Origin of the sequence: Nocardia beijingensis NBRC 16342, assembly GCF_001612785.1 — a bacterium.
GTDB lineage: Bacteria > Actinomycetota > Actinomycetes > Mycobacteriales > Mycobacteriaceae > Nocardia > Nocardia beijingensis.
In genome coordinates, this window is the sequence record NZ_BDBC01000003.1 from 114,249 (window position 1) to 229,591 (window position 115,343).

General features: G+C 69.9%; 78 protein-coding genes and 1 pseudogene (2 of these 79 cut by a window edge). 43 read left to right on the forward strand and 36 right to left on the reverse strand.

What is annotated here, in order from left to right; all coding sequences use genetic code 11:
• A protein-coding gene (locus NB3_RS01850) for a response regulator transcription factor (protein ID WP_067795419.1) crosses the window boundary here: on the reverse strand, positions 1-210 show its 5' portion. It extends 477 nt beyond the left edge of the window; the window shows 210 of its 687 coding nt (coding positions 1-210); the start codon lies at positions 208-210; its stop codon lies beyond the left edge, outside the window.
• A 356-nt stretch (positions 211-566) separates the two neighbouring features.
• Between NB3_RS01850 and NB3_RS01855 the strand changes: the two genes are divergently transcribed.
• The 6 genes from NB3_RS01855 (at position 567) to NB3_RS01880 (ending at position 6,777) form a co-directional block, all read left to right on the forward strand.
• Positions 567-3,332 carry an ATP-binding protein gene (locus NB3_RS01855; RefSeq protein ID WP_067795422.1) on the forward strand — a complete coding sequence of 922 codons (2,766 nt, stop codon included), beginning with the start codon at positions 567-569 and terminating at the stop codon, positions 3,330-3,332.
• Positions 3,329-3,739 carry a roadblock/LC7 domain-containing protein gene (locus tag NB3_RS01860; protein WP_039801134.1) on the forward strand — a complete coding sequence of 137 codons (411 nt, stop codon included), beginning with the start codon at positions 3,329-3,331 and terminating at the stop codon, positions 3,737-3,739. The genes NB3_RS01855 and NB3_RS01860 overlap by 4 nt, the downstream gene beginning before the upstream one ends.
• Before the next feature lie 7 nt (positions 3,740-3,746).
• Complete coding sequence (locus tag NB3_RS01865) at positions 3,747-4,118, forward strand: DUF742 domain-containing protein (RefSeq protein ID WP_040782732.1); 372 nt, start codon at positions 3,747-3,749, stop codon at positions 4,116-4,118.
• Between the two features lie 100 nt (positions 4,119-4,218).
• Positions 4,219-4,776: a GTP-binding protein gene (locus NB3_RS01870; RefSeq protein ID WP_039801302.1), complete on the forward strand. Its 558-nt coding sequence runs from the start codon at positions 4,219-4,221 to the stop codon at positions 4,774-4,776.
• Positions 4,769-5,572 (forward strand): MHYT domain-containing protein, encoded by an 804-nt coding sequence (locus NB3_RS01875; protein ID WP_067795424.1) that lies wholly within the window; start codon positions 4,769-4,771, stop codon positions 5,570-5,572. The genes NB3_RS01870 and NB3_RS01875 overlap by 8 nt, the downstream gene beginning before the upstream one ends.
• Positions 5,573-5,679: 107 nt before the next feature.
• Entirely contained in the window at positions 5,680-6,777 is a 1,098-nt protein-coding gene (locus tag NB3_RS01880) for a glycoside hydrolase domain-containing protein (RefSeq protein WP_169810633.1), read from the forward strand.
• A gap of 403 nt (positions 6,778-7,180) precedes the next feature.
• Here the strand turns inward: NB3_RS01880 and rpmF are convergent, their stop codons facing one another.
• Genes rpmF through mrf form a run of 3 tightly spaced genes read right to left on the reverse strand, consistent with a single transcriptional unit; the run spans position 7,181 to position 8,950 of the window.
• Positions 7,181-7,354, reverse strand: coding sequence for a 50S ribosomal protein L32 (gene rpmF, locus NB3_RS01885; protein ID WP_067795428.1), 174 nt, complete (start codon positions 7,352-7,354; stop codon positions 7,181-7,183).
• Position 7,355: 1 nt separating this feature from the next.
• Complete coding sequence (locus tag NB3_RS01890) at positions 7,356-7,616, reverse strand: type B 50S ribosomal protein L31 (protein ID WP_067795431.1); 261 nt, start codon at positions 7,614-7,616, stop codon at positions 7,356-7,358.
• Positions 7,613-8,950 carry a ribosome hibernation factor-recruiting GTPase MRF gene (gene mrf / locus NB3_RS01895; RefSeq protein ID WP_244891733.1) on the reverse strand — a complete coding sequence of 446 codons (1,338 nt, stop codon included), beginning with the start codon at positions 8,948-8,950 and terminating at the stop codon, positions 7,613-7,615. The genes NB3_RS01890 and mrf overlap by 4 nt, the downstream gene beginning before the upstream one ends.
• Before the next feature lie 102 nt (positions 8,951-9,052).
• On the opposite strand from mrf, the gene rpmB reads away from it, so the two are divergent.
• Genes rpmB through rpsR form a run of 4 tightly spaced genes read left to right on the forward strand, consistent with a single transcriptional unit; the run spans position 9,053 to position 10,066 of the window.
• Positions 9,053-9,289 carry a 50S ribosomal protein L28 gene (gene rpmB, locus NB3_RS01900; protein WP_063052922.1) on the forward strand — a complete coding sequence of 79 codons (237 nt, stop codon included), beginning with the start codon at positions 9,053-9,055 and terminating at the stop codon, positions 9,287-9,289.
• Positions 9,290-9,299: 10 nt separating this feature from the next.
• Positions 9,300-9,470 (forward strand): 50S ribosomal protein L33, encoded by a 171-nt coding sequence (gene rpmG, locus NB3_RS01905; protein WP_067795434.1) that lies wholly within the window; start codon positions 9,300-9,302, stop codon positions 9,468-9,470.
• Between the two features lies 1 nt (position 9,471).
• Positions 9,472-9,777 carry a 30S ribosomal protein S14 gene (rpsN, locus tag NB3_RS01910; protein WP_067795437.1) on the forward strand — a complete coding sequence of 102 codons (306 nt, stop codon included), beginning with the start codon at positions 9,472-9,474 and terminating at the stop codon, positions 9,775-9,777.
• Between the two features lie 34 nt (positions 9,778-9,811).
• Entirely contained in the window at positions 9,812-10,066 is a 255-nt protein-coding gene (rpsR, locus tag NB3_RS01915; RefSeq protein WP_011211513.1) for a 30S ribosomal protein S18, read from the forward strand.
• Between the two features lie 88 nt (positions 10,067-10,154).
• Here rpsR and NB3_RS01920 read toward each other — a convergent pair whose 3' ends face one another.
• Positions 10,155-10,742 carry a LysM peptidoglycan-binding domain-containing protein gene (locus NB3_RS01920; RefSeq protein ID WP_067795440.1) on the reverse strand — a complete coding sequence of 196 codons (588 nt, stop codon included), beginning with the start codon at positions 10,740-10,742 and terminating at the stop codon, positions 10,155-10,157.
• 213 nt (positions 10,743-10,955) lie between these two features.
• Between NB3_RS01920 and NB3_RS01925 the strand changes: the two genes are divergently transcribed.
• Positions 10,956-11,417: a hypothetical protein gene (locus NB3_RS01925; RefSeq protein WP_067795442.1), complete on the forward strand. Its 462-nt coding sequence runs from the start codon at positions 10,956-10,958 to the stop codon at positions 11,415-11,417.
• A 233-nt stretch (positions 11,418-11,650) separates the two neighbouring features.
• On the opposite strand, the gene purH is transcribed toward NB3_RS01925, so the two are convergent.
• The 6 genes from purH to sucC all read right to left on the reverse strand — a co-directional run bounded on the left by purH (position 11,651) and on the right by sucC (position 19,129).
• A complete protein-coding gene (gene purH, locus NB3_RS01930; protein ID WP_067795444.1) occupies positions 11,651-13,222 on the reverse strand; it encodes a bifunctional phosphoribosylaminoimidazolecarboxamide formyltransferase/IMP cyclohydrolase in 1,572 nt (523 codons plus the stop codon).
• On the reverse strand, positions 13,219-13,911 hold the full coding sequence (purN, locus tag NB3_RS01935; RefSeq protein WP_371855872.1) for a phosphoribosylglycinamide formyltransferase: 693 nt from the start codon (positions 13,909-13,911) through the stop codon (positions 13,219-13,221). Before purN ends, purH begins: the two co-directional genes overlap by 4 nt.
• A 21-nt stretch (positions 13,912-13,932) precedes the next feature.
• Positions 13,933-15,432, reverse strand: coding sequence for a cell division protein PerM (locus NB3_RS34730; protein WP_067795457.1), 1,500 nt, complete (start codon positions 15,430-15,432; stop codon positions 13,933-13,935).
• Between the two features lie 92 nt (positions 15,433-15,524).
• Complete coding sequence (locus NB3_RS36500) at positions 15,525-16,610, reverse strand: DUF5336 domain-containing protein (protein ID WP_067795460.1); 1,086 nt, start codon at positions 16,608-16,610, stop codon at positions 15,525-15,527.
• Between the two features lie 411 nt (positions 16,611-17,021).
• Complete coding sequence (sucD, locus tag NB3_RS01950; RefSeq protein WP_067795463.1) at positions 17,022-17,936, reverse strand: succinate--CoA ligase subunit alpha; 915 nt, start codon at positions 17,934-17,936, stop codon at positions 17,022-17,024.
• Between the two features lie 26 nt (positions 17,937-17,962).
• Positions 17,963-19,129 carry an ADP-forming succinate--CoA ligase subunit beta gene (gene sucC, locus NB3_RS01955; RefSeq protein WP_067795466.1) on the reverse strand — a complete coding sequence of 389 codons (1,167 nt, stop codon included), beginning with the start codon at positions 19,127-19,129 and terminating at the stop codon, positions 17,963-17,965.
• A 537-nt stretch (positions 19,130-19,666) separates the two neighbouring features.
• On the opposite strand from sucC, the gene NB3_RS01960 reads away from it, so the two are divergent.
• On the forward strand, positions 19,667-20,890 hold the full coding sequence (locus NB3_RS01960; RefSeq protein WP_067795468.1) for a M23 family metallopeptidase: 1,224 nt from the start codon (positions 19,667-19,669) through the stop codon (positions 20,888-20,890).
• Between the two features lie 55 nt (positions 20,891-20,945).
• On the opposite strand, the gene NB3_RS33875 is transcribed toward NB3_RS01960, so the two are convergent.
• Positions 20,946-22,190 carry a helix-turn-helix domain-containing protein gene (locus NB3_RS33875; protein ID WP_169810634.1) on the reverse strand — a complete coding sequence of 415 codons (1,245 nt, stop codon included), beginning with the start codon at positions 22,188-22,190 and terminating at the stop codon, positions 20,946-20,948.
• A gap of 214 nt (positions 22,191-22,404) precedes the next feature.
• On the opposite strand from NB3_RS33875, the gene NB3_RS34735 reads away from it, so the two are divergent.
• On the forward strand, positions 22,405-22,719 hold the full coding sequence (locus tag NB3_RS34735) for a hypothetical protein (protein ID WP_067795475.1): 315 nt from the start codon (positions 22,405-22,407) through the stop codon (positions 22,717-22,719).
• A gap of 34 nt (positions 22,720-22,753) precedes the next feature.
• On the opposite strand, the gene NB3_RS01975 is transcribed toward NB3_RS34735, so the two are convergent.
• Positions 22,754-23,179 (reverse strand): hypothetical protein, encoded by a 426-nt coding sequence (locus NB3_RS01975; protein WP_157111441.1) that lies wholly within the window; start codon positions 23,177-23,179, stop codon positions 22,754-22,756.
• Positions 23,180-23,236: 57 nt separating this feature from the next.
• Positions 23,237-25,819 carry a DNA helicase PcrA gene (gene pcrA / locus NB3_RS01980; protein WP_067795477.1) on the reverse strand — a complete coding sequence of 861 codons (2,583 nt, stop codon included), beginning with the start codon at positions 25,817-25,819 and terminating at the stop codon, positions 23,237-23,239.
• A 385-nt stretch (positions 25,820-26,204) separates the two neighbouring features.
• Between pcrA and NB3_RS01985 the strand changes: the two genes are divergently transcribed.
• Together NB3_RS01985 and NB3_RS01990 are read left to right on the forward strand one after the other, a co-directional pair.
• On the forward strand, positions 26,205-26,498 hold the full coding sequence (locus NB3_RS01985) for a chorismate mutase (protein WP_062977356.1): 294 nt from the start codon (positions 26,205-26,207) through the stop codon (positions 26,496-26,498).
• A gap of 175 nt (positions 26,499-26,673) precedes the next feature.
• On the forward strand, positions 26,674-26,868 hold the full coding sequence (locus tag NB3_RS01990; protein ID WP_067795480.1) for a hypothetical protein: 195 nt from the start codon (positions 26,674-26,676) through the stop codon (positions 26,866-26,868).
• Positions 26,869-26,910: 42 nt separating this feature from the next.
• Here the strand turns inward: NB3_RS01990 and NB3_RS01995 are convergent, their stop codons facing one another.
• Positions 26,911-28,368 carry an NAD-dependent succinate-semialdehyde dehydrogenase gene (locus tag NB3_RS01995; RefSeq protein WP_067795482.1) on the reverse strand — a complete coding sequence of 486 codons (1,458 nt, stop codon included), beginning with the start codon at positions 28,366-28,368 and terminating at the stop codon, positions 26,911-26,913.
• Positions 28,369-28,471: 103 nt separating this feature from the next.
• Here NB3_RS01995 and pgi point away from each other — a divergent pair, with 103 nt between their 5' ends.
• Positions 28,472-30,109, forward strand: a complete 1,638-nt coding sequence (gene pgi, locus NB3_RS02000) for a glucose-6-phosphate isomerase (RefSeq protein WP_067795483.1) — start codon at positions 28,472-28,474, stop codon at positions 30,107-30,109.
• 9 nt (positions 30,110-30,118) lie between these two features.
• Here the strand turns inward: pgi and NB3_RS02005 are convergent, their stop codons facing one another.
• From NB3_RS02005 to NB3_RS36745, 4 genes and pseudogenes are all read right to left on the reverse strand, one after another.
• Complete coding sequence (locus NB3_RS02005; protein WP_067795484.1) at positions 30,119-30,667, reverse strand: potassium channel family protein; 549 nt, start codon at positions 30,665-30,667, stop codon at positions 30,119-30,121.
• A 172-nt stretch (positions 30,668-30,839) separates the two neighbouring features.
• Positions 30,840-31,550 carry a nucleoside/nucleotide kinase family protein gene (locus NB3_RS02010; RefSeq protein WP_244891734.1) on the reverse strand — a complete coding sequence of 237 codons (711 nt, stop codon included), beginning with the start codon at positions 31,548-31,550 and terminating at the stop codon, positions 30,840-30,842.
• Positions 31,551-31,681: 131 nt separating this feature from the next.
• A complete protein-coding gene (locus NB3_RS36740; RefSeq protein WP_371855873.1) occupies positions 31,682-32,023 on the reverse strand; it encodes a LysR substrate-binding domain-containing protein in 342 nt (113 codons plus the stop codon).
• Positions 32,017-32,604 (reverse strand): annotated as a pseudogene (locus NB3_RS36745) (LysR family transcriptional regulator); the annotation flags it as partial. The gene NB3_RS36740 and the pseudogene NB3_RS36745, both read right to left, overlap by 7 nt.
• A gap of 71 nt (positions 32,605-32,675) precedes the next feature.
• Here NB3_RS36745 and NB3_RS02020 point away from each other — a divergent pair.
• On the forward strand, positions 32,676-33,080 hold the full coding sequence (locus NB3_RS02020) for a nuclear transport factor 2 family protein (RefSeq protein ID WP_067795487.1): 405 nt from the start codon (positions 32,676-32,678) through the stop codon (positions 33,078-33,080).
• 7 nt (positions 33,081-33,087) lie between these two features.
• On the opposite strand, the gene NB3_RS02025 is transcribed toward NB3_RS02020, so the two are convergent.
• The 3 genes from NB3_RS02025 to NB3_RS02035 form a co-directional block, all read right to left on the reverse strand.
• Positions 33,088-33,630 carry a TetR/AcrR family transcriptional regulator gene (locus tag NB3_RS02025; protein WP_244891735.1) on the reverse strand — a complete coding sequence of 181 codons (543 nt, stop codon included), beginning with the start codon at positions 33,628-33,630 and terminating at the stop codon, positions 33,088-33,090.
• Between the two features lie 320 nt (positions 33,631-33,950).
• The gene (locus NB3_RS02030) at positions 33,951-35,570 is read right to left on the reverse strand and encodes an acyl-CoA dehydrogenase family protein (protein ID WP_067795491.1); all 1,620 of its coding nucleotides are present in this window, start codon (positions 35,568-35,570) and stop codon (positions 33,951-33,953) included.
• Positions 35,557-36,207, reverse strand: coding sequence for a TetR/AcrR family transcriptional regulator (locus NB3_RS02035; RefSeq protein WP_067795877.1), 651 nt, complete (start codon positions 36,205-36,207; stop codon positions 35,557-35,559). Before NB3_RS02035 ends, NB3_RS02030 begins: the two co-directional genes overlap by 14 nt.
• 53 nt (positions 36,208-36,260) lie before the next feature.
• Here NB3_RS02035 and NB3_RS02040 point away from each other — a divergent pair, with 53 nt between their 5' ends.
• The 3 genes from NB3_RS02040 to NB3_RS02050 all read left to right on the forward strand — a co-directional run bounded on the left by NB3_RS02040 (position 36,261) and on the right by NB3_RS02050 (position 39,505).
• Positions 36,261-37,034, forward strand: coding sequence for a crotonase/enoyl-CoA hydratase family protein (locus tag NB3_RS02040; RefSeq protein ID WP_067795493.1), 774 nt, complete (start codon positions 36,261-36,263; stop codon positions 37,032-37,034).
• Positions 37,035-37,039: 5 nt separating this feature from the next.
• Complete coding sequence (locus tag NB3_RS02045) at positions 37,040-38,281, forward strand: hypothetical protein (protein ID WP_067795495.1); 1,242 nt, start codon at positions 37,040-37,042, stop codon at positions 38,279-38,281.
• 432 nt (positions 38,282-38,713) lie between these two features.
• Positions 38,714-39,505, forward strand: coding sequence for an MspA family porin (locus tag NB3_RS02050; RefSeq protein WP_169810635.1), 792 nt, complete (start codon positions 38,714-38,716; stop codon positions 39,503-39,505).
• Here NB3_RS02050 and NB3_RS02055 read toward each other — a convergent pair.
• On the reverse strand, positions 39,481-40,200 hold the full coding sequence (locus tag NB3_RS02055; RefSeq protein ID WP_067795500.1) for a TetR/AcrR family transcriptional regulator: 720 nt from the start codon (positions 40,198-40,200) through the stop codon (positions 39,481-39,483). The two genes, NB3_RS02050 and NB3_RS02055, sit on opposite strands and share 25 nt — an antisense overlap.
• A gap of 58 nt (positions 40,201-40,258) precedes the next feature.
• Here NB3_RS02055 and NB3_RS02060 point away from each other — a divergent pair, with 58 nt between their 5' ends.
• A complete protein-coding gene (locus tag NB3_RS02060; protein ID WP_067795505.1) occupies positions 40,259-40,978 on the forward strand; it encodes a DUF4386 family protein in 720 nt (239 codons plus the stop codon).
• A gap of 92 nt (positions 40,979-41,070) precedes the next feature.
• On the opposite strand, the gene NB3_RS02065 is transcribed toward NB3_RS02060, so the two are convergent.
• Positions 41,071-41,751: a pyridoxamine 5'-phosphate oxidase family protein gene (locus NB3_RS02065; RefSeq protein WP_067795507.1), complete on the reverse strand. Its 681-nt coding sequence runs from the start codon at positions 41,749-41,751 to the stop codon at positions 41,071-41,073.
• A gap of 80 nt (positions 41,752-41,831) precedes the next feature.
• Between NB3_RS02065 and pdxR the strand changes: the two genes are divergently transcribed.
• From pdxR to NB3_RS02085, 4 genes are all read left to right on the forward strand, one after another.
• On the forward strand, positions 41,832-43,202 hold the full coding sequence (gene pdxR / locus NB3_RS02070) for a MocR-like pyridoxine biosynthesis transcription factor PdxR (protein ID WP_067795512.1): 1,371 nt from the start codon (positions 41,832-41,834) through the stop codon (positions 43,200-43,202).
• A gap of 159 nt (positions 43,203-43,361) precedes the next feature.
• Positions 43,362-43,607, forward strand: a complete 246-nt coding sequence (locus NB3_RS02075) for a DUF2630 family protein (RefSeq protein ID WP_067795516.1) — start codon at positions 43,362-43,364, stop codon at positions 43,605-43,607.
• 8 nt (positions 43,608-43,615) lie between these two features.
• Positions 43,616-45,052: a dihydrolipoyl dehydrogenase family protein gene (locus NB3_RS02080; protein WP_067795518.1), complete on the forward strand. Its 1,437-nt coding sequence runs from the start codon at positions 43,616-43,618 to the stop codon at positions 45,050-45,052.
• Positions 45,053-45,065: 13 nt separating this feature from the next.
• Complete coding sequence (locus NB3_RS02085; protein WP_067795520.1) at positions 45,066-46,574, forward strand: carboxylesterase/lipase family protein; 1,509 nt, start codon at positions 45,066-45,068, stop codon at positions 46,572-46,574.
• Positions 46,575-46,583: 9 nt separating this feature from the next.
• Here NB3_RS02085 and NB3_RS02090 read toward each other — a convergent pair whose 3' ends face one another.
• Both NB3_RS02090 and cobF read right to left on the reverse strand, forming a co-directional pair.
• Positions 46,584-47,453: an Fpg/Nei family DNA glycosylase gene (locus tag NB3_RS02090; RefSeq protein ID WP_067795522.1), complete on the reverse strand. Its 870-nt coding sequence runs from the start codon at positions 47,451-47,453 to the stop codon at positions 46,584-46,586.
• A gap of 60 nt (positions 47,454-47,513) precedes the next feature.
• Positions 47,514-48,257, reverse strand: coding sequence for a precorrin-6A synthase (deacetylating) (gene cobF, locus NB3_RS02095; RefSeq protein WP_067795524.1), 744 nt, complete (start codon positions 48,255-48,257; stop codon positions 47,514-47,516).
• A gap of 97 nt (positions 48,258-48,354) precedes the next feature.
• On the opposite strand from cobF, the gene NB3_RS02100 reads away from it, so the two are divergent.
• The 6 genes from NB3_RS02100 (at position 48,355) to NB3_RS02125 (ending at position 52,723) form a co-directional block, all read left to right on the forward strand.
• Positions 48,355-49,182: a thymidylate synthase gene (locus tag NB3_RS02100; protein WP_067795527.1), complete on the forward strand. Its 828-nt coding sequence runs from the start codon at positions 48,355-48,357 to the stop codon at positions 49,180-49,182.
• On the forward strand, positions 49,179-49,679 hold the full coding sequence (locus NB3_RS02105; RefSeq protein WP_067795532.1) for a dihydrofolate reductase: 501 nt from the start codon (positions 49,179-49,181) through the stop codon (positions 49,677-49,679). The genes NB3_RS02100 and NB3_RS02105 overlap by 4 nt, the downstream gene beginning before the upstream one ends.
• Positions 49,680-49,864: 185 nt before the next feature.
• Positions 49,865-50,191, forward strand: coding sequence for a cupin domain-containing protein (locus NB3_RS02110; RefSeq protein ID WP_067795535.1), 327 nt, complete (start codon positions 49,865-49,867; stop codon positions 50,189-50,191).
• Between the two features lie 58 nt (positions 50,192-50,249).
• Positions 50,250-51,302, forward strand: a complete 1,053-nt coding sequence (locus tag NB3_RS02115; protein WP_067795538.1) for a Dyp-type peroxidase — start codon at positions 50,250-50,252, stop codon at positions 51,300-51,302.
• Positions 51,299-52,099: a family 1 encapsulin nanocompartment shell protein gene (locus NB3_RS02120; RefSeq protein ID WP_067795544.1), complete on the forward strand. Its 801-nt coding sequence runs from the start codon at positions 51,299-51,301 to the stop codon at positions 52,097-52,099. Before NB3_RS02115 ends, NB3_RS02120 begins: the two co-directional genes overlap by 4 nt.
• Before the next feature lie 69 nt (positions 52,100-52,168).
• Positions 52,169-52,723: a hypothetical protein gene (locus NB3_RS02125; RefSeq protein ID WP_228827665.1), complete on the forward strand. Its 555-nt coding sequence runs from the start codon at positions 52,169-52,171 to the stop codon at positions 52,721-52,723.
• A gap of 22 nt (positions 52,724-52,745) precedes the next feature.
• Here the strand turns inward: NB3_RS02125 and NB3_RS02130 are convergent, their stop codons facing one another.
• A complete protein-coding gene (locus NB3_RS02130) occupies positions 52,746-53,318 on the reverse strand; it encodes a GNAT family N-acetyltransferase (RefSeq protein WP_084485610.1) in 573 nt (190 codons plus the stop codon).
• Positions 53,315-54,697 (reverse strand): helix-turn-helix domain-containing protein, encoded by a 1,383-nt coding sequence (locus NB3_RS34740; RefSeq protein ID WP_503826323.1) that lies wholly within the window; start codon positions 54,695-54,697, stop codon positions 53,315-53,317. The genes NB3_RS02130 and NB3_RS34740 overlap by 4 nt, the downstream gene beginning before the upstream one ends.
• A gap of 648 nt (positions 54,698-55,345) precedes the next feature.
• On the opposite strand from NB3_RS34740, the gene NB3_RS02145 reads away from it, so the two are divergent.
• Complete coding sequence (locus tag NB3_RS02145) at positions 55,346-56,143, forward strand: hypothetical protein (protein ID WP_067795553.1); 798 nt, start codon at positions 55,346-55,348, stop codon at positions 56,141-56,143.
• 85 nt (positions 56,144-56,228) lie between these two features.
• Positions 56,229-57,290: a hypothetical protein gene (locus NB3_RS34745; RefSeq protein ID WP_157111445.1), complete on the forward strand. Its 1,062-nt coding sequence runs from the start codon at positions 56,229-56,231 to the stop codon at positions 57,288-57,290.
• A gap of 16 nt (positions 57,291-57,306) precedes the next feature.
• Here the strand turns inward: NB3_RS34745 and NB3_RS02155 are convergent, their stop codons facing one another.
• Positions 57,307-57,981 carry a TetR/AcrR family transcriptional regulator gene (locus tag NB3_RS02155; protein WP_067795559.1) on the reverse strand — a complete coding sequence of 225 codons (675 nt, stop codon included), beginning with the start codon at positions 57,979-57,981 and terminating at the stop codon, positions 57,307-57,309.
• 217 nt (positions 57,982-58,198) lie between these two features.
• Between NB3_RS02155 and NB3_RS02160 the strand changes: the two genes are divergently transcribed.
• The 4 genes from NB3_RS02160 to NB3_RS02175 are packed head-to-tail and all read left to right on the forward strand — an operon-like array spanning position 58,199 to position 63,211.
• Positions 58,199-59,731, forward strand: a complete 1,533-nt coding sequence (locus tag NB3_RS02160) for an amino acid permease (protein WP_067795562.1) — start codon at positions 58,199-58,201, stop codon at positions 59,729-59,731.
• Between the two features lie 47 nt (positions 59,732-59,778).
• Positions 59,779-60,555 carry a DUF1989 domain-containing protein gene (locus NB3_RS02165; RefSeq protein ID WP_067795566.1) on the forward strand — a complete coding sequence of 259 codons (777 nt, stop codon included), beginning with the start codon at positions 59,779-59,781 and terminating at the stop codon, positions 60,553-60,555.
• Complete coding sequence (locus NB3_RS02170; RefSeq protein WP_067795568.1) at positions 60,552-61,166, forward strand: urea amidolyase associated protein UAAP2; 615 nt, start codon at positions 60,552-60,554, stop codon at positions 61,164-61,166. The genes NB3_RS02165 and NB3_RS02170 overlap by 4 nt, the downstream gene beginning before the upstream one ends.
• The gene (locus tag NB3_RS02175; RefSeq protein WP_084485620.1) at positions 61,163-63,211 is read left to right on the forward strand and encodes a 5-oxoprolinase/urea amidolyase family protein; all 2,049 of its coding nucleotides are present in this window, start codon (positions 61,163-61,165) and stop codon (positions 63,209-63,211) included. The genes NB3_RS02170 and NB3_RS02175 overlap by 4 nt, the downstream gene beginning before the upstream one ends.
• 147 nt (positions 63,212-63,358) lie before the next feature.
• Here the strand turns inward: NB3_RS02175 and NB3_RS02180 are convergent, their stop codons facing one another.
• Positions 63,359-63,760, reverse strand: coding sequence for a RidA family protein (locus NB3_RS02180; protein WP_067795571.1), 402 nt, complete (start codon positions 63,758-63,760; stop codon positions 63,359-63,361).
• Positions 63,761-63,790: 30 nt separating this feature from the next.
• Between NB3_RS02180 and NB3_RS02185 the strand changes: the two genes are divergently transcribed.
• From NB3_RS02185 to NB3_RS02195, 3 genes are all read left to right on the forward strand, one after another.
• Positions 63,791-64,354, forward strand: a complete 564-nt coding sequence (locus tag NB3_RS02185; RefSeq protein WP_067795575.1) for a CGNR zinc finger domain-containing protein — start codon at positions 63,791-63,793, stop codon at positions 64,352-64,354.
• A gap of 89 nt (positions 64,355-64,443) precedes the next feature.
• A complete protein-coding gene (locus NB3_RS02190; protein ID WP_067795578.1) occupies positions 64,444-65,220 on the forward strand; it encodes an SDR family oxidoreductase in 777 nt (258 codons plus the stop codon).
• A 208-nt stretch (positions 65,221-65,428) separates the two neighbouring features.
• Positions 65,429-66,088: a GAP family protein gene (locus tag NB3_RS02195; protein ID WP_067795580.1), complete on the forward strand. Its 660-nt coding sequence runs from the start codon at positions 65,429-65,431 to the stop codon at positions 66,086-66,088.
• 15 nt (positions 66,089-66,103) lie between these two features.
• Here the strand turns inward: NB3_RS02195 and NB3_RS02200 are convergent, their stop codons facing one another.
• Complete coding sequence (locus NB3_RS02200; protein ID WP_067795584.1) at positions 66,104-66,577, reverse strand: MarR family winged helix-turn-helix transcriptional regulator; 474 nt, start codon at positions 66,575-66,577, stop codon at positions 66,104-66,106.
• Positions 66,578-66,684: 107 nt separating this feature from the next.
• Between NB3_RS02200 and NB3_RS02205 the strand changes: the two genes are divergently transcribed.
• Positions 66,685-67,833: a GDSL-type esterase/lipase family protein gene (locus tag NB3_RS02205; protein ID WP_067795587.1), complete on the forward strand. Its 1,149-nt coding sequence runs from the start codon at positions 66,685-66,687 to the stop codon at positions 67,831-67,833.
• Here the strand turns inward: NB3_RS02205 and NB3_RS02210 are convergent.
• A complete protein-coding gene (locus NB3_RS02210; protein ID WP_067795589.1) occupies positions 67,830-68,441 on the reverse strand; it encodes a TetR/AcrR family transcriptional regulator C-terminal domain-containing protein in 612 nt (203 codons plus the stop codon). The two genes, NB3_RS02205 and NB3_RS02210, sit on opposite strands and share 4 nt — an antisense overlap.
• 71 nt (positions 68,442-68,512) lie before the next feature.
• Here NB3_RS02210 and NB3_RS02215 point away from each other — a divergent pair, with 71 nt between their 5' ends.
• Together NB3_RS02215 and NB3_RS02220 are read left to right on the forward strand one after the other, a co-directional pair.
• Positions 68,513-69,070, forward strand: a complete 558-nt coding sequence (locus NB3_RS02215; protein ID WP_067795592.1) for a peroxiredoxin-like family protein — start codon at positions 68,513-68,515, stop codon at positions 69,068-69,070.
• Positions 69,067-69,540 (forward strand): anthrone oxygenase family protein, encoded by a 474-nt coding sequence (locus tag NB3_RS02220; protein WP_244891736.1) that lies wholly within the window; start codon positions 69,067-69,069, stop codon positions 69,538-69,540. The genes NB3_RS02215 and NB3_RS02220 overlap by 4 nt, the downstream gene beginning before the upstream one ends.
• Positions 69,541-69,616: 76 nt before the next feature.
• On the opposite strand, the gene NB3_RS02225 is transcribed toward NB3_RS02220, so the two are convergent.
• The 4 genes from NB3_RS02225 to cobM form a co-directional block, all read right to left on the reverse strand.
• The gene (locus NB3_RS02225; RefSeq protein ID WP_067795595.1) at positions 69,617-70,210 is read right to left on the reverse strand and encodes a Uma2 family endonuclease; all 594 of its coding nucleotides are present in this window, start codon (positions 70,208-70,210) and stop codon (positions 69,617-69,619) included.
• A gap of 112 nt (positions 70,211-70,322) precedes the next feature.
• Complete coding sequence (locus tag NB3_RS02230) at positions 70,323-70,892, reverse strand: Uma2 family endonuclease (RefSeq protein ID WP_067795889.1); 570 nt, start codon at positions 70,890-70,892, stop codon at positions 70,323-70,325.
• Positions 70,893-71,072: 180 nt separating this feature from the next.
• Complete coding sequence (locus tag NB3_RS02235; protein WP_067795598.1) at positions 71,073-114,743, reverse strand: non-ribosomal peptide synthetase; 43,671 nt, start codon at positions 114,741-114,743, stop codon at positions 71,073-71,075.
• 547 nt (positions 114,744-115,290) lie between these two features.
• A protein-coding gene (cobM, locus tag NB3_RS02240; RefSeq protein ID WP_067795892.1) for a precorrin-4 C(11)-methyltransferase crosses the window boundary here: on the reverse strand, positions 115,291-115,343 show its 3' portion. Its footprint extends 715 nt past the window's final position; 53 of the gene's 768 nt are visible here — the last part of the coding sequence; the start codon falls outside the window, past its right edge — the gene reads right to left on this strand; its stop codon occupies positions 115,291-115,293.

The following is a 115,343-nucleotide window of genomic DNA, read 5'->3' on the forward strand; positions in this document are numbered from 1 at the left end:
GCCCGTGCTCCGGAGACGGCGGCAGACCTCGAGCCCGTCGAGCCGGGGCATCATCACGTCGAGGACGAGGGCATCGGGTCGCTGGACGGTTGCCTTCTCCAGCGCGTCCACACCGTCCACCGCGAGATCGACGGAGTAGCCGTTGAAGGTGAGCGACCGGCGCAGCGATTCCCGGACCGCCCGATCGTCATCGACCACCAGAATGCGCATGCCACCAGTTTGACCGCAGCGACTGAGAGGTAACTGAGAGGGCGCTCCCGACACGCCGTGGTGAGCGGCCGCGATACTTCCCGGCGCGTCGCCCCTGTCAACGGGGGATGACCAGGGCCTTCCATGGCCCCGACGGGAAGTTGACGCGTCCCTTACGCATTCCACCGCGAATCATGTTCTCTATAGCCATATTCGGTAATTTGTGGGCGGACTCCCCCGGATTGCCGATGACCACTCTGCACGGTATGTTCCGTGCGGTAAAAAGAAGACCTCTAGTTGGTTCTTTGCGGGTTGAATCAATACCGAACAGCCACGCGCGCCCGAGGTCACTGGTGAAGCGGAGGCGACGGAAGCGGATGGAAGCTGCACCGCGGTCCTGGCAATTCAGCCTGTCGAACTGGTCGGTCACCCGCAAGGTTGGCGTCGTGCTGGTGCTTCCGGTGCTGTTGGCCACCGTCTTCGCCGTGCTCCGCATCAACAACGAACTGCGCACCATGGCGCAGTTGGACGCGGCGACCGAACAGGCCATCATCATCCGCCCGATCGTCAAGTTCGGCACGGCCACCGAGCAACTCGGCGTCACCGCGACCGCCACCTGGGGCAACACCGCTGACCCGCAGACCGACGCCGCGCTGACGAGGTTCGACCAGGCCCTGGCCGAACTGGAAGCGGCGTTGCAGACCACCAAGGTCAGCGGGCGGGTCACCTCCGAGCTCGCCTCGGCCATCGCCACCGGCACCACGATGCGCAACAGCCTGCGCAACGGCTCGCCCGCCATGGTCGGCGAGCAGTCCGACGAGATCATGGTCCGCATCGGCAACGCGCTCGCGCTGTCGCCCTCGGTGGACGACCTGGTCATCCAGCGGTACTTCCTGCAGCTGGCGTCGGTGCAGACCGCGCGGCGCGTGCTCACCCAGCAGCGCATGCTGATCGGCTCGCCGGACGCGGGCCGCAACCCGAGCGTGCGGCCCCGCGTGCTGGTCGCCGCGGGCGCCGAGATCACCATGATCTACCAGTACGCGCAGATCCTGCCGGACTACGCGGGCAACATGCGCCCGCTGCTGGACGCGGTGCAGACCCGCCTGGGCACCTTCAGCCAGAACGCCGCCGATCCGGCGACCAATCCCGCCGTCATCGACTCGCTGCTGATCAGCTCGGACACCTACGAGAAGACCACCGCGCAGTTGATCGACACCATCGACGGCGCGCTGGCCGCCCGCACCACCGAAGCCCAGGCCGGTGCGCTGCGCGAGACGACGATCGTCATCGGCATGCTGCTCGCGGGCCTTGCGCTGGCGCTCTCGGTCGCGCGCACCCTGGTCGTGCCGGTCCGCCGCCTGCGGCGGGACGCGCTGGAAGTGGCGCACATCAAACTGCCCGACGAGCTCGCCGTGGTGCGCGCGGGCGGCACCACCCCCGAGATCACCCCGGTCGCGGTGCACACCACCGACGAGATCGGCCAGCTGGCCCGCGCCGTGGACGAGATCCACGAGCAGGCGCTCAACCTCGCCGCCGACCAGGCCCGCCTGCGCCTGCAGATCGGGAACATGTTCGAGACCCTGTCGCGGCGCAGCCAATCGCTGGTCGAGCAGCAGCTGGCGCTGATCGAGGACCTCGAGCACGACGAGGACGACACCGACCGGTTGCAGAGCCTGTTCCGCCTCGACCACCTGGCCACCCGCATGCGCCGCAACGGCGACAACCTGCTGGTGCTGGCCGGCACCGCGCTGCGCCGTGGCCAGCTGCACCCGGTGCCGCTGTCGGACATGCTCTGGAGCGCGGTCTCCCAGGTGGAGGACTACCAGCGCGTCGAGATCGGCGCGGTGCCCGACGGCATCGTCGCGGGCGAGCCCGCCGTCGACATCGAACACCTGCTCGCCGAGTTGATCGACAACGCACTGCGTTACTCCCCGCCGACCACGCCGGTCACCGTGATGGTGTCGCGCGCGGTGGACGGCGGCTACCTGATCGAGATCACCGACCGCGGCCTCGGCATGTCCCTGGAAGACCTCCAGACCACCAACGACCGGCTCGCCTCCGGTGGTGAGGTCACGGTCGAGACCGCCCGCCGCATGGGCCTGTTCGTCGTCGGCCGCCTGGCCAAGCGCCACACCATCACGGTCAGCCTGCGCCGCACGTCCACGATGGCGCAGCAGCCGGGCATCACCGCCAGCGTCCACCTGCCCGGCGCGCTGGTGGCGCCGCCGATGGACGTCACCGACCCGGCGGGCAAGCCGCTCGACATCACCGCCGAGCATCAGCTGCCCTCGCTCGCGACGCCGCCCACCGGCGCGCAGCCGCGCAACCTGGTTCCGGTGCCGAGCCTGCCGCAGCGCGACACCGCGCGCTTCGGGGTGACCAGTTCGGGCCTGCCGCAGCGCCGTCCGGCCATCCGGGTCGCCGACACCCCCGAGCAGCCCACGGTCTCCACGCCGGTCGGCCGGGCGGTCAACCCGGCGGATCAGCCTGCCACCCAGCCCTGGCCGGTGCTCGCGCCGCGCGCCGACGAGCGCACTCCTTCCGGTCCGTTCGCCGCGGTGACGCCCGGCGTCGGCGAGCAGGCCGTCGAGCGGGAGCAGCAGCCCCCGCGCACCGATCTGTGGACCGAGGTCAAGGACGACGAGCCGACCACCGGTCCCACACCCGCCGTGCCGGCCCAGCCGCCCGCGCCGCAGACCACCGCTCGATCCGGCCTTCCGATCCGGAAGCCGGCCGCACCCGCCGAACCACCGCAGCAGACGGCACCGGAACCCGCGACGGTGACCTCCTCCCGGCTGCAGCCGGTCGCGGGCACTTCCCCGACCCCCATCTATCAACGCATGGTCTCGGAATGGCTGGTCGAGCCCTCGACCTCGCCGTCGCCGGACAGCTCGTGGTCCTCGCCTGGTGACGCGGGCTGGATGGCCGCCGAGGACGCCAGCCATCCGACCACCACCGCGCGCACCGTCGGCGGGCTGCCGATCCGCAGGCCGGGCGCCCAGCTGGTGCCAGGCGGCCTCGCCCCCGCGGAGGACGCGGGCACGCGCGATCCGGAAGAAATCCGCAACAATCTGACCAGGCATCTCAGTGGGGTCCGCAGCGGGCGGGCCAATGCGCAGTACAACGACGGAGGGCTTGCATGACCAACGCGAACAACAGCACCACGGACGAGAATCTGAACTGGCTGGTCGCCCGCTTCACCCGAGATGTGCCCGGCGTGTCCCATGCGGTGCTGGTCTCCGCGGACGGCCTGTTGCAGGCCACCAGTCCGCACCTGCCCAGCGATCGCGCCGAACAGCTCTCCGCCGTCACCGCGGGACTCGCGAGTCTCTCCATGGGCGCGGCGTCGCTGTTCGACGGCGGCAAGGTGATGCAGTCGATCGTGGAGATGCAGCGCGGCTACCTGCTGGTGATGAGCGTCGGCAACGGCTCGCATCTGGCCGTGCTGGCGAACAAGTCGCACGACATCGGCCGCATCGGCTACGAGATGGCCCTGCTGGTCGATCGGGTGGGCTCGGTGGTCACCGCGACCGCGCGTACCGCTGTCTGAGCGTGAGATGTCCAACCCATACGGCCCCGGACCACGACCGACCACGCGGGTCCGGCCTTACGCCCTGACCTCGGGGCGCACCGAACCCGCGATCGACCTGCCGTTGGAGGCGGTCATCGAAACCTTGTCGTACACTGCACATCTCGACTGGCCGACCGGCGACATCCGCACCGAGATACTGCGACTCGGCACGCATCGGCTGTCGGTCGCGGAGATCGCGGCGCATCTGGACCGGCCGCTCGGCATGGTCCGCGTGGTGATCGGCGACCTGGTCGTCGACGGCACCATGCGCGTGCATTCGACCCTGACCGAAGAGGCGAGCTATGACGAGCGCCGTTCCCTGATGGAGAGGACATTGCGTGGACTCCGCGCCCTATAGGAATTCGGGGCCCAGTGGACATCCCGGGCCAAGTGGAAATCTCGCACCGGGCAACGCTCCCGGCCAGGACGGCTTCGAGAACCGGGTCGCCTCGACGAAGATCGTCGTCGCGGGTGGCTTCGGCGCGGGCAAGACCACGTTCGTCGGCGCGGTCTCGGAGATCGTTCCGCTGCGCACCGAGGCGATGGTGACCCGCTACTCCGACGGCATCGACGATCTCGCCGAGACGCCGGAGAAGGAGACCACCACGGTCGCCATGGATTTCGGCCGGATCATCCTGCCCGGCAACCTGGTGCTCTATCTGTTCGGCACACCGGGCCAGCGGCGGTTCTGGTTCATGTGGGACGACCTGATCCGTGGCGCGATCGGCGCCGTGGTGCTGATCGACACCCGGCGACTGGAGGACAGTTTCGCCGCGGTCGACTTCTTCGAGGCGCGCAAGCTTCCGTTCCTGATCGCGGTCAACCGGTTCCCGGACGCGCCGCGCTTCCCGATCGCGGAACTGCGCGAGGCCCTCTCGGTGCGCGAGGGCGTGCCGATCGTCGACATCGACGCGCGCAACGCGATCGAGGTGCGCCAGGCGCTCGCCGCGGTCACCGAGTACGCGATCGCGCAGCTGAAGGCCAGCGAGCTGGAAGGAACCGCCCGCCATGCGTGAGGTGCTGGCCGCGGAGAGTGCCGCCGCGACGTCCGTCGACCAGTTCGCGCTCGGCTATTGGCTGATCGCGCTGTCGCTTGGCATCTCGGTCCTCGGCGCGGTGGTCGGCCTCGCGTGCATCGTGCACGGCGCGCGCTCGGTTCAGTTCCGGCTGGTGTGGCTGGTCTCGGCGGCGATATCGCTGGGCGGCGTCGGTGTGTGGCTGGCCACCTCGGTGGCCATGCTGGGATTGAAAGTTCCCGGCAGCGCGATGCGTTACGACCCGGGCAGGCTGGTCGCCGCGCTGGTGGTCGCCATCGTGGCGGTCTTCGCGGCCCTGCTGATCGTCGGACGCACGCCCCGGCTCGCGTTGCTGCTGCCCGGCGGGCTGGTGCTCGGTCTCGGTATCGGGCTCACGCACTACCTCGGCATCGGCTCGCTGGAGATCCAGGGTTCGGTCGGCGTCACGACCTGGCTGGCCTCCGTCTCCGCCGTGATCGGGGTGATCACCGCGACGGCGGTGCTGTGGCTGTTCCAGACTCTGCGCTTCCCGCTGGCTCGCACCGCGACGGTACTGCTGTTCGGCGTCGGCGTGGCCGCCACGTACTACACGGCGGTGGCCGCCCTGCACTTCGACGTCAACCGGGCGGCGAAGGTACCCGGCGGCGTCGAACTGTTCGACTTCGTGTTCCCCATGTTCGTCATCGGCTTGCTCGCGCTGACCGTGCCGATCTCCGCGGTGCTGATCGCGCCGGATCGCCGCGAACTGGCCGCGCCGCCGAAGCCGCGCAGGCCGAAGCTGGAGCCCGCCCGCTGACTCGCGCGCCGGACTGATCGACCGTTTACCACTGGCCGATCCCCCCGGGCGGGCGGGATTCGACGATGCCACGGCCGCGCCCGCCCGGCCCACTTACAGTGGAGGCCATGCGTTTCGGTCTCGATTACGCCGCAGGACGTCCGGGGGGCGCGGCGATTCGGGCGGCGGGGTACGACTTCGCTGTGCGGTACCTATCCGACGGAGGCCCGAGCCTGCCCGGCAAGCTGCTCACTCCGGCAGAAGCGAACGATCTGCGGGCGCACCGGGTCTCGATCGTCTCGAACTGGGAGACCACGGCCGCGCGGATGCTGGACGGTTACGGCGCGGGCATCGTCGACGCGCGTGCGGCCCTCGCCCAAGTGCTGCGCTGCGGCGGCCGGGTGGACCGGCCGATCTATTTCTCCGCTGATTTCGACGCGACCCAGCAAGACCAGTTGCGCGTCAACGCCTATCTGGACGGTGCGGCGACCGTGCTCGGCCGCGCGAACGTCGGTATCTACGGCGGGTACTGGACGGTCAGCCGCGCGCTGGACGCCGGGTACGCGACCTGGGCGTGGCAGACCGACGCCTGGTCCGGCACGAACGTGGAGACGAGGCGTGCCATTCATCAGACACGACGCCAGGTGACGGTCGGCGGCGTGCGCTGTGACGTGAACGAGGCCGAGACGATCGATTTCGGCCAGTGGGATTTCCTGGAACAGGAGGAGCCGGACGTGACGCCGGAACAAGAGGCAGTGCTGCGCGACATCCAGATTCAGCTGCGCGGGCCCGACTTGTCCGGCTGGCCGCAGCTGGGCGTCGACGCGGACGGCCGGAGTCGTACGCTGGTGGACGGATTGGCCGCGGCGCTGGGGCGCATCGCGGCACTGGAGCGCGAAGCCGCCGAATTGCGATCGCAAGTAGGCGAATTGCGTACCGAGATCAGCGAACTGGAAGCGACGACGGCCGAGCTGACCGAGCAGGTGGAGCGCTGGAACGGGCGGCACTGGCCGTGGCCGTTGTCGCTGATCGAGGGCCCCGCGGCGCTGGTCGGTGAACAGCTGGCTCGCCTGGAGGCGCGGCTGCCGGACTTCCCCGGCCTGCCGGGACACGACGGCACGCGGCACGCGGCGGCCGACGACACCGGACCGGCGGCCTTGACCTCGAAAAACCGAACCCACACCGGCGCGATCGACGAACACGCGCCCTTCGGTGCGCGAGAGTGACCGGCTGAGTGAAACCGGCTGAATGCCCCCAAAATTGGCGATGAGCGGGTTCTCTTGGGAACCAAGAGAACCCGCCCTCGACGACGAGGGTACCGGTATCTGGCTGCGAGCGCACCATTTTCGGCGAACTTTTCTGTGACCGAAAACCAACCGACGGTCCGGGATTCCGCCTGTGGCTATTCGGTCGCAATCGCCTCCGACGCAATAGTGCGACGTGATGCCGGACACATTGATAGCTAGAAAATAGCTGTCAATGTTCTAACGGCCCGGAAATTTTTTTCCACAAGGCGCCGAAGTGCCGGTTTCCGGACGGTCGACCAGCACATCGCGCGTTGCTGGCGCCAGTGGCATCGGCCGAGCAATCACCGGTCGCGGTAGCGGCACCGGCTCGCGGGCGTACCGCTCAGAGTTTCTCGACGTCGATCAAGCCGCGCCGGACGGCCGCGACCAACCTGCGCGGCACCCGGTGCACAACGCCGCCGATGGTGACCGGCACCAGGTCCACCGGTGCGGCCTTCCAATTCGACCGGCGGCTGCGCGTGTTCGACCGCGACATCTTCCGTTTCGGCACCGCCATGTCAGGCTTCCTTCCGTACGCGCTTGCCGTACTTGCGTTCGAACTTCTCCACCCGCCCCTGGGCGTCCAGCACGCGGTGCGCACCGGTCCAGAACGGGTGCGAGTCGGCGGTGACGTCCACCGTCAGCAGCGGATAGGTGTTGCCGTCGGCCCACTCCACGGTGCGCGCGCTGGTCGCCGTGGACCGGGTGAGAAACCGCTTGCCGGCGCCCGCGTCCTCGAAGACCACCGGGTGGTAGTCCGGATGGATACCCTTCTTCATTTCGCCTCTCCTCTCGGGGTTTTCAGGTCCTGAACGGGCTGCCCGGACTCCTCCTCGCTCGCGCACGGGTCGGCGTGCCACTCGCCGAACGGGTCCTCCCATCGGGCGACGCGCTCCGGCGCGCGCTCGACCAGGCGCAGTTCGTCGTCCTCCACCAGCGCCCAGTGCAGCGCTTCGCGGATCTGCGCCGGATCCGCGTCGTGCACCAGGATCGACAGCGAGACATCCCGGTCGCCGAATCGCTCGTCCCAGCGCAGAGCGGCCATCGCGCGGCGCTCCGGGTCCGCCTCGGCCAGTTCCGCTTCCGGCATCGCGGCCAGCCAGCGCCCCGCACCGCCGACGCGCAGGCCCCCGCCGGCGGATTCGAGCCACACCACCTCGTCGGGCTGGGTGGCCAGCCACAACCTTCCGCGCGCGGTCACCACGCCGTCGAACAGCACGTCGAGCGCCTCGTGCAGGCGCGCGGGATGGAACGGCCGCGCCGCGGCGAATTCGACGAGTTCCACGCCGTAGTCGCTGGTCAACGGTGGTCGGCCGCGCAGAAGCGGTGCGTGCGCGTCGAAGACCCGGCCGCGGCGGGAATCGGCGGGGACGCGCGCGAGCAGCGACTCGACCAGGGCGGGCGTGACGGAACCCGGTTCGTCCACCCAGGCGACCGGGGCGCCGGGAACCAGCCTGGCCAGGACCGCGGCGAGCTTGCCTCGCTCGACCGCGGCGTCGGCGGCCGGGGCCGCGTCCGCGCCGAGGGCGATGACGGCATCGGCGAAATCGACCTGCCCGACGGCGACCTGCGCCACCGTGCGGTCGTCCTCCGCCGCGGCGAGGCCACGCTCGGCGAGCGTCTCGTCCCCGGTCGCGTCGGCCAGCCAGACCGCCGCGTCCAGGCAGGTCAGAACGGCGTCCACGCGCACGTCACGCCCGGCGGGGCCGTCGACGCGACCGTGCACCCCGGTGACCACGACGTGCGCGATGGCCTGGCACACCGCCTCCGCCTCGAAGGCCGGGTCGAGGGCGAGCACGATGCGATCCACGGATTCGCGCCGCGCCAGAGTGCACAGCAGCGGAAGCAAGTCCATCCGCAAGGTGCAGGAGACACAGCCGTGCGCGAGTTCGAGCACCGCCGACGTCTCGCGCGTGGCGGTGCGCACGGTGCGGTGCACGATGCCCTCCCGCAGCTGGGTCAGGTCATGGCGGACCACGACGGTGCCCGCGGCCATGCCCAGCATCGCCGCCGCGCGGTCCACGCCCGCCGCGGCGAGTCCGGCGAAACCGGCGAGCACCACCACGGGCGTTCTGCGGTCGGGTGGGACCAGGGTGGAATCTCCCGCAGCCACCGAGAACCCCTTTCAGTAACGATTTTCATTTGCTGTACGGCAACGGTACATTGTCGAACAGTTGTTGTCGAAAATGATTGTCATCTACTGGAGGGAGTCCGGATGTCGGCCCACTGCCAGGTCACCGGGCGCAAGCCCGGATTCGGCAAGTCCGTGTCGCACTCGCACAAGCGGACCAGCCGCCGCTGGAACCCGAACGTCCAGCGCAAGACCTACTACCTGCCCAGCGAAGGCCGGCGCATCACGCTGACCGTGTCCGCGAAAGGCATCAAGACCATCGACCGGGACGGCATCGAGGCCGTGGTGGCGCGCCTGCGCGCCCGCGGCGACAAGATCTGAGGAGCGACCCATGGCGTCGAAATCCACCGTCATCCGCCCGATCGTCAAGCTGAAGTCCACGGCGGGCACCGGGTACACCTATGTGACCCGCAAGAACCGCCGCAACGACCCCGACCGCCTGGTGCTGCGCAAGTACGACCCGGTGGTCCGCAAGCACGTCGACTTCCGCGAGGAGCGCTGAGATGGCCAAGAAGTCGAAGATCGCCCGCGATCAGCAGCGCAGGGCGATCGTGGCGCGCTACGCGGGGCGCCGCGCCGAATTGAAGGAGATCATCCGCAAGCCGGGCACACCGGAGGACGAACGCGCGGCCGCCCAGGCCGAACTGCGGCGGCAGCCGCGCGACGCCAGTCCGGTACGATTGCGCAATCGGGACGCCGCCGACGGACGACCGCGCGGTCATCTCCGGAAGTTCGGACTTTCCCGTGTGCGTGTGCGCGAGATGGCCCACCGGGGCGAGTTGCCCGGTGTGCACAAATCGAGCTGGTAGACAACCACTGATCTCGTGAGAAGGAACTCGTCATATGGCAGTCAAGCGAGCACCGTCGAAGAAGGTTCGCGCAGAGCAGGCCCGCCGTCCGAAGAAGAACCCGCTCATCGCCGCCGGCATCGAGACGGTCGACTACAAAGACGTGAACCTGCTGCGTACGTTCATCTCCGATCGCGGCAAGATCCGCAGCCGCAGGGTCACCGGGCTCACCCCGCAGCAGCAGCGTCAGGTCGCCGTCGCGGTGAAGAACGCCCGTGAGATGGCGCTGCTGCCGTTCACCAGCCGCTAGGCGTACTCCGCGCACGAGCCGAACCGGAAAGACCCCCGATGCGTGAGCACCGGGGGTCTTCGTCGTCGTCGCTACCGAACCAGCCGGGTCACGGAATGGTCAGCACCTGGCCGGGGTTGATCGCGTCCGGGTTCGGGATTCCGCTGGCATCCGCGATCTCCTGGTAGCGGTTGCCGTCGCCGTAGAAACGCTCGGCGATGGCCCACAGGGTGTCGCCCGGCTCGACGGTGTAGGTGCGCGGCTCGGGCGCAGGCGGCGGAGGCGGGACCTCCTCGGCGGCCGGAGCCGCGACCTGCTCCTCCTGCACCGGCTCCGCTTCCGGCTCCGGGGCGGGCAGCGGGGTGTCGGTGTTGGTGCCGGAGGCCCACAGCGCGCTGCCGTCGCCGCCGTACAGCACGACATTGCGATCCGCCTGCACGACCAGCCGGTCGGCGGCCTGACCGTTGGTCTCGGTCGCCCAGGCCGCGCCGTCGCTCTTGTAGAGCACGAAGTTGCCGTCGTCCTGCAGCACAGCCCGCTCCACGCCTTGGTCGTGAGTCTGGGTGGCCCACACCACATTCCCGCCCGGCTCGGACAGCACCAGATTGCCGTCCTCCTGCAAGGTGAGGGTGTATGCCCCGCCCTGGAGGGACTGACCCCGCCCGAGTTCTTCGCCTACGCGCAGCGTGTCGACCACGTTGGTTCCTTTCCGGAAAAAGCTGGTAGAGCATCCGACATGACGCCCGCCGCAATGGTTTCGGCGCGCATCCCCGCAGAACTTACTGGGCTCGAACGGTTTTGGGAGCTATTACGCGCACGGTTCGCGGAACGTTCACTGTGGGGTTCGTCCCAGTGCACCCTCCACCCGCGGCGAACTCGGCGAACCGCCGTCGAGACTAGGGTGATCGGTATGGATCGGACTCAGGCCGGACGCGCCGCCACAGCTGTCGCCGTAGTGCTCGCCTGTCTCGCCGCCGCGGGCTGCGGCGGTTCGGACGACGGGGTGAAGACGCCGAGCACGAGCGCCGCCACGTCCGTGGCGCCGAGCACGCCGACCGAGGACCCGCGCGGGAACCAGGGCAACGAATTCACCGCCGACCCGACCATCGTCGGCGCGCATCCGATCCCCTTCCGATCGTGGACCCGGTTGGGAGACAACAAGATAGCCGTGAACTTCGAGACCGGGTCGCCGGAGTGCTACGGCGTGGACGCCACCGTCACCGAGACCGCGTCGACGGTCACGGTGGAACTGCGCTCCGGCAGCCGCGCCGAGGCGGTCGGCCGGATGTGCGCGATGATCGCGGTCTTCGGCACCCTGGAGGTGCCGTTGAAGGAACCGCTCGGGAACCGCACGGTGCTCAGCGCGGTCTAGAACGCCGCGCGCCCGGCGGGCCTGCCCGTACTCCGTCCATCCGCAACCGGATAGCTGTCGGCTTGCGACGGGGCGTCGGCGCGGTTGCGCGAAGAAGGCGGCCCCACCTCGGCCCGGTTGGCGGCGATGGCCGCCGGAAGCCTCGCCGGACCGCGCGACACCGGCGGGAAGCACAATGCGGAACGCCGCGCCGGATCCTCGATCCGGCGCGGCGTTCAGCGAGCTTGCCGACCTCAGTGGGCGAAGTGGCGGGCCCCGGTGAGATAGAGGGTCACGCCCGCCTCGCGCGCGACGTCGATGGTCTCGCGGTCGCGCACCGAGCCGCCGGGCTGCACGATGGCGCGGACACCGGCCTGGATCAAAGTCTGCGGACCGTCCGGGAACGGGAAGTAGGCGTCGGAGGCCGCCACCGACCCCTTGGCCCGGTCCCCCGCCCGCTGGACCGCGAGGCCGACCGCGTCCACGCGATTGACCTGCCCCATGCCGACGCCGACCGAAGCGCCGTCGTGCGCCAGCAGGATGGCGTTGGACTTCACGGCCCGGCAGGCGCGCCAGGCGAACGCGAGGTCGGCGAGCGTGTCGGCGTCGGCGGCCTCGCCGGCGGCCAGCGTCCAGTGGGCCGGGTCGTCGCCCGGCGCGTCCAGCACGTCGCGCTGTTGCAGCAGGACGCCGCCGCTGATCGGGCGCAGCTCCGCGCCCGCGCGCGTCGGCGGCTCGGCGACGAGGATGCGCACGTTCTTCTTGCGCTGCAACACCTCCACCGCGCCGTCGGCGTAGGACGGCGCGACGATCACCTCGGTGAAGATCTCGGCGACCTGCTCGGCCAGCTCCACGGTGACCTCGCGGTTCGCCGCGATCACGCCGCCGTACGCGCTCACCGGATCGCACGCGTGCGCCTTGCGGTGCGCCTCGGCGATATCGGCGCCCAGCGCGATGCCGCACGGGTTGGCGTGCTTGATGATCGCCACGGCCGGGGCCTCGTGATCGTAGGCGGCGCGCCAGGCCGCGTCGGCGTCGACGTAGTTGTTGTACGACATCTCCTTGCCGTGCAACTGCCGCGCCTGCGCCAGCCCGAGCTTGCCGTCGCCGTTGATGTACAGGGCGGCGGACTGATGCGGGTTCTCGCCGTAGCGCAACACCGCCGACCGCTCCCAGGTGCCGCCGAGCCACTCGGGGAACCGGGGCGCCGTGTCCTCGGCCGTGTCGCCCGCGCCCAGCACGTTGGTCATCCAGCTCGCGACCGCCACGTCATAACTCGCGGTGTGCTGGAAGGCCTTTGCCGCCAGCGCCGTGCGCTCGGCCAAGGTGAAGCCGCCGGACTTCACCGCGGCGAGCACGTCGTCGTAGTCGCCGCTGTCCACGACCACCGCCACCGACGGGTGGTTCTTCGCCGCGGCGCGCACCATGGAGGGCCCGCCGATATCGATCTGCTCCACACACTCGTCGGGGGTCGCCCCGCTCGCCACGGTCTGGGTGAACGGGTACAGGTTCACCACCACGAGCTGGAACGCTTCCACGCCGAGTTCGACCAGCTGATCGACGTGCTCCTGCTTGCGCGAGTCCGCCAGGATGCCCGCGTGCACCCGCGGATGCAGCGTCTTGACCCGGCCGTCGAGGGTCTCCGGGAACCCGGTCAGGTCCTCGACCTTGGTCACCGGGATGCCCGCGTCCGCGATCCTGCCCGCGGTGGACCCGGTCGAGACCAGCTCGACGCCCGCCGCGTGCAGACCGGTCGCGAGCTCCACGAGACCCGTCTTGTCGTAGACGCTCACCAGCGCCCTGCTGATCGGCTTGCGTTCACTCACCGGAGAACTCGCTCATCTGGGATAACTGCCTTTCGTCCGTCGGAGACAATGCCTCGCGTCGCGACGGCGGCGACGACCTCCGCCAGCAACCGTCGCTCGACAATCTTGATGCGCTCGTGCAGGGCGGCCTCGTCGTCGCCCGGCAGCACCGGCACCGCCTCCTGCGCCAGGATGGGCCCGGTGTCGATGCCCTCGTCGACCAGGTGCACGGTGCAGCCGGTGACCCGCGCTCCGTAGGCGAGCGCGTCGCGCACGCCGTGCGCGCCGGGGAAGGCGGGCAGCAGCGCGGGGTGGGTGTTGATGATCCGGCCGCCGAACCGGTCCAGGAAGGCGGGGCCGAGCAACTTCATGAAGCCCGCCGACACCACCAGATCCGGCTGGTGCGCGGCGACCGCGTCGGTGAGTTCGGCGTCCCATGCGGCACGGTCGGGGAAATCCTTCAGCGCCACCCGGAAATGCGGTACGCCCGCGGCGTCGGCATGGGTGGTCGCCGCGCAGAGCCGGTCGACGCCGACCGCGACGACCTTCGCCGGGTAGCCGGGCGCGGCCGTGGCCTCCAGCAGGGCCTGCAGCAGCGAACCGGTGCCCGACGCCAGGACGACTACGGTGGCCGGCGTCGTCACGGGCTTCCACGAGGCAGGCTGGGACGTCAGCGCTCTACTCCCTGATCGATCGGATGGCGGACGGATGCGGCACCGCCGGGTTAGAGCCTAACGACCGTCCACCCGGTCACTGTCCGGCAGGTCCGCCTCGACCACCTCGGCGTCGACGATGTCGCCCGCGCCGTGGTCGTGGCGGCGGACGCCGGTCTCGATCGCGGGCGGGGAGTCCACGAGTTCGGCGTCCAACGGGGGCTGCGGGGCCTCCAGCTCGGGCCGGTCGTAGTCCTCGTAGTAGTCGTCGTCCTCGTAATAGTCGCCGTCGTCCTCCGCGTAGTAGTCGTCGTAGTCGTCCTCGTCGCGGTAATCGTCGTAGGGATCGGTGTAGTCGGCCGGTGGAACGCCGACCGGCACCAGGAACCAGCGGGCGAACACCAGACCCGCGTAGCCGGGAAGCGCCAGCCAGGCGAACGTGACCAGCGCGAAGATCGGCAGCTGGAGGCCGACCCTGCCCACCTCGCCGAGTTCGCCGCCAGCGACCGCCCCTGCCACCGTCAGCGCGAGCGCGGCGAGCGCGGCGGAAACGAGCGTGGCCCACGGCGCGCCGATCCGGTCGGTGGAGGTGCGCGCGATGTCCAGTCCACCGAGCACACCGACCGCAGCGGGGATCAGCAGCAACACCGGCCACCATCCCGCCGCCGGACCGGTCGGCACCGCGGCGAGCAGCGGAAAGGCCGGGACAGGTCCGCCGACGATGGAGAACACCCCGAAGGAAGCGACGCCGATCTGCGCGCTGGAACCGACCAGCACACCGACGGTGTGAATCACCAGATTCGGCAGATAGGCCACCGAGAGCAGCGTCAAGCCGAGCACGCCCCCGGCGTTGCCCGCCGATTGATACATGTCACCGAGTCGCGACACGTGCGCGAGGAAGGAGATCACCACCACTGCGGTCGCGCAACCCAGCAGGCGCAGGACGGACCGGCCCGCGCCGTAGAGTCCCGAGACCGCCCAGTCGGGCAAGCGCAGCACCACGAACAACTCGCGGCGGAGACGGACGGCGATGCCGATGGCGGCGGCCAGCAGATACAACGCGGCGACCCACGCGAACGCGGCGAGGGTGTTCGGCGGTTGCAGCGCGAAGACGCCGGAAGCGTCCTCGGTGACCGCGAGGCAGACGGAAGTGACCAGCAGCGGGCCGCCTGCCGCGGCGCCGACGATCCACCCCAGATCCGCTCGGGTGCACTGCGGTTCCACGGCGCGCGCGCATTCCCGCGCGGCCAGCCACACCAGCAGTCCGGTGGGCAACAGCGGAAGCAACCCGAGCGAGGTCTTGCCGATCACCAGCGGAACCTGGTGCACGCCCAGCCAGGAGGCGGCGATCGCGCCGGACGCGCCGTCCAGATCGCTGCCCGCCGCCAGCAGCGTGGCGAGCACGAGGACGACCAGAGTGGTCAGCCCGAACGCGGACGGGCGGCCCGCGACGGCGATGAGGACTCTGGAGCGCTCCGGGGTGAGGGACAGAAACCCGGCTTCGTCCGCGTCGGGGTGCGGCGGCGACGAGCGCGGCCCGCCGATCCGGCGGGCCGAGGAGTTTCTGGAGGAGCTCATGACATTTCAGCGTGGCATCCTCCCCGGCGCGAACGGGTCAGGCGCGCCGTTGGCACGCGATCGCCGCACCGGGGAGGAGTCCGCCGAGTTCGCTATTTGTTCTTGTCGTCCGAGGGACGGAACGCCTGAGTGGCGTCCGAGGACGGGTCGCCGCTCTGCTCGCCGCCGAACGGACCGCTCTGCTGGCTCGGCTGGCTCTGCTGGCCCGGCTGTGACTGCTGCTGGCCGTAACTCGGCGAACCGTAGGGCGACTGCTGACCGGTCTGCTGCTGGCCCCCGAAGTGCTGGGTCACGCTCTCGTCGGGACGCGGCTGCGCGCCGTACGGCGAGCCCGGCTGCTGCGGCGCGCCGTAGGCCGTGGTCGGCTGGCTCTGCCCGTAGGGCGACTGCGGCTGTCCGTACGCCTGGCCCTGCTGGCTCTGTCCGTAGCCCGGCTGGCTCTGCCCGTAAGGCGATGGCTGCCCCTGCTGCGAGGGGAATTGCGGCGGCGCGGACTGGGTGCCGTACCCGCCCTGCCCGTAGGAACTCGCGCCGTAGCCGGGCTGCTGGCCCGGCTGCCCGTAGGACGGCTGCCCTTGTCCGAACGACGCCTGCTGCTGACCGTAGCCGCCCTGGCCGAACCCGCCCGCCGCGGCGGCCGGACGCGGTGCGGGCGCCTTGATGATGCCCACCTCGAACAGCGTCGCGGCGATCGCCACCGCCGCCTGCACGAACGACAGCACGAGCAGGACGAACGCACCCGCCTTCAGCTCGCTGCCCGGACCGAAGTTGAACGACTGGAACAGCAGCGCGACGAAGCCCGCGGTCGAAGCCGCGGCGGCCGCGCCGGTCCAGTTCTGCTTGGGCAGCAGCGACAGCGCGGCGAGCAGGCCGCCGAGCAGCAGCAGGCCGAGCAGCGGCGAGCCGGACGCCACCTCGAAGGCGTTGCGCGTCTCCGCACCGCTGACCCTGGTGCCGCCGAAATCGATCGGCTTACTGCCGAGGAACGGAAGGAAGCCGAGCAGGAAGTTGATCACGCCGAGCGCCGCTACGCCGACCACCAGGAAGAACGGCAGACCTTTGGCATCGGAACCGGTAGCGCTCGAACCTGAAGTCGCACCACCCGCGGCCGGGCTCTGGCTGGATGGTGCTGAGGGCGCGGGTGTGTTGTACCCGGAGCCCCCGGTCGGGTAGGACATGTCGTCGTCTCCTAAATCGAGTCGTACATGGTCTTCACGGCTGGATTACTTCTGACGCTACTGCACTCCCTCGCTCGGGTCATCCCGCCGCGACGGCCGGAACGAGCGGGTTCGCCCGCGTTCCGGCAGGTCGCGGCTGATGTCCTGTGCGGAGTTCCTAGCGTGACCACCTACCGCTCACTGACACTGTTGCCCGCGATGGCGCTTTTCACACCACGCGAATTCTCAACGGCGGGGAATTCCGGATGACGACTCGATGAACCATCCGCCCGGCTGCCTCGTGATGCATAGCGAGGAGAACCACGAGTGGCCGGTCAGGACGCTCGGCTTCTGCCCAAGCCTGAGCCCACTGCCACACATGACGAAGGCCGCCCCCCGAATTCGGAGGCGGCCTTCGTGCACGGTGGGAGATCAGGCGCTGATGCTGGCCTTCTCCAGGATCTCGCGCGCCAGCGCGGCGGTCTCGGACGGCGTCTTGCCGACCTTCACGCCCGCGGCCTCCAGCGCGTCCTTCTTCGCCTGGGCGGTGCCAGAGGAGCCGGACACGATGGCGCCCGCGTGGCCCATCGTCTTGCCCTCGGGGGCGGTGAAGCCTGCCACGTAGCCGACGACCGGCTTGGTGACGTTGGCCTTGATGTAGGCCGCGGCGCGCTCTTCCGCGTCGCCGCCGATCTCGCCGATCATCACGATCAGCTTGGTCTCCGGGTCCTTCTCGAACGCCTCGATGGCGTCGATGTGGGTGGTGCCGATGACCGGGTCGCCGCCGATGCCGATGGAGGTCGAGAAGCCGAAGTCGCGCAGCTCGTACATCATCTGGTAGGTCAGTGTGCCCGACTTGGAGACCAGTCCGATCGGGCCCTTGCCGGTGATGTTGGCGGGGGTGATGCCGACCAGCGACTCGCCAGGGGTGATGATGCCGGGGCAGTTCGGGCCGATGATCCGGGTCTTGTTGCCCTTCTCCACGTTGTAGGCCCACGCGTAGGCGGTGTCCTGCACCGGGATGCCCTCGGTGATGACCACCAGCAGCGGGATCTCCGCGTCGATGGCCTCGATGATGGCGTCCTTGGCGAACTTCGGCGGCACGAACGCGATGGACACGTCGGCGCCGGTCTCCTTGATGGCCTCGGCGACGGTGCCGAAGACCGGCAACTCGACCGCGTTGCCTTCCTTGTCGGTGTGCGCGACGGTGGTGCCCGCCTTGCGCGCGTTCACACCGCCCACGATCTGGGTGCCCGCCTTCAGCATCAGCGCGGTGTGCTTGGTGCCCTCGCCGCCGGTGATGCCCTGGACGATGACCTTGGAGTCCTTGTTCAGGAAGATAGACATTTCTTTTCGTCCTTACTCGGCCGTCGTTATCGGGCGGCTGCCAGTTCGGCGGCCTTGTCGGCGCCTTCGTCCATTGTCTGCGCCAGCGTCACCAGCGGGTGGTTGGCGTCGGCCAGGATCTTGCGACCCTCGTCGACGCGGTTGCCGTCCAGGCGGACGACCAGCGGCTTGTTGGCCTCGTCGCCCAGGATCTCCAGCGCCTTCACGATGCCGTTGGCGACCGCGTCACACGCGGTGATGCCGCCGAACACGTTGACGAACACGCTCTTGACCTGGCTGTCGTTCAGGATGACGTCCAGACCCGCTGCCATCACCTCGGCCGAGGCGCCGCCGCCGATGTCGAGGAAGTTGGCCGGCTTCACGCCGCCGTGGCCCTCGCCCGCGTAGGCGACGACGTCCAGGGTGGACATGACCAGGCCCGCGCCGTTGCCGATGATGCCGACCTCGCCGTCGAGCTTGACGTAGTTGAGGTCGTTCTCCTTGGCCTTCAGCTCGAGCGGGTCGGTCGCGTCCTTGTCGGCGAACGCCTCGTGCTCCGGGTGGCGGAATCCGGCGTTCTCGTCCAGGGTGACCTTGCCGTCCAGCGCGAGGATCTCGTCCTGCGGGGTGCGCACCAGCGGGTTGACCTCCACCAGGGTCGCGTCCTCGGCGACGAAGACCTCCCACAGCTTCTGGATGGTCACGGCCGCGGCGTCCAGCACGTCGGCGGGCAGGTGGCCCTGCTCGGCGATCGACCGCGCGAACGCCAGATCGACGCCCTTGACCGCGTCGACGGGGACCTTCGCCAGCCGCTCCGGCTTGGTCGCGGCGACCTCTTCGATCTCCATGCCGCCCTCGACCGAGCACATGGCCAGGTAGGTCCGGTTGGCCCGGTCGAGCAGGAAGGAGATGTAGTACTCCTCCGCAATGTCCTTGGCCTCGGCCACCAGGATCTTCTTGGTGATGTGGCCCTTGATGTCCAGGCCGATGATGTTCTGCGCGTGCGTGAGCGCGTCGTCCGGGGTGGCGGCGTACTTGACGCCACCGGCCTTGCCGCGGCCACCGGCCTTCACCTGGGCCTTGATCATCACCGGCTTGCCGATTTCCGCCGCGATGGCGCGGGCGTCCTCGGCCGTGTCCGTGACGCGGCCCTCGGACGAAGGCACTCCGTGCTTAACGAAGAGCTCCTTCGCCTGATATTCGAAGAGATCCATGTACTCACCGTCTCGTCTGCGTTGTGATGACAACGTCTTTGTTGGCGGCCCGACGTCGGAAGCGGGTCGGGTCGGACTCTAACCAGTCACATGGAGGGCCAATCGGCCACGTTCATCCTAAGTGGCGCAGGTCACGGAGCAACGTTCGGAGCGGCAAAACCGCTGGCCAACGCTACTGACGAGTAGGTTGCTGGCACCGCGCCAGGTAGAGCGCGGTGCCCGAGGGCGGCGCCGCCTTCTACTACAAATCGTCGTTGATCGACCTCTCCGGAGTGCCCATACCGCAGTGAGATATTCCGGGGTGGAAGAGTGATGAATCTCACATGTTTGTTACGAACCCTGCGCATCGCTTGTCGCGGCTCAATCGTTTCGTTACCGTCATTGCGGTCGATGTCACAACACGGTCACGACTAGGAGGACGGCAAGTTTGACGCAGCACAGCGCTCCGCAGACGGAGAGCCGCTCCGCATTCGACCGATCGACGCCGCTGGTCAGGCGGCATCCGAGTTCCACCAGCTTCACGATGTGGCACCGCCGATGAACCACAGCTCAACTTTCGCTCCCGCTGATCGCTCGCGGACGGGACATCGTTACCGCCCCGACGACGAGCCCTTCGCCCCGGCGAGTTACGCCGCGTCCTCGTACGAGGTTCCGCAGGGCGATTACGACTTCCAGTCCGCCGACGCCGGATACGGCTTCGAGGCCGAGCAGCCCGCCCACGACGGTGGCTACGACCAGTCGGCCTACGCGAACGCAGCCGCCGACGACTCCTGGGCCGCGAACAACGCTTGGGCGCAACAGGATTGGGCGCAACAGGACGCCTGGTCCGACGGCGCGGCCTGGAACTCCGGTGCGGCGTGGGCCGAAGAGGAGAGCTGGGCGCCCGACGAGCAGGCCTGGGTGTCCGACACCGGCTGCTGGGCTCCCGAGGAGTCCTGGGCGACCGAGACCACCGAGCCCGAGTCCGAAGAGCCGAGCGCACCCGCTCTCCCGACCGTCATCCCCGCGCGCCGCGCCACGAACAAGCGCGGTGGCGCGCACCGGGTGGCAGCGCCGCCCGCCGCGCTGAAGGGACGCGCCGCGGTGGCGGCCGTCGCCGCGGGCGCTGTCGTAGCGGCCGGGCAGGCCGCGTTCGCCTCGCCCGACCAGCCGTCGCAGGCGGTCGACTACGAAGCCGCGGGGCAGATCCACGAGATCGCCGCGCAGTCGATGAACGTGGCCGATCCGACGGCTTCGCCGGATGCCCCTCAGGTGCTGAGCGTTTCCGCGCCGGCCAACCTCGATCAGTTCAACGACATCCTGCAGAAGGGCCAGAAGTACGCCGAGGACCTCGCCGCCCAGGAGGCGTCGAAGCTGCGCCCGCTCTTCAGCAGGTTCGCCGCGGGCACCTTCACCTCCGGCTTCGGCGCCCGCTGGGGCGTGCAGCACCTCGGCATCGATATCGCGGGCCCGATCGGCACCCCGATCTACGCCGTCGCCGACGCCACCGTGATCGAGGCCGGTCCCGCGTCCGGCTTCGGCATGTGGGTCCGCCTGCTGCACGACGACGGCACCATCACCATCTACGGCCACATCGACACCGCCACGGTGTCGGCGGGCCAGCGGGTGCTCGCCGGTGACCAGATCGCCACCATCGGCAACCGCGGCTTCTCCACCGGCCCACACTGCCACTTCGAGGTCTGGCTGAACGGCACCGACAAGGTCGACCCGCTGCCCTGGCTCGCCACCCGCGGCATCAGTCTCGGTCCGCAGCGCGACTGAAACGGCGACACGTCCAGCACGTCACCGACGTGCATCCATCGGCCGATCGCCGGCCTCACATGGCAGGGATGCCGGTAGGGCCGGTGTCCTCGAGCAGTTCGGGGGCGGTGCGGCGAATTCTGGCCAAGGCGGCAGCGGCACGCGCGGATTTCACGGCGTGCAGTGCGGGTACGGCGGTGCGCCACATGTCGACAGCGTCAGTGTGCTTGCCGAGTTTCCAGCGCAGCAGCCCGGTTTCAGCAGCGCTGAGCGCCCACACACGGGCGTGCGTCTCGCGATCCCAGATGTTGGTGGCCAGCTCGTAATACCGTGCAGCATTGGGGGTGTCGCCTAGGGCGAGGAACGTCTTTGCGGTCTGGTCCACAACCGTTCCCTTGTTGGGGCACCACATCGATACCCAGCGGGGCTGTTCGCTGGTCAGGTCAGGAGTTATGTGGGGTTCAGCGGTGCGCAGAGCGGCCAGTGCTCGACTGTGGTCGCCGGTTTCGGCGTGGCAGCGGGCGACAGCGATCGTGAGCAATGCCGTCACATCCGGTCCGAGTCGGCCGCCGTCCCGAGTTACGGCCGCTTCGGCGAGTGCCGGACTGAAGTTCGGCTGGCCGATATCGGTTCCTTGCATGGCCAGGATGCGCAGCACCCAGGCTTCTTGGCCGCGCATCCGGCCTTCCTCCGCCAAACGCAATGCCGAGAGGAAGTACCGTTGCGCGATGCCGTCTTCCCCGGCATCGTGCGCTTTGAAGCCTGCCAGATAGGCCAAATCGGCGGCAGCACTGAATGCGGCGCAGCGGACCGTCGAATCGGCGAACCGTGAGCGGAGCAGCGACGCGACATCCGTGCTCAGGAACTCCGCCACAGCGGTTCGGCCGATGCCACCGCCCTTCACTTCGTCCATGCGCAGGAAGGCATCCGTAATGCCCTGCACCGCAAGCACTTCCGGCATGCCGACATGCACCGACTCGCCCACCCGGACCAGCCGGGCCATATCCGACTGCGACACCAGCGCTGTTGCGGAAAGCGCGGCACTGTAAACGGATGTGCGTAAGAACGACCGCCGGTCGACATCCGCTCGGCCCAACATACTGACCAGTGTGACAGCGTCGCAGGTCATTTCGCCGCACGCGCGCATATACGCAGCGATCACATCAGCCGAGGCGACGCGCGTTCCCGTCTCGACATGGCCGAGGTAGCTGCGCGAGAACGGTATCCGTGCGGCCAGTTCGGCCAGTGAGAGCCCCGCCGCCTGCCTGGCTGCTCGCAGACGTTCCCCGATATCAGGAGGAAACCCCCCGTCCGTCCCCATGCGTGCATCGTAGGCGGATCGGTAGACGCGTTGTAGCCATTTTCCCAGTCCAGAGCGAAGTTTTCCGCGCGACGCTTGCAGCCGCACCCACCCGGCGGGCGCGTCCTCCGTCCCGAGCGGACGCATCGCAAGCCGTGAGCGGCCCGCGGTGACCATCACCCCGCCGGGTGGCGTGCGCCCACATGACGAGCGACAACAGCAGGGGTGAGACGCGATGGGGTTCAACTGGTGGCGAGACGGCGAGCAAGACGACATGTCGGCGCAACCGACCATCGATCGAGTAGCGGCCGAGTGGCGGGCCGCACGCGAACGCGAACGGATCAGCGCCGATCAGCCCGGCACCGGGCTGTGGCCCGCCGGTTGGCCGCACGAAGCTCCGGAGACTCCGTTGAGCGTCACCGAAGCGCACCAGACGATGCAACGGCATCGGGCATGCCGCGCCGATCAATGCCCGCGTAAGGCGGCGGCCCGGCAGACGCTCATCGACGCGGGGCGGATGAAACCGGACACTTCGCGGGAACCGCGCTGACGCATTTCATGACCAAGATCCAGCGCTAGGCAACCTAGGGCGCGGCTGCGATCGCCAAGCCGATCAACACCACGACCTTGACGACCTCCAAGCCGATGTACCAATAGTGCGCGTGGGAGCGCGGCAGATCCTCGCCCGCCAGCACGCGATCGGAGCGGCGGGACAGTGGCGGGCGCACCACCGCGATCTGAACGGCCAGCACTACGGCGGCGATGCCCAGCCATACCCAGACCGCCGTGCCCGGGCCGACGATCAGGGCCGCGAGGACCAGCACTGCCGCGAGCACGGCCTCGACGATGTTCAGCGCGCGGAACACCAAGCGGCCGATGCCGAGGCCCAGTGGCAACGTGACGCCGGGGGCACGGAACTTCAGGGGCGCTTCCAGGAACGAGATGGCCAGCACCATGCCGAGCCAGAGCATGGGCAGGAACCACAGGAGATGCTGGGCGATCGTATCCACATCGCGGACGCTACCGACGCGACGCCGACACGGGCAGGGTCGAAAGGCCCGCGCCACTCACAGTTTGACCAGCGTGCGACTGTACTGCGGGATCAACCGGATCTTGCCCGCGGTGCCGAAATCGATCGTCACCGTGGCCAGTGGCCCGAAGCCCTCCGCGGCGATCACGCGGCCGAGACCGTACTTGTCGTCGCTGACCCGATCGCCCACGGCGAGGACCAAGTTCGTGTTGTTGCGGGTAGCGCCGCCGGGAGCGGGCCTGCGCGGGCCGCGATCACGCAAGCCGGGCCGCGGCTCCGACCACCCGTCGCCGCGGGTCCAGTCCCGTTCCAGCCCGTCGTCGTCGCCGCGCCGCCGCAGACCCCGCGTTCCGGGTGCACCGGCGGGCTCGAGCCGGCGCCAGTCGATGAGGTGACCCGGAATCTCCTGCAAGAAGCGGGATTCGGGGTTCGACACCGGCTGGCCCCAGCCGGAGCGCACCACCGCGCGCGTCAGATACAGCCGCTGCCTGGCCCTGGTGATGCCGACGTAGGCGAGGCGGCGTTCCTCGGCCAGCTCGGTCGGATCGCCGAGCGCCCGCATGTGCGGGAACTGCCCGTCTTCCCAGCCGGTCACGAACACCACCGGGAATTCCAGCCCCTTGGCGGTGTGCAGGGTCATCATCGTGACCACGCCGGAACCCTCGTCCGGAATCTGGTCGGTGTCGGCCACCAGCGAGACGCGCTCCAGGAACGCGGCGAGCGAACCCGGATCCGGCTCGCCTTCGCCCACCTCGGGCAGCAGCCCCTCCTGCCGGGCCGCCTCCGCGTTGTTGTGCGCCTCGGAGCTGAATTCCCGCGCGACGCTGACCAACTCGTTGAGGTTGTCCAGCCTGGCGCCGTCCTGCGGGTCGTCGGAGGCCTCCAGCTCGGCGCGGTAACCGGTGCGCTCCAGCACCGCGTCGACGACGTTGCCCACATCGGGGAAGGCGGAGTCCGCTTGTTCGCCCGCGGCCCTGATGTCGTCGAGCAGCTCGAGGAAGCCGGCGATGGCGCGCTGCGCGCGCGTGTTCAGCAGCGCCACCTTGCCTTCGGCGGCGTCGCGCAGGGCGGCGGCGAATCCGATCCCGCGCTGTTCGGCATGCACCGCGACGCAGGCTTCGGCCCGATCGCCGATGCCGCGCCGGGGCGTGTTCAGGATGCGGCGCATGCTCACCGCGTCGTCGGGATTCTCCAGCACGCGCAGGTAGGCGACCACGTCGCGTACTTCTTTGCGCTCGTAGAAGCGGACGCCGCCGACCACCTTGTAGGGCAGGCCCATCCGGATGAAGATCTCTTCCAGCGCGCGGGAGTTGTTGTTGGTGCGGTAGAACACCGCGACATCGCCGTAATTCGCCTCGCCCTGGTCGACCAGCCGGTCGATCTCGCGGGCGACGAACGACGCCTCGTCGTGTTCGTTGTCGGCGACGTAGCCGGTGATCAGCTCGCCCTCGCCGGAATCGGTCCACAGCTTCTTGTCGCGCCGGTTCTCGTTGCGCGCGATCACCGCGTTGGCGGCGGAGAGGATGTGCTGGGTGGAGCGGTAATTCTGCTCCAGCAGAATGGTTTCCGCGTCGGGGAAGTCGCGCTCGAACTCCTCGATATTGCGGATCGTCGCGCCGCGGAAGGCGTAGATGGACTGATCGGCGTCACCCACCACGCACAATTCGCTCGGCGGCACCCGGTCCTCCGCCGCGTCTTCCACATGGTGGCCGACCAGCTCGCGGACCAGTATGTATTGCGCGTGATTGGTGTCCTGGTACTCGTCCACCAACACATGCCGGAACCGGCGGCGGTAGTACTCGGCGACCTGCGGGTGGTTCTGCAGCAGCGCCACCGTCTCGCCGATCAGATCGTCGAAGTCCAGCGCGTTCGCCGAGCGCAGCCTGCGCTGATACTCGGTGTAGACCTTGGCGACCAAGCCCGGCAGCTCCGTGTCGTCGGATTCCGCGTCGGCGGTGGCCCGAGCCGGGTCGATGAGTTCGTTCTTCAGATTCGAGATCGCCGTCGCGAGCAGCCGCGCCGAGTACTTCTTGGCGTCGATGTCCAAGTCGCGGCTGATCATGGTGAGCAGGCGGCGCGAATCGTCCGCGTCGTAGATCGAGAAGTTCGAGTTCAGGCCGGGCAGCAGGGCCGCCTGGGTGCGCAGGATGCGGACGCAACTGGAGTGGAAGGTGGAGACCCACATGGCGTTCGCCCGCGGGCCGACCAGCCCCGTCACCCGCTCCCGCATCTCCGCGGCGGCTTTGTTGGTGAACGTGATGGCCAGCACCTGACCCGGCGTGACGCCGCGGGCGGCCAGCAGGTAGGCGATCCGACGGGTGAGCACGGCCGTCTTGCCCGAGCCCGCGCCGGCCACGATGAGCAGTGGAGAGCCGGTGTGCACCACCGCCGCGCGCTGCTGCGGATTCAGGCCGTCGAGCAGGCGCTCGGCCTCCTCGGCGCGCCGCTGTTCCCGCTCGACGCGCTGCCGCTCGCGGTCGGCATCCGTCGGCGGCGCCTCCGGAACGGCGGCAGGCTGCGCCCCCTCCGCCGCGTTACCGCCTGCGAACTGCGGTTTCGATGCCGGATCCGGGTGCACGACCCGACCGGCCTGCGTCTTGGGAGCCACCGTGATGTCCATCGTCCATCCACGCTACCGGCGGCCACCGACAGAGATGAAGCCCCGGGTGACATCGGTGTCGGTTCGGCGCAGGCCGACTGAACGGCGGGTGAACTCCCCCTGGTGGGAAGGGTGCGTGAAACGACCGGCAATTCTCACGCGATTGCCAAACGTATCCGTTTTGCATACCCCCCAGCCCGTGGCACACTGGCGACATGCTCAGCGCTTTCGCAAGACATCCGATTCGGCGGCCAGCCGAACGCCGGGATCGCGGAGCCTGTACCTGAGCACACCGTCTGGGGGGACAATACGAAGGCCCCACCAGGTCTGTTTCACGGTGAAAGAACTGATCGGTAACGAGCCGTCGGCACGCGCCGATCGAAGTTCTGACACGAGGAGATGAATGATGAGCACCCCTGCCACGACGACCGGGTCCGAATCCGCGCTGCCGCAGACCGAGGCCGAGATCGACAAGCTCCGCAAGGAGATCGACCGGCTCGACGCGGAGATCCTCGCCGCGATCAAGCGCCGGACGGAGATCTCCCGGATCATCGGCCGGACGCGCATGGCGTCGGGCGGGCCGCGCCTGGTGCACAGCCGCGAGATGAAGGTGCTGGAGCGCTTCAGCGAACTCGGTCAGGAAGGCCACACCCTCGCCATGCTGCTGCTTCGCCTCGGCCGCGGTCGTCTCGGCCACTGAACCGATCGCACGCGACGCGCTCGCCTGAGCGTCGCCACCGATGACCGCCCCTGGTGCGCACAACCCGGGGGCGGTCGTTTCATGTCCGCGGCCGGATAGGCGAATCCTGTCGGTGCGCAGCGGTAGGCTCGCGCTCACCGATCCCGCCGCGCGGGCCATTCGAAGAGGGGGAAGCATGTCGATCGACCGCCGCATGACGGCTCTGGAAAGTCGCGTCACCGACATCGAGTCCGGCTATGCCGAGACCATGTACGAAACGCATCGCCACGTACTCGGCCTGGAGATCACGTTGAGCCGGGTGGCGGAGAAACTCGGGGTTCATCGGGCAACGGACGCGGAGATCGACGCGGCCATCGAGGACCGGAGCTGAGCATCCGCCCGGGTGGCCGCGCACCACCCGGGCGGGATCGACTCACGTGAGGGCGATGTACTTGGTGGACAGGTACTCCTCGATGCCCTCGGTGCCACCCTCCCGGCCGAAGCCGGACTCCTTGACGCCGCCGAAGGGGGCGGCGGGGTCGGAGATGACGCCGCGGTTGACGCCGACCATGCCGGATTCCAGGCCCTCCGCGATCCGCAGCGCGCGATCGAGGTCGCGCGTGTAGACGTAGCTGACCAACCCGAATTCCGTATCGTTGGCGGCGGCGAGCCCCTCTTCCTCGGTGTCGAAGCCGACGATCGGCGCGACCGGGCCGAAGACCTCCTCGCGCAGGATCCGCGCTTGCGGCGGGACGTCGCGCAGCACGGTGGCCGGGTAGAACCAGCCGGGCCCGTCGGGCGCCTTGCCGCCGATCAGCACCTGCGCGCCCTTCTCGACGGCGTCGTCGACCAGTTCGCCGACCGTGCGCAACTGCTCCTCGTTGATCAGCGGGCCCAGCGTCGTGTCCGGGTCGGCGCCCGGCCCGAGCCGCACGCTGCTCGACATCGCCTCGACCAGCTTGGTGGTGAACTCCTCGAGCACGCTGTTGTGCACGTGGAAGCGGTTGGCGGCGGTGCACGCCTCGCCGCCGTTGCGCAGTTTCGCCAGCATCGCGCCCTGCACCGCGGCGTCGACGTCGGCGTCGGCGAACACCACGAACGGCGCGTTGCCGCCGAGTTCCATCGAGGTGCGCAGCAGCCGGTTCGCGGATTTCGCCACCAGCTTCTTGCCCACCTCGGTGGAACCGGTGAAGGTGAGCTTGCGCAGCCGGGAGTCGTCGAGCAGCGGCTGGGTCACCGCGCCGGAACGGCTGGAGGTGAGCACCGACAGCACGCCGTCGGGCAGGCCCGCCTCGCTGCACAGCTCGGCAAGCAGCAGCATGGTCAGCGGTGTCGCGGAGGCGGGTTTGACGATCATCGTGCAGCCTGCGGCCAGCGCGGGGCCGATCTTGCGCGTGCCCATGGCGAGCGGGAAGTTCCACGGCGTGATCGCCAGGCAGGGGCCGACCGGTTGTTTGTGCACCATGATCCGGCCGGTGCCGGAAGGCGCGTGCAGGTAGCGCCCGTGCACCCGGGCGGCTTCCTCGCTGAACCAGCGGAAGAACTCGGCGCCGTAGCGCACCTCGTTGCGGCTCTCCGGCAGCGCCTTGCCCATCTCCAGGGTCATCAGCAGGGCGAACTCCTCCGCCCGTGCGGTGATCCGCTCGAACACCGCGCGCAGGATCTCCCCGCGCTCCCGCGCCGGCGTGGCCGCCCATTCGTCCTGCACCGCCACGGCCGCGTCGAGCGCCCGCAGCGCGTCCTCCGGCGTCGCGTCCGCGACATTCGCCAACACCTCCCCGGTCGCCGGGTTGTGCACCGGGAAGGTACCCGCGCCGGTGGCGTCGACGGCCCGCCCTCCGATCCACAACTGCGTCGGTACGGATTCGAGAAGTTCACGTTCGGACACCATGACGCCAGCCTATGCCTGATGGGGGAACAGTTCCGGCGGTCCGGCCGACTCTCCGCGCCCGCAGCCGTGCGCGCGGCGGCGCCTGCTTGTACTCTCGGCGAACGTGAGCAGCGACATCACCGCGACGGCGGCCTGGCGGAAACTGCACGATCACCACGGCGCCGTCGCGGGACGACACCTGAGGGAGTTCTTCGCCGACGACCCGGCCAGGGGCAGCGAGCTGACCGTCCAGGTCGCGGACCTGCACATCGACTACAGCAAGCACCGCGTGAACCGCGAAACCCTGCACCTGCTGGTCGAATTGGCGCGCGAGGCGGGCGTGCCGCAGCGGCGCGACGCGATGTTCCGCGGCGAGCACATCAACACCTCGGAGGACCGCGCGGTCGGCCATGTCGCCCTGCGGCTGCCTGCGGGCGAGACCATGATCATCGACGGCGTCGACGCGGGCGCCGAGGTGCACGAGGTCTTGCGGCGGATGGGCGAGTTCATCGACGCGCTGCGCTCCGGCGCGTGGCGGGGGGCTACCGGCGAGCGCATCACGACGGTGGTCAACATCGGCATCGGCGGATCGGATCTGGGGCCGGTCATGGTGCACCAAGCGCTGCGGCACTACGAGGACGCCGGCATCGGCGCTCGATTCGTCTCCAACGTCGATCCCGCCGACCTGGTCGCGAAGCTGGACGGGCTCGACCCGGCCACCACGCTGTTCATCGTCGCGTCCAAGACCTTCTCCACCCTGGAGACGCTCACCAACGCGACCGCGGCCCGGCGCTGGCTGGTCGCCGCGCTGGGTGAGGACGCCGTAGCCAAGCACTTCGTCGCGGTGTCGACCAACGCCGAGCGGGTCGCGGAATTCGGGATCGATACCGAGAACATGTTCGGTTTCTGGGACTGGGTCGGCGGGCGCTACTCGGTGGCGTCGGCGATCGGTCTTTCCGTGATGGCGACCATCGGCAAGGAGCGCTTCGCGGAGTTCCTCGCCGGTATGCACGCGGTGGACCGGCACTTCGCCGAGGCGCCGCTGGAGGCGAACGCCCCGGTGCTGCTCGGCCTGCTCGGCGTCTGGTACTCGAACTTCTTCGGCGCGGAATCCCATGCGGTGCTGCCGTATTCGAACGATCTGGCCCGTTTCCCCGCCTATTTGCAGCAGTTGACCATGGAGTCGAACGGGAAGTCGGTCCGCGCCGACGGCACACCGGTCACCACCTCCACCGGCGAGATCTTCTGGGGCGAACCGGGCACCAACGGCCAGCACGCCTTCTACCAATTGCTACATCAGGGCACCCGCCTCATCCCGGCGGATTTCATCGGGTTCGCGCAGCCCACCGACGATCTGGCGACCCGCGACGGCACCGGCAGCATGCACGACATCCTGATGAGCAACTTGTTCGCGCAGACCAAGGTGCTCGCCTTCGGCAAGACCGCCGAGGAGATCGCCGCCGAGGGCACCGATCCGGCGATCGTGCCGCACAAGGTGATGCCGGGCAACCGTCCCTCCACCACCATCCTCGCGCCGCGGCTCACGCCGTCGGTCGTCGGTCAGCTGATCGCGCTCTACGAGCACCAGGTGTTCGTGGAGGGCACCATCTGGGGCATCGACAGTTTCGACCAGTGGGGTGTCGAACTGGGCAAGCAGCAGGCGCTGGCTTTGGCTCCGCTGCTCACATCGGCGGAAGAGCCCGCGCCACAGGATGATTCGTCCACCGACTCGCTGATTCGCTGGTACCGCGCCAACCGCTGATCTCGTTCGCTAGTCGCCGCCGCCCGTCGGACGGTTGCGCTGCGCCTCGCTCAATTGCTGGATGATGTGCGAAGTCGATATCGCGATCAGGATGCCGATGACGCCGAGGTCGAAGGCGACCTGCACCATGGTGGCCACCTTGGCGGCGGTTCCGACCGCGTGCACGTCGCCGTAGCCGATCGTGCCGAGCGTGACGATGGTGTAGTAGAGCGCGTCGGTTCGCGTGTGCAGGCCCTCGAACTGGCCGGGGGCGCGCAGTTCCAGCAAGTAGTAGTACAGGGCGAAGAAGGTCACGACAACGCAGACGACGAGCAGCACGTCGTTGATCCGCCCGACGGTCGCGCGCGGATCCATGATGTAGCGCCGGATCCGCCACCGGGCCAGCCAGATCAGGCCTGCGACGCCGACGACGAACGCGATCAGCGCAGGCACGCCGGACAACCGGCCGAACGGCGCGACCTGCAACGGCAGGAAGTAGTAGAACAGCAGAGCGCACACCACGGCGAACAGGTTGTGCAGGGCTCGGGACAACCTGCCAACCGCGCGATTCTCCGTCATTTTCCCATCATCGTGCCAGGTAGAGCGCATGAGCCACGACACGCGCCGGACGATGCGAAGTTCCGCCCGCTCGGATGCGGCAGGGACCGGCACGCGAACGGGTGCCCGGATCGCGACGCGGTGTGTCGTGCCCGCGGACGAGACGTCGACCAGCTCGGACGATGTGCGCGCGCTAAGAGCTGCTCGGATCGGCTGCCGAGGGCGGGGCTGCCACCGTGTAGCTTCCCGCATTCCAGCGCAGCACGAGGTCGGCGCGCTGCCTGGTGGCAGCGACGAGATCGGCGTTGCGCAAGTCGCTGTTGTGCACTTTGTCGTGCGCCGACGCGGGCGTGCGGCCACCGCGAATGTGACGGTGCAGCAGGCGCTTTCCGAGCACCTCGCGCGTAGCGTCCAGATACCAGCATTCGTCCAGCAGCGCGCGGACCACCGACCACCGCCGCGTGCCGAAGTCGTCGAGCAGCAGGTAGTTGCCCTCGGTGAGGACGATGGACTGCCGGTCGAACACCACTCCCCCTGGCACCGGGGCGTCGATGGATCGGTCGAAGGTGGGCCACGGCACCGGCTCGCCCACCGGCGTGGTGCGCAGGCGGCGCAGCCCCGAGACGTAACCGTCGACATCGAAGGTGTCCGGTTCGCCTTTGCGCGCGAGGCTTTCGGTCGCACGCAGGACATCGTTGCTCAGGTGGTAGCCGTCCATGGGTGCGATTTCGGCGACCGCGTCGCCCGCCGCGAGGTTGATCGCGTCGCGCAACGCGACCGACAACGTGGATTTGCCCGCGCCGGGCGGCCCCGCGATGCCGAGCAGATACCTCCCCCGCGTGGCCCGGTCCAGCACCCGCCGGACCAACCAGCTCAACGGTCTGTCGACGAACTCCGCTGCCACCGCCGCCACACTACCGGCGCTCCACTGTCCCGGCCCCCTACTTCCACTCTCGTGCGGCTGCCGTATCCGTCTCTGCGCTGACCGGGAGTTGTGGCACAGGTGTCCACACTCGTCCACAAGATCCGCTGCGATCACGCGCCCGCGCGAAGACGCTGGCGCACCTGGGCGGCCAAGTCCGCCGCCTGATCGCGCAGCGCCTCGATGAACGCACCACGCGGCTGCGCGGCCCCGCGATCGCGATACGCGACGACCGTCCGCCGTACCGCCGACGGGTGGTCGATTCGGAGCACCGCGACGGTCGGCGGGAGTACGGGTACGGCGATGCCGGGGACCACTGTGCTGCCCGATCCGGCGGCGACGAGCCCGATTTTGGCGACCCAGTCGCGCGCGACGAAAGCGATGCGCGGCTCCCGGCCAGGGTCGCGCCAGGCACCGAGAGTGTGGCGGACGGCTCTTGACTGCCCGCGATCCATCGTTCGTCGCGCAGCATGTCCGGCGTCGCGCTGACGGCGCCGGCCAGCGGGTGCGCGGAGCCGACCGCGACCAGCAACGGATCGTCCAGCAGCGGTTCGATCACGACGCCGGAGGGCAGGGTGTCCGGTGCCGTCACCACGGCGAGGTCGAGGCGTTCCCGCGCGACGGCGGTGAGCAGTCTCGCACTGAGCCCCTCCCGCAGCGAGATCCGCAGGCGTGGGTCGCGGGCGGTCGTGGCGGCGATCGCCCGCGGCACCAACGCGGCCATCGCTGTGGAGAACGCCCCGATCCGCAGGCGGCCCGCCGGGCGCGTCGCGAGATGACGGATGTCGTGGCGGGCCTGGTCCAGTTCGCCGAGGATCACGTCCGCGTGTCGCAGCACGATGCGTCCGGCCTCGGTGGGCTGCACACCGCGCGCGTGCCGCTCGAACAGCGCGCGGCCCGCCGCCCGCTCCATGAGCGCGATCTGTCTGGACACCGCGGATTGCGTGTAACCGAGGTTTTCCGCTGCGGTCGAGAACGATCCGCACGCGGCCGCCTCCCGCACCACTCGCAGCCCGGCGACGGTGAACTCATCCATGCGTAATCCTCATACCAGATATGCGAGACAGTCGCTTGTCGCATGCTTTCGGCGGCCCTAGCGTCGTCGTCATGACCGCGATCGAGAACAAGAAGCTGCTCACCGACATCTTCGAACAGATGTCCCTCGGCAACACCCGCGCGCTGAGCGACGCCATGGCCGACGACTTCCGCTGGGTGTTCCCGGGCGACTGGTCCTGGAGCGGCGCCTGGGAACCGAAACAGGCAGTGCTGGAACAGCTCCTGCGTCCGCTGATGGCTCAGTTCACCGAGTACCGCAGCACCGCCGAGACGATTCTCGCCGCGGACGACCGCGTGGTCGTCCAGGCCCGCGCCGAGGCCGTGACCACGCGCGGGGAGACCTACAACCAGACCTACTGCTTCATCTTCCGGGTCGCGGAAGGAAAACTGCGCGAGGTGGTCGAGCACTGCGACACGGCGTTGGTCGAACGGGTGCTGACCCGACCCGCCGGATAGGCCGGACTCAGCCGCGCCAACCCGCGATGAGCAGATCGGTGAGCTGATCCAGGTAGTCCGGCTCGATCGGGATACCCACGATCATCAGCCGCCAATAGAGCGGTCCGGCGAGCATGTCCAACGCCAGATCGATGTTCAGCTCCGCGGGCAGCTCGCCGCGGGCGACAGCCCGCCGCAGCATGTCGGCGGCCCGCTCGCGCCGCGTATCCCGGGCGCCGATCAGAAGAGATTCCGCCAGCGTCGGGTTCCGCGATGCCTCCGCCAACAGATCGGGAATGACTCTGGCGGCCAACGGATGTGACAGCAGGCCGGCCGCCGACTCCAGATAGGCCCGCACATCACCGCGCAGCGTGCCCGTGTCCGGAGTGTCGGCGGCCGCCACCGCCAGAGTCGAGGCCAATGCGGCCACCATCTCCTCCTTCGAACGCCAACGCCGGTAGACCGTCGGCTTGCTGACGCCCGCCCGCCGGGCGACGGCCTCCATCGACAGTCGGCCGTAGCCGACCTCCGCCAATTCGGCGAGCACCGCTTCGGTGATCGCCTCCGTCACCTGCGGCTGCATTACGGCCGCCCCAGCGGGACGGCGGCGCCCACCCTCATCTTCGCCCCGGACAACGACCACTTCTTCGCGGGCCAGCCCGAACGCCTACACCGCGAATTGACCTGCCCCGCGACGTTGATCCCGCTGCACAGCGCGGATGGCGCCGGGGAGCACTGCGCCTACGGCGCCCGTTCCACCTTGCTCCACCACATGTTCGCCTGGCTCGACACCCTCTGAGGTCGGGTCGGCGGAGCGGCGTGGGATCTCCCGGGGGCGCCTCGCCACCGGGGACCGTTTCACCTGAACCGGCCCCCGGTCGCTGCGCGATTTCAGACGAACGCCCGCTCGATGATCGCGCCGGTGTCGACGCCGGTGGGCAGCGTGCCGAACGCGATGCCCCAGTCGTCACCGAGCCGGGTCGCGCAGAACGCGTCGGCGACGGCGGGGTGGCCGTGCCGGACCAGCTGCGCGCCTTGCAGCACCAGCGCCATCAGCTCGACGACCCGCCGCGCGCGGTATTCGATGTCGTTGAGATCCGACAGTTCCTTGCCGACCCGGGCGATCGCGTCGTCCAGGCGCGGGTTCTCGCCCTTGGCGAGCGACACTTCGTTGAAGTACGCCTCGACCGTCTCCGGCTGCCGCCCCATGGCGCGCAGCGCGTCCAGCGCGGCGACGTTGCCCGAGCCCTCCCAGATGGACATCAGCGGCGCTTCCCGGTACAGCCGCGGCATTCCGGACTCCTCGGCGTATCCGTTGCCGCCGAAGCATTCCAGCGCCTCGGCCGCGTGCGCGGGGGCACGCTTGCATACCCAGTACTTCGTCACGGCGAGCGCGATGCGCCGCAGCGCCGCTTCGGCCGGGTCGCCGCCGGCGCGATCGGTGGCCCCGGCAAGCCGCATCATCACGGTGGTCGCGGCGTCGGACTCGATCACCAGGTCGGCCAGCACGTTACGCATGGCGGGCTGGTCGATCAGCTCGGCGCCGAAGGCTTTCCGGTGCCGCGCGTGGTGCACCGCGTACACCGCGCCTGCCCGCATGCCGGTCGCGGAGCCGATCACGCAGTCCAGCCTGGTCATGTTCACCATCTCGATGATGGTCTTGACGCCGGCGCCCTCCGCGCCGACCAGCCAGCCCGAGGCGTTCTCGTACTCGATCTCGGAGGAGGCGTTGGACTTGTTGCCCAGCTTGTCCTTCAGCCGCTGGATGCGGATGGGGTTGCGGGTGCCGTCGGGCAGCACGCGGGGCAGCAGGAAACAGGACAGGCCGCCGGGCGCCTGGGCCAGCGTGAGGAACATGTCCGACATCGGCGCGGAGGTGAACCACTTGTGGCCGACGATCCGGTAGGAGCCGTCCGGCCGCGGCGTCGCGGTGGTCGTGTTGGCGCGCACGTCCGAGCCGCCCTGCTTCTCGGTCATCGACATGCCCGCGATGAGACCGGCCTTGGCGGACGGTTCGCGCAGCCCGAATTCGTAGACGCGGGAGCCGAGCAGCGGTTCGTATTTCGCCGCCAGTTCCCGGTTGTGCCGCAAGGCGGGGACCACCGCGTACGTCATCGAGATGGGGCACATGTGGCCCGCGTCGGCGGTGCCCCAGGTGTAGAACTTCGCCGCGCGCGCCACGTGCGCGCCGGGCCGGTCGTCCAGCCACGGAGCGCCGTGCAGGCCATGCTCCACGGCGACGCGCATCAGGTCGTGCCAGTGCGGGTGGAACTCGACCTCGTCGATGCGGTGGCCGTAGCGGTCGTGGGTGCGCAGCACAGGCGGGTATTCGTTGGCCAGCCTCCCCCACTCCTGCGCCTGCGCACCGCCCGCGAGCGCGCCCAGTTCCCGCACTTCGGCCTCGGCCCAGCCCGCCCCTTCCCGGTGCAGGCCCTCCAGCAGGGCCGGATTGCGCGAGACATCGAAGGGCACGATGTCGGGCACCTGGTTGAAGACTTCATGCGTCTGCATCTGACACTCCTGATTCCAGCCGGGCGCCACCCGCGCCCGGGTTGTCGCGCACGCCGAGCGCGCGGATCGCGAAAGCGGTGAGTTCGGGGACCACGGCTTCGCCATGCGGCGCGTCGGCGAGCGGGCCGACCAGCACCTCGCCGATCGCGCCGACCAGCGCGGCGGCGCTGATCCTCGGGTCCTGCGGTGGGAGTTCGCCCCGCGCGATGCCTTCGGCCACCGCCGATTCGAAGGTTTCGGCGAATGCCCGGCGGAAGTGCAGGCGTTCGCTGTCCACGGCCGCGTCGACCGGCTCGGCGAGCAGCACGTAGGCCAGGTTCGGGTTCTTCAGAGCGCGGCCCGCGAAGGTCTCCACCGCCGCGGTGACCCGTTCGACGGCCGTTCCCCGCGCGCCCGCCGCGGCCACGGCGGCGACCTCGCGGGCGACCACTTTCCGGAACACCGCGCGTACCAACGCGGCCTTGCCGTCGAAGTTCTTGTAGACGGTGCCGGTGGCCAAGCCCGCCTCGGCCGCGACCGCGGCCATGGACAGCGCCGCGTAGCCGCCGCGAGAAAGCACCTTCGTCGCGGCCTGCACGATCAGCCCCGCCTGAGCGTCCAGGCGGGCCTGCACGGCAGGTGTTCTGCGGTAGGCCACCCAAGAAGTGAAGCACGGATTCATTTCTTCACACAAGGGGGCCTTTACGGCGTATGTTCGAGCGCGTGACGGTACTCATCGAACGCAACGGCCCCGTGACGACCGTGATCCTGCACCGGCCCGAAGCACGCAACGCGGTGGACGGTCCGACCGCCGCCGCGCTGGCCGACGCCTTCCGTGAGTTCGACGCCGATCCTGAGGCGGCGGTCGCGGTGCTGTGGGGCGACGGCGGCACGTTCTGCGCGGGCGCCGACCTGAAGGCACTCGGCACCGAGCGCTCCAACCGCGCCGCCGAGGACGGTGACGGCCCGATGGGACCCACCAGGATGCGGCTGTCCAAGCCGGTGATCGCCGCGGTCTCCGGCTTCGCGGTGGCCGGAGGGCTCGAGCTCGCGCTGTGGTGCGACCTGCGGGTCGCCGAACAGGACAGCACCTTCGGCGTCTTCTGCCGCCGCTGGGGCGTCCCGCTGATCGATGGCGGCACCGTGCGGCTTCCGCAGATCATCGGCACGGGCCGCGCGATGGATCTGATCCTCACCGGCCGCGCGGTCGACGCGGAGGAGGCGCTGCGGATCGGGTTGGTGAATCGCGTGGTGCCAAGCGGTGCGGCCCGCGGCGCGGCGGAGGCGCTGGCCGCGGAACTGGCCGCGCTGCCGCAGACCTGCCTGCGCTCGGACCGCATGTCGCTGCTCGAGCAGGAAGGGATGACGGAAGAGTCCGCGCTGCGCAACGAGTTCCGCCACGGTCTGACGGCACTGGCCGACGGCGCGCTGGACGGCGCGCAGCGCTTCGCCGCCGGCGCGGGCCGGCACGGCACTCGCGCCTGAGGCCCATGGGCAGATTGAGCGTCGTCGACGAGATCTTCCTGCGCAGCCACCGTGGGCTCGGCACGCCGATCGCGTTGCAGGGCCTGTGGCGGACGGCCGACCGGGTGGAACCAGCGCTGTTGACGCGGGTGCACGAGGCACTGCGGTCGGGGCCGTTGGGGCGCAGAGTCCTTCGCCCCCGCGTGCCCGGTGCACGCCGGGCCTGGCGACCGAACGTGCGCGCGTATCCGATCGACCGCGCCGAGAGCGTCCTCCCAGTGACGGAGCTGCTCGACTGGGCCGACGCGCAGGGCGCCGGGCTGGATCCGGAATACGGGCCGGGCTGGCGGCTTTCCGCCGCGGCCATGGACGACGGCGGTTCGATCGTCTCCCTCACGTGCTCGCACGCGCTGGCCGATGGACGTGCGCTCGCGCTCGCGGTGGACGACGCGCTCGGCGGGGCCCGGGTGCGTCCGGCGCGGCTCGCCGCGCGGGAATCGGATTGGGCCGACGCGCGCCGCCAGTGGTCGATCGTCCTGCGCGACACCGCGGCGGCGCTGCGGCACGGGATACCGCGGCAACCCGCCGCGCCGAACCGGGACGAGCAGCCGCGCGGGGCGGACAACCTCACGCGCAGCGCGATCCTGCAATGCCCCGCCGCCGACTGGGACCGCGCGGCGGCGCGCGACGGCGGCACGACCAACAGCCTGTTCATCCACCTCGTCGCCACCGTGCTCCGGGACAGCGGCTTTTCCGGCGAGACGATCGAAGCCAGCCTGCCCATCGACACCCGCGACGAACCCCGCGTCGACAACGATCTCGCCATGACGCGCATCGCGATCACCCGCTCCGACACCCCGGCGACCATCCGCGCGCTGGCTCGGGCCGCCTACGAGCACCGCATCTCCGCGCCGGGCGGCATGCCGGAAGAACTGCTCCAGGTGATCCCGGACCGCTGGGCCTACGCGCTGTCCAAAGGCGCGGGCGAACGAGACATCCTGTGCTCCAACATCGGAACGCTCCCCGCCGCGCTGCTCGAACTCGGCCCGCACCGCTGCACCGGCGTCGCCGCCCGCGCCATCCATCCCGGCCTCACCACCGCACGACTGCCCCGCACCCGTCTGTCGGGTTACCTGTGCCGTATCGGCGACGACTACGTGCTGAGCCTGGTCTCCCTGGACCCGGAGCGGATCGAGTCCGCCGACGCGTTGCGCGAACTGGCGGTGCGTGCGGCGCATTCCGTGGGTTTGCCCACCCAGGCGTGGTGATAGCCGCGGGCTCCCATACCGACACGGGGCGATTCCCGCGGGCTCACACACCGACACGGGGCGATTCCGGCGGGGCGACGCGCCGAGCCGCGGTCGCCCTTGGGCTCATCCGCCGGATCCACCCACGGGCACGCATCCGAGCGCGGCAAATTCATACGACACGCGCAATGTTTCGGCGAACGGCCGGGAATTTCGATGACCTGGTATGAAATCCGATAGTTTCGCTCGCCCGTCACCGGCGATCGGAACGACTGCCGACGACCGCGATCAATCGTGTCGGCCGACTCGCCGTGCGGCGTGATCAGCCGTGTCGGCCACACCTCCCGATAAAGTCTGCGGCGTACGCCGAATAGGGCCGTGACGGCCCCATTTGCCGTGTGAGTCCGTTTCGCGCAGGAAGTTCCGATTCCATCGATACTCGACTGGAGCATGATGAACCGAAAGCATTCGCGCGCTCTCTCCGCGCTCATCGCGGTGGCCATGGCCGTAACGGGCGCTTTCGCTGTTTCTGATTCCGTGGCGGGCGCCGCGCCAGGAGAGATCAATGCCGGAGGACTGCATCTGGTCGCGTCGGCGAACGCCACCAACGTCGCACCCGCGGGCGACATCGCGCCGGGAATCCCGTTCGTGCACGCGGCGAGGGTGTCCGGCGACTTCTCGGTGACGCTCGACGGCCCCACGGCGCTGCGCGGCGGAGAAATCGCCATCGGGTATCTGGTCGGGTGCGCGGTCGACATCTCCAACGGCATTTCGATCGGTATCTCACCGAACGTCGGCGTCGACTTCGGGATCGCGCCCTCCTTCGGCCTGGAGGGCTCACTCACCTGGGACGCGCCCTCCGTGCAGATGAACATGCCCGACAAGCAGATGATGAACATGCCCGACAAGCAGATGATGATGATGCCCTCCCTGCAACTGGTCGCGCCGCCGAGCGTCACCGTCGGCGCCGCCGTCGGCATCCAGCCCAGTTTCGACGTCGAGGCGGGTGTCTCCGTCGAACTCGCGGTGAATCTGGCCCCCGGTTCGGTGACGGCGGCGGTGATCGGCGCGGCGGAAATCGATGGGGAATCCGAGTTCCCTTACACCTTCGCCCACACCAACACCCCGTTGAATATCAGCGGCTGCCTTTCCCCGGCCTCCGCCATGCCTTTCGTCACCGTAAGGGCCGATTCGAAAAGGGCCACCGCGCAAACGACCGGCTATGGTGCCCCGTTCTGGTTCTGACCGTCGCCTCGCACCAATCCGTCCAGCAGCGCGCGCAGTCCCCAGTCGAACTGCGCGCCCGAGATCCACTGCGCCGCAACGGCGGCACTCGCCCGGGTGCGCGGCCAACGGTCACCGTCGACGGTGTCGAACGTGGCCGCGCGCCCGGCGATCCGCTCGGATTCCGGCGCCAGCGGGGGTTTTCCGTCGGTTTCCGCGACTTCCATCGCGAGCGAGCCGATGACCTGCACCATCACGGCGTAGGCCGCGCGGGCACAGTCCTCCTCGGCGAGGCCGGTTCTGGCCAGGCAGTTCAGCAACGCCTCCCCGACGTCTCGTGCGGCGTCACCGTCCATGGGCGCGCTCATCATCAACCCCGCCACCGCGGGATGTCTCAGCACCTCGGTTCGTAGTCCACGGGCGAATTCGAGAACGGCCGCGCGGGGTTCGACGGCCGGGTCGGTGAGCACAGCGACCGGCACCGCGCCGAGCACCCGTTCGACCACCGCGCGCTCCAGGTCGGCCCGGCTCGCGACGTAGGTGTAGACGGCGTTGGGGTTCACGCCCAGACGGGTCGCGACCGACCGGATCGACACGGCGGCGACACCGCCTTCGTCCATGAGCGCTATGGCGGCATCGACGATCTGCGCGTCGCGGAACGCCCGCCGCTCGGGTCTGGTCCTGCGTTCTCCCGGTGTTGACTTCGCCGCTGCCACGTTGTTGACTGTACCCCGTACAGCTAACTGTACCCCGTACAGCCAGAATTGAGACGTCATGCCCGCACGCCCATGGCCCACCATCGCCCTGCTGGTGGCCGCACCGATCACCCTGAATCTCGCCTTCGCCGGGCTCGGCTCGGCCTTCGACTATCCGCACGTGCTCGGCGAACCGGCGGCCGACGTGCTCGCCTCGTTCCGCCACAACCAGACCGCCGTCGTCCTCTGGTTCGTCGTGCTGGCCGTGGCGGCCGCCGCGCTGGGGCCGCTGGCCGTGCTGATCGGCAGGCTGGACCGCTCACCGGCCATGCGCGCGGCCGTGGCGACGGGCGTCGCGGCCGCCGCCGTGCAGGCCATCGGCCTGGCGCGCTGGCCCGTCGCGGTTCCGGCGCTGGCGGCGCGGGCCGCCGAGGAGGGCGCCGACTCCTCGGCCGTGCGCACTTTCGAGGTGCTGGGCGCGGTACTCGGCACCGGACTCGGCGAGACGGCCGGATACACCCTCACCGCCGCGTGGACGGCCCTGGTCGCCGTGGCGTTGCGGCGCAGGCTGCCCACGGCGTGGACCGCACTCGGTTACGTCTGCGCCCTACTGGTGCTCAGCGGAGTACTGGTACCGCTGCACGTCCCGTTCACCGCGCTCGCGAACTTCGCGGGCTATGTGCTGTGGAGCGTCTGGCTCCTCACCTTCGCGGCGCTGCTCGTCCGCCACCCGGCCGCCTCGGCGGCCCGCCACGCCTCCGCGCCCGCACAGCCACTCGGCGCACCTGGCCCGCGATGACGGGCGGAAGCTCGGGCCGCCGTGCGGGTTCCGCGCGGTGGTCGATCTCGCCGCGATCGCGGCACTCGGGTCGTCCGCACCTCCACGAGCAGTCAGCGGGCCGGGACCGGACGCTCCAGGACGTCCGCAGGGACCGGGACGCCAGGGTCCAGATCCTCGGAGTCGATCGGGGAATCCCAAGCCTGGCGCAGCGGGAGGACACCCGCCCACACGCCGCCGTTGTCGATATCCGACGGGTCGTCCTTCGGGCCACCGGCGCGGATCTTCACCGACGCCTCGGTCAGGTCGAGGGCGAGCACCTTCGTGGCGGCGAGTTCCTTCTTGCTCGGGGGCCGCACGCGCGACCACGCGCCGGGCGCCGCGTGTTCGACGATCACGCGCAGCCCGTGCAGGCGTTCGTCGTGCTCGGTCACCTCCCGCGCCCGGCCGAGCACGACCGCGGAGCGGTAGTTCATCGAGAAGTGCATGGCCGAACGCGCGTAGACCACGCCGTCCACCAAGGTCACCGCCACCGAGATGTCGGCGGCGAGCGCCGCGCGCAGGTTCCCGGCGCCGGTGGAGCCGTGCAGGTAGAGCGTGTCGCCGTCCCGGCCGTAGGCGGTGGGCAGCACGACCGGCGTGCCGCCGAGCAGCACACCCAGGTGGCAGATCAGCCCGGCGTCGAGCACCGCGTCCAAGTCGGCGCGATCGGTGCTGGCACGGTCGGTCAACCGGGTCGGCGTGCTGCGCGGCGTCGGCGAGAGGGGAGTCCGTTGGCTGACTGTTTCGGTCATGCTCCCAGAATCGGGGCGCTAATGGCATTATCAAAGTGCCAATCTGAAGGATTCTCAGCAGTCCACTTCGAGGAGCAACCGTGCTGGACGACCTCCCCCTCGCCCTCGATCGCGATCTGGCGCAACCACTGTCGGTGCAGATCGCCGACCAATTGCGCCACGCGGCGACCAGTGGGCCGCTGCGCGGCGGCGACCGGCTGCCGTCCACCCGCGCGCTGGCCGGGCGGCTGGGCGTGAGCCGCACCGTGGTCGCCGCCGCCTACGACCAATTGCACGCGGAGGGCTGGCTGCGCGGCAGACGCGGCTCCGGCACCTACCTCACGACCGCGCCGGCCGCCGCGCCCACGCGCCCGGATTCCGTGCACGACACCGACGCCACGCCGGAACTGCTGGACCTCGCCCCGGGCGCCCCGTGCGTCGATGCCATCGATCCGGCCGCGTGGCGCCGCGCCTGGCGGGCCGCGGCGGACCACTCGCCGCTCGTGCGCAAAGACCGCGCGGGCGAACCGGAGTTCCGCACGGCCGTCACCGAGCATCTGCTGCGCCACCGCGGGATCGAAGCGGGCAGCGACACCGTGCTGCTCGCTACGGCCGGAACCAGCTCCGCCGTCGGCGAATTGGCCGCCGCGCTGCTGCGGCCCGGCGATGCGGTCGCCATGGAGGACCCCGGCTACCAGCGCGCCGCGGGGGCGTTCGCGGCGGCCGGTCTCGAGGTCGTTCCGGTCCCCGTCGACGCGAACGGCCTGCGCGTCGACCTGCTGCCGCCGCGCATCAAAGCGGTGTATTGCACTCCAGCACATCAGTTTCCGCTCGGCGCGCGAATGCCTGCCGCGCGGCGGGTGGAGCTGGTGGAACACGCGCGCCGCTGCGGGATCTTCGTCATCGAGGACGACTACGACGGCGAACTGCGCTACGACACCGCGCCGCTGCCGCTGCTGGCCACCATGGCTCCGGACGTCGTTGTCCACTTGGGCACGACCAGCAAGATCCTCTCCCCCAGCCTCGGTGTCGGCTGGCTGCTCGCCGCTCCGGAGATCGCCGCGGCGGTGCTTGACCACCGCGAGCGCACCGGCACCGGTCCGAGCCCGGCGGGGCAGCGCGTGCTGGTCGCCTTCGCCGCGCACGGTGATCTGGCCAGGCACCTGCGCAGGCTGCGCCGCGCGCTGCCACCGCGCCGGGCGCTGGTGGTGACCGAACTGCGGCGCCGCGGCCTCGACGTGCTCGGTGACGACGCGGGGTCGCACGTCGTCGTGCCGGTGTCGTCGGCCGAGGCCGAGCGGCGCGTGATCGCGGCGGGCATGGCGCGCGGCGTCGCGCTCGACGGCCTGGCCAGGCATCACCTCGGATCCCGCCGGGACCATTTCGGTGTCGCGCTCGGCTACACGGCGCTGCCGTGGCCGGAACTCGCCGCGGCCGTCCCGAGGGCCGCCGCGTGCCTGGCCCGGCCGTAGCATGGTCGGCATGTGCGGTCAGCCCGGAGTCGGCAGCACGGCGTTGCCGACTTCGGGGTCCCGCACATGCCGGAAACGACGGAGCATGAGCGAACAGGCCCGGAGGCGGCGGCGCGGCGTGACCACGCAGGGGCCCGCTCTGGCCGGAAGGGACGAAGCATGAGCGAACAGGACATCTTGGCGCGGATCAAGGACCTGGTCGACCAGGAGCACCAGCTGCGCTCGCAGGCCACCCACGGCGAGCTGGACCCGAAGACCGAACGCCAGCGCCTGGCCGAACTGGAAGTGATGCTGGATCAGGCCTGGGACCTGCTCCGTCATCGCCGTGCGCGGATCGACCAGGGCCAGTCCCCCGAGGCGGCCCAGGCCAATCCGGTGTCGCAGGTCGAGGGTTACCTGCAGTAGGCGCGGCGATGTCGAGCGCACCGACCGACTACGACGTCATCGTGATCGGCGGCGGACCGGCGGGTGAGAACGCCGCCGCCTACGCCGTCGCGGGCAGCGACCGCACGGCCGCCATCGTGGAGCGTGAACTCGTCGGCGGCGAATGTTCCTATTGGGCCTGCGTCCCGAGCAAAGCGCTGTTGCGGCCGGGCCACGTGCTCGCGGCCGCGCGAGCGATGCCGGGGATTTCGGCTACCGGCCTCGAGGTCGAGGCGGTGCTGCGGCGCCGGGACGCCTTCGTGCACGACCATGACGATTCCGCGCAGGCCGACTGGGCGCGCGCCAACCGCATCGACATCGTGCGCGGCACCGGACGATTGACCGGCACGCGGTCGGTGGAGGTCGACGGGCGGCAGTTGCGCGCCCGGCTCGCCGTGGTGCTGGCCACCGGCACCACCGCCAATGTGCCCGACGTGCCCGGCCTGCGCGCCGCGCTGCCGTGGACTTCCCGCGACGCCACCAATCTGCACGAGGTCCCGCGCCGGGTCGCCGTGGTCGGCGGCGGCGTGGTGGCCAGTGAGGCCGCGACCTGGCTGGCCGCGCTCGGCGCCGAGGTAACCCTGCTGGTGCGCGGCTCGGCGCTGCTGGCCGCGGCCGAGCCCTTCGCGGGCGAACGGGTGGTGGCGGCGCTGACCGGCGCGGGTGTTCGGGTGCGCATGGGCACCGCGCCCACCGCCGTCGAACGCCCGGCCGCGAAGGACACCGGCGAAGGCTGGATCCACGGCGGGCCTGTCACGATCCGGTTGCGCGGCCCCGAGGGCGAGTCGGCGCTGGAGGTCGACGAGATCGTGGTCGCGGCCGGACGCGCGCCCGCCGCGAAGGGGCTCGGCCTGGACGCGGTCGGGCTGTCCGATGGTTACGTCGCGGTGGACGATCACCTCACCGCGCGCGATGTCGAAGGCCAGTGGCTGTATGTGGTCGGCGACCTCAACCACCGCGCCGCGCTCACGCACATGGGCAAGTACCAGGGCCGGGTGTGCGGCGACGTGATCGCGGCGCGGGCCGAGGGAAAACCGCTGGACGACCCGCGTTTCGTGGCGAGTTCCGATCACGGCAAGGTGCCGCAGGTGGTGTTCACCGCGCCCGAGGTCGCCTCGGTCGGCTTGACCGAAGCCGCGGCCAAGGACGCGGGGCACGCGGTGGAGACCGTCGAACTCGACATCGAAGTGGCCGGTTCGGCGCTGTCCAGGGACGACTACGCGGGCCACGCGAAACTGGTGATCGATCGCGACACCGACACGCTGCTCGGCGCCACCTTCGTGGGGCCGGACGTGGGCGAGCAACTGCACGCGGCGACGATCGCGGTGGTCGGCCGGGTACCGCTGTCCACCCTTTGGCACGCCGTGCCAGCCTTCCCGGCGGTCAGCGAGTTCTGGTTGCGCCTGTTGGAGGCGCGGCGCGCATAGCTACCATTTGAAAATGGTGGCAACAACGGATATCGCGACCGCCGACGGAGTCGTCCGCGGTCGCCGTGGCCGCCGCGTCTTGCGCTGGCGGTCCATTCCCTACGCGGCTCCTCCGATCGAGGACCTGCGCTTTCGCGCTCCACAACCGGTCGAACCATGGTCCGGTGTACGGGCTGCGACAGACTTCACCTCCGCGGCGATGCAGCACCGCTCCGGAGCGCGGATCGGGCCGCGCGCCTATCAGCCGACCAGCGAGGACGCGCTGACACTCAATGTCACCGCGCCCGCGACGACGGCGTCGAGCCCGCGCCCGGTGCTGGTGTTCATCCACGGCGGCGGCTATCTCATCGGGACCTCCGCGCTCGGGCTGTACTCCGGGGCGCGAATGGCGCTGCGCGGCGACGTGGTGGTGGTCTCGCTGAACTACCGGCTCGGCGCGTTCGGCTACGTCGATTTCAGTGAGTTCGGCACCGACGAAGAACCGTTCCACTCCAACCTCGGCCTGCGTGACCAGCTCGCCGCGTTGGAGTGGGTGCGCACCAATATCGCGGCGTTCGGCGGCGATCCCGACAACGTGACGATCTTCGGCGAATCGGCCGGCGCGCACGCCGTGCTGAGCCTGCTCGCCACACCGGCGGCCAAGGGCCTGTTCCATCGAGCCATCGCCCAGAGCCCGCCCGCCGACTGGGCGGTCACCGCGGAGGAAGCCCGCGGCTTCGCACGCCGCTGTGTGGCCGCGCTGGGCGCGACGCCGGACACCGCGCACACCGCGCTGCGCACCGCGGGGGCCAACGACATCCGCCGCGCGGTCGATCGCACCATCGCACAGGTGGTGCGGGAACACCCGGGCGCCTTTCCGGTCTGCCCGGTCATCGACGGTGAGTTCCTGCCGTTTTCCCCGGTCGACGCGATCGCCGACGGTTCGGCGCACCGGGTGCCGCTGATCATCGGCACCAACCGGGACGAGGGCACGCTGTTCGCCAGGTTCGCCGACGAACTGCCGACCACCGCGGACCGGCTGCGCAAGGCGCTCGGCAACTCCACCGAGGCCGAGTCGAGAATCAGGGCGGCGTATCCCGGCTATCCGCAGCCGAAGGCCGCGGTGCGGGCGGGTGGCGACTACACCTTCTGGCGTCCTTCGCTGACGGTCATGGAGGGGCACAGCAAGCACGCGCCGACCTACGCCTACCGCTACGACTTCGCCCCGCGCGCCTTGCAACTGGCCGGGATCGGCGCCACGCACGCTACCGATCTCATCCCGGTGTTCGGCGTGACGGACACCCCGATCGGCCGGGCCTTCACGGCCGCGGGCGGCAGGCGCGGCCTGCGGGCGGTCACCGATCAGTTCCAGGACAACTGGCTGGCTTTCGCCCGTACCGGCGCTCCGCTGCCGTCCTGGCCCACGTACACGGAGGCGCGCAGGTCAACTCTGATCATCGACTACCCCACCCGCGTGGAACACGATCCGGACCGGGCGAAACGACTCGCTTGGCAGGGCGTGCGGGTCCCCACGCTTACCTGAGCCGGGCCGCTACTTCAGCAAGCGCGACATCCGCCGGTCCGCGAGGATCTTGCCGCCGGTCTGACAGGTGGGGCAGTACTGGAAGGACCGTTCGGCGTAGGAGACCTCGCGGACCGTGTCGCCGCAGACCGGGCAGGGTTGCCCGGTCCTGGCGTGCACCCGCATGCCGGAGCGCTTCTCGCCCTTGAGGCGGGCGGCGTCCTGGCCGACGGAACGACCCACCGCGTCGGTGAGCACCGTGCGCATCGCGGTGTACAGTTCGGCCACCTTGTCGGCCGGGAGCGTTTTGGTGTTCGCGAACGGCGATATCCGCGCTGTGTGCAGGATCTCGTCGGAGTAGGCGTTGCCGACACCCGCCAGCAGCGACTGGTCCACGAGTGCGGTCTTGATCCGCTGCGAAGTGCCGTGCAGGATGTCGGCGAACTGCGCCTCGGTCACCTCCAGCGCGTCGGGGCCGAGGCGCGCGATACCGGGGACCGCCTTCGGATCCGGCACCACGTACACCGCGAGCCGCTTCTTCGTGCCCGCTTCGGTGAGGTCGAACGCGGGCGTCGCCCCTTCGGGCGTGAAGAAGTGCACCCGCAACGCCAGCGGGCTCTTGCCGCCCGGTTTGGGCGGTGCCGGGCTCGGTTCGTCGATCCAGCGCAGCCATCCACCCCGCGACAGGTGCGTGACCAGCCACAACCCGTCACATTCCAGGCCGAGGAATTTGCCCCAGCGCCCCGCGCCGGTGACGTCTCGGCCGGACAGGGCGGTGACCGGGGGCTCGAACGTCTTGACGGCGCTCAACGCGGCCACGTCGACGCGGCCGACCACGGCGCCGACCGCATGCTCCCGGAGGAACTGAGCCAACGCCTCCACTTCCGGTAGCTCAGGCACGGGGTTCAGACTACCCAGCCCTACCGACAACCTGCCGGTTCTCGCACGGCGGCGGGCGGATCACGCCCCGCGGCGCAGCAGGTAGATGTCCATGATCCAGCCCTTCCGCTCGCGCAGCTCGGCGCGCCGCCGGACGATCCGCTCCCCCACCTCGGCCAGCGGCCCTTCGATCAACGTCTCGTCCGGCATGCCGAGGTAGGCGCCCCACCAGATGTGCACATCGGGGTCCTGGATCGCGGTGAACGAGCAGTCACCGTCCAACATCACCAGCGCGTTCTCCGCGCCCAGCCCCTCCTCGCGCAGGCGGCGGCCGGTGGTGATGCGCACCGGTTCGCCGATGCCGTGCAGCACGATCCGGTGCCGTGCGGCCAGGGCCTGTGCGCTGGTGATGCCGGGAACAACCTCGTATTCGAAACGCACCGCGCCGCGAGCGAGCACCAGCTCGACCATCCGCAGCGTGCTGTCGTAGAGCGCGGGATCACCCCAGACCAGGATGCCGCCGACGCCGTCGGCCGCCGCGAACGCCGCTTCCAGCAGCGCCGACCGGCGATCGTGCCAGTCGTCGACCACGTCGACGTAATCCGCCGGCGTGCGGTCCCGCGGCGGATCGGCGATCGGCACGATCCGGTACGGCCGATCCATGTGCTCGGCCAGAATCGCTGTCCGCACGTCGGCCAGTTCCCGCTTGGCCTCCCCCTTGCCGATGACGAAGAACGTCTCGACCTGCCGCATCGCCTTGACCGCCTGCACGGTGACCTGGTCGGGATCGCCGGCGCCGATACCGATCACGTAGAGCTTGCGCATGGGCCGAGCTTGCCAGGGCCGCCGCCGTCGGGCCGGGCCGGGGACGCGCCCGAACGGCTCGCGGGCAGTGCGAGGACGACGACTAGAGTTGCCAGACGTGGCTCACGACGCGCTCGATCCGGCATCGGCTCCCGACACCCAGTACGAGGACCTGCTGCGGCTGGTGCTGACGTCCGGCACCAAGAAGGCCGATCGCACCGGCACCGGCACGCGCAGCATCTTCGGCCACCAATTGCGCTACGACCTCGCGGCGGGTTTCCCGCTGATCACCACGAAGAAGGTCCACCTCAAGTCGATCGTCTACGAGTTGCTGTGGTTCCTGCGCGGCGACTCCAACGTCAGCTGGCTGCGCGAGCACGGCGTCTCCATCTGGGACGAATGGGCCGACGCCGACGGCGAACTCGGCCCGGTCTACGGCGTGCAGTGGCGGTCGTGGCCCGCGCCGGACGGCACGCACATCGACCAGATCTCCCAGGTGCTGCACACACTGCGCACCGACCCCGACTCCCGGCGCATCATCGTCTCGGCGTGGAATGTCGCCGACCTGGACAAGATGGCGCTGGCGCCGTGCCACGCGTTCTTCCAGTTCCACGTGGCCGACGGGAAGCTGTCCTGCCAGCTCTACCAGCGCAGCGCCGACCTGTTCCTCGGCGTGCCGTTCAACATCGCCAGCTACGCCTTGCTGACCCACATGGTGGCCCAGCAGACCGAGCTGATCCCCGGCGACTTCATCTGGACCGGCGGAGACTGCCACATCTACGACAACCACCTCGATCAGGTCACCGAGCAACTCGGCCGCGACCCCTACCCGTTCCCCACGCTGCGGCTGCATCCCGCGCCGACGCTGTTCGACTACCGCTACGAGGACGTGGAGGTGGACGGCTACCGGCACCATCCGGCCATCAAGGCCCCGGTGGCGGTGTGAGCGAGCGGACGGTCGGGCTGATCTGGGCGCAGACCCTGGACGGGGTGATCGGGTCCGGCAACAAGATTCCCTGGCGGCTGCCGGAGGACATGGCCCACTTCAAGGACGTCACCTGGGGACATCCCGTGGTGATGGGCCGCAGAACCTGGGATTCGCTGCCGCCGAGGTTCCGGCCGCTGGCCGGGCGGCGCAACATCGTGGTGACCAGGCAGCCGGACTGGTCGGCCGAAGGCGCCGAGCGGGCGTCGTCGGTGCCGGACGCGCTGGACAGCTGCGCACCGGACGCGGTCTGGGTGGCCGGTGGCGGCGAGATCTACCGGGCGGCGCTCGAGTTCGCGACGGACCTGAGCGTCACCGAGATCGATACCGCGGTCGAGGGCGACGCCTTCGCGCCGCCGATCGGACCGGAGTGGCGATCCGACGACCCGGAGCTATGGCGCACCTCCACCACCGGTCTGCGCTTCCGCATCCGGCACTACACCCGCCGGTCCGCTTAGCGCGCCACGCCGTGCCGGCCCGCGAACGCCGCCCTCACGGGCGGGGCCGGTGAAACCCGGCCCGCGTCGCGGCGGACTCGGGCATACTCCTCGATATGCGGGCGGCCGGACCCGCGTCCGGTCGAACGCCTCGAGCCGTTGCCAGCAGCCCGGCATCGGCTGTGGTGCTCTGCGAAAGGCGGTCCATGGAAAAGAAATCGCTGACTGCGGTCGCGCGCCAGCAACTGAAGCTGGCCGCCCTCGCCACGAGCGGGCGCAGTTCACAGACAATCTATGGCGGCCACACGCACACGCTGCGGCAAACGGTGGTCGGCCTGTCGGCCGGGCACAGTCTGGCCGAACACGACAACACGGGCGAGGCCACTTTGCTGGTGCTCAGCGGCACCCTGGTGTTGCTCAGCGGCGCCAACGAATGGAAAGGCTCCGAGGGCGACCTGATCGTGGTGCCCAAGGCGCGCCACAGCGTCAAGGCGATCGACGACGTGGCGTTCCTGCTGACGGTGGCGATGTAGTCCGCCACGATGCGGGTCGGCACCCCGGCCGCACCGGCCTGGCATTAGGGTGTCGATCATGGGTGAGCCGCAGCCGATCCTCGAACCGCTCACACCGTCCGCGATCTTCTTGGTCGCCACGATCGACGAGGGTGGCGAAGCGGCGGTCCGCGACCTGCTCGCCGATATCACCGGCTTGCGCCGCTCGGTGGGCTTCCGCCTGCCCGGCGCGAACCTGACCTGCGTCACGTCGATCGGCTCCGACGCATGGGATCGCCTGTTCGCCGGGCCGAAACCGGCTGAGCTGCATCCGTTCCCCGGTTATGTCGGCCCGCGCCACACCGCGCCCGCGACGCCGGGCGACCTGCTGTTCCACATCAAGTCCGAAGTGCAGGACGCCTGTTTCGAGCTGGCGATGGCCATCGGCGACCGGCTGGCGGGCGCGGGGACGATCGTGGACGAGACCGTCGGCTTCCGCTACTTCGAGCAGCGCGACCTGCTCGGTTTCGTGGACGGCACGGAGAACCCGGAGGGCCACGCGGCTTTCGCGGCGGCTCTGGTCGGCGACGAGGACCCGGAGTTCACCGGCGGCAGCTACGTGATCGTGCAGAAGTACACCCACCCGTTGGAGGACTGGCGCGCGCTGTCGGTGGAAGAGCAGGAGCGCGTCATCGGCCGCACCAAACTGGACGACTTCGAACTCCCCGACGAGGTCAAGCCCGCCGACTCGCACGTCGAGGTCAACACGCTGATCGATCCGGACGGCACCGAACGCCAGATCCTGCGCGGCAACATGCCGTTCGGCAGCGTGCGCGAGGGCGTGTTCGGCACCTACTACATCGCCTACGCGGCCACGCCGAGCGTCACCGAACGCATGCTCACCCGGATGTTCCTCGGCACCGATGAGGCGGCCTACGACCGCATCCTCGATTTCTCCGTCGCCCACACCGGCACCTCGTTCTTCGCACCCACCGTCGATTTCCTCGACGACCTGCCTCCGGCGCCGTGGGAGGCGGCGGAATCCACGGTGTCGGTGGACACCGACGGTCGCACAGAACTGCCCGGCACCGCCGCGCCCGCGGGCGACGGCGCCCTCGGTATCGGCTCGTTGAAAAGGAGCATCAGGTCATGAACAACCTCCATCGCGAACTCGCGCCGATCACCTCCGAGGCGTGGGCCGCCATCGAGGAGGAGGCGACGCGCACGTTCAAGCGGCACATCGCGGGCAGGCGCGTCGTCGACCTGTCCGGCCCGCACGGCGTCGACTACTCCGCGGTGGGCACGGGACACACCACGGCGATCGACTCGCCGGACGCCGGGGTGTTCGCCCGGCAGCGGGTGGTCGCGCCGCTGGTCGAGCTGCGCGTGCCGTTCACGCTCTCCCGCGAGGAACTCGACGACGTGGAGCGCGGCGCGCAGGACACCGATCTGGACCCGGTGAAGGACGCCGCGAAGAAGATCGCGTTCGCCGAGGACCGGGCGATCTTCGAAGGGTATCCGGCCGCGCACATCACCGGCATCCGCGCCAGCTCGTCCAACGACCCGATCACGCTGCCGAGTGACACCAGGCTGGTGCCGGAGGCGATCGCGCAGGCGTTGAGCGCCCTGCGGCTGGCCGGTGTTGACGGTCCGTACTCGGTGCTGCTCAGCGCCGACCTGTACACCGCCGTCAGCGAGATCTCCGACCACGGCCACATGATCCGCACGCACATCGAGCGCCTGATCCCGGAAGGGGAGATCATCTGGGCGCCCGCCATCGACGGCGCGATCGTGCTCACCACCCGCGGCGGCGACTTCGATCTGCGGATCGGCCAGGATCTGTCCATCGGTTACCTGTCACATGACAGCTCCTCGGTGCAGCTGTACTTCCAGCAGAGCCTGACGTTCCTGGTGTACACCGCCGAGGCAGCGGTCCCGCTCACCCTGTGAGCACCGTTCAGAACTGGGAACGGCCGGGGTGTGTGCGCTCGGGGCGCGAAGCGGTACGGTGGGCCGGAAATGCGCCATGAACAGGTAGGTGAGATGACGGCGGTGCGGGCAGGTGTCGTCCCGACGCAGCGCGCCGTGTTCTACAGCGTGCTCGGCATACTGGCGACGGTCATGATCTGCGGCTCGTTCGTCGCCGCGTTCGGAGTGAACCGGGTGTTCACCGGTTTACTGGCCGGAGCCGTCGTCGGTATCGCGGTGCTGGTCGCGCTGTTCACCCGCGACGCCGTCGTGCTCACCGATCACGCCATCTACCGGCGCAAGCCGTGGACGGTCTCCCGGATCTCGTGGGATCGGGTGGTAGCCGGGCGCTTCGCGCTGGACGAGCGCGACCGGTGGTCGCTGGCGCTGGACCTCTCCGGCGGCGACGAACCGCACGGCGAACTGGTGCTGCTGTCCATCCCCCCGGTGGTCCGCCCGGTCGCGGGAGCGTACGACCTGCGTAAACGCGATCAGGTTACGGAGATCCGGGCGATCCTGCGGCACAAACGGATTCCGGTGACCGTGCTACCGCAGATCGCGGGCGCGTTGCAGGAGCACTGGCAGATCGCGCCGCCGACGCACTGAGCCGGATCTTTCGCTTTTCTGCTCAGCGCAACTCGCGGATCAGCACATCGAAACGCGGGGCATCGGGCCAAGATGGGCGCAGCCATCCGACTCTTTCCCAGCCCCAACGCCGATATCGCTGGTAGGCGCGCTCGTTGTCCGCTTCGACGAGCAGTGTCGCGCGCTGTTCGGTTCGGGAGCCGAGCAGCTCATCATGCAGTGCCCGCGCTATGCCCCGCCCGGCATATTCCGCGCACACCATGATCTCGCTGAGCCCGAATGTGCGCCTACCGTCTTCGGCAGTGAACTCTTCGACGTCACTACTGTCGAGATGCAATCCCGTCCACCATCGCGCGTTCGGCGGTAACGGCCATCCCCAGATCTGCCCCGCCGGTTCACCGTCGACTCGAGCGAGCACATACGCGAATCCGCTGCCACGAGGACCGGTGTAGGAATCGAACCGGCGCATGAATTCCGAAGGCGAGTCGAACGGGTCTCCCGAGGCGATGGCATCGACGTATGAACGCCGGTAGACATGCTCGACAATCTCTCTTCGCGCACGTGCTTCGTCAGCGGTGTAGTGCTCGAATTTCAGGCCATCCGGCAGGCCGGTCATGCGGTCACCGCCTTCTGTGCCAGAGAGTCGTACAGGTCGCGGAACTCCGCACCGGCGGGCACCCGATCGACTGCTGTCCGAACCGGCGCGAGGCGGCGTAGTGTGCGTGTCGACGCAATGGCGGACAAGTCCGACAACGCCGGGTACCCGTGCTCGAGCGCGCCAGTGATATCTCCCAGACGAGCCCTGGTCGCGGCGGACCATGCGCGGACGATTGTGGCGTTACGCATGGCCGCGGGGTGCTCGACCGCAGCCGAGTACATTTCGACAGATCGGCGCAGGTCGCCGATGTCTGCATAACCGCGTGCTTCGTGGTCGGCGACCTCCGAGTAGGTCACGAATCGCAGCCATTGCGGAACTTCTTCCAGCGGCTCGGACTGCATGGCCTGATCCAACTCTCGCCATGCGGTCGCGATAGCACGCCCGAAAGCAATTCTGTCACCGAGTATTCCGCACGCCTGCGCCTCACGAACAGCTATCAGAGCATGTATCCGTCCTGGTGGCCGACCGCGCATCAAGGTGCGGGCACGATCAGCGAGTTGCAGTGCCTTGTGGGGGCTTCCTCCTCGATTGGCGCGAGCAAGGGAGCTGGATTGATTCGCCGCAATCAGGCAAGTGTGTGCGATGAGGTCATCGTCGTTCGCCTCGGTGCCGAGAGCCATGGCATCAGCAAAGCACCGGCGCGCAAGAGGGTGCCGGTCCGCGTCATAGGCCAACCACCCGGCGAGCACGGCGAGTTCTCCGGTCGCCTTGGTGAAGGCGCTGCCAGTAGCGGAATCGAATACACCGGTTTGAAGCCGGTCCAGGGCGTGCGCCAGCTTGTCGACGGCGAAACCGACCAGTTGTGCACCGCCTGTGCGCTGATCCTCCTGACCGAGCGCATCGATATCGGCCAACAGCCGTTCGGCATCACTCATGCCGATTCGGTCGGCGCTGTCCGGGACAAGCACCGCGACCGCGCCTACCGCGGCTAGCTTGCTGAACTCACGCCGCTTCACATCGTCCTCGACTTCCCGCACACGCATACCGACCGCACCGTCACCAGCATTGGCCGGTTCGGGCTGGATGGTTTCTGCCCCGCTAAGAACAGGATGCCCTCCGGTTTTCGGTGGTGCACCTGCCAACTGATGCCAGAACCGCTCCCGCTGCGCCGGTTCGAGGCCGTTGTAGATCGTGTCGAGCGCTTCGGCCGACCGCCCTCTGACCGGACGCTCCGCTGTGGTCCTCTGTTCCCACTTCTGCACAGTCGCAGTCTGAAACCCGACCTTCTCGGCGAACTCCTCTTGTGTCATGCGCAGAGCAACCTCGCGCAGCGCTCGGACTTCTTTTCGTGTCCATGTGCTGACGATCAATACCCACCCCTCGCCCGTGCCCTCCAACGGTCCGTACGAGAAGCGTACGACCTCGAGGCGAGTTGTGTGCCTGGGATCACATGCTCAGCGCGGACAAGCTGGAAGAGCCCCGCCGCCGGGTCGATGCGATGCCTTGACCGGCTCCCCGGCGGCGGGCGCACACCAAGGCCGAGCAAGCTGACCAAGAGGTCTAACACCGATGGCACACATATCTTTCGGGGACACACCCCGGTCTCGCTGCCACTTCTACCGGCGCGTGTGTGATTTGCCCGCTGTCATCGACCCGCCGGAGCTGGGGCGCATCATCATGCGCGCGTCGTACGTCGGAGCGTTGACCATGCCCGCTCCGTTAGGGCGAGCCGTCAGGCAAGTCATGCAGCGCCGCAGGGATGCGATAGGGCCGATTGTCGCGCATCCTCGCTCGAACAGGTGGACCTACATTGTGCGGCCGGATCTACCCGACGACACAAAACTTTTCGCGGAGATGTTCCGGCTCGACGTGTCGATTGTCCGGGAGGGCGGCACGGTGGCACTGCCGTCGCCCACAGCCGAGTCCGGCGCTGTCCGGCATTGGATAGAGACACCGCGGGACAGATACCGCCCGTCCGGAATGGTTGTAGTCCAGGCTATCCGGGCATGTGCCGATCCAGGCAGGCGATGACGGGAGAAAGCGCGATGACTTCTCCGCTGCCGAACGATCCGGATGTGCATCTGTCGGTCTTCCTGCACGGCGTCCGGCTCGACTTCACGGCCTGCCTCACTGCCGCGTTGACGTTCATGGAAGACCACCGGAAACGCCACTACGTCGACGCGGTGCACATACTCCCGGATAATGCCGAGGGCTGGCCCAGGTTGCCGAACGAGAGGTTGTACCTGGAGGTCTGGAGAGTTCCTTGCCCGCCGACCGGTGCAAGCGCGACACTGACCTGTTCGGACCATGACGAGAAGGAGCTGGGCGTGGGAAATGACGAGCAGTTGACCATCGATCTCGGCGTACCCGTCGAACAAACCGAATGGGGCAAATGGGTCGACCCTGATCGCCGGAAGGCGCAGGCACAGAAGTTCATGGACCATGCCGGTATAAGCCGCATCCCTTCGGAACCGTGGCCGGAAGACTCGGCGGAGGTGAAGCGGCTGGACCCCATCGTCGCGGAGTTGTTCCCGGACATGGCTACCGCGATGGCTCCGGAGAATGCCGACATGGTGGACGCTTTCATCTGCTTCGTCGGTGAATGCTTCATCAGATTCGCGGGCGCACGATGGTTCGATTGCGAATGGTTCGGCCGAGAGTATTCCTTCTACCCGCGCGTCAATCCCGCAGTGGAATGCGACACCTACGACGAAGACGAAATCGTGATGTGGCGACTGGTAGACAGCATGATCGGCTACAACCCCGAAGATCATGACGGCATGTTCTCCTACATTGCCGCTGCAGTGCGCGAATACGCCTACTACCACGAAGAGAAGCGGTAAGAGGAATCCACCGACAGCACGTGAAGGCTTAATTCTTCACGCCTTCTCACCAGGACACCACGAACACCGGGGGGTGTGTCCAGCTATGCCGGACGGATACGACCGGGACCGCGACAAGGTCAGGAATCATGAGCGCGGCAGAATATTCGAAAACGGCACCGACCGTTTCTTTAGCGACCGCGAGAACGGATACGTTCAGCAGTCGCGATTATACCGCGTCGAAGGCGTGGGTAAAACCCGATTCGACAAGATCAAAGACGATCGAGGAATAATCAGCTCTATCGAAGAGAAATCCGGCAGAATCGAGGGAGACAAGGACGAAACTCAACTCAAGGTGATACGTGCCCTTCTCGCCAATCGTGAGGTGCATCAACACACATTGCGATCCGTCGAAGGCGAATTCATCTCGAGTAAGGCCCAGGAACTCATCAGAGGATTGCTCCGGGATTTCGGGGATCGGTTCACGCACCAGGTCATCTCGCGCGCCGATGCACGCGAGATCTGGGCACGCGGTCTGGCGTTGGAGCGAGGCCAGCAGCTCGAATTGCCCGGTGTCGGCGAGAAGGCGCGGCAGCAGAAGGCGCAACAGCGTGAGCACCGGTCGAAATTGGCGGAGCTGGCGAACAAGGCACGTGAGCGAGCCGAAAAGTTCCGGAATATGCTCCGGTTCCGGGAAGGCGCCACTCGTGGGCGGGCGGAAGCCCCGCAGCGAGCCGAACACGCCAGGCAAGTCCACGAGCAAGCCGAACGAGCCAGGCAAGCACCTCGAGCGCCGGAGACCGAACCCGCACGGGTTGCACGTGAGGCCGCCGAGCGGGTCGCGCGGGAATTCCCGGCACTCGACCAGCACCAGGAACGAGCAGCCGCCGACACCGGGGAACGGGCGGCCAGAGAGGCCGCCGAGGCCCGTGCGGCAGAACGCGAGGCAGCGGAGAAGCAACGCGAGGCAGCGGAGCTGGAGCGCGCGGAACATCTGGCGCGGTTGCGAGCGCAGGGAATGCCGCCGGAGGTGGTGAAGATTCTCGGGCTCGGTCAGGCGGAACCACCGTCGGCGGCGGTGCGGGAGCCGCCGGGGCATGCTCCGTCTGTCGTGCGGGGCTATTCGCACAGCCAGGATCGGAGCCGGGGCATCGAGCGCAACCGGTAGTCGCACCGGGAACGGGTCATGGGGTGGGCGATGCCAGGCGGTCGAGCAGCACGACCGCTTCGGCCCGGATCGGGTCGAGATCTCCGGACCAGCCGAGCGCCCGCAGCACCGCTCCCGGGATCGTGCGTTCCGCGTACTTGGGCGCGGCCCCTTCGTCGGAGCGGATGCTGATCACCGTCTCCACCAAGCGGAACGGCAGCAGTTCGGTGCCGGGCACGCGCACCGCGCTCACCTCGGCCAGCACCTGCGTGGCCAAAGCCTCGTAGTGGCCGCGCAATTCGTCGCGGCGCAGGCGGAAGGCGGCGAAGCGCTCGGTGCGCAGTTCCGGGAGCAGGTACAGCGCACCGAGATTCCAGCGCGACGCGCACAGCTGCCGCACGTCGAACAGCGCCAGCGCGTACAGCCGGACCGGCGGCGGTTCGGACGCCGCGCGCAGCCGCTGCGCCAATTCGAGCGGTGCGGCGACGGTTTCGGCGAGCAGCGCGTCGAGGATGTCGTCCTTGGCCGCGAAATGGTGGTACAGCGAGGCCTGCCGGATGCCGACGGCGTCGGCGATCGCACGGGTGGAGGTGTTGGCGTACCCGTTGGTGGTGAACAGTTCGCCTGCGGCGTCGAGGATCTCCGCGCGGGGCGTCGATCCGCGCCTGCGTCGTTGTTCCACGCGCGGCCGTCCGGGCCCGAGGTTCGCCACGGGTCCATTCTGGCAGGTCGGTGCGGGGACGCCCCGGCGCGGGGACCGGGCGCACGGCGGGGCGGCGACCAGCGGTGCGTTTTCTGTCATTTGATAGAAATCCCCGCAACACAGAAGTTACCGAAGGTCTCGAAAGCGATACACGCAGGTCACCGAAAGCGCGATCGCGGCGGCAAAACTATCGCCTGATAGTTATTGGCACGCCGAAGGACCGCCCATGGCCACCACGCTCGCCCCGACCCCACCGCCCGACCTGACCGGCGACAGCGCCGACCTCGCCCGGTTCGGCTACCAGCCCGTCCTGCACCGCAAGCTCGGCCGATACGCCTCCTTCGCGGCCGGTTTCTCGTTCGTCTCCATCCTCACCACGATCTTCCAGTTCTTCGGCTTCGGCTATTCGTTCGGCGGAGCCGCCTTCTTCTGGACCTGGCCGATCGTGTTCGCCGGACAGTTCCTCGTCGCGCTCAACTTCGCCGAGCTCGCCGCGCGCTACCCGATCTCGGGCTGCATCTACCAGTGGTCGCGGCGGCTCGGCGGCGAACTCGTCGGCTGGTTCGCCGGCTGGATGATGATCATCGCGCAGATCGTCACGGCCGCAGCCGCGGCGATCGCCCTGCAAGTGGTTCTGCCGTCGATCTGGAGCGGATTCCAGCTCGTCGGCACCGACACCGCGCTCACCTCGTCGTCCGGCGCGACCAACGCCGTGCTGCTGGGCAGCATCCTGCTGGTGGTCACCACGCTGATCAACGTCATCGGCATCGAGCTGATGGCGCGGATCAACTCGATCGGGGTCACGGTCGAGATCGTCGGCGTGCTGGCGATCATCGCGCTGTTCTTCACCCACACCGAGCGCGGGCCCGGTGTGGTACTGGAGACCGACCAGGCCGCGCCGGGACCCTACTGGGCCGCGTTCCTGGTGTCGGGATTGATGGCGGCTTACGTCATGGTCGGATTCGACTCCGCCGGTGAGCTTTCCGAGGAGACCAAGAACCCGCGCCGGGTCGCGCCGCGCACCATTCTCACCGCGCTGTCGGTCTCGGCGCTCGGCGGTGGGCTGATGCTGCTGGGCGCGCTGATGGCCGCGCCGAGCCTGTCCGACGGCGCGCTGGCCTCCGACGGGCTGGCCTACGTCCTGACCGCGAAGCTGGACAGCCCCGCGGGCAAGGTGCTGCTCGGCTGCGTGGCGGTCGCGATCACCGTGTGCACTCTGGCGATCCAGACCGCGGGCTCGCGGCTGATGTTCTCCATGGCGCGGGACGGGAAGTTGCCGTTCGCCCGCAGGCTCGCGGCGGTGCACCCGCGCTACGGCACGCCGGTGCTGCCCGCGATCGTGATCGGCGCGCTCGGCATCGGCCTGCTGGTGCTGAACCTCGGCAACGCCGCGATCTTCGCGACGCTGGCCAGCGTCTGCATCGTCACCCTGTATCTGGCCTACCTCCTGGTGACCGTGCCGCTGTTGATCCGCCGGTTCACCGGCCTTCCGGACGCGGGCACCGACACGCGGCTGTTCGGCCTGGGCCGGTTCGGCGTTCCGGTCAACGCGCTCGCCGTGGTCTGGGGCGTCGCGATGGTGGTGAACCTGGCCTGGCCGCGCGCCGAGGTATACACCCCGGCCGGCGGCGGCTGGTGGATGCTCTGGGCCGCACCGCTGTTCGTGCTGCTGGTGCTCGCCGTCGGTGTTCTGGTGCATCGCTTCGTGGTCGGCTGGTCGCGCGGCGTCGTCGCCGAGCCCGCGCCGCAACCGGCCTGAGCGGCCTCCGATGCGGCGGTGCGCCCGGCGCCGCCGCACACCCACCCATGCAGCATCCGAAAGGAATCATCGTGACAAGCACTGCGGACACCTCCGGCGCGCGAGCGCACGCACGGGCGCAGGCCGCGGCGGCGGCGATCGCGACTCCCGTGCTCCCCGCCGGGATACCCGCCTCGAAGATCACCTTCGCGCAGCGGATCCCGGCGGACGGTTACGCGAACATCGCGCTCGGACGCGGCACCCGTGTCCGCCTGTCCGACCCGGACGGTGGGGCCTGCGCGCACCTGCTGCTGGTGCGCACCGACGCGCCGTGGGAGCGCCTCAATGTCGCCGACACGGTGAAGGTGCCGTGGCAGGCGTACCTGGGCAGCGGTCATCCGCTGCTGTCGGACCAGGGCCGCGTGCTGGCGACCGTGCTCGCCGACACCTCCGGCCACCACGACACGCTCTGCGGACCGACCGCCCAGGCCCGGCACTCGCTGCGGCTCGCGGGCGCCAAACACGGCCTCGAGCCCCGCGACATCGGGCCGACGGTCTCTTTCTTCCGTGGCGTCCGCGTGCGGCAGGACGGCGCGCTGGTCTCGACCGGCAGCGCCGCCCCGGGCTCCTCCGTCGATCTGCTCGTGCACCTGCCGGTCACCGTGCTGGTCGCCAACTCCGCGCACCCGCTGGACGACCGGCCCGCGACGGACCTCGACTTCGTCGCGTGGGCCGCACCGGAAGACCTCGCCGCACCCGGCAGCGAAGACCCGGAATACCTCCGGGCGCTGGAGAACACCGAACAAGCCTGGACCGCCGCGCTGACCCTGGAGGCAACCGCATGACCACGACTCGCACCGTCGTGCTCGACGAGACCGTTCCCGCCCGCGCGCCATGGTCGGCGGTGGTCCGGGCGGGCGAACACCTGGAGATCATCGATCTGCACGGCAACCAGGCGGTGGACTGCCTGCTGTACTCGGCGGCCGATCACGCCGACCGCTACAGCGCGCAGGCCACGATCGCCGCGCAGCGCAACATCTTCCTCACCACCGGCAGCGTGCTGCTGACCGACGCGGGCACGGCGCTGATGACGGTGGTGGCCGACGAGGTGGGCAACCACGACACCATCGCGGGCGCCTGCTCCCAGGAGTCCAACACGCTGCGCTACGGCCACCACACCCGCCACCAGCACGCCTGCGTGGAGAATTTCCTCAGCGAAGCCTTGCGCTGGGGCCTGGGCAAACGCGACCTGGTGTCGAACATCAACTGGTTCATGAACGTTCCGGTCGAGGCGGACGGCACGCTGGGCATCGTGGACGGACTGTCCGCGCCCGGCAAGCGGGTCACGCTGCGCGCCGAGGTCGACACGCTGGTGCTGGTGTCGAACTGCCCGCAGATCAACAACCCGTGCAACGGCTTCGATCCGACCCCGGTGCGCATGGTGGTGTCGCGATGACCGTCGTCGAGCTACCGGCGGCCAGGACGGAGCGGGCCACGCGACCCGGCCGGATCGAGGTCGTCCGTCCCGGCATGCTCACCACCGTGCAGGACTGGCCCGGCAGGGTCGGGTACTGGCACATCGGTGTCCCGCCGTCGGGTCCGATGGACGATCTGTCGTTCCGCCTCGGCAATCGCGCGCTCGGCAATGCCGAGGGCGCCGCCGGACTGGAATGCACCCTCGGCGGCCCCGCGCTGCGGTTCACCGCACCGGGGTGGGTCTGCGTCACGGGCGCTCCGGCGCAGGTGACCGTGGACGGCGTTGCCGTGCCGCAGTGGCGGACGGTGCCGGTGCCAGCGGGCGGCGTGCTGGACGTCGGCGCGGTGCGCGGACCGGGGATGCGCTGCTACGTGCTGATCGCGGGCGGCATCGACGTGCCCGAATACCTGGGCAGCAGTGCCACATTCACGCTCGGTCGTTTCGGCGGCGGCACCGGCGGCGCGTTGCGCGCGGGGGAATCCCTGGCGTTGGGCGCGCACCACGGCCGGGTCGCCACCGCCGTGCCGATGGACGAGCAACCGGTACTGACCCGACGCTGGGAACTCGCGGTCACCGAAGGCCCGCACGGCGCGCCCGAGTTCTTCACCCGCGCCGACTTCGAGACCGTCGTCGGCACCGACTACGAAGTGCACTTCAACTCCGACCGCACCGGCGTCCGGCTGATCGGGCCGAAACCGGAATGGGCCCGCACCGACGGCGGCGAAGCGGGATTGCACCCGTCCAACATCCACGACACCCCGTATTCCGTCGGCGCGCTGGACTTCACCGGCGACACGCCCATTCTGCTCGGCCCGGACGGACCGAGCCTCGGCGGTTTCGTCTGCCCGGTCACGGTCGTTGCGGCCGACCGCTGGAAGCTCGGACAGCTCTCGCCCGGCGACGAAGTGCGGTTCGTGCCGGTGCGCGGCGACCGCGCGGCCTCGATCCGGGAGTTCGGGCCCGCGCGCAGGGCTGGGTGGCCGACGGTGCTCTCGTCGGGCGGCGACGGCGACGACGGGGTGCTGCGCCGCGCCGACGTCGACGACGATACCGCGGTGACCTACCGGCGCGCGGGCGACGACGGCGTGCTCGTCGAATACGGCGCCATGACCCTGGATCTCGGCCTGCGCGCCCGCGTGCACGCGCTGCATCAGCACCTGCTCGCCGCCGGGGTGCGCGGCGTGACCGAGCTGACCCCCGGCATCCGCTCGTTGCAGATCCGGGTCGACCCGCACGTGCTGCCCGTTACCGCGCTGCTCGATCTGCTCGCCGAGACGGAGGCGCTGTTGCCCGCCTCCGATCAGCTGATCGTGCCGAGCCGGGTCGTCCATCTGCCGCTGTCCTGGGATGATCCGTCCACGCGCGAGGCGATCACCCGCTATATGCACGGCGTGCGCGCCGACGCGCCGTGGTGCCCGTGGAACATCGAGTTCATCCGGCGCATGAACGGCCTGGATTCCGTCGCGGACGTCCACGACACCGTGTTCGGGGCCGAGTATCTGGTGCTCGGCCTCGGCGACGTCTACCTCGGCGCGCCGGTCGCCACCCCCACCGATCCGCGGCACCGGCTGGTTACCACGAAATACAACCCCGCCCGCACCTGGACACCGGAGAACGCGGTCGGCATCGGCGGCGCCTACCTGTGCGTCTACGGCATGGAAGGGCCTGGCGGTTACCAGTTCGTCGGGCGCACCACACAGGTGTGGAACCACCGAGCCGGTGCGGCCCCGGTTCCTCCCGGTGCGGACCGGGCCGCCTCCGGAGCCGAAACACCGTGGTTGTTGCGATATTTCGACCGGATTCGCTGGTATCCCGTCGAGGCGGAGGAACTGCTCGACCTGCGTGCCGACTTCGCCGCGGGCAACGCGCGGGTGCGCGCCGAGGACGGCGAATTCCGCTTGGCGGAGTATCGAGCGTTCCTCACCGAGAACGCCGAATCCATAGAGGCGTTCCGCGCGAAGCAGACGGAAGCGTTCACCGCCGAGCGCAATTCCTGGCGCTCGGCGGGTGAGCTCACGGGATGAACCGTGTTCATGGGTCGCGACCGCGGCCGACCTCCGCGTGGTGCTCATGGAGGCAGACAGGCCAGGCCCACCCACGAATCGGCGGAACTTCGCACGCACCTGCGCGAACTCGCCGCGCGCCTCGGCGCTGCGGTCGACTGACCTCGCTCAGACCGGTACGGCCGCAACGGCTTCGATCTCGCATACGGCGCCCGGCACGGCGAAGCCCGCCACCTGCGCGACCGTGATGGCGGGCGGGTTCGGGCGGCTACCCCACACCTCGCCGAACGCCGCGAATCCGTCCCGCAATGGCTCGCCCTCGCGGATCAAGATCGTCCACTTCACCACGTGCTCGAGGGAAGCGCCCGCGGCGGCGAGGCACGTCTGCAGGTTGGCGAGCGCTTGGCGCGCCTGCTCGGCGACGCCGGGACCGACCACACGCCCGGAGGAGTCGACCCCGTTCTGTCCGCCGACGTAGATCGTGTCCGCCGCGGCCGACACCCGCACGACCTGGGTGAAAGCCGGGTTGCTGTGCATCGTGGCCGGATTGATGTGCGTGGTGATCGTCATGCGAGCACTGTAACCAGTTAAACTGGTGTCATGCAATCCCGCGCCAGCCTGCCACCCGATCTGCGCCGCCGCTTCCGCACCGGGCGCGCCGCCCTCGACCTCGTGCACACCGGAGGAGAGGGCGAACTCGCGGTGTGGGAGATCGTGCACACCGTCGAGGACCTGCGCCGCTTCCTCGCGGTCATCCTCGAGCTCGACGAGCTGGACGCCGACGAATCGGACCTGTCGGCGATGCGGGCCCTGCGCGCCGCGATCACCGGCGCCGCGTACGGTCTCGCCGCCGGAGAACCGCTGCGGCCGAACGACATCACGGCGATCAACGCCGTCGCCGCGCAGCCGCCGCTGATCCCGGAATTACGCGGCGACGCCACCGCGGGATACGCGCGCCCGACGGCTGCGGCCGCCTTGTCCACGCTGGCCAGGGACGCCATCGACCTGTTCGCCGGTCCGCTGTCCGGCCGCATCCGCGTCTGTGCCGCCGACGACTGCGGCCTGCTGTTCGTCGACGCCTCGCGTCCCGGACGCCGCCGCTGGTGCTCGATGGACCGCTGCGGCAACCTCAGCAAGGTTCGCCGTTACCGCGACCGGGAGTGATCGCGGGTGTCACAGGTCGCGCTCGTGCGTCGTCGTCCCGATGAAGCGGTGGGACCGCCCCATCGGCGCAGACGAGATCGGAGACAGTCATGACCACCAAGATCTTGGTCACCGGCGGCACGGGCACCCTTGGCCGCGCGGTGCTCCCGCTGCTGCGCGACGCGGGCGCCGACGTGCGCGTGCTGAGCCGCGCCGAACGTCCCGCGAACGACGGCGTCGAGTTCGTCGCGGGAGACCTGCTGCGCGGCACCGGCCTCGACGCCGCGGTGGCGGGCGCGGACACCGTCTTGCATCTGGCGGGTGACGCGAAGAACGACGACGTGGCGACCGCGAACCTGCTGCGAGCCGCCGCGGCGGCGGGCGTCGGGCACCTCGTGTACATCTCGGTCACCGCCGCCGACCTGCTCCCGATGACCTACTTCCGCGCGAAGTTCGCCGCCGAGCAGGCCGTCGCCGAATCAGGCATTCCGTGGACCACGCTGCGCGCCGCGCAATTCCACGATTTCGTGCTCAAGCTGGTGGACGCGATGCTCAAATCGCCGGTGCTTCCGGTGCTCGGCGGGGTGCGGCTGCAACCGGTGCACGTGCGCGAGGTGGCGGCGCGGCTGGCGGAGCTGACGGTCGGCGCTCCCGCCGGACGGGTCCCCGATCTGGTCGGCCCCGAGGTGATCGGCATGCGCGAGCTGATCCGCGACTACGTGGCGCTGCTGGGCAAGCGGCGTGCGCTGCTGACCGTCCGGGTGCCAGGCAAGGCGGGCCGGGTCTACCGCGCGGGCGGCAACCTGGTGACCGACGGGGCTGATGTCGGCAAGCTGACCTGGGCCGACTATCTGGCGGAGCGCCGGGGCGCGGTCTCGGCCGGATGACCCGGCGTCCGGTTCAGACGACGATCACTGTCTCCGGGGCGGGCTCGCCCGCGACCTGACCCGATCACGGCCTGCCGCCCTCAGCGCATCATCCCGCGCGGGTGAAACCCGGCGTTCGAGGGGAACGGAGGGTCACGATGCGACAACGACACGGGGCCCCACCGGCTACACCGGCGATGAGCTGGGCTTCTGCTCTATTCTCCGGGGGATGGGCGCTGCGCTCGGTGATCTGCTTCCCTTGGCGGTGGGGGTGGCGATCTCCCCGATCCCGATCTTGGCCGCGATTCTGATGATCCTGGCGGCGCACGCCGGTGCCGCCGCCCGTGGGTTCGCGCTCGGCTGGGTGGCCGGGATCGCGGCGACCACCGCGATCGTGGTGTCGCTGGCCGGTCCGTTGGGCGGGGCCGGTGACCGCCAGCCCTCGGCGGCGGGGTCGTGGGTGCGGATCGTGCTGGGGGTGCTGTTGCTCGGATTGGCCATCGCACAGTGGCGTTCCCGGGCCGACACCGCGGTGCCGGGCTGGATGCGCGCCATCGACCAGCTCACCATCGTGAAGGCCACCGTGCTGGGAGCCGCGCTTTCCGCGGTGAATCCCAAGAACCTGCTGCTGTGCCTGTCCGCGGGCGTGGTGATCGGTTCGGCCGGAATCAGCGTCGGCGGGCAGGCGGTCGCGGTCGTCGTGTTCACCGTGCTCGCCGCCTCCAGCGTGGTAGCGGTGGTCCTCGGTTACAGCCTCGCCGCCGATCGGCTCCGCGTACCCCTGGAGTGGACCCGAGGGTGGCTGCAAGCCAACAACCATGTGGTGATGGCCCTGGTGCTCGCGATCATGGGCGCGGTCGTAACCGGAAGAGGCGTCAGCGGACTCTGAAGCAGGTGGACGAGCTCAGTCCATGCGGAATGTGGCCTCCGGGTTGGCGGTGTCGCGCACGATCCGCAGCGCCTCGGACAACGCCGCGAGCTGTTCGGGCGTGAGCAATCCGACGAACCAGCGGTCGACGGCGGCGAGGTAGTCCGGCAGCACCTGGGCCAGCCGCGCCGCACCCGCCTCGGTGAGCACCGCGTACGCGCTGCGCCGATCCCCCGGGTCCAGTTCCCGCTCCACCAGGCCGGCGCGGGACAGCCGATCGACGAGCCGGGTGACCCCGCTGGTGGACAGCGCGGTCTGCACCGCGAGCTCCGTCATCCGCAGCCGCCGCCCCGGCGAACGACTCAGCCGCATCAGGGCGTTCAGATCCAATCCGGACAGCCCGTGCGCCTTCCAAACCTGCTCCAGCTTGGCGACCACACCGCCGTGCGCCTCGAACAGCAAGCCCATCGTGGTCAGGCGCGGATCTTCGAACAGCTCCGTCACGTCCATAGGGCAAACCTACCGGAATGTTTCGCTGCGGATAGTTGACACGAGGAATAAGCCACAGTAGAAATATGCATACGCAATATTCCTCATGTCAAACACTGGAGGCTCCCATGTCATCGACCGCCTGGATCGCCGGATTCCGCTCCGCGGTGATTCGCCCGGACGAGCAGATCAAGCTCGCGGAGTCGCGCGCGTTCACCGACCAGACCGTGCGCCAGGTGCTGCACTTGGCGGGCGGGGGCGCGCAGGTGCGGGTCGGGCTGACCAATCGCTATGGGAAGACACCCCTGACGGTCGGCGCCGCTCGGGTCGCGCTACGCAAGACAGGCAGCGAGATCGTCGCGGAGACCGATACCGCGTTGCGGTTCGACGGGGCCGAGCAGGTGATCATCCCGGCAGGCGGTGAAGTGTTCAGCGACCCGGTGGATCTGGCCGTGCCCGCGGACGCCGATCTGACGCTCAGCCTCTACCTGCCCGGCCCGACGGGGCTGGCGACCTACTCCCACCAACCAGGCGAAATCGCCTATGTCGCCGCCGGAAACGTCGCGTCCGCGACCGCTTTCGACGACGCCGACGAGGTCGCGGCGCGGTTCTACGTCGCGGGCGTCGACGTGCTCGCACCCGCGCGGACACCGGTGGCAGTCGCGTTCGGCGATTCGTGGTTCGAAGGTTTCGGCACCACGGTCGGCGCCAACCACAGGTCGGTGGACTACCTCAACGCACGACTGGACCGGGGCTGGGCGGTCAACCAGGGCATCTCGGGAAATCGCCTGCTCACCGACGAGATCGGCGAACCGGGACTGACGCGCTTCGAGCACGACGTGCTCGCCGTGCCCGGCGTGACCAGCGTGCTGATCAACTTCGGCATCAACGACCTCATCCTGGGCGGGATGGCAGCACAGCCGCCCGCGACCGCCGACGAACTGATCGCGGGCTTCACCGCCATCGCGCGGCGCGCGCACGCGGCGGGGCTCACCATTCACGCCGCGACCATCGGCCCCTACGGCGGTTGCGTCTACGAGGGCCTGCCGATTGCCGAGACGTTGCCGACCCGCCGCCGCGTGAACGAATGGCTGCGCGGCACCGACGTTTTCGATTCGGTGTTCGACGTGGCCCGCGCGGTCGAGGACCCGGAGCGGCCGGACTTCATCCGTCCCGATCTCGACAGTGGCGACGGCATGCACCTCAACGACGAAGGGGCCCGCGCCATGGCCGAAACAGTCGATGTCACAGCGCTTTTCGTCCGGAAAGCCGACTAGGGCCGCAGACCGCGCAGCACGATCTCGACGCCACCGCGGAATTCGTCGTCGGCCGACATGCCCTTGGCCTGGCCCGCGGTCTGCGCCAGGTGCGGGTATCTCTCCTGGGGCAGTTCGGCCAGCACGACCGTCCCCTCCCCCGGCAGCGGCGCGTAGTGCTTGTTCTGGAGGTAGCCGATCAGGAAGGCGATCAGGGTGCGCTGGGCGATGACGCGGGCGCGCCCGGTGAATCCCCCCTCGGTGAGCACGGCGAGCATGGTCTCCATCACCCGCAGCGACTCGACCGCCGACTGCCTGCGCCGCAGCACGATCGGCACGGCGGCCGGATGGGCCGAGAACCCGTTGCGAATATTCTCCAGCAGCACCGTCACACGCTCTCGCCAGTCGCTTCCGTCCGGGAGCGTGGTGTCGATCGCGGCGAACACTTGGTCGGCCACCAGCACCTCTAATTCGTCGCGGTCGCGCACGTAGCGGTACAGGGCCATGGTGGCCATACCCAGCTCCTTGGCCACCGCACGCATGGTCAGCGCCGCGAGCCCCTCGCGGTCGAGCACGGCGAGGGCCGCCGCGGCGAGATCGGCGGTGGTCAGCGAGCGGGGGCGGGGCACGGATTGACAGCGTACGCGTTACGCGCATACTGGTCGTAGGCGTACAAAGTACACCTACGAAAGGAGCCCTGATGTCGCTGCCTACCGCTGTTCCCGACCGGACGCTGGTCACCGTCTCCGGTGCACAGGTCCAGGTGCCGGACCCGGATCGCCTGATCCACCTGCAATTCCGTCGTTTCGCCGGATGCCCGGTGTGCAACCTGCACCTGCGTTCGATCGTCACGCGGCACACGGAGATCGCCGCCGCCGGGATCCGCGAAGTGATCGTCTTCCACTCCAGCGCGGCGGAACTGCGCAAATACACCGCCGAACTGCCCTTGGACTTCATTGCCGATCCGGACCGGAAGCTCTACCGCGAGTTCGGCGTCGAGTCCTCGCCGCGCGCCCTGCTCGACCCGCGCGGCTGGCCCGCCATCCTGCGCGGTGTCGCCCACGACGCCTACGCGACCCTGCGTCGCAAGCAGGCCGCTCCACCCGTCAAACCCGAGGGCGGAAGTCTCGGGCTGCCCGCCGATTTCCTGATCTCCCCCGACGGGCGGGTGCTCGCGGCGAAACACGGCGCGCACGTCAACGACCAGTGGTCGGTCGACGAACTGCTCGCGCTCGTCCCGGCGGAGCGGCACGCGTGAAACTCCCCGAAAGCCCCTTGCTCGCGCGGGCATTGGCGGTGATCCCGGCGGGGCTGCTCGCCGGGGCCTTCGGTTACGGGGCGGTCAATGTCCTCTACGCCTTCCGCAAAGTCCCCTTGGATGTGCGCTTCACCTTCCACACCGCGCTGATGAGCGTCAACGGCGTGGTCATGCAGTCACTGATGGGCCTGACCATCCTGAGCGCCCTGGTACTCGCCATCCGCTCCACCGGCCGCGCACGCCTGCTCGCCGCCGGCGCCAGCACACTCGCCGTCGCCGCCTTCCTGATCACCCGCCTCGGCAACGTCCCCATCAACCAAAAGATCAAAGTGTGGGCGGTCAGCGGCCCGCCCGCCGACTACGCCGAAATCCTCGGCCGATGGGAAACTTTCCACCTCGCCCGCACCACCTGCGCCCTCCTGGCCTTCACCCTCCTCGTAACCACCACCCTCCGCCCCACCAACCCCTGAACCATTCCGCGAGTGGCACATGGTGGAGGGACTTCTCGCGATTCGCCGCGATGATGTGCCACTCGCGGGCCGGGCGTCAGGGCTGTTCCAGGATGTCGAAGGGGATGGTTGCTTCGACCGGGTCGTCGAGGAGCAGGACGCGGCGGTGGACGGTGTGGGCGAGATAGCGGCGGCCGGACCAGTCCAGACGGTATTCCTCGATTTCCTCGATGCGTTCTTCCTTCTGATCGAGCCGGACGATGAGGTAGCGAGGGATGCCGGCGGCAGCGTACTGGATTCGCTTGTCGGTGATATCGGCGTCGATGGTCGATACGGAAGTGACCTCGACTATCAGCAAGATATGGTCACGCACGGTGTTGACGTCGTAAGGCTCGCAGTCCCGAATCCAGATATCGGGGTAACGGATGTTCAACCGCCGATCCGCCGCCGCGGCTTCCGCGTCGGCGAAGCGAGCGGCCACATCGGAGTCCACGACCATACACGGCCCGCCATCGCGCCGGGCTGCCTCGAGCATTCCGGCCAGCCGCCGCACCACACGGCTGTGCACGGGGCTCTGGGCCATCAGCCGAACCACGCGCCCGTCGACGATCTCTATGTCACCGAGCTCGGCAGTCGCCCCATCGGCGAACTGCTCGGCCGTCACACGCAGGGCGTCGTCGGGGCCGCTCATAGCGGACATCATTGCAGTTCGCGCCGGACCGGACCACGGGCTCGGCTGATGGTCCCCCGGTGGCGAGAGGAACCGTCCGTCACCGCACTGCGGAGATTCCGCTACAGCGAGGTCAGGGCAGCAACGTCTCCGGGTCGATCGTGAAGTCGAAGGGACTGCGCAGAGTGACCGTGTTGCCCGCGGACACCCGGTGGGTCAGCTCATAGTTGCGGGCAGCGCCGAGTTCGTACGTGAACAGAACGGGGAAGGACTCGCCCGGCAGCTGTCCTTGGAACGGTTCGGGCTCCAAGCGCCAATAGTTCCTGACACCCGCCTCTGCATAAAGAATGGGTTTGACGAGCCTGTCGGGCATCATCGTAGATCTCGATACCACCTCGACTGCGAGCTTTATCCGGCTGGCGGGAATCCCCTTGCCGTTCGGATCGATCGGGCCGACCGCGACCACCAGGTCCGGTATCGGCTCGTCGTCGCCCGAAAGCAGCCCGATGCCGGCCAGCACGATATGGTTCGGCGGCGATACCACATCCAGAGCCCGGACGAGCGATCCGATCAGCCACTGATGCCTTGGCGTAGGCATGGCATTCACGACGAGCTGACCGTTCAAAACCTCGTAACGAAGACCGTTCTCGGGCATGTGATCGAGATCGGCGGCCGTCCACCTGTCGCCACGTGGAACCGGCATCGTGTCGAACCTCCCGACTTCGTCGAACGACGGCGACACGGCAGTCGCCGGTCGGGCGGACCGACCTGACCCACATCGACCAGGCTGATCAGGCCGAGTGTCGGCGGTCGATCATATCTGTCGACGTGAACCGACGAGCCCCTCCCGCGTCGGGTGGGGCTCGTCGGTTTCAACCGGGACCTACTCCGCGGTCACGATCGTGATCTCCTCGCCCGCCGCGTCGGTCGCTTCGCCCGGACCCGCGAACCAGTGGGTGACCTCGCCCTCGGTGAGGTCGGTTTCCAGGTCGCCGGTCGGCAGGACGGACAGGGCTCCGGCGGTGGCGGAGGTCAGGAACTCCATGATCGCGGGGCGGCCGGACAGTGCCGTGGTGTACGTGGTCGACTCGTAGTCGATCTCGTGCTCCTCGCGCACGCGTTCGGCCTCGTCCAGCGCCTCGGACTGGGTGATCGCGACGACCCCGTTCGCCGTGGTGACGACGAACGCGGGATGTTCCTCGCCGAGCGGGCGGACCCGGTCGGCGTAGGACACCGGGTGCGCCGCCGCCGCGTCGATGTCCGCCCGCACCTGGGCGTCGTCGAGCGCGAGCCAGCGAACGTCGCTGTCGGCCACCGGCTCCGAGCCGATGCCGAATCCGGCGCCCGCCGCGGTCAGCTCCTCGGCGGTGAGATCGCCCGCGAACAGGCATGCCGCACCGGCCTTCTGCACCGCCCAGGCCGCGACCACCGCGTCCACCGAACGCGGCAGCGTCACCGCCACCACGTCGCCGGGTCCCGCACCCTGGTCGATGAGCACACGGGCCAGCTGCGAGGAACGCCGATCCAGCGTATGGAAGGCGACCTCGTCCTCGCCGGCCAGCAGCGCGGGCGCTTCCGGATCCTCCTCGACGACTTCGCCGAGCACCTTGGCCACCGTGCGCGCGCCGACCCGGCCCACCGGCTCCGGCGTGGCAGCCGCGGCCGTGACGCCGGACTCGGCCAGCAGCCGGGCGCGTTCGCCTTCGTCGAGGATGTCGATATCCCCGACCAAGGCGTCCGGATCGCCGAGCAGCGCGTCGAGCACCCGGACCAGCCGCTCGGCGAGGGTCTCGACCTCTTCGGCGGTGAACCGGCTGCCCAGGTACTTCAGGGTCAGCTCGATGGTGGCCTCGGACATCACCAGCAGCGTCATCGGGTAGTGCGTGGCGTCGTTGACGCCGACACCGGTCACCGACATGCCGTCGATCGAGCTGGCGGCCGAGATCGCCTCCTTGTCCATCGGATACGACTCGAACACCAGCAGCGTGTCGAACAGCGCCCCGGTGCCCGCCACCCGCTGGATGTCGGTGAGCCCCACGTAGTGGTGCTCGAGCAGGCCCGCCTGGTCGCCCTGCAACCGCGCCAGCAGTTCGCCGATGCTCTGGCGGTCATCGATGCGCAGCCGCACCGGCAGCGTGTTGATGAACAGACCCACCATCGACTCGACGCCGGGCAGCTCGGCCGGGCGGCCGGACACCGTCGCGCCGAACACCACGTCGCCGCGGCCGGTGAGCCGTCCGAGCAGGATGCCCCACGCGGCCTGCACCAGCGTGTTCACCGTGACGCCGAGTTCGGCGGCGTGCTTGGTGATCCGGCGCGTGCGGTCGGCGTCGAGTTCGGTGACGACCTTGCCGATCTCGTAGGTCTCCGCTCCGCGCGGCTGCGGCGCGAGCTGGGTGGGTTCGTTGACCCCTTCCAGCGCCGCCGCCCAGGCGCGCAGCGACGCGTCCCGGTCCCGCGCGGCCAGCCAGCCGAGGAAGTTGCGGTAGGAGGTCACCCGCGGCAGCGCGGTCAGGTCGCCGCGCACCGCGTACAGCACCAGCAGATCCCGCATGAGCAGCGGCATCGACCAGCCGTCCAGCAGGATGTGGTGGGTGGTGATGGCCAGGTGCCATTGCGCGGAATCGCTGCGGAACAGCGTGAACCGCATCAGCGGCGGGGTGGCCATGTCGAAGTGCGTCGCCTGATCGGCCGCGACCTGCCTGCGCAGCTCCTCGGTCCGCTCGTCGGCGGGCAGCTCGGTGAGATCCACCTCGCGCCACGGCGCTTCGACCCGGTCCAGCACCACCTGCACGGCCTGTCCGTCGGCGTCGGTGACGAACGCGGTGCGCAGGTTCGGGTACCGGTCGATGATGCCCTGGGCCGCCGCCCGCAGCCGCGCCACGTCCAGCGTGCCGCCCAGGTCCACCACGGCCTGCATGGTGTACACGTCCACGGTGGACTGGGTCATCATCGCGTGGAACAGCAGACCCGACTGCAACGGCGACAGCGGCCACACTTCCGACAGCGCCGGGTAGGCCCGTTCCCACTGCTCGATGTCCTGCTGCCCCACCCGCACCAGCGGCATGTCCGACGGCGTGAAGCCGCCCGCGTCCGGCCGCCGCGCGTGCGTGGCCAGCGCGGTGAGCGCGGCGACGAACAGGTCGGCGAACTCCTGGACCCGTTCCCGGGTCAGCAGACCGGTCGGGAAGGCGAACGACGCGCCCAGTCGCGGACCCTCGTCGGAGTCGGTGACGATCGCGTTGATGTCGATCGTCGCGTTGGCGGGCATGTCGAGGTCCATGTCGACATCCAGCTGACCCAGGTCGGCCACCGGCACCCAGCCGATCTCGGCGAGCTGCTCGGGGATCTCCCCGGCCGACATCCGGCCGAGGTAATTGAAGCTGATCTGCCCGGACGAGCCGAGGGTCGGCGCGGTCTCCGGATTCAGCTGCCGCAGCAGGCCATAGCCCAGACCCTTGTCGGGCACCGCGAGCAACTGCTCCTTGATCGACTTCACGATCTCGCCCAGCGCGGCGCCACCGGCGAACGCGTCGGCGAGGTCGGCGCCGGCCAGATCCAGCCGGACCGGGTAGGCCGAGGTGAACCAGCCGACCGTGCGCGACAGGTCAGCGCCCGGCACGACGTCCTCTTCCCGGCCGTGGCCTTCCAGCTTGATCAAGGCGGCATCCGGGCCGTCGCCGCGCCAGCGCGCGACCGTCATGGCCAGCGCCGTGAGCAGGCCGTCGTTCACACCGCCCCGGTACAGGCCGGGGATCGCGGTGAGCACCGCGTCGGTGACCTCGGCGGGCACGGTGACCTCCACCCGCTCGACGGTGGCGAACGTGTCCACCGCCGGATCGAACGGACGCGCGCCGAGCAGCGGATCCGGCGTGGCCGTGACCTGCTGCCAGAACGGCACTTCCGCGACCCGGTCCGGCGCGCTCGCCGCCTCGACCAGGCTGTGCGCCCAGCGCCGCATGGAGGTGCCGTTGGCGGGCAGCGTCACCGGCTGACCGGCGACCAGCTGCGACCAGGCCACCGCCAGATCCGGGATCAGGATGCGCCAGGACACGCCGTCGACCACGAAGTGGTGCGCGACGATCAGCAGCACGTCCCGCCGCTCGCCCTCGAAGGCGAACCAGACGAACTGCGCCATCGACGCCTCGGCCGGATCGAGCCTGCCCAGCGCGCCGTCGAGCGCTTCGGTGGCGACCTGCGCCAGCTCCGCTTCGTCGGTGTCGGCGGCCAGGTCGACCCGGCGAACCAGGGCGTCGACGTCGACCGCGCCGTGCGGCAGCGCCTCGAAGGTCCAGTCGGTGCCGGTGCGGCGCAGACGCGACCGCAGCACGTCGTGGTGGTCGAACACGGCCGCGATGGTGGCGACCAGAGTCTCCCGGTCGATGCCTTCGGGCAGCCGCAGCGCCATGGTCTGCGAGAACCGCTGGTAGGTCGAGCCGCTCGCGAGGATCTGCCGCATGATCGGCGTCAGCGGGATCTCGCCGACACCGCCGCCGGGCAGCTCCTCCAGCCGCGCCTGCTCCGTGCCCGCGCCCAGCGCGGCGACCTCGGCCAGCGAGGCCACACTGCGCCGCTCGAACACGTCGCGCGGGGTGAACAGCACGCCACGCGCCTTGGCCCGCGAGACCAGCTGGATCGACAGGATGGAGTCGCCGCCGAGCGCGAAGAACGAGTCGTCCAAACCGATCTGGTCCACGCCGAGCACCTCGGCGAACACCTCGGCGATGACGGCCTCGACCTCGCTGGCCGGCGCGCGGAACTCGCGCGGGGCCAGCTCGGGCTCGGGCAGCGCCTTGCGGTCCAGCTTGCCGACCGGGGTCAGCGGGATCTCGTCGATCACCACGATCGCCGTCGGCACCATGTGCGGCGGCAGGGTGCGCGAGGCGTACTCCGACAGCCGTGCGGTGTCGATCTCCCGGCCCGGCGCGGCCAGCACGTAGGACACCAGGATCGTCGCGCCCGCGTCGGTCTTACGGCCGATGGTGATCGCGTACTCGACATCCTCGTGGCTCGCCAGCACGGTGTCGATCTCGCCGAGCTCGATGCGGAAGCCGCGGATCTTCACCTGGAAGTCCGAGCGGCCCACGTAGTCGAGCTGCCACGGCACCGAAGGCAATGCGGCGTTGCCTGCGCGCTCGCCCGGTTCGGCGAACCAGCGCACCACGTCACCGGTGCGGTACATCCGCGCGCCCTCGTCGCTCCACGGGTTGGCGACGAACCGCTCCGCGGTGAGGTCGGGGCGGTTGTGGTAGCCGCGCGCCAGCGCGCCACCGGCCAGGTACAGCTCGCCGGCGACGCCCGGCGGCACCGGGTTGAGGCGGTTGTCCAGCACCAGCGCGGACATGCCGCGCACCGGACGGCCGATGGTGATGTGCCTGCCCGGGGTGAGCTGGGCGTAGGACGAGATGATCGTGGTCTCGGTCGGGCCGTAGGCGTTGAAGTACTTGCGGCCCGGCCACCACTTGGCCAGCAGCTCCGGCGTGGTGACGTCACCGCCGACCGACGCCACTTCGAGCGCCTCCATGCCTTCCGGATCGACCGTGCCCAGCACCGCGGGGGTGATGATGGTGTGGCTGACCCGCTCGGTGCGCAGCAGCTCCGCCAGGTCCGGTCCGCCGATGATGGTCGACGGCACGACCACCAGCGTCGCGCCGGTGTAGGCGGCGCACAGCCACTCCAGCACCGACGGGTCGAAGCTCGGCGAGCAGATGTGCAGGAACCGGTGGTGCGATTCCAGCTGGTACAGATCCGCCGCGACGCCGACCAGGCCGCCCATACCCGCGTGGGTCACGGTGACGCCCTTGGGCATACCGGTCGAGCCAGAGGTGTAGATCACGTACGCCGGGTGGCGCATCGCCAGTGCGGCGTTGCGGTCGGCGTCGGTGACCTGCTCGCCGGACTGGCTCTCGATCAGCTCGCCGAGCGCCGGGTCGTCGATGCGCAGCCACTCCACGTCGCGCGGCAACCGGTCGACGTACTCACTGGCGGTGATGCCGATGACGGCGCCGGAGTCGTTGACCATGTGCCGCATGCGGTCTTCGGGGTAGGTCGGGTCGACCGGCACGTGCGCGCCGCCCGCCTTCGCCACCGCCCAGAACGCGGCGACCATCTCGTAGGAGCGCGGGAACGACAGCGCCACGATGCGCTCCGGTCCCACACCGCGCGAGATGAGCACGCGCGCCAGGCGCGAGGAGTACTCGTCCAGTTCGCGGTAGGTGATCGAGCGGCCCTGGTAGCGCACCGCGATCTGGTCCGGGTCCAGCCGCGCGCCCTGCTGCAACAGGTCCGGCAGCAGGCCGGTGGCCATGACGTCCTCACCCGCCACGTGCGTGAGCAGGTGGTGCTCGGCCGCGTCCAGCAACGGCAGGTCGCCGATCGGGGTCTCGCGGTCGGTGGCGATCGCGGTGAGCAGCCTGGTGAACCGCTCGGCGAACACCCGCACCGTCTCGTCGTCGAACAGGTCGCGCGCGAAGGAGAACTCCGCGTACATGCCCGCGTCGTCGGGGTTCTCCCCGGCTTCGCGGATGGTCAGCGACAGGTCGAACTTGGCGGTGTCGACGTCGAAGTCGACCGCGCCCACGTGCAGCCCCGGCAGTTCGAAACTGCTCTCGGGCAGGTTCTCGAACGACAGCGCCACCTGGAACAGCGGGTGCCGCGCGGTGGAGCGCTCCGGGTTGAGCAGTTCCACCAGCCGCTCGAACGGCAGGTCCGCGTGCGCGAACGCCTGCAGGTCGGCGTCCTTGGTGCGGGCCAGGAACTGGTCGAAGGTCAGGTCGCCCTCGACGTGCGAGCGCAGCACAAGGGTGTTGACGAACATGCCGATCACGTCATCGAGTTCGGCCTCGCCGCGGCCCGCGATGGGGGTGCCGACGGCGATGTCGTCGGTGCCGGACATGCGCGCCAGGAACAGCGCCAGCGCGGCGTGCACGACCATGAACAGCGTCGCGTTCTGCTGCCTGGCGATCTCGGTGAGCTTGCCGTGCAGCTCGCCGGAGATCGGGAACACCACGCGCCCACCGGCGAACGACTGCGTCGTGGGACGCGGCCGGTCGGCGGGCAGGTTCAGCTCGTCGGGCAGCCCGGCCAGCGCGGTGCGCCAGTACTCGGCCTGCTGGGAGATCAGGCTCTCCGGGTCGTCCTCGGAGCCGAGCACGTCGCGCTGCCACAGGCTGAAGTCGGCGTACTGCACCGGCAGCGGCGCCCAGCCCGGTTCCACACCGGCCGAACGGGCCGCGTAGGCCAGCATCACGTCGCGGGTCAGCGGGCCCATCGACCAGCCGTCGGCGCTGATGTGGTGCGCGACGAACACGAGCACGTATTCGGTCGGAGCGACGCGGAACAGCTTGGCCCGCAACGGAACCTCGGTGGTCACATCGAATCCGGCGGAGATCACCTCGATGATCCGGTGCCGGATGTCCTCGGGCGCGACCGCTTCCGGCCGCAGGTCCGGCATGGCCCGCTCGACGGGCACGATGACCTGGTGCGCCGCGCCGTCCTGTTCGGGGTAGACGGTGCGCAGGGTCTCGTGCCTGGCGATGACGTCGCCGACCGCCGCTTGCAGCGCTGCGACATCCAGCTCGCCGGTGAGCCGCACGGCCACCGGGATGTTGTTCACCGCCGAGGCGGTGTCGAACTGGTTGAGGAACCACATGCGCTGCTGCGCCAGCAACAGCGGAATGCGCTCCGGACGCGGACCGGCGACCAGTTCGCGGCGGCCACCGGCGCCCGCGTGCTGCTCGACCTTCGCGGCCAGTCCGGCGACGGTGGAGGCTTCGAACAGCACACGCACCGGCACACGAGCATCCAGCGCAGCGCCGATACGCGCCGCGACCTGCGTCGCCAACAGCGAATTACCACCGAGGGCGAAGAAATCGTCGTCCGCGCCGACACGCTCGACACCGAGTACCTCGGCGAACACGTTCGCCACGATCTCCTCGATCGGCGTCGACGGCGCACGGAACGCCTGAACCTCGAACTCAGGCTCCGGCAACGCCTTACGATCCAGCTTGCCGTTGACGTTCAACGGCAACGCATCCAGGACCACGAACGCCGACGGCACCATGTACGACGGCAACCCAGCGGTGAGCTCCGACTTCACCCGCGCCACATCAATACCGGCCTCGGCATCACTGGGCACCAGGTAGGCCACCAAACGGTCACCGGTCTTCGGATCGGACTTCGCGATCACCGCCGTCTGCGCAACCTGCGGCAGCGCGAGCAGCGCGGCTTCGATCTCACCCAACTCGATACGGAAACCACGGATCTTCACCTGGAAATCCGTACGACCCCGGTATTCCAGTTCACCGGTGCTGTTCCACGCGACCAAATCACCCGTGCGGTACATCCGCTCACCCGGCAGGAACGGATTCGCCACGAACCGATCCGCGGTCAGATCCGCACGACCGAAGTAACCCCGCGCCAACTGTGCACCGGCGAGGTACAGCTCACCGGAGACGCCGTCCGGCACCGGCCGCAGCCGGGAGTCGAGGACATACACCTGGCTGTTCCATTCCGGCGCACCGATCGACACGGAGGTCTCGTCGGCGAGGGTGACCCGGTGGCTGGTGATCGACACCGCCGCCTCGGTCGGACCGTACAGGTTGAACAGCTCGGTGCGCGGGTGTTCCCGCAGGAACCGCTGGGCGACCGAACCCGGCAGGGCTTCACCGATGGCCAGCACCCGCCACAGCGAGTTCGGCATACCGGCGGTCAACAGCGCGTCCAGCATCGACGGAACGACGTGCAGCGTGGTGACCCACTCGCGGGCCATCAACTCGTTGAGGTACGCCGGATCCCGGTGACCGTCGGGCGAAGCGATGACCAGGCGACCACCGCAGACAGCGGCCGACCAGAACTCCCACACCGACAAGTCGAACGTCGCCGCCGTCTTCAGCAGAATAGCGTCGGCAGCGTCGAGACCGAATTCGACGTTCTTCCACTGCAACTGGTTCGCGATAGCGCCATGCGGCACCGCCACACCCTTCGGGCGACCCGTCGAACCCGAAGTGAAGATCACATATGCCGTGTTCTCCGGACGCAACGGTCCCACCCGATCGATATCCGTGATCGGCGTGGCAACCACACCCGACAAGTCGAGCTCATCGATCCGCACCACCGGCGCGACATCCGTTTCGAACTCCGCCTCGGCGTTGCTCAACACACAGACCGGTGCCGCCGTCTCGAGAATGTAGCTCGTCCGCTCAGCCGCCTGATCCGGATCCACCGGCACATACGCACCACCGGACTTCGCCACCGCATACATCGCCACGATCAAATCCACCGACCGACGCAACGCGAGCGCCACCCGCGACTCCGGACCGACACCCAACGAAATCAGATGCCGCGCAAGACGATTCACCCGCACATCGAGTGCGGCGTAGGTGATCGACTCGCCGTCCTCGGTGACGAGCGCGACTTCCCTCGGCCCGGCCGCCACGGACGCGTCCAGCAGCGACACCAGCGTGGCGGAGGTGTCCACCGGCTGGTCGGTCGCGTTGCGCGCGGTGAGCAGCTGGGTCCGCTCGGCGGCGTCGAGCAGCTCGAGGTCCCCGACCGGGGTGCGCGGCGCGGCGACGATCTCGCCGAGCAGACGCGCGAACCGGTCCACGAAGCCCTGCACCGTCGCGCGGTCGAACATGTCGGTCGCGTAGGTGAAGAAGCCGGTGATGCCCTCGGGCGTGCCTGCCTCGTCGTAGCGGTCGGTCGCGATCAGGTGCAGGTCGAACTGGGACAGCTCGGTGTCGATGTCCAGGCCGGACACGCTCAGGCCGGGCAGTTCCAGCGCCGACTGCGCCAGGTTCTGGAACGACAGACCCACCTGGAACAGCGGGTGCCGCGCGGTCGAACGCACCGGGTTGAGCACCTCGACCAGGCGCTCGAACGGCACGTCGGCGTTGGCGAACGCCTGGATGTCGATCTCGCGCTGACGGCCGAGCAGATCGGTGAACGCCTCGCCGGCGTCCACCCGGGTGCGGAACACCAGGGTGTTGACGAACATGCCGATCAGATCGTCCAGCGCGGCCTCGCCACGACCCGCCATCGGCGTGCCGATCGCGATGTCGTCGGTGCCGGACAACCGGGCCAGCAGGACCGCCAGCGCGGTGTGCACGACCATGAACAGCGTCGCGCCCTCGGCACGCGCCAGTTCGATCAGCGCCTGATGGGTCTGCGCGTCCACCCGCAGCTCGACCTTGCCGCCCGCGAACGACTGCACCGCGGGGCGCGGCCGGTCCGAAGGCAGGTCCAGCTGATCGGGCAGCTCGGCCAGCGCCTGCTTCCAGTAGGCGACCTGCTTGGCGGCCAGCGACTCCGGATCGTTCTCGTCGCCGAGCAGTTCGCGCTGCCAGATGCTGTAGTCCGCGTACTGGACCTCCAGCGGCGCCCAGTTCGGCGCCTCGCCCGCCGACCTGGCGGCGTAGGCGATCATCAGGTCCCTGGTCAGCGGGCCGACCGAGGAGCCGTCACCGGAGATGTGGTGCACGACCATGGCCAGCACGTAATCCACCGACCCGTCCGCCGGAGTCTGCGTGCCCTCCCCGGCGACCTGGAACAGCGCGACCTTCACCGGCACCTCGGTGGTGACGTCGAAGATCGTCGAGGTCAGCGCCACCACGGCGGCCTCGATCTGCGACGGCGCGACCACCCGCACCTCCAGCCGCGGCACGGCCTGGGCGGGCGGCAGGATGACCTGCACCGGCCCCGCCTCGGTCTGCGGGTAGACCGTCCGCAGAATCTCGTGCCTGCTCACCAGGTCCGCGATCGCGGCACGCAGCGCGGCCACGTCCAGCGCGCCGGACAAGCGCACCGCGATCGGCACGTTGTAGGCCGCCGACTGGGTGTCGAACCGGTTGAGGAACCACATGCGCTGCTGCGCCAGCGACAGCGGAATGTGCTCAGGACGCGGTCCCGCGGTCAGCGCGCGGCGGCCGCCCATGTCGGCGTGCTGCTCCACCCGCACCGCCAGCGCGGCCACGGTGGACGCCTCGAACAGCAGGCGCACCGGCACCCGCGTGTTGAGCGCCTCGCCCAGCCGGGCGGCGACCTGGGTGGCCAGCAGCGAGTTGCCGCCCCACGCGAAGAAGTCGTCGTCCAGACCCAACCGCTTGGACCCGCCGGAGCCGCCGTCGCGATCGGAGATCCGCAACACCTCGGCGAAGGTGTTCGCCACGATCTGCTCGATCGGCGTGACCGGCGCGCGGAACACCGCCTTCTCGAAGGTGGGCTCCGGCAGCGCCTTGCGGTCCAGCTTGCCGTTGGCGTTGAGCGGCAACGCCTCCAGCCCGATCAGCATCGACGGCACCATGTACGACGGCAGCTCGGCCGACAACGCCGACTGCAGCGCGCGCTTGTCGAGCGCGCCCGTGCGGGTCACCACGTAGGCGACCAGCCGGTCACCGATGTTCGGATCGGTGTGCGCGACGACGGCGGCGGCGCTCACCGCGTCCTGCCGCAGCAGCGCGGCCTCGATCTCGCCGAGTTCGATGCGGAAACCACGGATCTTCACCTGGAAGTCGGTGCGGCCGCGGTAGTCCAGCTCGCCGGTGGCGCTCCAGGCCACCAGGTCGCCGGTGCGGTACATCCGTTCGCCCGGCGCGCCGAACGGGTCGGCGACGAACCGGTCCGCGGTCAGGTCGGCGCGACCGAAGTACCCGCGCGCCAGCTGCGCGCCGGCCAGGTACAGCTCACCGGAGACGCCGACCGGAACCGGCCGCAGGCGCGAGTCCAGCACGTAGACCCGGCTGTTCCACTCCGGCGCGCCGATGGACACCGACGCCTCGTCGGCGTCGGTGACCAGGTGGCTGGTGATCGACACCGCCGCCTCGGTCGGGCCGTAGAGGTTGTGCAGTTCGGCGGCGTTGTTGCGGCGCAACCGCTGCGCGGTCGCCGCGGGCAGCGCCTCGCCGATCGCCAGCACCCGCCGCAGCGAATCCGACAGGCGGCCACCGGATTCCGTGAGCAACGCGTCCAGCATGGACGGCACCACGTGCAGCGTGGTGACGCCGGTGGCGCGCATCAGCTCGTTCAGGTACGCCGGGTCGCGATGTCCGTCGGCGGAGGCGATCACCAAGCGGCCACCGGAGACCGCGGCCGACCAGAACTCCCAGACCGAGAGATCGAAGGTCGCGGCGGTCTTCAGCAGCACCGCGTCGTCCGCGCCGAGCTCGAAGACGGAGGTCTCCCACTGCAACTGGTTGGCGATCGCCGCGTGCGGCACCGCGACGCCCTTCGGCTGGCCGGTGGAACCGGACGTGAAGATCACGTACGCGGTGTTCGCCGGGGTCAGCGCGCCCCTGCGCTCGGCCGCGGTCACCGGAGCGGTCGGGTAGTCGGTGAGGTCGAGCCCGTCGATCTGCACGACGTCGGCCGCCGCGGTGTGGAACCCGTCACGGCCGGTGGTCAGCACGCACACCGGCGCGGCGGTGCCCAGGATGTAGTCGGTGCGCTCCGCAGGCTGATCCGGATCGATCGGCACGTACGCCGCACCGGCCTTCGCGACCGCGTACATGGCGATCACGAGATCGGTGGAGCGGCGGATCGCCAGCGCGACCCGGTCCTCCGGACCGACGCCGCGGCCGATCAGGTACCGGGCCAGGCGGTTGACCCGCGCGTCCAGCCCGGCGTAGGTCAGCTCGCGCCGACCGGTGGGCTCGTCGGCGACCAGCGCCACCGCCGCCGGCGTCGCGGCCACGGTGGCATCCAGCAGGGACACCAGCGTCGCGGTCGTGTCCACCTCGTGCTCGGTGGCGTTCCACGCGGTGAGGATGCGCTCGCTCTCCTCGGCCGCGAGCAAATCGATCTCGCCCACCCGCACCGTGGCGTCGGCCAGCACCGCGTCGAGCACCCGCAGGAACCGGTCGGCGAAGCCCTGCACCGTGTCCTCGTCGAACAGGTCGGTGGCGTAGCCGAATTCGGTGATGATCTCGGCGGGCGTGCCGTCGTCGGCGTACCGGTCGTACAGCGTGACGTGCAGGTCGGTCTTGGCCAGCTGGGAGTCGAAGTTGACCGCACTCACCGTCAGGCCGGGCAGCTCGAAGGTGGTCTCGGCCAGGTTCTGGAACGACAGGCCCACCTGGAACAGCGGGTTGCGCGCGGTCGAGCGCACCGGGTTGAGCACCTCGACCAGTCGCTCGAACGGCACGTCGGCGTTGGCGAACGCCTCCAGGTCGCGTTCCTTGACGTCGCCGAGCAGATCGGCGAACGAGTCACCGGCGTTCACTTCGGTGCGGAACACCAGGGTGTTGACGAACATGCCGATCAGATCGTCGAGTTCGCGTTCACCGCGACCGGCGATCGGGGTGCCGACCGCGATGTCGTCGGTGCCGGACAACCGCGACAGCAGCACCGCCAGGGCCGCGTGCACCACCATGAACAGCGACGCGTTGTGCGAGCGCGCCAGTTCGTGCAGGCGGGCGTGCCGCTGCGGATCGATCTCGAATCGGATCGCCTTGCCCTGGAACGACTGCGCGGGCGGGCGCGGCCGGTCGGCGGGCAGTTCCAGCTGATCGGGCAAGCCGGCCAGCGCCTGCTTCCAGTACGCCACCTGCTGGGCGGCCAGCGATTCCGGATCGTCCTCCGACCCGAGCACCGCGCGCTGCCACAGCGCGTAGTCGGCGTACTGCACCGGCAGCGGCTGCCACTGCGGCGCCTCGCCCTGCACACGGGCCACGTAGGCGGCCATCACGTCGCGGGCCAGCGGGCCCATGGACGAGCCGTCGGCGGCGACGTGGTGCACGGTGAACGCGAGCACGTGCTCGTTGTCCGAGATCCGGAACAGCGCCACCGCCAACGGCACCTCCACGGTGACGTCGAAGGTGGTGAGCGCGAATCCGATGACGGCGCCGAGCAGATCGTCCTCGGTGACGTCGATCGGGGTGAGCGCCGCCGCGGACCGGTCGGCGGGCCGGATCACCTGATGCGGGCCCTCCGCCGAGCGCGGGTAGGTGGTGCGCAGCACCTCGTGGCGGGTGAACACGTCGCCGATGGCCTGCTCCAGCGCGGCCACGTCGAGCGTGCCGGACAACCGGACGGCCAGCGGGATGTTGTCCACCGCCGAAGTGGCCGTGTCGAACTGGTTGAGGAACCAGTACCGCTGCTGCGCGGGCGACAGCGGGATGCGCTCCGGGCGCTCCCCCGCCTCCAAGCGCGGCCGGGCCCGGCCGGACCCGGCGTTGCGCTCCACCCGGGCGGCCAGCGCCGTCACGGTGGACGCCTCGAACAGGTCACGCACCGCCAGCTGGGTGTCCAGCGCGGCGCCGAGCCGCGCGGTCACCTGGGTGGCCAGCAGCGAGTTGCCGCCGAGTTCGAAGAAGTCGTCGTCCAGGCCGACCCGCGCGACGCCGAGCACGTCGCCGAAGGTGCCCGCCACGATCTCCTCGATCGGGGTGGACGGCGCCCGGAACACCTTGGCCTCGAACACCGGAGCCGGCAGCGCCTTGCGGTCCAGCTTGCCGGAGGCGTTCAGCGGGAACGCGTCCAGCACGACGAACGCCGACGGCACCATGTACGCGGGCAGCTCGCCGCCGAGTTCGGAGCGCACGCTCTCGATGTCCACCGAGCGGCCCGCGGTCGCGATGACGTACGCGACCAGCTGATCGCCCAGCCGCTCATCCGAGCGCACCACCACCACGGCCTGTGCGATCGAGTCCAGCGCGGTGAGCGCCGACTCGATCTCGCCGAGCTCGATGCGCAGACCGCGCAGCTTCACCTGGAAGTCGGTGCGGCCCAGGTATTCCAGTTCGCCCTTGTCGGTCCAGGAGACGAGGTCGCCGGTGCGGTACATCCGCTCGCCAGGAGCGCCGTACGGGTTCGCCACGAACCGGTCGGAGGTCAGGTCGGGACGCGCGACGTAGCCCCGGGCCAGTTGGACGCCCGCGAGATACAGCTCACCCGCGACACCCACCGGCACCGGGTGCAGGCGCGAATCCAGCACGTACACCTGCGTGTTGAACACCGGGGCGCCGATCGGCACCGACACGGAGTCGTCCTCGGTCACCTCGTGATAGGTGACGTCGACCGCGGCCTCGGTCGGGCCGTACAGGTTGTGCAACCGCGCGCCGGTCAGCTCGACGAGCTTCTGCGCCGTCTGCGCGGGCAGCGCCTCACCGGAGGCGAAGACGTTGCGCAGGCTGGTGCATTCGTCGGCGCGTTCCTCGGCGACGAACACCGACAGCATCGACGGCACGAAGTGCGCCGTGGTGACCTGTTCACCGGTGATGATCTGCACGAGGTAGGCCGGGTCGCGATGACCGTCCGGCTTCGCGACCACCAGGCGCGCGCCGACCTGCAACGGCCAGAAGAACTCCCACACCGACACGTCGAACGTGGCCGGGGTCTTCTGCAACACCACGTCGGTGTCGTCGAGGCCGTACTCGTCCTGCATCCACACCAGGCGGTTGACGATCGACGCGTGCGAGACCGCCACACCCTTCGGGCGGCCGGTCGAACCGGAGGTGAAGATCACGTAGGCGGTGTTCGACGGGCGCAGCGGCGCACGGCGATCCGCGTCGGTGACCGGCTCGTCGGAGTACCCGGCCAGCGAGACCACATCGATCTCGACGGCCTTGGTCGCGCCCGCGTCGAACCCGTCGCGCGAGGTGGTGAGCACGCACACCGGCTGCGCGGTGTCGAGCACGTAGCGGGTGCGGTCAGCCGGGTGATCCGGATCCAGCGGCACGTACGCGCCACCGGCGACGCTCACCGCGTACATGCCGACCACCAGGTCGATCGAGCGGCGCATGCCGAGCGCGACCATCGAGTCCGGGCCGACGCCCAGCGAGATCAGGTGCCGGGCCAGGCGGTTCACCCTAGAGGCGAACTCGGCATACGTCAGCGTCACGTAGTGACTCGATGAGGGGTGGTGGTCGGGCGACGGGTGGGCCAGACTCGTCCCCTCGAACGTCACCGCGGGCGCGTCCGGAGTCCGCGCCAGCTGCGCGGCGAACATCGACACCAGGGTGGCGTCCGGGTCCACCGGGTGCGCGGTGTCGTTCCACCGCTCGAGCACCTCGGTGCGTTCGACGCTGTCGAGCAGCTCGACATCGCCGACGGCCACCGACGGGTCGGCGGCGATCGCGGTCAGCAGCCGCACCAGCCGCGACGCGACGCCCGCGATGGTGTCGGGGTCGAACATGTCGGTGGCGTAGGCGAATTCGGCGGTCATGCCGTCGGCCGAGCCCGAAGCGTCGAACCGGTCGGCGAGGTTGAGGTGCAGGTCGAACTTGGCGGTCACCACGTCCAGCGGCACCCCGGCCACTTCCAGGCCGGGCAGCTCGAAGGTGGCCTCGCCGGTGTTCTGGAACGACAGCATCACCTGGAACAGCGGATGCCGCGCCTGCGAACGCGCCGGGTTCAGGATCTCCACCAGCCGCTCGAACGGCAGGTCCGCGTGCGCGAACGCCGCGAGGTCGGTGTCCTTGGTGCGCGCAAGCAATTCGGTGAAGGCGAGCGCGGGATCGACCGCGCTGCGCAGCACCAGAGTGTTGACGAACATGCCGATGGCGTCGTCGAGCACCGCCTCACCGCGACCGGCGACCGCAGTGCCGATGGCGATGTCGTCGCTGCCGGACAACCGGGCCAGCAGCGCGGCGAACGCGGCGTGCACCACCATGAACAGGCTGGCGCCGTTGGCGCGGGCCAGCGCGTTCAGCTCGCGCAACAGTTGCGCGTCGAGCGAGAACTCGTACACGCCGCCGCGGTTGGACGCCACCGCCGGGCGGGAGCGGTCCGACGGCAGGTCCAGCTGGTCGGGCAGCCCGGCCAGGGTGTCGGACCAGAACGCGACCTGCTGGGCGATCAACGACGCGGGGTCGCCCTCGGAGCCGAGCGTCTCGCGCTGCCATAGCGCGTAGTCGGCGTACTGCACCGGCAGCGGAGCCCATGCGGGGGCCTCGCCGCGCGAACGTGCCGAGTAGGCCACCATCACGTCGCGCGCCAGCGGGCGCACCGACCAGCCGTCGCCGGAGATGTGGTGCACCACGAACACCAGCACGTGGGTGTCGGGCTGGGAGCCGTCCATCGAGCCCGCGATGCGGAACAGCGCGGCGCGCACCGGGACCTCGGCGGTGACGTCGAAGCCGGTCAGCACCAGTTCGCTGATCCGATCGGAGATCTCGGCCTCGGACACCTCGATCGGGGTGAGATCGAGGGCGCTGTGCCCGGCGGGCAGCACGACCTGCACGCCTTGGCCGTCGGCGGTCTCCGGGTAGACGGTGCGCAGCACCTCGTGCCGGTCGACCACGTCGGCGACGGCCTGGCGCAGCGCCTCGGTGTCCAGGGTGCCGGTGAGCCGGACCGCGAGCGGGATGTTGTTCACCGCGGTCTGGTTGTCGAACCGGTTCAGGAACCACATCCGCTGCTGCGCCAGCGACAGCGGGATCTTCGGCGGGCGCGGTCCGGCGACCAGCTCGCGGCGGCGGCCGGTGCCCTGGTGCGCCTCCACCCGCGCGGCCAGCGCGGCCACGGTTGGCGCCTCGAACAGCGCGCGGACCGGGATCCTGGTGTCCAGCGCGGCGCCGAGGCGGGCCACCACCTGGGTGGCGATCAGCGAGTTGCCGCCCAGATCGAAGAAGTCGTCGTCCAGGCCGACGGCGCGGTCGGCCGTCGCCAGGCCGAGCACCTCGGCGAAGACGTCGGCGACGATCTCCTCCACCGGAGTCGAGGGCGCGCGGAACTCCCGCGCCTCGAAGACCGGTTCGGGCAGCGCGCGCCGATCCAGCTTGCCGTTCGGGTTCAGCGGCATGGCGTCGAGCACCACGATCGCGGCGGGCACCATGTACGACGGCAGCTGCCTCGCCAGGTGCGCGCGCAACGCCTCGACGTCCACCGTCGCGCCGTTCGCGGGCACCACGTAACCCACCAGCTGGTCGCCGGTGCGCGCGTCGGAGCGCACCAGCGCGACCGACTGGCCGACCGATTCGTGCGCCGTCAGCGCGGTCTCGATCTCGCCGAGCTCGATGCGCAGACCACGCAACTTCACCTGGAAGTCGGTGCGGCCCAGGTACTCGATGGCGCCGGTGCCGTCCCGGCGCACCAAGTCGCCGGTGCGGTACATCCGCGCGCCCGGCGCGCCGTACGGGTTGGCCACGAAGCGGTCGGCGGTCAGGTCGGCGCGGCCGAAGTATCCGCGCGCCAGCTGGTCACCCGCGAGGTACAGCTCGCCCGCGACGTTCGCCGGCACCGGGTGCAGACGCGAATCCAGCACGTACGCTTGCGCGTTCCACACCGGCAAGCCGATCGGGACGGCGCCGTCCACCTGCTCGGCGACCGGACCGTGCGTGGCGTGCACGGTGAACTCGGTGGGGCCGTAGAGGTTGTACAGCGCGGCGTCGCTCACCCGCCGGATGGCCACGACCGTGTCGGCCGTGAACGCCTCACCGGCGACGAACAGCGTGCGCAGCGAGGCGAGCGCGTCGGCGTCGGCCGGGTCGATGGCGCCGGCGAAGACGGTCAGCATCGACGGCACGAACGAGGTCATGGTGACCCGCTCGGCCGCGATCACCTCGGCCAGGTACTGCGGGTCGCGGTGCCCGTCCGGGCTCGCGACCACGATCCGGCCGCCGGTGCTCAGCGGGCCGAACAGCTCCCACACCGACACGTCGAAGGTGGCGGGGGTCTTGAACAGCACCACGTCATCCGAGCCGATGCCGTATTCGCCGGTGATCCAGCGGATCTGGTTGACGACCGCCGAGTGCGGCACGGCGACGCCCTTGGGGCGGCCGGTGGAGCCGGAGGTGAAGATCACGTAGGCCGGGTGCTGCGGGCGCAGCGGCGCGACGCGCTCGGCGTCGGTGACCGGAGCGTCCGCGTAGCCGGAGAGGTCAAGCTCATCGATGCGCAGCGTCGGGCGGCCCGCGCCGTCGAACGCGTCGCGCGCGGTGGTCAGCACGCAGACCGGGTCGGCCGAGTCGAGCACGTAGTGCACCCGGTCGGCGGGCTGGTCCAGATCCAGCGGCACATAGCCGCCGCCCGCCGCGTGCACCGCGTAGGCGGCCACGACCAGGTCCACCGAGCGGCGCAGGCCGAGGGCGACCAGCGTCTCCGGGCCGACGCCCGCCTCGATGAGGCGGCGCGCGAGCTGCCGCACGCGGGCGGCGAATTCGGCGTAGGTCAGCCGCGTCCCGGTGGCGGGGTCGATCACCGCGACCGCGTCCGGCGTGGCCGCGGCCTGTGCGGCGAACTCATCGACCAGCGTGCTCGCCGGGCCGAGGTCGCGCGCGGTGTCGTTCCAGCCGCGCAGCGCCTGTTCGGTCTCCGGCTCGTCGAGCAGGGCGATATCGCCGATCGGCCGGTCCGGCGCGGCGGCGACGGCCTTCAGCAGCCGGCCGAAGCGCCGCCCGAACTCGGCCATGGTGGCCGGGTCGAACAGGTCGGTGGCGTAGATCAGCTCGGCCGCGATGCCCGCGGGAGCCGAGGCGGCGCCGGTTTCGGCGTCGCGTTCGGACAGCACCAGTTGCAGGTCGAACTTGGCGACGTCGATGGGCAGCTCGACACCGCTCACCGTCAGGCCGGGCAGCTCCAGGCTGTTCTGGCCGGTGTTCTGGAACGACAGCATCACCTGGAACAGCGGATGCCGCGCCTGCGAACGCGCCGGGTTCAGGATCTCCACCAGCCGTTCGAACGGCAGGTCGGCGTGCCCGAAGGCGGCGATGTCGGTGGCGCGCACGGCGCGCAGCAGCTCGGTGAACGTCGCGCCGGACTCGATCGGGGTCCGCAGCACCAAAGTGTTGACGAACATGCCGATCAGATCGTCGAGCGCGCGCTCACCGCGCCCGGCGACCGGCGTGCCGATCGCGATGTCGTCCTCACCGGACAGCCGCGACAGCAGCACGGCCAGCGCGGTGTGCGCGACCATGAACAGCGTCGCACCTCTGGTGCGGGCGAGTTCGGTGAGCTGGGCGTGGGTCTCGGCGTCGATCTCGAAGACGTGCGTGGCGCCGCGGCCGGAGGCCACCGCAGGACGCGGCCGGTCCGACGGCAGGTCCAGTTGCTCGGGCACCCCGCGCAGCGTGTCCGACCAGAACGCGATCTGCTCGGAGATCACCGAAGCCGGATCGTCCTCGGCGCCGAGCACCTGGCGCTGCCACAGCGCGAAGTCGGCGTACTGGACCTCCAGCGGACGCCAGGCGGGTTCGCCGCCGTCGACGCGGGCGCCGTAGGCGGTCATCACGTCGCGGGTCAGCGGGCCCATGGAGAAGCCGTCGGCCGAGATGTGGTGCACCACCAGGGCGAGCACGTGCTCGGTGGGGCTGATCTCGTACAGCCGGGCGCGGAAGGGCACCTCGGCGGTGACGTCGAAGGCCGTGCCGATCAGCCGCGCGAGCTGCTCGGGCAGTTCGGCTTCGGTGACGTCGATCGGCGTCAGGTCCGGGATGACCTTGGCCGTGGGCACGATCTGCTGATGCGCGGCGCCGTCCACCTCGGGGTAGAAGGTGCGCAGCGACTCGTGCCGGGCCAGCACGTCGGCGACGGCGATCTGTAGCGCCTGCCGGTCCAGCAGGCCCGACAGCCGCACCGCGGCCGGGATGTTGTCCACCGCCGACTCTGGGTCGAAGCGGTTGAGGAACCACATGCGCTGCTGGGCCAGCGACAGCGGCACCAGCTCCGGCCGGGGCTGCGGCGCCAGCGGCGCACGACCGCCCGCGCCCGCCTTGGTCTCCGCGCGCGCCGCCAGCGCGACCACGGTGGACGCCTCGAACAGCTCGCGCACGCCGAGATCGGTGTCCAGCGCGGCGGACAACCGGGCGGCGACCTGGGTGGCCGACAGCGAGTTGCCGCCGAGGGCGAAGAAGTCGTCGTCCAGGCCGACCCGCTCGAGCCCGAGCACGTCGGCGAAGGTGGAGGCGACGATCTCCTCGACCGGCGTGGTCGGGGCGCGGAACACCGCGGCCTCGAACACCGGCGCGGGCAGCGCCTTGCGATCCAGCTTGCCGGAGGCGTTGAGCGGGAACTCGTCGAGCGTCATCACGATCGACGGCACCATGTAGGCGGGCAGCTGCCGTCCCAGGTCCTCGCGGACCAGGTCGGTGTCGAGCGCGGCGTCCGGCGCGGGGATGACGTAGGCGACGAGCTGGTCGCCCGCGTGCGGGTCGGAGCGCACCACGACGACGGCTTGCGCGATTTCGTCCAGGCCGGTCAGCGCCTGTTCGATCTCACCGAGCTCGATGCGCAGACCACGCAACTTCACCTGGAAGTCGGTGCGGCCCAAGTACTCGAGCTCACCGTGCTCGGTCCAGGCCACCAGGTCGCCGGTGCGGTACATCCGCGCGCCGGGCTCCCCGTAGGGGTTGGCGACGAAACGGTCACTGGTCAGGTCCGGGCGCGCGACATAGCCACGGGCGAGCTGGACGCCCGCGAGGTACAGCTCACCCGCGACACCGACGGGAACCGGGCGCAGGCGCGCATCGAGCACGAGCACCTGTGTGTTGAACACCGGAGCACCGATCGGCACCGTCTCGACATCGGTATCCACGACCTCGTGGAACGTGACGTCGACCGCCGCTTCGGTCGGGCCGTACAAGTTGTGCAGGGACGCGCCGGTCAACTCCCGCAAGCGATGCGCGGGCTTGGGCGGCAACGCCTCACCGGAGGCGAACACAAGTCGCAGCGAATCGCATTGTGCGGCTGCGGCATCCGCGACGAATACCGCGAGCATCGACGGCACGAAGTGGGTGACGGTCACCTTTTCGGTGCTGATGATCTCGGCCAGGTAGGCGGGGTCACGATGCCCGTCCGGCTTGGCGACCACGAGGCGCGCGCCGATCTGCAACGGCCAGAAGAACTCCCACACCGACACATCGAAGGTGGCGGGCGTCTTCTGCAAGACCACATCAGTGGGCGTCAGCTGGTAGGCGGTCTGCATCCACACCAGGCGGTTGACGATCGCGGCGTGCGAAACCGCGACACCCTTCGGACGACCCGTCGAACCCGACGTGAAGATCACGTAGGCGGTATTCGACGGACGCAGCGGCGCACGACGGTCCGCGTCGGTGACCGGCGCCTCGGACAGGCCCTTCAGATCGAGCAGATCGATCCGCACCTGCGCGGTATCGATGTCCAGATCGCTGCCGGAGGTCAGCACACACACCGGATCGGCCGTGGCGAGGATGTATTCGGTCCGCTCGGCCGGGTGATCCGGGTCCAGCGGCACGTACGAGCCACCGGCCACGGCGACGGCGTACATGCCGACCACCAGATCGATCGAGCGCCGCATGCCCAGCGCCACATACGATTCCGGACCCACGCCGCGCGCGATCAGCCAGCGCGCCAGCTGGTTCACCCGCCAGGAGAACTCGGCGTAGGACAGACTTGTCCCCTCGAACGTGATCGCGGTCGCGTCCGGAGTGCGTTCGACCTGGTCGTAGAACATCGAGACCAGAGTCGCGCCGGCGTCCACCGAGTGCGCGGTGTCGTTCCAGCCCGACACCACCAGCTCGCGCTCAGCGGCATCCAGCAGTTCGATGTCGCCGACCACCGCGTCGGGCTCGTCGGTGATCGCGGTGAGCACCCGGATCAGGCGGTCGGCGATGCGGCGCACCGTCTGCTCGTCGAACAGGTCGCGCAGGTAGCCCGCGCGCACCCGCAGCCGCGAATCCAGCTGCGCGATCAGGGTCAACGGGTAGTGCGTGGCGTCGGCCGCGTCCAGGCCGACCACGGCCATGCCGTCGATGTCCGCCGCCTGCGCCTGCAAGCCCGCGGCGTCGACCGGGTAGGACTCGAACACCACCAGGGTGTCGAACAGGCCGCCGATGCCCGCGACCGCCTGGATGTCGGCCAAGCCCACGTAGTGGTGGTCCAGCAGATCGGCCTGCTCGCCCTGGGTGCGGGTCAGCAGCTCGCGCACGGACTCCGAGGAGTCGAAACGCACCCGCACCGGCACGGTGTTGATGAACAGGCCGACCATCGCCTCCACGCCGGACAGCTGCGCGGGACGACCGGAGACGGTGGTGCCGAACAGCACGTCGTCGCGGCTGGTCATGCGGCCGACGAGGATGCCCCACGCCGTCTGCAACACCGTGTTCGGCGTGACGCCGAGCGAACCGGCCAGCGCGGTCAGCCGCGCGGTGGTCGCCTCGTCCAGGTCGAAGAAGTACTCGCCGGACAGCGAGGTGATCTCACGACCGGCGTCCGGCCGCGCCAGCAGGGTCGGCTCCCCGACACCGCGCAACGCGCGCGCCCACGCGGCCAGCGACGCCGCGTGATCCTGCTGCCTGGTCCAGTCCAGGAAGTGGCGGTAGGACCGCACCGCCGGCAGCGCGGAGACGTCCGCGTGCGTGGCGTAGAGCACCAGCAGATCCCGCATGAGCAGCGGCATGGACCAGCCGTCGAGCAGGATGTGGTGGTTGGACACCACGAACTGCCAGCGGTCGGCCGCCACCTGGATCAGCGTGAAGCGGATCAGCGGCGGCTCGGCCAGGTCGAACCGGCGCATGCGGTCGGCCTCGATCAGGTCTTCGGCCGAACCGGATTCGATCCGGTCGTGCTCGGCCCACGCCACCCGGACGCTGTCCAGCACGATCTGCACCGCGTTGCCGTCGTGGTCGGTGACGAACGCGGTGCGCAGGTTCTCGTAGCGGTCCACCAGAGCCTGCGCGGCCGCGCGCAACCTGGCCGCGTCCACCCGGCCGGTGAGCGTCAGCACCGCCTGGGCGGTGTACACGTCCACCGAGCTCGCCGCGAGGCGGGCGTGGAAGAGCAGACCGGCTTGCAGCGCCGACAGCGGCCACACGTCGGCCAGCGCCGGGAAGCGCCGCTCCCAGACGTCGATGTCGCGCTGGGTGCTGCGCACGAGCGCGAAGTCCGACGGGGTGTGCCCGCCCGCGCCCGCCGAATTGGCGTGCCGCGCCACCGCTTCCAGCGCGGCGGTCCACAGCTCGCCGAACTCGCGCACGTCGGCGGCCGACAGCAGGGTGGACGGGTAGCCGATGTTCGCGGTCAGCTTGTCGCCCACCACGATCGCGTTCACATCCAGCGGCGCCATCGCGGGCATGTCCGCGTCGTAGGCGCCGCCCAGCGCGCCGAGTTCCGGCGCGGGGATCCAGCCGAAGCCGCGCAGCGACTCCGGCACGTCGCCCTCTGACACGCGGCCGAGGTAGTTGAAGCTCACCTGACCGGGCAGTTCGCGGGGCAGTTCGGCCGCGGTCTCGGCGTTCAGGTAGCGCAGCAGGCCGTAGCCGATGCCCTTGTCCGGCACCGAGAGCAGGTGCTCCTTGACCGCCTTCACGGCCGCGCCCAGCGCCGGGCCGCCGGTGAACGCGGCGTCCACGTCGATGCCGGACAGGTCGAACCGGACCGGGTAGATCGCGGTGAACCAGCCGACGGTGCGCGACAGATCCGCACCGGGCACCACGTCTTCCTCGCGGCCGTGACCCTCGAGGCGCAGCAGCAGGTCCTCGGCGCCCGCGGCCACCCTGCGCGCCCGCCACTTGGCGGTGGCCAGCGCCAGCGCGGTGAGCAGACCGTCGTTCACGCCGCCGTGGAACAGCGCGGGAACCGTGGTGAGCAGCGCCTTGGTGACCTCGGCCGACACCTCGACCCGATGCTTCTCGATGACGCCGGAGGTGTCGACCTCCGGGTCCATCGGACGCTCGGTCAGCAGCGGATCGGCCGCGGCGACCACCGAACGCCAGTAGTCGAGTTCGGCCACCCGCTCCGGGCTGGCCGCCTCGCGCTCCAGCGCGTACGCCCAGGCGCGCATCGACGTGGCCGGAGCGACCAGCTCGGGCGTCTGCCCGGCGGTGCGCTGGCCCCACGCGGTGACGAAGTCCGGCACCAGGATGCGCCAGGAGACGCCGTCCACGACCAGGTGGTGGGCGACGACGATCAGGCGTCCGGCGCGCTCGGCGGAATCGGGCTCCAGCCAGACGAACCGGATGACCACGCCCGCGGCGGGATCCAGCCGGTCCAGCGACTCGTCCAGTGCGGCCGAGGCGATCTCGACCAGTTCGGCATCGGTGACGCCCGCGTCGAACTCGGTGCGGTCGATCAGCGCGTCCACCTCGACCGTGCCCGGCGCGGCGGTCTCCACCACCCAGTCGTCGCCGTCGCGGCGCAGGCTCGCGCGCAGCATGTCGTGGCGATCGATGACAGCGCCGACCGTCGCGGCGATACCAGCGCGGTCGATGCCGACCGGCAGTTCCAGCGCCAGCGTCTGGTTGAACCGGCCGAACGAGCCGCGCCGCTCGGCCATGAACCGCACCACCGGCGTCAGCGGCATGACGCCGATGCCGCCGCCCGGCGGCTCGGCCAGCGTCGTCGCCGACGCCTCGGCCGCCTCGGTGGTCTCGGCGACCGACGCCAGACCCGCCACCGTGCGCTGCTCGAAGACGTGCCGGGGGGTGAACACCACGCCGCGCGCCTTGGCCCGCGACACCAGCTGGATGGAGACGATGCTGTCGCCGCCGAGCGCGAAGAAGGAGTCGTCGACACCGACCCGCTCCACGCCGAGCACCTCGGCGAACACCTCGGCGATGGTCTGCTCGAGCGGGGTGCGCGCCGCGCGGAACACGACCTCGGTCGCGAACACCGGCTCCGGCAGCGCCTTGCGGTCCAGCTTGCCCACCGGGGTGAGCGGCACGTGGTCGATCACCATGATCGACGAGGGCACCATGTAGGCGGGCAGACGTTCCTCGACGTGCGCGGTCAGCGCCGCCACGTCGATCGAATGTCCTTGCGCGGCAACGACGTACGACACCAGCGACACCGCGCCCGCTGCGCTCTTGTGGCCGACGGTGACGGCGAAGTCGACGGTCTCGTGCGAGGCCAGCGCCGCGTCGATCTCGCCGAGTTCGATGCGGAAACCGCGGACCTTCACCTGGAAGTCGGAGCGGCCGACATACTCGACCTCGCCGGTGTGGGTCCAGCGCACCACGTCACCGGTGCGGTACATCCGCGCGCCGGGCACGTACGGGTTGGCGACGAACCGCTCCGCCGACAGGCCGGGGCGCGCGTGGTAGCCGCGCGCCAGCTGGACGCCCGACAGATACAGCTCACCTGCGACACCCACCGGAACGGGCCTGAGCTGGGCGTCCAGGATCAGCGACTGCATGCCTCGAGTCGGGCCGCCGATGGTGACCCGGTCGCCCGGCGTGAGCGCGTCGCTGATGTTGGTCATGATCGTGGTCTCGGTCGGACCGTAACCGTTGTGGAAACGGCGGCCCGAACCGTCGGGCGCGCCACCCCACTTGGCGACCAGATCGGCGGGCACGGCCTCGCCGCCCGCCACGATCACCCGCATCCCGGCCAGCGCGGCCGAATCCAGCGACGCGAGCACCGACGGGGTGATGAAGGCGTGCGTGACCCGCTCGGCGCGGATCAGCTCGGACAGTTCCTCGCCGCCGTACACGCCGGGCGGGCAGACCACGAGCGCGCCGCCGCGACCGATCGCCAGCAGGAATTCCAGGATCGATGCGTCGAAGCTGGGCGAGGCGAAATGCAATGCGCGCGTGTCGGAATCGACGTCGTAGCGCTCGTTCTGCTCGTCGCGGAAGTTGGCGAGGCCCGCGTGGGTGACCACGACGCCCTTGGGCATGCCGGTGGAACCGGAGGTGTAGATGACGTAGGCCGGGTGCTCCGGCCGCACCGGGCGCACCCGGTCGGCGTCGGTGATCGCGGCGGCGTCGAACCCGTCGAGATCCAGCTCGTCGAGCACCAGCCACTCGACCGAGTCGGGCAGCTCGGCGCGCACCGACGCCACGGTCAGACCGATCGGGGAGCCGGAGTCGGTCACCATGTGCGCGATGCGGTCGGCCGGATAGGTCGGGTCGATCGGCACGAACGCGCCACCGGACTTCGACACCGCCCATTCGGCGAAGTACGACTCGTCCGATCGCGGCACGGCGACCGCCACCAGATCCTCGGTGCCGATGCCGCGCTCGATCAGCAAGCGGGCCAGGCGGTTCGACCGCGCGTCCAGCTCGCCGTAGGAGACACTTCTCCCCTGGAACACCACGGCGGGCGCCGCGGGATCGATGGCGGCGGCCTCGGCGATCAGGTCGGGCAGCGTCCGCGCGGGCGTGGCAGGGGCTCCGGTGCGTGCGATCAGGTCGGCGCGCTCCGCCGCGTCGAGCACGTCGATCGCGCCGACGGTCACCGACGGATCGGCCGCCACCGCCGCGAGCACACGCTCCCAGCGGTCCACGATGGCCGCCGCGGTCGCCTCGTCGAACAGCTCGGTGGCGTAGGTCAGCGCCAGCGCCATGGCGCCGGAACCGCTTTCGCCGCGCTCGGCGAGGGTGAACTGCAAGTCGAAGCGCGCGACGTTCTCTTCCAGGTCCAGCGCGGACACCGAGAGACCGGGCAGCTCCAGGGTGGTGCGCTCCAGGTTCTGGAACGCCAGCATCACCTGGAACAGCGGGTTGCGGGCCTGCGAGCGCTCCGGCGCGAGCAGTTCCACCAGCCGCTCGAACGGCACGTCGGCGTTGCCGTAGGCGTCCAGGTCGGTGCGGCGCACCCGGTCGAGCAGGCCGGCGAACGACTCACCCGGCTCGATACCCGTGCGCAGCACGAGCGTGTTGACGAACATGCCGACCAGGTCGTCGAGCGCGGCCTCGCCGCGGCCCGCGACCGGGGTGCCGACCGCGACGTCGTCGCTACCGGACAGCCGCGCCAGCAGCACCGCCAGCGCGCCGTGCATCACCATGAACAGCGACGCGCCGCGCTGCCGCGCGATCTCCTCCAGCGCGGCGACCAGGTCACCGGACAGCTCGCGGTGCAGCGTCGCGCCGCGGTGCGAGGCGACGGCCGGACGCGGGCGGTCGGTGGGCAGGGCCAGCTCGTCGGGGATGTCGTCGAGCGCGTGCCGCCAGTAGGCGACCTGCTCGGCCAGCAGCGAGTCGGGATCGTCTTCCGAGCCGAGGATCTCGCGCTGCCAGACCGCGAAGTCGGCGTACTGCACCGCCAGCGGGGCCCAGCCGGGAGCGCTGCCGGTGCTGCGCGCGGTGTAGGCGGCCATCACGTCGCGGGTCAGCGGGCCCATCGAGAAGCCGTCGGCCGCGATGTGGTGCACCACCACGACGAGCACGTGCTCGTCCGGCCCGGCCGCGTACAGCCGGGTGCGCAGCGGAACCTGTTCGGCCACATCGAAACCGGTGGTGACGAACTCGGTCACGGTCTCGAGCAGCCGCGCCGGGTCCACCGGCTCTGGATGCAGATCCAGCGCGATGTCCTCGGCGGGCACGATCACCTGTACCGGGGTGCCGCCGTGCTCGGGGTAGCGGGTGCGCAGCGATTCGTGCCTGCGCACCACGTCGGCCACCGCCAACCGCAGCGCCTCCACGTCCAGCGCGCCGGTGAGCCTGATGGCGATCGGCAGGTTGTAGGCCGCCGAGGAGGTGTCGTACTTGTTCAGGAACCACATGCGCTGCTGCGCGAACGACAGCGGCACCAGTTCGCCCGCCGCGCGCTCGCGGGCGACGAGGCGAGCCCGCGCCGCACCGTCGGCGTGCGATTCCACCCGCGCGGCGAGCGCTTCCACCGTCGAGGCCTCGAACAGGGTGCGCACCGCGACGGTCGTGCCGAGCGCGGAGCCGATGCGGGCGACGACCCTGGTGGCGATCAGCGAGTTGCCGCCGAGATCGAAGAAGTCGTCGTCCACGCCGACCCGGTCCAGGCCGAGCACGTCGGCGAACACCGCGGCGACGGTCTCCTGCACGGGGGTGGCCGGCGCGCGGAACGCGCGGGACTGCGCGGTCGGGGCGGGCAGCGCACGACGGTCCAGTTTCCCGTTGACCGTCAGCGGGATCCACTCCAGCCGCACCACGGCCGAGGGCACCATGTAGGCGGGCAGCTGCTCGGCCGCGCCGTCGCGCACCGCGTCCAGCGCGGGCTCAGCGCCCGGCTCGGACACCACGTAGGCGACGATCCGCTGATCGCCGGGCTGGTCCTCGCGCACGATGACCGCGGCCTGCGCGATGCCGGGCTGGGCGAGGATCGCCGATTCGATCTCGCCGAGCTCGATGCGGAAACCGCGCACCTTCACCTGGTCGTCGGCGCGGCCGAGGTATTCCAGCTCGCCGAAGCGGTTCCAGCGGGCGAGGTCGCCGGAGCGATACAGTCGCCCACCCGGCGTGTCGCCCATCGGGTCGGCGACGAAACGAGTCGCGGACAGATCGGGGCGGCCGAGGTAGCCGCGCGCCAATTGCGGTCCGGCCACGTACATCTCACCCGCGACGCCGACCGGCACCGGGCGCAGCCTGCTGTCGAGCACGTACACCCGCAGCCCGGCGATGGCGCGGCCGACCACGCTGCCGGAGGCGGCGGCGATGGTCGCGGCGTCCAGCGCGCGGTAGGACACGTGCACCGTGGTCTCGGTGATGCCGTACATGTTGACCAGCAGCGGTCCGGCCGACGCGCCGGTGCCGTCGCCGTGGCGCGCCACCCAGTCCGACAGCCTGCGCAGCTCCAGCGCCTCACCGCCGAAGACCACATACCGCAGCGCCAGCGGCGCGGCGTCGGACGCGGCGTTGCGGTCGGCCTCGGCCAGCTGGTAGAACGCCGACGGAGTCTGGTTGAGCACCGTGACGCGTTCGGCGCGCAGCAGTTCCAGGAACTGCTCCGGCGAGCGCGAAGTGTAGTAGTCGACCACGACGAGGGTGCCGCCGAACAGCAGCGGGCCCCACAGCTCCCACACCGAGAAGTCGAACGCGTAGCTGTGGAACAGCGTCCACACGTCGTCGGGCCCGAAACCGAAGTCGCGGTCGGTGTTCGCGAACAGCCGCACCACGTTGCGGTGCGCGACCGCGACACCCTTCGGGCGGCCGGTGGAGCCGGAGGTGTAGATCACGTACGCGACGTTGTCCGGCGTGAGCGCGGCATTGCGGTCGGCGTCGGTGATCGGGGCGTCGTCGGCGTCCTCGACGTTGCCGGTCTCCACCGCGAACCCGTCGAGCACGACGGACGGCAGCCCGGCGGGCACCTCGACCTGCACCGTGGAGTCGAGCACCACGCTGGTCGGGCGGGAATCGGCGAGCACGTAGGCGATGCGCTCGGCCGGGTAGGTCGGGTCCACCGGCACGTAACCCGCGCCGGTCTTCACCACGGCCAGCAGCGCGACCACCAGGTCCAGCGAGCGCGGCAGGATCACCGCGACCAGCGTCTCCGGTCCGGCGCCGTCGCTGATCAGCCTGCGCGCCAGCACATTCGCGCGCCGGTCCAGCTCGGCGTAGGTCAGCGTCTCCACGCCGAAGCGGGCCGCGACGCGGTGCGGATGCGCGGCGACGGCCGCGTCGAACAGCCCCACCAGGGTGATGTCGGGATCGGCGAACAGGCCCGCGACGCTCTCGGAGCCCGACGACACCCAGCGCTGCGAGACGTCCAGCCGCTCGCCCTCGCCCAGCAGATCGATGTCGCCGATCGCGGCACGCGGATCCTCGGCGACCCCGCGCAGGATGCGCACGAAGCGATCGGCGAACGCGGCCACCGTCTCCGGGTCGAACAGTTCGGTGGCGTAGTTCCACGACAGCGTCAACCCGCCGTCGGCGGCCTCGCCCACGGTGAGCTGCACATCGAATTTCGCGGTGCCCGGGTCGAATTCGACCGCGGCGACCTCGAGTCCGCCGGGCAGCGCGACCGCGCCGAGAGCGGCCGCCGAGGCCGCCTCGAAGGTCAGCGCGACCTGGAACAGCGGGTGGTGCGCCTGCGAGCGCGCCGGGCTGAGCACGTCCACCAGGCGCTCGAACGGCACGTCGGCGTTGGCGAACGCGGCCAGATCGGTGCGGCGCACCTGCTCGAGCAACTCGTCGAAGCCGGCGCCCGGCTCCACCTGGCTGCGCAGCACGAGCGTGTTGACGAACATGCCCACCACGTCGTCGAGCGCGCGTTCACCGCGGCCCGCGATCGGCGTGCCGATCGCGACGTCGGTGCTGCCCGACAACCGGCCCGCCCACACCGCCAGCGCGGCGTGCACCACCATGAACAGCGTCACGCCGCGAGCGCGCGCCAGCTCGGCCAGCGCCTCGTGCACCTGCGCGTCCACCGCGAAGTTGTGCGTGCCACCGGCGTTCGAGGCGATCTCGGGCCGGGGCCGGTCGGCGGGCAGCTCGATCTGGTCGGGCAGGTCACGCAGCTGCTCGGTCCAGTAGGCGATCTGCCTGGCCGCCACGGAGTCCGCGTCGTCCTCGGCGCCGAGCACCTCGCGCTGCCACAGCGCGTAGTCGGCGTACTGCACCTCGAGCGGAGCCCAGGAGGGAACCTCGCCGCGAGCGCGCTCGGTGTAGGCGAGCACGACATCGCGCAGCAACGGCCGCAGCGAGAAGCCGTCCGCGCTGATGTGATGCATCACCAGCACCGCGACGTGCTCGGTCGCCGACAGTGACAGCAGGCTCGCCCGGAACGGGATCTCGGCGGTCACGTCGAAACCGACGCTCGCCAGCTCGACGATCCGCGCGGGCAGTTCGTCCGCGCCGACCGGCTCGGCGACCAGGTCGAAGCCGACCTCGCCGACCGGGAGCACGCGCTGGTAGCCGGTGCCCTCCACCTCGGGGTAAATGGTGCGCAGCGCCTCGTGCCGCGCGAGCACATCACCGATGGCCGCGCCAAGCGCGGCAACGTCAAGCGCACCGGTCAGCCGCAGCGCCACCGGGATGTTGTTCACCGCGGTGCGGTTGTCGAACCGGTTGAGGAACCACATCCGCTGCTGCGCGAGCGACAACGGCACCAGCTCCGGCCGCTCCCGCGCCACCAGCGGCGTCCGGCCGCCCTCGTCCGCGGCGGATTCCACCTTCGCCGCCAGCGCGGCCACGGTCGACGCCTCGAACAGTGTGCGCACCGGGACCTGCGTGTTCAGCGCCTCGCCCAGCCGCGCCGCCACCTGGGTGGCGACCAGCGAGTTGCCGCCGAGTTCGAAGAAGTCGTCGTCCAGGCCGACCCGCTCCACGCCGAGGACCTCGGCGAAGGTCTCCGCCACGATCTCCTGCACCGGCGTCGCGGGCGCGCGGAACACCTTGGCCTCGAACACCGGCTCCGGCAGGGCCTTGCGGTCCAGCTTGCCGGAAGCGTTGAGCGGGAACTCGTCCAGCACCACGTAGGCCGCGGGCACCATGTAGCCGGGCAGCCGCGCGCCGAGCTCGGCCTTGACCGACTCGACGTCCACCACCCGGTCCGGGTCCGTCACCAGGTAGGCGACCAGCTGATCACCGGTCCGCTCGTCGGCGCGCACCACGACCACCGCCTGCGCCACCGAATCCAGCGCCGTCAGCGCCGACTCGATCTCGCCCAGCTCGATGCGCAGACCGCGCACCTTCACCTGGAAGTCGGTGCGGCCCAGGTACTCCAGTTCACCGTCTTCGGTCCAGGCCACCAGGTCGCCGGTGCGGTACATCCGCTCGGCGACGCCGAACGGGTTGGCCACGAAACGCTCGGTGGTCAGGTCGGGGCGGCCGACATAGCCGTGCGCCAGCTGCGCGCCAGCGAGGTACAGCTCGCCGGGTACGCCGACCGGAACCGGCCGCAGCCGCGAATCCAGCACGTAGACCTGCGTGTTGAACACCGGGGCGCCGATCGGCACCGACACCGTGTCGTGGTCGGTCACCTCGTGGAAGGTGACGTCGACCGCGGCCTCGGTCGGGCCGTACAGGTTGTGCAGCCGCGCGCCGGTCAGCTCGCGCAGCTTCTGCGCGGTCACCGCGGGCAGCGCCTCACCGGACGCGAAAACGTTGCGCAGGCTGGTGCATTCGGCCGCCCGCTCCTCTGCGACGAACACCGACAGCATCGACGGCACGAAGTGCGCCGTGGTGACCTGCTCGTCGACGATCAGGCGCGCCAGGTACGCGGGATCGCGATGCCCGTCCGGCTTCGCCACCACCAACCGCGCGCCCACCTGCAACGGCCAGAAGAACTCCCACACCGACACGTCGAAGGTCGCGGGCGTCTTCTGCAACACCACGTCGTAGGCCGCCAAGCCGTACTCGGCGTGCATCCACACCAGACGGTTGACGATCGCGGCGTGCGAGACCGCGACGCCCTTCGGGCGGCCGGTCGAACCGGACGTGAAGATCACGTACGCGGTGTTGGCCGGACGCAGCGGCTTGTGCCGGTCGGCGTCGGTCAGCGGCTGGTCGGAGAACTCCGACAGGTCGAGCTGATCGATGCGCACCTGCCGGGAGACGGTGGTCTCCAAATCGGAGCCGGAGGTCAGCACGCACACCGGGCGCGCGGTCTCCAGGATGTAGTCGATGCGCTCGGCCGGATGGTCCGGGTCCAGCGGCACGTACGCGCCGCCCGCGGCGTTCACCGCGTACATGCCGACCACCAGATCGATGGAGCGGCGCATGCCCAGCGCCACATACGATTCCGGCCCGACGCCGTTGACCTTCAGCCAGCGCGCCAGCTGGTGGACCCGGCGGGCGAACTCGGCGTAGGACAGACTTGTCCCCTCGAACGTCACGGCGGGACTGTCCGGGGTACGCGCGACCTGGGCTTCGAACAGCGAGACCAGGGTCGCGGCGGCGTCGCCGACCGGCGAGGTGAGCGCGGCGTCGACCGCGAATTCGGTCGCGTTCCACCGCTCGATGACCAAGGCCCGCTCGGCGTCGTCGAGCAGGTCGATGTCGCCGACGGTGACCGACGGATCGGCGGCGATGCCGCGCAGCACGCGCACGAAGCGCTCGGCGAACGTCCCGGCGAACACCCCGTCGAAAAGATCGGTGGCGTAGACGAGTTCGGCGTCCATCGCCGTCTCCGCCCCGGGGACCTCGCTGAGCGTGAGCTGCAGGTCGAACTTCGCCGTCGGCTGGTCGATGCCGAGCTCGGAGACGGTGAGTCCGGGCAGTTCCAGCGCCGTGCGGCCGAGGTTCTGGAACGACAGCATCACCTGGAACAGCGGGTGGCGCGCCTGCGAGCGCGCCGGGTTGAGCACCTCGACCAGCCGTTCGAACGGCACGTCCGCGTGCGCGAACGCCTGCAGGTCGCGTTCGCGGACCCGGCCGAGCAGGTCGGAGAACGACTCGGCGGTGTCGACCTGAGCGCGCAGCACCAGGGTGTTGACGAACATGCCGACCAGATCGTCGAGCGCCTGCTCGCCACGACCGGCGACCGGAATGCCGATGGCGATGTCCTCGGAGCCGCTCAACCGCGCCAGCAGGGCGGCGAAGGCGCCGTGCACCACCATGAACAGCGTGCTGCCGTGCGTGTGCGCGACCCGGTTCAGGTCCTCGATCAGCTCGCCCGGCACGCGGAACCGGTAGGTGCCCGCGCCGTAGGAGGCGACGGCGGGCCGAGGGCGACCGGCCAGGCGCAGTTCGTCGGGCAGGCCGGCAAGCGTCTCGCGCCAGTAGTCGAGCTGCTCGGAGATCAGCGAGGTCGGGTCGTCCTCGGAGCCCAGCGTGTCGCGCTGCCACAGCGCGAAGTCCACGTACTGCACCGCCAGCGGCGGCCAGCCCGGCTCGGCCTCGGAGGTCCGCGCCACGTAGGCGGTCATCAGGTCGCGCACCAGCGGGCGCATGGAGAAGCCGTCCGCCGCGATGTGGTGCACCACCACGACCAGCACGTAGTCGTCCGGGGCGAGCCGGTAGGCGCGCAGGCGCACCGGCGGCTGGGTGGTCACGTCGAACCCGCGCTCGACGAACTCGTAGAGCACGCCGAGCAATTGGCCCTCGGCCACCTCGACCACGTCCAGTTCGGGGATGGCCCTGGTGGCGTTCAGCACGCGCTGATAGGCCACACCGTCGCGAGACGGGTAGATCGTGCGCAGCGATTCGTGGCGGCCGACCACGTCGGCGATCGCTCCGCGCAGCGCGTCCAGATCCAGCGCGCCTTCCAGCCGCACCGCGGCCGGGATGTTGTTCGCGGCGGAGTCGGCGTCGAAGCGGTTGAGGAACCACATGCGCTGCTGCGCCAGCGACAGCGGCGGGTGCTCGGGACGCACCTGTGCCGTGAGCGCCTGTCGCGCACCGGTTCCCGCGTGCGACTCGATCCGCGCGGCGAGCGCGCCCACGGTCGGCGCCTCGAACAGCACACGCACGCCGACCTCGGTGTTCAGCGCCGCGCTGACGCGGGCGACCACCTGCGTCGCCACCAGCGAGTTGCCGCCGAGTTCGAAGAAGTCGTCGTCCACGCCGACGCGCGGCACGCCGAGCAGGTCGGCGAAGATCTCCGCGACGATCTCCTCGATCGGGGTCGACGGAGCGCGGAACACCCTGGCCTCGAACACCGGCGCGGGCAGCGCCTTGCGGTCCAGCTTGCCGGAGGCGTTGACCGGGAAGGCGTCCAGCACCACCAGCGCGGCCGGGACCATGTAACCGGGCAGCGCCGCGGCCAGCGCGGTCTTCACCTCGTCGATGTCGACGGCCACATACGGTTCGCAGACCAGGTAGCCCACCAGCTGGTCGCCCGCGTGCGCGTCCGAGCGCAGCACGACCACCGCCTGCGCGATCCCCGGCTGCGCCAGCAGCGCCGACTCGATCTCGCCCAGCTCGATGCGCAGGCCGCGCAGCTTCACCTGGAAGTCGGTGCGGCCCAGGTAGTCCAGCTCGCCGTTCGGGGTCCAGGCCACCAGGTCGCCGGTGCGGTACATCCGCTCGCCCGGCGCGCCGTAGGGGTTGGCCACGAAGCGGTCGGCGGTCAGGTCGGCGCGGCCGAGGTAGCCGAGCGCCAGCTGTTCGCCCGCGAGATACAGCTCACCCGCGACACCCGGCGCGACCGGGTGCAGGCGGCTGTCGAGCACGAACACGCGGGTGTTCCACACCGGGCGTCCGATCGGCACCGACACGGTGTCGGCGTCGGTCGCCTCGTGATAGGTCACGTCGACGGCGGCCTCGGTCGGGCCGTACAAGTTGTGCAGGCGCGCGCCGGTCAGCTCGCGCAAACGCTGCGCGGTCTGCGCGGGCAGCGCCTCACCGGAGGCGAAGACCTGCCGCAGCCGCGGCGCGGGCAGTCCGTCACCGTTCTCGTTGCCGAGCGTGGAGACGAACACCGACAGCATGGACGGCACGAAATGCGCCGTGGTGATCTGCTTCTCGGCGATGATCTGGGACAGGTACACCGGGTCGCGGTGCCCGTCCGGGCGCGCGACGACCAGCCTGGCGCCGGTCTGCAACGGCCAGAAGAACTCCCACACCGACACGTCGAACGTGGCGGGCGTCTTCTGCAGCACCGCGTCGTCGCGGCCGATCGGGTACTCGTGCTGCATCCACAGCAGCCGGTTCACGATCGCGGCGTGGCTGACCGCCACACCCTTCGGGCGGCCGGTGGAACCGGAGGTGAAGATCACGTACGCGGTGTTCTCCGGCCGCAACGGGCGCGTGCGCTCGGCGTCGGTGATCGGCGCGCCACTGGTCTCGGCGAACCCGGGCACGCCCTCGATGCCCTCCACCGACAGCGCGGTGACTTCCGGCTGCGGGTCGAGGCCGAATCCGTCCGCCGAGCGGTACAGGATCATCCGCGGGCGCGCGGTCTCGATGATGTAGTTGATCCGCTCGGCGGGCTGGTCCGGGTCGAGCGGCACATAGGCCGCGCCGGTCTGCACCACCGCGTACATCGCGACGACCAGTTCGGTGGAACGCCGCAGCGCCAGCGCCACCAGCGATTCCGGGCCGACGCCCGCGCCGATGAGCTGGCGGGCGATGCGGTTGGCCCGCTCCTGGAACTGGCGGTAGGTCAGCCGCTCGCCCTCGAAGTCCAGCGCGATCGCGTCCGGCGTCGCCGCCGCCTGCGCGTCGAACAGCGAGACCAGCGTGGCGACCTGGTCCACCGGATGTCCGGTGTCGTTCCAATCGACCAGCACCCGCGCGCGTTCCTCGGACGCCAGCAACTCGATGTCGCCGATCGGGACGTCCGGGTCGGCGGTCACGGCCGCGAGGATGCGGTCGAGGCGCCGGGCGAACGCCGCGACGGTCGGCTCGTCGAAAAGGTCGAGCGCGTAGGAGAACTCGGCCGACATACCCGCCGAATCGCCCTGCTCGTCCTGGGTCTCCGACAGCGTCAGCTGTAGGTCGAACTTGGCCAGCCGCGCGTCGTAGTCGATGCCGTTGACCGAGAGACCGGGCAGCTCCAGGCTGGCCTGCCTGGTGTTCTGGAAGGTCAGCATGACCTGGAACAGCGGGTGGCGCGCCTGCGAGCGCGCCGGGTTGAGCACCTCCACCAGCCGCTCGAACGGCACGTCGGCGTGCGCGAACGCGTGCAGGTCGGTCTCGCGGGCGCGGGCGAGCAGGTCGGCGAAACTCATCGCGCCGTCCACCTCGGTGCGCAGCACCAGGGTGTTGACGAACATGCCGATCAGGTCGTCCAGCGCGGCTTCACCGCGACCGGCGACCGGGGTGCCGATCGCGATGTCGCTGGTGCCGCTGGCACGGGCCAGCAGGACCGCCAGCGCGCTGTGCAGCACCATGAACAGCGACGCGTTGTGCCTGCGGCCCAGCTCGACCAGGGCACGCTGGGTCTCGCCGGAGATCACGAACGGGTAGGTGCCGCCGCGGTAGGACGCCACGGCGGGGCGCGGGCGATCCGACGGCAGCGTCAATTCGTCGGGCAGATCGGCCAGTTCGCGGGTCCAGTACCGGATCTGGTTGGCGATCAGCGAACTCGGGTCGTCCTCCGAGCCGAGCACCTCCCGCTGCCACAGCGCGTAGTCGGCGTACTGCACCGGCAGCGCCGACCACGCGGGCGCCTCCCACGACGTGCGCGCGGCGTAGGCCACCATCACGTCGCGGGCCAGCGGACCCATCGACCAGCCGTCGGCCGAGATGTGGTGCACCACCATGCCGAGCACGTACTCGGTCTCGCTGATCTCGAACAGCCGCGCGTGCAGCGGCACTTCGCTGGTCACGTCGAACGCCATCGACGCCAGCTCGACCAGGTGATCGATCAGGTTGTGCTCGGTCACCGGCACCGGGGTCAGGTCCGGCACGATCTGCGCCGCGTCCAGCACCACCTGCACCGGGCCGGTCTTGGTCTCCGGGAACACCGTCCGCAGCGACTCGTGCCGGTCGATCACGTCGATGACCGCGACCTGCAACGCGGCGATGTCCAGATCGCCGGACAACCGGATCGCGACCGGGATGTTGTTGACCGCCGAGGAGGTGTCGAACCGGTTGAGGAACCACATGCGCTGCTGCGCCAGCGACAGCGGCACCTGCTCCGGGCGCTGCCGGGCCACCAGCGCCTTGCGCGCGCCGTCACCGGCGTGCGACTCCACCCGCGCGGCCAGCGCCTCGACCGTGGACGCCTCGAACAGCATGCGCACCGGCACCCTGGTGTCCAGCGCGATGCCGAGGCGGGAAGCCACCTGGGTGGCGATCAGCGAGTTGCCGCCCAGCTCGAAGAAGTCGTCGTCCACGCCGACGCGGGAGATGCCGAGCACCTCGCCGAAGATCTGCGCGACGATCTCCTCGATCGGCGTCGTGGGCGCGCGGAATTCGCGCACCTCGAACACCGGCGCGGGCAGCGCCTTGCGGTCCAGCTTGCCGGAAGCGTTCAGCGGGAACGCCTCCAGCACCACGATCGCCGACGGCACCATGTACGCGGGCAGCGTCCGGTGCAGAGCGTTCTTGATGTTGTCGATGTCGACCGGGCCGCCGGTGCTCACCACGTAGGCGACCAGCTGATCGCCCGCGACGGTCTCCATGACCAGCACCACGGCCTGGGTGACGGCCGGGTGGTCGAGCAGTGCGGTCTCGATCTCGCCGAGCTCGATGCGCTGACCGCGGAACTTCACCTGGAAGTCGGTGCGGCCGATGTACTCCAGCACACCCGCGCTGCCCACCTCGGGATCGCGCGGCCGCACCCACCGCACCAGGTCGCCGGTGCGGTACAGGCGGGAACCGGGCGGGCCGAACGGGTCGGCCACGAAGCGTTCCGCGGACAGGTCGGGGCGGCCGTGGTAACCGCGGGCGGTCTGCACGCCGCCGAGGTACAGCTCGCCTGGCACGCCGACCGGCACCGGGGCGAGGCCCTCGTCCAGCACGTAGGTCTGCGCGTTCCACACCGGGCGGCCGATCGGCACCGACGTCGGCGCGACCTCGTTGAGGTGCCAGGCGGTGGCGTGCACGGTGAACTCGGTCGGACCGTACAGGTTGTGCACCGCGGCGGTGGAGAACTGCCGGAACGCGGTGACGGTCGCGGGCGGCAGCGCCTCACCGGCGACCAGAACCGCACGCAGCGAAGCGCATTCGGCGGTGTCCGCGGCGCCCGCGAACACCGAGAGCATGGACGGCACGAACGAGGTCATGGTGACCCGGTGCCGTCCGATGATCTCCGAGAGGTAAATCGGGTCGCGATGACCGTCCGGCGCGGCGATCAGCATGCGGGCGCCGACGGCGAGCGTGCCGAACAGCTCCCACACCGACACGTCGAAGGTGACCGGCGTCTTCTGCAGGATCACATCGGCCGGGCCGATCCGGTATTCGGCGGTGATCCAGGCGATCTGGTTGACCACCGACGCGTGGCTGACCGCGACGCCCTTGGGGCGGCCGGTCGAACCGGAGGTGTAGAGCACGTAGGCGGTGTTCGCCGGGCGCAGCGGGGCGCGGCGCTCGGCGTCGGTGACCGGTCCCTCGTCGAACCCGCTCAGGTCGATGGTGTCCAGCGTCAGCACCGGGATGTCCGCGGCGGTGACGTTGTCGGCGGTGGTGGTGAGCACGCACACCGGCGACGAACTGTCGAGCACGTACTCCGTGCGCTCGGCCGGGTGGTCGGGGTCGATCGGCACGTAGCCACCGCCCGCGGTGAGCGTGGCGTAGATCGCCACCAGCATGTCCACCGAGCGGCGGATGCCGACGGCGACCAGCGTCTCCGGGCCGACGCCCGTCCCGATCAGCTTGCGCGCCAGGCTGTTCACCCGCGCGGCGAACTCGGCGTAGGTCAGCTCGACCGGCGCGCCGAACTCCTCCGCGCCGCGCGAGCCGCCGTCGAACACCACGGCCGGATCGTCCGGCCTGCCCCGCACCTGCTCTTCGAACAGGTCGAGCACGGTGGCGGCGGGCACGTCGTGGCGGGTGTGGTTCCACTCGGTCAGCACCCGGGCGCGCTCGGCCTCGTCCAGGATCTCGATGTCGCGCACCGTGGTTCCCGGCGCGGCGACCGCGGCTTCCAGCACACGCAGGTAGCGGCGGCCGAATTCGGCGACGGTGGGCGCGTCGAACAGGTCGGTGGCGAAGGAGATGACCGCGCCCATGCCCGCGGGCTCGCCGTTCGCGCCGCGCTCCTCGGTGACCGTCCACTGGAGGTCGAATTTGGCGATGTCCACCTCGAGCTCGTCGGCGGTGACCGAGAGACCGGGCAGTTCCAGCGTCGCGTGCGACATCTCCTGGAACGACAGCATCACCTGGAACAGCGGGTGGCGCGCCTGCGAGCGGGTCGGGTTGAGCACCTCGACCAGCCGCTCGAACGGCACGTCGGCGAACGCGAACGCGGCGAGGTCGGTTTCCCTGGTGCGGCCGAGGAATTCGGCGAACGACTCGCTGCCGTCCACCTCCGAGCGCAGCACGAGGGTGTTGACGAACATGCCGATCAGGTCGTCGAGCGCCTGCTCGCCGCGCCCGGCCACCGGGGTGCCGATCGCGATGTCGCTGGTGCCGGACAACCGGGCCAGCAGCACCGCCAGCGAGGCGTGCATGACCATGAACAGGCTGACGCCCTGCGCGCGGGCCAGCCCGACCAACCGCCGGTGCAGCTCGGCGTCGATGTCGAAGCTCACCCGGCTGCCGTGGAAGCTCTGCACCGGCGGACGCGGGCGGTCCGCGGGCAGGTCGAGCTGATCCGGCAGCCCCGCCAGCGCCCTGCGCCAGTAGGCGATCTCGCGCGCCGCCATGGACGCGGGATCGGATTCCGCGCCGAGCAGTTCGCGCTGCCAGACACTGAAGTCCTGGTACTGCACCGGCAGCGGCGCCCAGCTCGGCGCCTCGCCCGCGGCGCGGGACAGGTAGGCGGCGGCCACGTCGCGCGCGAGCGGTCCGAAGGAGAAGCCGTCGGCCGCGATGTGGTGCACCACGAACGCCACCGCGTAGTCGGCCGCGCCGTTGCCGCGCCCGCCGGTGACCGCGAAGACCCGCACCCGGATCGGCAGCTCGCGCGAGACGTCGAACCCGCGCGCGGCGAATTCGGCCAGCGCGCCGTGCAGTTCGGCCTCGTCGATCGGCTGCACCTCGATGCCGAGATCGACCTGGTCCACCGGAAGCACCTGCTGGTAGCCGCCGTCGCCGGACTCGGGGAAGATCGTGCGCAGCGACTGCTGCCGCTCCACCACGTCCAGCAGCGCCGACTGCAACGCGTCCAGGTCCACCTGGCCGCGCAACCGCACCACGAACGGCAGGTTGTAGGTCGGCACGGTCGGGTCGAACTGGTTGATGAACCACATGCGCTGCTGCGCCAGCGACAGCGGCACCCGCTCCGGCAACTGCTGGGCCACCAGCGGCGGGCGCGATTCGCCCACGGGGGCGGCGTTCTCGGCGCGTGCGGCGATACCGGCGACGGTCGGGGTCTCGAACAGCGCCCGCACCCCGATCTGGGTGCCGAACGCGGCGCCGATGCGCGCCACCACCTGGGTGGCGACCAGCGAGTTGCCGCCCAGATCGAAGAAGTTGTCGTCGATGCCGACGCGGTCCTGGCTGAGCACGTCGGCGAAGATGCCGGCCACGATCTGCTCGGCCTGGGTGCGCGGCGCGCGGAAATCGCCTGCGTCGGCGCTGAACACCGGCTCCGGCAGGGCCTTGCGGTCCAGCTTGCCGCTGGTGTTGAGCGGGAAGGCGTCCAGCACCATGATCGATGCGGGCACCATGTAGCTGGGCAGCTGCTCGGCGGCGAACCTGGTCAGCTCGACCGGCTCGACGGTGTGGCCGGGAGCGGGGACGACGTAGGCCACCAACTGCTGACCGGTCGCGGTGTCCATCACCAGCACCACGGCTTGGCTGACCGCGGGATGGGCGAGCAGGTCGGTCTCGATCTCGCCGAGCTCGATGCGCTGGCCGCGGAACTTCACCTGGAAGTCGGTGCGGCCGATGTATTCCAGCGTGCCCGCCTCGTTCCAGCGCACGAGGTCGCCGGTGCGGTACATCCGCTCACCGGTGCTCGACAGCGGGTTCGCGACGAAGCGGTCCGAGGTCAGGTCGGGACGGCCGCGGTAACCCCGCGCGAGCTGACGCCCGCCGAGGTACAGCTCACCCGGCGCGCCGATCGCGGCCGGGCGCAGCCGCGAATCCAGCACGTAGACCTGGACGTTCCACTCCGGGATACCGATCGGCACGGTCACCGTGTCGGCGGCCGTCGCCTCCCAGTAGGTCACCGAGACCGCGGCCTCGGTCGGGCCGTACAGGTTGTGCAGCCCCGCGTCGGTGATCGCGCGGAAGCCCGCCGCGGTCTCCGGCGGCAGCGCCTCGCCGATCACGAAAACCGCGCGCAGCGTGGCGCATTGGGCCCGCGTGGCGTGCGCGACGAACACCGTGAGCATGGACGGGACGAAGTCGGTGACGGTCACCCCGTGCCGGGAGATCATCTCCGCCACGTACAGCGGGTCGCGGTGCCCGTCGGGCGAGGCGATGACCAGCTTCGCGCCCACCAGCAACGGCAGGAAGTAGCCCCACAGCGACACGTCGAACGTGGTCGCGGTCTTCTGCAGATACACGTCCGCCGCGGTCAGCCGGTACTCGTCGAGCATCCACAGCTGCTGGTTGACGATCGCGTGATGGGTGACCGCGACGCCCTTGGGGCGACCGGTCGAACCCGAGGTGTAGATGACGTAGGCGGTGTTGTCCGGACGCAGCGGCGCGACGCGGTCGGCGTCGGTCACCGGGTCGGCGGAGTACGCCGAGGTGTCCAGGGTGTCGATCTCCACCCGCCGCACCGACTCGGGCAGCTCGAGCTCGTCGGCCGAGAGCGTCAGCACGCACACCGGCGCGGCGCTGTCGAGGATGTAGGCGGTGCGTTCGGCCGGATGATCCGGATCGATCGGCACGTACGCGCCACCGGCCTTCAGCACGGCGTGCATGCCGATCACCAACTCCAGCGAGCGGCGCATGCCCAGCGCGACCAGCGACTCCGGGCCCACGCCGTCGGCGATCAGGAAGCGGGCCAGTCGGTTGACCCGCGCGTCGAACTCCGCGTAGGTGAGCGTCGCGCCCTCGAAATCGAGCGCGACGTTGTCCGGGGTCAGCGCCATCTGCGCGTCCAGCAGCGCGGCGAGCGTGGTCTCCGGGACTTCCTGCTCGGAGTCGTTCCACTCCAGCAGCGTCCGCTCGCGCTCGTCGGCGGTGGTGACCGGAAGACCCCACACGGTGGTGTCCGCCCCCGCGGCGAGGAAGCGATCGAAGAACTCCAGGAAGCGGCCGTGGTGACGGCGCGCCTCGTCCTCGGTGTAGAGGTTGGGGTTGGTCTCGAAATCGATGTGCGAGCGCGTGCCCGCGACCGACTGGTAGAAGTTGACGCCCAGATCCTCGATGCTGCCGGTGGACAGCACGTGCATCTGCCCGACCACCGAGCCGAGCGCGATCTCGTCGTGGAACAGCATGATGTTGACCCACGGACCGAAGAACTCCGTGGTCACCACGCCGTCACCGGCCGCGTCGCGGCGGATGTCCTCGTGCCGGTAGCGCTGGTGCCGCAGCGCGCCGGACACCTCGACCTGCACCTGCTTGAGCAGTTCCGCCACCGTCGTGTCGTGGCCGACGTGCAACCGCAGCGGCACGATGTTCGACGACGCGCCACCCGAGCGGCGCATCGCCGCGGTGGTGCGCGCGGTCACCGGCAGGCTCAGAATGACGTCCTCGACGCCGTTCCACTGCGCCAGATACGCCGCGAAGCCGGCCAGCAGCAGCCCGGCGGGCGAGGAATCGTGCCGCGCGACCGCCGCGTCCAGCGCGGCGTTCTGCTCGTCCGACAGCGCGGCGCTGGCGATGCCGTTGATCGCCGCGGGCGGCGCGGAACGGCCGGTCAGGCTGGTGCCTTCCTCCAGCCCCGCCACTCGCTGGGCCCAGTACTCCTTGTCGGAGGTGAAGCGCGAGCTCTCCCGGTAGGCGATCTCCTGCTCGAACAGCGTGCGCAGATCCGTCGCCTTCGACGGCGCGGGCTCGACGCCTTCGGCATACGCGGTGTACAGCTCGGCGATCCGGTTGACGTTGGTCATCGCGCCGAAGCCGTCGAGCGCGATGTGGTGCGAGCGGCTGTACCAGTACCAGTGGTCGTCGGCCAGTTGCAGCGCGGCCGCCTTGATCAGGCGGTCGGTGGTCAGATCGAGCGGACGGCTGTACTCGGCGCGCATCCACGCCAGCGCGGCGGCCTCCGGATCGGCTTCCCCGCGCAGGTCGACGTACTCGACGCGGTCGTAGTCGGCGATCGAGTGGTCGACGAACTGCAACGGCTCGCCGTCACGCTCGACGATCCGCAGGAAACCCGAACCCAGCTCGTGCGAGGCGTCGATGCTGGCCCGGTTGAGCAGTTCGACGTCGAGCTCCCCGCGCAGGTCGACGTACTGCGCGATGTTGACCGGCACCTGCGGGTCGACATGCTGCGCGTACCAGATACCCAGCTGAGCAGGGGACAACGGGAAAGCGCCGGACAAGCCGGGGTCCACCCCAGCACCAGCGTCCGTCCGTTCGCCACCAGTTTCGCCGTTTCCGCCGAAATCCAGCCGGTCCAACCGTAACCTCGCTTCCGGAACACCACGCAAGCGCTCCCCGACCACACCCGGAGAGGGCGCCCACCTATCCGAGCGTGGCGCCTGCGTCTCCAGGTTCAGTTCTCACATCAAATCAGGCAAAAATGTTCATTTGAACTATCTGTCCAACCGGCCGGGCTCGTTACATGGGCTCGACCGCGCCCAGAACCCACCGACCGGCTCCGCCGGGACCTTCTTTGCGAATCACCGGATCAATCTACCGTCGCCCCCGGCGGGCGACCAACCAACCGTCATAGCCGATGAACATCACCGCTGGTATCCGCCTCGGAAAAGGTTTGCCAGACGGATGTTGCGGTTCTCACATGAGTCACCGGCGTATCAAACCGGCACTTTCGCGCCGAGGGAGGCGGACGCCTACGGCAGCCGCCGTCAGCAGACGGGGCACCGCGGACAAGATCGCAGCGCCGCCTGCCCCCGAGCCGCGCCCGCCGAGTCGATCCCGCCGCGACCGCCCGGCCCGCTGACCACGCTGCACACCGACCAGGGCAGATGGGCGGCCGCCAGTCGGCTATTCGCGCGATGCGCCTGCCGACCCACGCACGCGCGCCGGGTCGTAGAGGT

Bases quoted from the DNA above. Each gene is read 5' to 3' on its own strand.
- NB3_RS02040 (WP_067795493.1), top strand. From the start codon at position 36,261: ATGTTCGAGCGCGTGACGGTACTCATCGAACGCAACGGCCCCGTGACG.
- rpsN (WP_067795437.1), top strand. From the start codon at position 9,472: ATGGCCAAGAAGTCGAAGATCGCCCGCGATCAGCAGCGCAGGGCGATC.
- NB3_RS02060 (WP_067795505.1), top strand. From the start codon at position 40,259: ATGCCCGCACGCCCATGGCCCACCATCGCCCTGCTGGTGGCCGCACCG.
- NB3_RS01880 (WP_169810633.1), top strand. From the start codon at position 5,680: ATGCGTTTCGGTCTCGATTACGCCGCAGGACGTCCGGGGGGCGCGGCG.
- NB3_RS02050 (WP_169810635.1), top strand. From the start codon at position 38,714: ATGAACCGAAAGCATTCGCGCGCTCTCTCCGCGCTCATCGCGGTGGCC.
- NB3_RS01995 (WP_067795482.1), bottom strand. From the start codon at position 28,368: ATGGTGTCCGAACGTGAACTTCTCGAATCCGTACCGACGCAGTTGTGG.
- NB3_RS02195 (WP_067795580.1), top strand. From the start codon at position 65,429: ATGGGCGCTGCGCTCGGTGATCTGCTTCCCTTGGCGGTGGGGGTGGCG.
- NB3_RS01860 (WP_039801134.1), top strand. From the start codon at position 3,329: ATGACCAACGCGAACAACAGCACCACGGACGAGAATCTGAACTGGCTG.
- NB3_RS01865 (WP_040782732.1), top strand. From the start codon at position 3,747: ATGTCCAACCCATACGGCCCCGGACCACGACCGACCACGCGGGTCCGG.
- NB3_RS01925 (WP_067795442.1), top strand. From the start codon at position 10,956: ATGGATCGGACTCAGGCCGGACGCGCCGCCACAGCTGTCGCCGTAGTG.
- NB3_RS02170 (WP_067795568.1), top strand. From the start codon at position 60,552: ATGACCACGACTCGCACCGTCGTGCTCGACGAGACCGTTCCCGCCCGC.
- sucD (WP_067795463.1), bottom strand. From the start codon at position 17,936: ATGTCTATCTTCCTGAACAAGGACTCCAAGGTCATCGTCCAGGGCATC.
- NB3_RS01875 (WP_067795424.1), top strand. From the start codon at position 4,769: ATGCGTGAGGTGCTGGCCGCGGAGAGTGCCGCCGCGACGTCCGTCGAC.
- NB3_RS34730 (WP_067795457.1), bottom strand. From the start codon at position 15,432: ATGAGCTCCTCCAGAAACTCCTCGGCCCGCCGGATCGGCGGGCCGCGC.
- NB3_RS02130 (WP_084485610.1), bottom strand. From the start codon at position 53,318: ATGACCGGCCTGCCGGATGGCCTGAAATTCGAGCACTACACCGCTGAC.
- NB3_RS02180 (WP_067795571.1), bottom strand. From the start codon at position 63,760: ATGACGATCACCACGCACATCAATCCGGCCACGATGCACAGCAACCCG.
- NB3_RS02045 (WP_067795495.1), top strand. From the start codon at position 37,040: ATGGGCAGATTGAGCGTCGTCGACGAGATCTTCCTGCGCAGCCACCGT.
- rpmF (WP_067795428.1), bottom strand. From the start codon at position 7,354: ATGGCGGTGCCGAAACGGAAGATGTCGCGGTCGAACACGCGCAGCCGC.
- NB3_RS02005 (WP_067795484.1), bottom strand. From the start codon at position 30,667: ATGACGGAGAATCGCGCGGTTGGCAGGTTGTCCCGAGCCCTGCACAAC.
- NB3_RS01890 (WP_067795431.1), bottom strand. From the start codon at position 7,616: ATGAAGAAGGGTATCCATCCGGACTACCACCCGGTGGTCTTCGAGGAC.
- NB3_RS02075 (WP_067795516.1), top strand. From the start codon at position 43,362: ATGAGCGAACAGGACATCTTGGCGCGGATCAAGGACCTGGTCGACCAG.
- NB3_RS02225 (WP_067795595.1), bottom strand. From the start codon at position 70,210: ATGAGCGGCCCCGACGACGCCCTGCGTGTGACGGCCGAGCAGTTCGCC.
- NB3_RS02120 (WP_067795544.1), top strand. From the start codon at position 51,299: ATGAACAACCTCCATCGCGAACTCGCGCCGATCACCTCCGAGGCGTGG.
- NB3_RS02200 (WP_067795584.1), bottom strand. From the start codon at position 66,577: ATGGACGTGACGGAGCTGTTCGAAGATCCGCGCCTGACCACGATGGGC.
- NB3_RS02065 (WP_067795507.1), bottom strand. From the start codon at position 41,751: ATGACCGAAACAGTCAGCCAACGGACTCCCCTCTCGCCGACGCCGCGC.
- rpsR (WP_011211513.1), top strand. From the start codon at position 9,812: ATGGCAGTCAAGCGAGCACCGTCGAAGAAGGTTCGCGCAGAGCAGGCC.
- NB3_RS02230 (WP_067795889.1), bottom strand. From the start codon at position 70,892: ATGCCGGTTCCACGTGGCGACAGGTGGACGGCCGCCGATCTCGATCAC.
- NB3_RS02185 (WP_067795575.1), top strand. From the start codon at position 63,791: ATGCAATCCCGCGCCAGCCTGCCACCCGATCTGCGCCGCCGCTTCCGC.
- NB3_RS34735 (WP_067795475.1), top strand. From the start codon at position 22,405: ATGGGGTTCAACTGGTGGCGAGACGGCGAGCAAGACGACATGTCGGCG.
- NB3_RS01855 (WP_067795422.1), top strand. From the start codon at position 567: ATGGAAGCTGCACCGCGGTCCTGGCAATTCAGCCTGTCGAACTGGTCG.
- NB3_RS02160 (WP_067795562.1), top strand. From the start codon at position 58,199: ATGGCCACCACGCTCGCCCCGACCCCACCGCCCGACCTGACCGGCGAC.
- sucC (WP_067795466.1), bottom strand. From the start codon at position 19,129: ATGGATCTCTTCGAATATCAGGCGAAGGAGCTCTTCGTTAAGCACGGA.
- NB3_RS33875 (WP_169810634.1), bottom strand. From the start codon at position 22,190: ATGGGGACGGACGGGGGGTTTCCTCCTGATATCGGGGAACGTCTGCGA.
- pcrA (WP_067795477.1), bottom strand. From the start codon at position 25,819: ATGGACATCACGGTGGCTCCCAAGACGCAGGCCGGTCGGGTCGTGCAC.
- NB3_RS02080 (WP_067795518.1), top strand. From the start codon at position 43,616: ATGTCGAGCGCACCGACCGACTACGACGTCATCGTGATCGGCGGCGGA.
- NB3_RS34745 (WP_157111445.1), top strand. From the start codon at position 56,229: ATGCCGGACGGATACGACCGGGACCGCGACAAGGTCAGGAATCATGAG.
- NB3_RS36500 (WP_067795460.1), bottom strand. From the start codon at position 16,610: ATGTCCTACCCGACCGGGGGCTCCGGGTACAACACACCCGCGCCCTCA.
- NB3_RS02175 (WP_084485620.1), top strand. From the start codon at position 61,163: ATGACCGTCGTCGAGCTACCGGCGGCCAGGACGGAGCGGGCCACGCGA.
- NB3_RS02030 (WP_067795491.1), bottom strand. From the start codon at position 35,570: ATGCAGACGCATGAAGTCTTCAACCAGGTGCCCGACATCGTGCCCTTC.
- NB3_RS02165 (WP_067795566.1), top strand. From the start codon at position 59,779: ATGCAGCATCCGAAAGGAATCATCGTGACAAGCACTGCGGACACCTCC.
- NB3_RS02110 (WP_067795535.1), top strand. From the start codon at position 49,865: ATGGAAAAGAAATCGCTGACTGCGGTCGCGCGCCAGCAACTGAAGCTG.
- NB3_RS01960 (WP_067795468.1), top strand. From the start codon at position 19,667: ATGAACCACAGCTCAACTTTCGCTCCCGCTGATCGCTCGCGGACGGGA.
- NB3_RS02020 (WP_067795487.1), top strand. From the start codon at position 32,676: ATGACCGCGATCGAGAACAAGAAGCTGCTCACCGACATCTTCGAACAG.
- NB3_RS02145 (WP_067795553.1), top strand. From the start codon at position 55,346: ATGACTTCTCCGCTGCCGAACGATCCGGATGTGCATCTGTCGGTCTTC.
- NB3_RS02125 (WP_228827665.1), top strand. From the start codon at position 52,169: ATGCGCCATGAACAGGTAGGTGAGATGACGGCGGTGCGGGCAGGTGTC.
- NB3_RS02085 (WP_067795520.1), top strand. From the start codon at position 45,066: ATGGTGGCAACAACGGATATCGCGACCGCCGACGGAGTCGTCCGCGGT.
- NB3_RS02215 (WP_067795592.1), top strand. From the start codon at position 68,513: ATGTCGCTGCCTACCGCTGTTCCCGACCGGACGCTGGTCACCGTCTCC.
- NB3_RS02190 (WP_067795578.1), top strand. From the start codon at position 64,444: ATGACCACCAAGATCTTGGTCACCGGCGGCACGGGCACCCTTGGCCGC.
- rpmB (WP_063052922.1), top strand. From the start codon at position 9,053: ATGTCGGCCCACTGCCAGGTCACCGGGCGCAAGCCCGGATTCGGCAAG.
- NB3_RS01990 (WP_067795480.1), top strand. From the start codon at position 26,674: ATGTCGATCGACCGCCGCATGACGGCTCTGGAAAGTCGCGTCACCGAC.
- rpmG (WP_067795434.1), top strand. From the start codon at position 9,300: ATGGCGTCGAAATCCACCGTCATCCGCCCGATCGTCAAGCTGAAGTCC.
- NB3_RS02115 (WP_067795538.1), top strand. From the start codon at position 50,250: ATGGGTGAGCCGCAGCCGATCCTCGAACCGCTCACACCGTCCGCGATC.
- NB3_RS36740 (WP_371855873.1), bottom strand. From the start codon at position 32,023: ATGGATCGCGGGCAGTCAAGAGCCGTCCGCCACACTCTCGGTGCCTGG.
- NB3_RS01985 (WP_062977356.1), top strand. From the start codon at position 26,205: ATGAGCACCCCTGCCACGACGACCGGGTCCGAATCCGCGCTGCCGCAG.
- cobF (WP_067795524.1), bottom strand. From the start codon at position 48,257: ATGCGCAAGCTCTACGTGATCGGTATCGGCGCCGGCGATCCCGACCAG.
- NB3_RS02205 (WP_067795587.1), top strand. From the start codon at position 66,685: ATGTCATCGACCGCCTGGATCGCCGGATTCCGCTCCGCGGTGATTCGC.